The organism is Propionivibrio soli (genome assembly GCF_025770765.1).
In the GTDB taxonomy this organism is placed as follows: Bacteria; Pseudomonadota; Gammaproteobacteria; order Burkholderiales; family Rhodocyclaceae; genus Propionivibrio; species Propionivibrio soli.
In genome coordinates, this window is sequence record NZ_JANZKY010000007.1 from 1 (window position 1) to 112180 (window position 112180).

112 protein-coding genes and 1 pseudogene (1 of these 113 cut by a window edge) are annotated in these 112180 nt (G+C 61.8%); 63 read left to right on the plus strand and 50 right to left on the minus strand.

Annotated elements, in window-relative coordinates; translation table 11 throughout:
* Nucleotides 1-420: 420 nt before the first annotated feature.
* From NZ453_RS09270 to NZ453_RS09305, 8 genes are all read right to left on the minus strand, one after another.
* Nucleotides 421-579 (minus strand): DUF3309 domain-containing protein, encoded by a 159-nt coding sequence (locus NZ453_RS09270; RefSeq protein WP_263770265.1) that lies wholly within the window; start codon nt 577-579, stop codon nt 421-423.
* A 335-nt stretch (nt 580-914) separates the two neighbouring features.
* Nucleotides 915-1964, minus strand: coding sequence for a Bug family tripartite tricarboxylate transporter substrate binding protein (locus tag NZ453_RS09275; protein ID WP_263770266.1), 1050 nt, complete (start codon nt 1962-1964; stop codon nt 915-917).
* Nucleotides 1965-2518: 554 nt separating this feature from the next.
* Nucleotides 2519-3805 carry a TRAP transporter large permease gene (locus tag NZ453_RS09280; protein ID WP_263770267.1) on the minus strand — a complete coding sequence of 429 codons (1287 nt, stop codon included), beginning with the start codon at nt 3803-3805 and terminating at the stop codon, nt 2519-2521.
* Between the two features lies 1 nt (nt 3806).
* Complete coding sequence (locus tag NZ453_RS09285; RefSeq protein WP_263770268.1) at nt 3807-4310, minus strand: TRAP transporter small permease; 504 nt, start codon at nt 4308-4310, stop codon at nt 3807-3809.
* 98 nt (nt 4311-4408) lie between these two features.
* Nucleotides 4409-5389: a TRAP transporter substrate-binding protein gene (locus tag NZ453_RS09290; protein ID WP_263770269.1), complete on the minus strand. Its 981-nt coding sequence runs from the start codon at nt 5387-5389 to the stop codon at nt 4409-4411.
* A gap of 132 nt (nt 5390-5521) precedes the next feature.
* Nucleotides 5522-6808 (minus strand): TRAP transporter large permease, encoded by a 1287-nt coding sequence (locus NZ453_RS09295; RefSeq protein ID WP_263770270.1) that lies wholly within the window; start codon nt 6806-6808, stop codon nt 5522-5524.
* A 1-nt stretch (nt 6809) separates the two neighbouring features.
* Nucleotides 6810-7304 (minus strand): TRAP transporter small permease, encoded by a 495-nt coding sequence (locus NZ453_RS09300; protein WP_263770271.1) that lies wholly within the window; start codon nt 7302-7304, stop codon nt 6810-6812.
* A gap of 13 nt (nt 7305-7317) precedes the next feature.
* Nucleotides 7318-8292: a C4-dicarboxylate TRAP transporter substrate-binding protein gene (locus tag NZ453_RS09305; protein WP_263770272.1), complete on the minus strand. Its 975-nt coding sequence runs from the start codon at nt 8290-8292 to the stop codon at nt 7318-7320.
* A gap of 284 nt (nt 8293-8576) precedes the next feature.
* Between NZ453_RS09305 and manD the strand changes: the two genes are divergently transcribed.
* Entirely contained in the window at nt 8577-9782 is a 1206-nt protein-coding gene (manD, locus tag NZ453_RS09310) for a D-mannonate dehydratase ManD (RefSeq protein WP_263770273.1), read from the plus strand.
* A 652-nt stretch (nt 9783-10434) separates the two neighbouring features.
* On the opposite strand, the gene NZ453_RS09315 is transcribed toward manD, so the two are convergent.
* Nucleotides 10435-11136, minus strand: a complete 702-nt coding sequence (locus NZ453_RS09315; protein ID WP_263770274.1) for a FadR/GntR family transcriptional regulator — start codon at nt 11134-11136, stop codon at nt 10435-10437.
* A 334-nt stretch (nt 11137-11470) separates the two neighbouring features.
* Here NZ453_RS09315 and NZ453_RS09320 point away from each other — a divergent pair, with 334 nt between their 5' ends.
* Nucleotides 11471-12511 (plus strand): L-idonate 5-dehydrogenase, encoded by a 1041-nt coding sequence (locus tag NZ453_RS09320; RefSeq protein ID WP_263770275.1) that lies wholly within the window; start codon nt 11471-11473, stop codon nt 12509-12511.
* A 98-nt stretch (nt 12512-12609) separates the two neighbouring features.
* Here the strand turns inward: NZ453_RS09320 and NZ453_RS09325 are convergent, their stop codons facing one another.
* Nucleotides 12610-13323 carry a GntR family transcriptional regulator gene (locus NZ453_RS09325; protein WP_263770276.1) on the minus strand — a complete coding sequence of 238 codons (714 nt, stop codon included), beginning with the start codon at nt 13321-13323 and terminating at the stop codon, nt 12610-12612.
* A 348-nt stretch (nt 13324-13671) separates the two neighbouring features.
* Between NZ453_RS09325 and NZ453_RS09330 the strand changes: the two genes are divergently transcribed.
* From NZ453_RS09330 to nifM, 5 genes are all read left to right on the plus strand, one after another.
* Complete coding sequence (locus tag NZ453_RS09330) at nt 13672-15117, plus strand: mannitol dehydrogenase family protein (protein WP_263770277.1); 1446 nt, start codon at nt 13672-13674, stop codon at nt 15115-15117.
* 217 nt (nt 15118-15334) lie between these two features.
* A complete protein-coding gene (gene nifV / locus NZ453_RS09335; RefSeq protein ID WP_263770278.1) occupies nt 15335-16510 on the plus strand; it encodes a homocitrate synthase in 1176 nt (391 codons plus the stop codon).
* A gap of 27 nt (nt 16511-16537) precedes the next feature.
* Complete coding sequence (nifW, locus tag NZ453_RS09340; protein WP_263770279.1) at nt 16538-16852, plus strand: nitrogenase-stabilizing/protective protein NifW; 315 nt, start codon at nt 16538-16540, stop codon at nt 16850-16852.
* Nucleotides 16852-17310, plus strand: a complete 459-nt coding sequence (locus tag NZ453_RS09345) for a nitrogen fixation protein NifZ (protein WP_263770280.1) — start codon at nt 16852-16854, stop codon at nt 17308-17310. The genes nifW and NZ453_RS09345 overlap by 1 nt, the downstream gene beginning before the upstream one ends.
* Complete coding sequence (gene nifM / locus NZ453_RS09350; RefSeq protein WP_263770281.1) at nt 17303-18163, plus strand: nitrogen fixation protein NifM; 861 nt, start codon at nt 17303-17305, stop codon at nt 18161-18163. The genes NZ453_RS09345 and nifM overlap by 8 nt, the downstream gene beginning before the upstream one ends.
* A 156-nt stretch (nt 18164-18319) precedes the next feature.
* Here nifM and NZ453_RS09355 read toward each other — a convergent pair whose 3' ends face one another.
* From NZ453_RS09355 to rsxA, 7 genes are read right to left on the minus strand one after another with little or no spacing between them, the layout of a single operon-like run.
* The gene (locus tag NZ453_RS09355) at nt 18320-18601 is read right to left on the minus strand and encodes an RnfH family protein (RefSeq protein WP_263770282.1); all 282 of its coding nucleotides are present in this window, start codon (nt 18599-18601) and stop codon (nt 18320-18322) included.
* Nucleotides 18602-18621: 20 nt separating this feature from the next.
* A complete protein-coding gene (locus NZ453_RS09360) occupies nt 18622-19311 on the minus strand; it encodes an electron transport complex subunit E (RefSeq protein ID WP_263770283.1) in 690 nt (229 codons plus the stop codon).
* Complete coding sequence (rsxG, locus tag NZ453_RS09365) at nt 19308-19949, minus strand: electron transport complex subunit RsxG (protein WP_263770284.1); 642 nt, start codon at nt 19947-19949, stop codon at nt 19308-19310. The genes NZ453_RS09360 and rsxG overlap by 4 nt, the downstream gene beginning before the upstream one ends.
* Nucleotides 19946-21043 (minus strand): RnfABCDGE type electron transport complex subunit D, encoded by a 1098-nt coding sequence (locus tag NZ453_RS09370; RefSeq protein ID WP_263770285.1) that lies wholly within the window; start codon nt 21041-21043, stop codon nt 19946-19948. Before NZ453_RS09370 ends, rsxG begins: the two co-directional genes overlap by 4 nt.
* A complete protein-coding gene (gene rsxC / locus NZ453_RS09375; protein WP_263770286.1) occupies nt 21040-22590 on the minus strand; it encodes an electron transport complex subunit RsxC in 1551 nt (516 codons plus the stop codon). The genes NZ453_RS09370 and rsxC overlap by 4 nt, the downstream gene beginning before the upstream one ends.
* A 28-nt stretch (nt 22591-22618) precedes the next feature.
* Nucleotides 22619-23173, minus strand: coding sequence for an RnfABCDGE type electron transport complex subunit B (locus NZ453_RS09380; protein ID WP_263770287.1), 555 nt, complete (start codon nt 23171-23173; stop codon nt 22619-22621).
* 45 nt (nt 23174-23218) lie between these two features.
* Complete coding sequence (gene rsxA, locus NZ453_RS09385; protein ID WP_263770288.1) at nt 23219-23800, minus strand: electron transport complex subunit RsxA; 582 nt, start codon at nt 23798-23800, stop codon at nt 23219-23221.
* A 279-nt stretch (nt 23801-24079) separates the two neighbouring features.
* Between rsxA and nifL the strand changes: the two genes are divergently transcribed.
* From nifL to NZ453_RS09400, 3 genes are read left to right on the plus strand one after another with little or no spacing between them, the layout of a single operon-like run.
* Nucleotides 24080-25612 (plus strand): nitrogen fixation negative regulator NifL, encoded by a 1533-nt coding sequence (nifL, locus tag NZ453_RS09390; protein WP_263770289.1) that lies wholly within the window; start codon nt 24080-24082, stop codon nt 25610-25612.
* Nucleotides 25609-27183 (plus strand): nif-specific transcriptional activator NifA, encoded by a 1575-nt coding sequence (gene nifA, locus NZ453_RS09395; RefSeq protein WP_263770290.1) that lies wholly within the window; start codon nt 25609-25611, stop codon nt 27181-27183. Before nifL ends, nifA begins: the two co-directional genes overlap by 4 nt.
* Nucleotides 27184-27230: 47 nt before the next feature.
* Nucleotides 27231-27440 carry a DUF1289 domain-containing protein gene (locus NZ453_RS09400; protein WP_263770291.1) on the plus strand — a complete coding sequence of 70 codons (210 nt, stop codon included), beginning with the start codon at nt 27231-27233 and terminating at the stop codon, nt 27438-27440.
* 194 nt (nt 27441-27634) lie between these two features.
* On the opposite strand, the gene NZ453_RS09405 is transcribed toward NZ453_RS09400, so the two are convergent.
* Nucleotides 27635-28237 (minus strand): LysE family translocator, encoded by a 603-nt coding sequence (locus NZ453_RS09405; protein ID WP_263770292.1) that lies wholly within the window; start codon nt 28235-28237, stop codon nt 27635-27637.
* Between the two features lie 144 nt (nt 28238-28381).
* On the opposite strand from NZ453_RS09405, the gene NZ453_RS09410 reads away from it, so the two are divergent.
* Complete coding sequence (locus NZ453_RS09410; RefSeq protein WP_263770293.1) at nt 28382-29821, plus strand: aminotransferase-like domain-containing protein; 1440 nt, start codon at nt 28382-28384, stop codon at nt 29819-29821.
* 106 nt (nt 29822-29927) lie between these two features.
* Here NZ453_RS09410 and NZ453_RS09415 read toward each other — a convergent pair whose 3' ends face one another.
* From NZ453_RS09415 to NZ453_RS09425, 3 genes are read right to left on the minus strand one after another with little or no spacing between them, the layout of a single operon-like run.
* Complete coding sequence (locus NZ453_RS09415) at nt 29928-31469, minus strand: DHA2 family efflux MFS transporter permease subunit (protein WP_263770294.1); 1542 nt, start codon at nt 31467-31469, stop codon at nt 29928-29930.
* A gap of 16 nt (nt 31470-31485) precedes the next feature.
* Entirely contained in the window at nt 31486-32619 is a 1134-nt protein-coding gene (locus NZ453_RS09420) for an HlyD family efflux transporter periplasmic adaptor subunit (RefSeq protein WP_275983137.1), read from the minus strand.
* Nucleotides 32620-32640: 21 nt separating this feature from the next.
* A complete protein-coding gene (locus tag NZ453_RS09425; RefSeq protein ID WP_263770295.1) occupies nt 32641-34119 on the minus strand; it encodes an efflux transporter outer membrane subunit in 1479 nt (492 codons plus the stop codon).
* 99 nt (nt 34120-34218) lie between these two features.
* Between NZ453_RS09425 and NZ453_RS09430 the strand changes: the two genes are divergently transcribed.
* From NZ453_RS09430 to draG, 5 genes are all read left to right on the plus strand, one after another.
* Nucleotides 34219-34899, plus strand: a complete 681-nt coding sequence (locus NZ453_RS09430; RefSeq protein WP_263770296.1) for a TetR/AcrR family transcriptional regulator — start codon at nt 34219-34221, stop codon at nt 34897-34899.
* A gap of 289 nt (nt 34900-35188) precedes the next feature.
* Nucleotides 35189-36709 carry a nitrogenase cofactor biosynthesis protein NifB gene (nifB, locus tag NZ453_RS09435; RefSeq protein WP_263770297.1) on the plus strand — a complete coding sequence of 507 codons (1521 nt, stop codon included), beginning with the start codon at nt 35189-35191 and terminating at the stop codon, nt 36707-36709.
* Nucleotides 36710-36881: 172 nt separating this feature from the next.
* The gene (locus NZ453_RS09440) at nt 36882-37169 is read left to right on the plus strand and encodes a 4Fe-4S binding protein (protein WP_263770298.1); all 288 of its coding nucleotides are present in this window, start codon (nt 36882-36884) and stop codon (nt 37167-37169) included.
* 79 nt (nt 37170-37248) lie between these two features.
* Nucleotides 37249-37536: a 2Fe-2S iron-sulfur cluster-binding protein gene (locus tag NZ453_RS09445; protein ID WP_263770299.1), complete on the plus strand. Its 288-nt coding sequence runs from the start codon at nt 37249-37251 to the stop codon at nt 37534-37536.
* A gap of 6 nt (nt 37537-37542) precedes the next feature.
* Nucleotides 37543-38496 (plus strand): ADP-ribosyl-[dinitrogen reductase] hydrolase, encoded by a 954-nt coding sequence (draG, locus tag NZ453_RS09450; RefSeq protein ID WP_263770300.1) that lies wholly within the window; start codon nt 37543-37545, stop codon nt 38494-38496.
* Here draG and msrA read toward each other — a convergent pair.
* The 4 genes from msrA to NZ453_RS09470 form a co-directional block, all read right to left on the minus strand.
* A complete protein-coding gene (gene msrA, locus NZ453_RS09455) occupies nt 38470-39129 on the minus strand; it encodes a peptide-methionine (S)-S-oxide reductase MsrA (protein ID WP_263770301.1) in 660 nt (219 codons plus the stop codon). The genes draG and msrA overlap by 27 nt on opposite strands.
* A 56-nt stretch (nt 39130-39185) precedes the next feature.
* A complete protein-coding gene (locus tag NZ453_RS09460; protein WP_263770302.1) occupies nt 39186-39455 on the minus strand; it encodes a pentapeptide MXKDX repeat protein in 270 nt (89 codons plus the stop codon).
* A 71-nt stretch (nt 39456-39526) separates the two neighbouring features.
* Nucleotides 39527-40312, minus strand: a complete 786-nt coding sequence (locus NZ453_RS09465) for a molybdopterin-dependent oxidoreductase (protein ID WP_263770303.1) — start codon at nt 40310-40312, stop codon at nt 39527-39529.
* Nucleotides 40313-40320: 8 nt separating this feature from the next.
* Nucleotides 40321-40938 (minus strand): cytochrome b/b6 domain-containing protein, encoded by a 618-nt coding sequence (locus tag NZ453_RS09470; protein WP_263770304.1) that lies wholly within the window; start codon nt 40936-40938, stop codon nt 40321-40323.
* 168 nt (nt 40939-41106) lie between these two features.
* On the opposite strand from NZ453_RS09470, the gene NZ453_RS09475 reads away from it, so the two are divergent.
* Both NZ453_RS09475 and NZ453_RS09480 read left to right on the plus strand, forming a co-directional pair.
* Complete coding sequence (locus NZ453_RS09475; protein ID WP_263770305.1) at nt 41107-41679, plus strand: sigma-70 family RNA polymerase sigma factor; 573 nt, start codon at nt 41107-41109, stop codon at nt 41677-41679.
* On the plus strand, nt 41676-42317 hold the full coding sequence (locus NZ453_RS09480; RefSeq protein ID WP_263770306.1) for a DUF1109 domain-containing protein: 642 nt from the start codon (nt 41676-41678) through the stop codon (nt 42315-42317). Before NZ453_RS09475 ends, NZ453_RS09480 begins: the two co-directional genes overlap by 4 nt.
* A gap of 42 nt (nt 42318-42359) precedes the next feature.
* Here the strand turns inward: NZ453_RS09480 and NZ453_RS09485 are convergent, their stop codons facing one another.
* Nucleotides 42360-43268 carry an NAD(+)--dinitrogen-reductase ADP-D-ribosyltransferase gene (locus NZ453_RS09485; protein WP_263770307.1) on the minus strand — a complete coding sequence of 303 codons (909 nt, stop codon included), beginning with the start codon at nt 43266-43268 and terminating at the stop codon, nt 42360-42362.
* 110 nt (nt 43269-43378) lie between these two features.
* Here NZ453_RS09485 and nifH point away from each other — a divergent pair, with 110 nt between their 5' ends.
* The 8 genes from nifH to NZ453_RS09525 all read left to right on the plus strand — a co-directional run bounded on the left by nifH (nt 43379) and on the right by NZ453_RS09525 (nt 50114).
* Nucleotides 43379-44269 carry a nitrogenase iron protein gene (gene nifH / locus NZ453_RS09490; RefSeq protein ID WP_263770308.1) on the plus strand — a complete coding sequence of 297 codons (891 nt, stop codon included), beginning with the start codon at nt 43379-43381 and terminating at the stop codon, nt 44267-44269.
* A gap of 85 nt (nt 44270-44354) precedes the next feature.
* Nucleotides 44355-45839 (plus strand): nitrogenase molybdenum-iron protein alpha chain, encoded by a 1485-nt coding sequence (gene nifD / locus NZ453_RS09495; RefSeq protein ID WP_263770309.1) that lies wholly within the window; start codon nt 44355-44357, stop codon nt 45837-45839.
* A 68-nt stretch (nt 45840-45907) separates the two neighbouring features.
* A complete protein-coding gene (nifK, locus tag NZ453_RS09500) occupies nt 45908-47473 on the plus strand; it encodes a nitrogenase molybdenum-iron protein subunit beta (RefSeq protein ID WP_263770310.1) in 1566 nt (521 codons plus the stop codon).
* A gap of 107 nt (nt 47474-47580) precedes the next feature.
* The gene (gene nifT / locus NZ453_RS09505; RefSeq protein WP_263770311.1) at nt 47581-47802 is read left to right on the plus strand and encodes a putative nitrogen fixation protein NifT; all 222 of its coding nucleotides are present in this window, start codon (nt 47581-47583) and stop codon (nt 47800-47802) included.
* 27 nt (nt 47803-47829) lie between these two features.
* Nucleotides 47830-48027: a 4Fe-4S binding protein gene (locus NZ453_RS09510; RefSeq protein WP_263770312.1), complete on the plus strand. Its 198-nt coding sequence runs from the start codon at nt 47830-47832 to the stop codon at nt 48025-48027.
* Between the two features lie 97 nt (nt 48028-48124).
* On the plus strand, nt 48125-48841 hold the full coding sequence (locus NZ453_RS09515) for a dinitrogenase iron-molybdenum cofactor biosynthesis protein (RefSeq protein ID WP_263770313.1): 717 nt from the start codon (nt 48125-48127) through the stop codon (nt 48839-48841).
* Entirely contained in the window at nt 48838-49128 is a 291-nt protein-coding gene (locus NZ453_RS09520) for a DUF6129 family protein (RefSeq protein ID WP_263770314.1), read from the plus strand. The genes NZ453_RS09515 and NZ453_RS09520 overlap by 4 nt, the downstream gene beginning before the upstream one ends.
* On the plus strand, nt 49125-50114 hold the full coding sequence (locus NZ453_RS09525; protein WP_263770315.1) for a hypothetical protein: 990 nt from the start codon (nt 49125-49127) through the stop codon (nt 50112-50114). The genes NZ453_RS09520 and NZ453_RS09525 overlap by 4 nt, the downstream gene beginning before the upstream one ends.
* Nucleotides 50115-50195: 81 nt before the next feature.
* On the opposite strand, the gene NZ453_RS09530 is transcribed toward NZ453_RS09525, so the two are convergent.
* On the minus strand, nt 50196-51020 hold the full coding sequence (locus tag NZ453_RS09530) for a DUF3014 domain-containing protein (RefSeq protein WP_263770316.1): 825 nt from the start codon (nt 51018-51020) through the stop codon (nt 50196-50198).
* Nucleotides 51021-51321: 301 nt separating this feature from the next.
* Here NZ453_RS09530 and NZ453_RS09535 point away from each other — a divergent pair, with 301 nt between their 5' ends.
* The 4 genes from NZ453_RS09535 to NZ453_RS09550 all read left to right on the plus strand — a co-directional run bounded on the left by NZ453_RS09535 (nt 51322) and on the right by NZ453_RS09550 (nt 53852).
* A complete protein-coding gene (locus NZ453_RS09535; protein ID WP_263770317.1) occupies nt 51322-51822 on the plus strand; it encodes a DUF1993 domain-containing protein in 501 nt (166 codons plus the stop codon).
* Between the two features lie 186 nt (nt 51823-52008).
* Nucleotides 52009-52386 (plus strand): hypothetical protein, encoded by a 378-nt coding sequence (locus tag NZ453_RS09540; RefSeq protein WP_263770318.1) that lies wholly within the window; start codon nt 52009-52011, stop codon nt 52384-52386.
* Nucleotides 52387-52457: 71 nt separating this feature from the next.
* On the plus strand, nt 52458-53201 hold the full coding sequence (locus NZ453_RS09545; RefSeq protein ID WP_263770319.1) for an SDR family oxidoreductase: 744 nt from the start codon (nt 52458-52460) through the stop codon (nt 53199-53201).
* A 144-nt stretch (nt 53202-53345) separates the two neighbouring features.
* Nucleotides 53346-53852 (plus strand): GNAT family N-acetyltransferase, encoded by a 507-nt coding sequence (locus NZ453_RS09550; protein WP_263770320.1) that lies wholly within the window; start codon nt 53346-53348, stop codon nt 53850-53852.
* A gap of 121 nt (nt 53853-53973) precedes the next feature.
* On the opposite strand, the gene NZ453_RS09555 is transcribed toward NZ453_RS09550, so the two are convergent.
* Entirely contained in the window at nt 53974-54516 is a 543-nt protein-coding gene (locus tag NZ453_RS09555) for a hemerythrin domain-containing protein (RefSeq protein ID WP_263770321.1), read from the minus strand.
* 31 nt (nt 54517-54547) lie between these two features.
* A complete protein-coding gene (locus tag NZ453_RS09560) occupies nt 54548-55255 on the minus strand; it encodes a glutathione S-transferase N-terminal domain-containing protein (RefSeq protein ID WP_263770322.1) in 708 nt (235 codons plus the stop codon).
* Between the two features lie 112 nt (nt 55256-55367).
* On the opposite strand from NZ453_RS09560, the gene ribA reads away from it, so the two are divergent.
* Nucleotides 55368-56135 (plus strand): GTP cyclohydrolase II, encoded by a 768-nt coding sequence (gene ribA, locus NZ453_RS09565; protein WP_263770323.1) that lies wholly within the window; start codon nt 55368-55370, stop codon nt 56133-56135.
* A 190-nt stretch (nt 56136-56325) separates the two neighbouring features.
* The gene (locus tag NZ453_RS09570; protein WP_263770324.1) at nt 56326-57516 is read left to right on the plus strand and encodes a GGDEF domain-containing protein; all 1191 of its coding nucleotides are present in this window, start codon (nt 56326-56328) and stop codon (nt 57514-57516) included.
* 55 nt (nt 57517-57571) lie between these two features.
* Here NZ453_RS09570 and NZ453_RS09575 read toward each other — a convergent pair whose 3' ends face one another.
* Nucleotides 57572-57985 (minus strand): four-helix bundle copper-binding protein, encoded by a 414-nt coding sequence (locus NZ453_RS09575; protein WP_263770325.1) that lies wholly within the window; start codon nt 57983-57985, stop codon nt 57572-57574.
* Between the two features lie 327 nt (nt 57986-58312).
* On the opposite strand from NZ453_RS09575, the gene NZ453_RS09580 reads away from it, so the two are divergent.
* Nucleotides 58313-60016, plus strand: a complete 1704-nt coding sequence (locus NZ453_RS09580; protein WP_263770326.1) for a cation:proton antiporter domain-containing protein — start codon at nt 58313-58315, stop codon at nt 60014-60016.
* A gap of 167 nt (nt 60017-60183) precedes the next feature.
* Here NZ453_RS09580 and NZ453_RS09585 read toward each other — a convergent pair whose 3' ends face one another.
* The 9 genes from NZ453_RS09585 to NZ453_RS09625 all read right to left on the minus strand — a co-directional run bounded on the left by NZ453_RS09585 (nt 60184) and on the right by NZ453_RS09625 (nt 66689).
* The gene (locus tag NZ453_RS09585) at nt 60184-60876 is read right to left on the minus strand and encodes a DUF799 domain-containing protein (RefSeq protein WP_263770327.1); all 693 of its coding nucleotides are present in this window, start codon (nt 60874-60876) and stop codon (nt 60184-60186) included.
* Between the two features lie 9 nt (nt 60877-60885).
* Nucleotides 60886-61251 (minus strand): DUF4810 domain-containing protein, encoded by a 366-nt coding sequence (locus NZ453_RS09590; protein ID WP_263770328.1) that lies wholly within the window; start codon nt 61249-61251, stop codon nt 60886-60888.
* 19 nt (nt 61252-61270) lie between these two features.
* Nucleotides 61271-61960, minus strand: coding sequence for a CsgG/HfaB family protein (locus NZ453_RS09595; protein WP_263770329.1), 690 nt, complete (start codon nt 61958-61960; stop codon nt 61271-61273).
* Nucleotides 61961-62161: 201 nt separating this feature from the next.
* Nucleotides 62162-62614 (minus strand): GNAT family N-acetyltransferase, encoded by a 453-nt coding sequence (locus tag NZ453_RS09600; protein WP_263770330.1) that lies wholly within the window; start codon nt 62612-62614, stop codon nt 62162-62164.
* A 25-nt stretch (nt 62615-62639) separates the two neighbouring features.
* Nucleotides 62640-63719, minus strand: a complete 1080-nt coding sequence (gene modC, locus NZ453_RS09605; RefSeq protein WP_263770331.1) for a molybdenum ABC transporter ATP-binding protein — start codon at nt 63717-63719, stop codon at nt 62640-62642.
* Between the two features lies 1 nt (nt 63720).
* Nucleotides 63721-64398, minus strand: a complete 678-nt coding sequence (modB, locus tag NZ453_RS09610) for a molybdate ABC transporter permease subunit (protein WP_263770332.1) — start codon at nt 64396-64398, stop codon at nt 63721-63723.
* A 30-nt stretch (nt 64399-64428) separates the two neighbouring features.
* Nucleotides 64429-65208 (minus strand): molybdate ABC transporter substrate-binding protein, encoded by a 780-nt coding sequence (gene modA, locus NZ453_RS09615; RefSeq protein ID WP_263770333.1) that lies wholly within the window; start codon nt 65206-65208, stop codon nt 64429-64431.
* Nucleotides 65209-65223: 15 nt separating this feature from the next.
* Nucleotides 65224-66030 (minus strand): TOBE domain-containing protein, encoded by an 807-nt coding sequence (locus tag NZ453_RS09620; protein WP_263770334.1) that lies wholly within the window; start codon nt 66028-66030, stop codon nt 65224-65226.
* A gap of 92 nt (nt 66031-66122) precedes the next feature.
* Nucleotides 66123-66689, minus strand: a complete 567-nt coding sequence (locus NZ453_RS09625) for a nitrogen fixation protein NifQ (protein WP_263770335.1) — start codon at nt 66687-66689, stop codon at nt 66123-66125.
* Between the two features lie 295 nt (nt 66690-66984).
* Between NZ453_RS09625 and nifE the strand changes: the two genes are divergently transcribed.
* The 8 genes from nifE to nifS all read left to right on the plus strand — a co-directional run bounded on the left by nifE (nt 66985) and on the right by nifS (nt 73917).
* The gene (gene nifE, locus NZ453_RS09630) at nt 66985-68391 is read left to right on the plus strand and encodes a nitrogenase iron-molybdenum cofactor biosynthesis protein NifE (protein WP_263770336.1); all 1407 of its coding nucleotides are present in this window, start codon (nt 66985-66987) and stop codon (nt 68389-68391) included.
* Between the two features lie 33 nt (nt 68392-68424).
* Nucleotides 68425-69807 carry a nitrogenase iron-molybdenum cofactor biosynthesis protein NifN gene (nifN, locus tag NZ453_RS09635; protein ID WP_263770337.1) on the plus strand — a complete coding sequence of 461 codons (1383 nt, stop codon included), beginning with the start codon at nt 68425-68427 and terminating at the stop codon, nt 69805-69807.
* Complete coding sequence (locus tag NZ453_RS09640) at nt 69779-70348, plus strand: NifB/NifX family molybdenum-iron cluster-binding protein (protein WP_263770338.1); 570 nt, start codon at nt 69779-69781, stop codon at nt 70346-70348. The genes nifN and NZ453_RS09640 overlap by 29 nt, the downstream gene beginning before the upstream one ends.
* Complete coding sequence (locus tag NZ453_RS09645; RefSeq protein WP_263770339.1) at nt 70345-70800, plus strand: SoxR reducing system RseC family protein; 456 nt, start codon at nt 70345-70347, stop codon at nt 70798-70800. Before NZ453_RS09640 ends, NZ453_RS09645 begins: the two co-directional genes overlap by 4 nt.
* The gene (locus NZ453_RS09650) at nt 70797-71264 is read left to right on the plus strand and encodes a NifX-associated nitrogen fixation protein (protein ID WP_263770340.1); all 468 of its coding nucleotides are present in this window, start codon (nt 70797-70799) and stop codon (nt 71262-71264) included. The genes NZ453_RS09645 and NZ453_RS09650 overlap by 4 nt, the downstream gene beginning before the upstream one ends.
* A gap of 92 nt (nt 71265-71356) precedes the next feature.
* On the plus strand, nt 71357-71659 hold the full coding sequence (gene fdxB / locus NZ453_RS09655) for a ferredoxin III, nif-specific (RefSeq protein WP_263770341.1): 303 nt from the start codon (nt 71357-71359) through the stop codon (nt 71657-71659).
* A 105-nt stretch (nt 71660-71764) separates the two neighbouring features.
* Nucleotides 71765-72682, plus strand: coding sequence for a Fe-S cluster assembly protein NifU (nifU, locus tag NZ453_RS09660; protein ID WP_263770342.1), 918 nt, complete (start codon nt 71765-71767; stop codon nt 72680-72682).
* Nucleotides 72679-73917: a cysteine desulfurase NifS gene (gene nifS, locus NZ453_RS09665; RefSeq protein WP_263770343.1), complete on the plus strand. Its 1239-nt coding sequence runs from the start codon at nt 72679-72681 to the stop codon at nt 73915-73917. The genes nifU and nifS overlap by 4 nt, the downstream gene beginning before the upstream one ends.
* Before the next feature lie 66 nt (nt 73918-73983).
* Here the strand turns inward: nifS and NZ453_RS09670 are convergent, their stop codons facing one another.
* The 3 genes from NZ453_RS09670 to NZ453_RS09680 form a co-directional block, all read right to left on the minus strand.
* Nucleotides 73984-74400 carry a flagellar hook assembly protein FlgD gene (locus NZ453_RS09670; RefSeq protein ID WP_263770344.1) on the minus strand — a complete coding sequence of 139 codons (417 nt, stop codon included), beginning with the start codon at nt 74398-74400 and terminating at the stop codon, nt 73984-73986.
* Nucleotides 74401-74749: 349 nt separating this feature from the next.
* The gene (locus tag NZ453_RS09675; protein ID WP_263770345.1) at nt 74750-75235 is read right to left on the minus strand and encodes a methylglyoxal synthase; all 486 of its coding nucleotides are present in this window, start codon (nt 75233-75235) and stop codon (nt 74750-74752) included.
* 57 nt (nt 75236-75292) lie between these two features.
* Nucleotides 75293-75964 carry a tetratricopeptide repeat protein gene (locus NZ453_RS09680; protein WP_263770346.1) on the minus strand — a complete coding sequence of 224 codons (672 nt, stop codon included), beginning with the start codon at nt 75962-75964 and terminating at the stop codon, nt 75293-75295.
* 354 nt (nt 75965-76318) lie between these two features.
* On the opposite strand from NZ453_RS09680, the gene NZ453_RS09685 reads away from it, so the two are divergent.
* Together NZ453_RS09685 and NZ453_RS21935 are read left to right on the plus strand one after the other, a co-directional pair.
* Nucleotides 76319-77446 (plus strand): sensor histidine kinase, encoded by a 1128-nt coding sequence (locus tag NZ453_RS09685; RefSeq protein WP_263770347.1) that lies wholly within the window; start codon nt 76319-76321, stop codon nt 77444-77446.
* A 23-nt stretch (nt 77447-77469) separates the two neighbouring features.
* Complete coding sequence (locus NZ453_RS21935; RefSeq protein WP_275983145.1) at nt 77470-79893, plus strand: two-component system response regulator; 2424 nt, start codon at nt 77470-77472, stop codon at nt 79891-79893.
* A gap of 106 nt (nt 79894-79999) precedes the next feature.
* Here NZ453_RS21935 and NZ453_RS09705 read toward each other — a convergent pair whose 3' ends face one another.
* Both NZ453_RS09705 and NZ453_RS09710 read right to left on the minus strand, forming a co-directional pair.
* A complete protein-coding gene (locus NZ453_RS09705; protein ID WP_263770348.1) occupies nt 80000-82090 on the minus strand; it encodes a sensor histidine kinase in 2091 nt (696 codons plus the stop codon).
* On the minus strand, nt 82090-82815 hold the full coding sequence (locus NZ453_RS09710) for a response regulator (protein ID WP_263770349.1): 726 nt from the start codon (nt 82813-82815) through the stop codon (nt 82090-82092). The genes NZ453_RS09705 and NZ453_RS09710 overlap by 1 nt, the downstream gene beginning before the upstream one ends.
* A gap of 260 nt (nt 82816-83075) precedes the next feature.
* On the opposite strand from NZ453_RS09710, the gene NZ453_RS09715 reads away from it, so the two are divergent.
* On the plus strand, nt 83076-84329 hold the full coding sequence (locus tag NZ453_RS09715; RefSeq protein ID WP_263770350.1) for an SPFH domain-containing protein: 1254 nt from the start codon (nt 83076-83078) through the stop codon (nt 84327-84329).
* Nucleotides 84326-85765, plus strand: coding sequence for an SH3 domain-containing protein (locus NZ453_RS09720; protein ID WP_263770351.1), 1440 nt, complete (start codon nt 84326-84328; stop codon nt 85763-85765). Before NZ453_RS09715 ends, NZ453_RS09720 begins: the two co-directional genes overlap by 4 nt.
* Before the next feature lie 136 nt (nt 85766-85901).
* Here the strand turns inward: NZ453_RS09720 and NZ453_RS09725 are convergent, their stop codons facing one another.
* Nucleotides 85902-86252: a 4a-hydroxytetrahydrobiopterin dehydratase gene (locus tag NZ453_RS09725; protein WP_263770352.1), complete on the minus strand. Its 351-nt coding sequence runs from the start codon at nt 86250-86252 to the stop codon at nt 85902-85904.
* Nucleotides 86253-86561: 309 nt separating this feature from the next.
* Between NZ453_RS09725 and NZ453_RS09730 the strand changes: the two genes are divergently transcribed.
* Nucleotides 86562-87011, plus strand: coding sequence for a hypothetical protein (locus NZ453_RS09730; protein WP_263770353.1), 450 nt, complete (start codon nt 86562-86564; stop codon nt 87009-87011).
* Between the two features lie 106 nt (nt 87012-87117).
* On the opposite strand, the gene NZ453_RS09735 is transcribed toward NZ453_RS09730, so the two are convergent.
* Entirely contained in the window at nt 87118-87495 is a 378-nt protein-coding gene (locus NZ453_RS09735) for an EF-hand domain-containing protein (RefSeq protein WP_263770354.1), read from the minus strand.
* A 134-nt stretch (nt 87496-87629) separates the two neighbouring features.
* On the opposite strand from NZ453_RS09735, the gene NZ453_RS09740 reads away from it, so the two are divergent.
* A complete protein-coding gene (locus NZ453_RS09740) occupies nt 87630-87866 on the plus strand; it encodes a hypothetical protein (protein WP_263770355.1) in 237 nt (78 codons plus the stop codon).
* A gap of 196 nt (nt 87867-88062) precedes the next feature.
* Here NZ453_RS09740 and NZ453_RS09745 read toward each other — a convergent pair whose 3' ends face one another.
* The gene (locus NZ453_RS09745) at nt 88063-88689 is read right to left on the minus strand and encodes an MlaC/ttg2D family ABC transporter substrate-binding protein (protein WP_263770356.1); all 627 of its coding nucleotides are present in this window, start codon (nt 88687-88689) and stop codon (nt 88063-88065) included.
* Nucleotides 88690-89066: 377 nt separating this feature from the next.
* Between NZ453_RS09745 and NZ453_RS09750 the strand changes: the two genes are divergently transcribed.
* On the plus strand, nt 89067-89399 hold the full coding sequence (locus tag NZ453_RS09750) for a BON domain-containing protein (protein ID WP_263770357.1): 333 nt from the start codon (nt 89067-89069) through the stop codon (nt 89397-89399).
* A gap of 258 nt (nt 89400-89657) precedes the next feature.
* Here NZ453_RS09750 and NZ453_RS09755 read toward each other — a convergent pair whose 3' ends face one another.
* Nucleotides 89658-91079 carry a mercuric reductase gene (locus NZ453_RS09755; RefSeq protein ID WP_263770358.1) on the minus strand — a complete coding sequence of 474 codons (1422 nt, stop codon included), beginning with the start codon at nt 91077-91079 and terminating at the stop codon, nt 89658-89660.
* Between the two features lie 157 nt (nt 91080-91236).
* Here NZ453_RS09755 and NZ453_RS09760 point away from each other — a divergent pair, with 157 nt between their 5' ends.
* From NZ453_RS09760 to NZ453_RS09785, 6 genes are all read left to right on the plus strand, one after another.
* A complete protein-coding gene (locus tag NZ453_RS09760; RefSeq protein WP_263770359.1) occupies nt 91237-91620 on the plus strand; it encodes a ChaB family protein in 384 nt (127 codons plus the stop codon).
* 247 nt (nt 91621-91867) lie between these two features.
* A complete protein-coding gene (locus tag NZ453_RS09765; protein WP_263770360.1) occupies nt 91868-92305 on the plus strand; it encodes a CBS domain-containing protein in 438 nt (145 codons plus the stop codon).
* Nucleotides 92306-93017: 712 nt separating this feature from the next.
* On the plus strand, nt 93018-93335 hold the full coding sequence (locus tag NZ453_RS09770; protein ID WP_263770361.1) for a hypothetical protein: 318 nt from the start codon (nt 93018-93020) through the stop codon (nt 93333-93335).
* Between the two features lie 456 nt (nt 93336-93791).
* The gene (locus tag NZ453_RS09775; protein WP_263770362.1) at nt 93792-94217 is read left to right on the plus strand and encodes an OsmC family peroxiredoxin; all 426 of its coding nucleotides are present in this window, start codon (nt 93792-93794) and stop codon (nt 94215-94217) included.
* Nucleotides 94218-94640: 423 nt separating this feature from the next.
* Nucleotides 94641-94901 (plus strand): hypothetical protein, encoded by a 261-nt coding sequence (locus tag NZ453_RS09780; protein ID WP_263770363.1) that lies wholly within the window; start codon nt 94641-94643, stop codon nt 94899-94901.
* Nucleotides 94902-94966: 65 nt separating this feature from the next.
* On the plus strand, nt 94967-95305 hold the full coding sequence (locus tag NZ453_RS09785) for a YgdI/YgdR family lipoprotein (protein ID WP_263770364.1): 339 nt from the start codon (nt 94967-94969) through the stop codon (nt 95303-95305).
* 62 nt (nt 95306-95367) lie between these two features.
* Here NZ453_RS09785 and NZ453_RS09790 read toward each other — a convergent pair whose 3' ends face one another.
* On the minus strand, nt 95368-95865 hold the full coding sequence (locus NZ453_RS09790) for a hypothetical protein (RefSeq protein WP_263770365.1): 498 nt from the start codon (nt 95863-95865) through the stop codon (nt 95368-95370).
* Nucleotides 95866-96151: 286 nt separating this feature from the next.
* On the opposite strand from NZ453_RS09790, the gene NZ453_RS09795 reads away from it, so the two are divergent.
* The 5 genes and pseudogenes from NZ453_RS09795 to NZ453_RS09810 all read left to right on the plus strand — a co-directional run bounded on the left by NZ453_RS09795 (nt 96152) and on the right by NZ453_RS09810 (nt 102600).
* On the plus strand, nt 96152-96466 hold the full coding sequence (locus NZ453_RS09795; RefSeq protein ID WP_263770366.1) for a BON domain-containing protein: 315 nt from the start codon (nt 96152-96154) through the stop codon (nt 96464-96466).
* A 406-nt stretch (nt 96467-96872) separates the two neighbouring features.
* Nucleotides 96873-98540: pseudogene (gene treS, locus NZ453_RS22185) on the plus strand (maltose alpha-D-glucosyltransferase); the annotation flags it as partial.
* Between the two features lie 120 nt (nt 98541-98660).
* Complete coding sequence (locus NZ453_RS22190; protein ID WP_420851624.1) at nt 98661-100265, plus strand: putative maltokinase; 1605 nt, start codon at nt 98661-98663, stop codon at nt 100263-100265.
* Nucleotides 100266-100292: 27 nt separating this feature from the next.
* A complete protein-coding gene (locus tag NZ453_RS09805; protein ID WP_263770368.1) occupies nt 100293-100985 on the plus strand; it encodes a mechanosensitive ion channel family protein in 693 nt (230 codons plus the stop codon).
* A 361-nt stretch (nt 100986-101346) separates the two neighbouring features.
* Nucleotides 101347-102600 carry a glycoside hydrolase 100 family protein gene (locus NZ453_RS09810; RefSeq protein WP_263770369.1) on the plus strand — a complete coding sequence of 418 codons (1254 nt, stop codon included), beginning with the start codon at nt 101347-101349 and terminating at the stop codon, nt 102598-102600.
* A 25-nt stretch (nt 102601-102625) separates the two neighbouring features.
* Here NZ453_RS09810 and NZ453_RS09815 read toward each other — a convergent pair whose 3' ends face one another.
* Nucleotides 102626-103645, minus strand: coding sequence for a YeiH family protein (locus tag NZ453_RS09815; protein ID WP_263770370.1), 1020 nt, complete (start codon nt 103643-103645; stop codon nt 102626-102628).
* A gap of 99 nt (nt 103646-103744) precedes the next feature.
* Here NZ453_RS09815 and NZ453_RS09820 point away from each other — a divergent pair, with 99 nt between their 5' ends.
* The 4 genes from NZ453_RS09820 to NZ453_RS09835 form a co-directional block, all read left to right on the plus strand.
* Complete coding sequence (locus tag NZ453_RS09820) at nt 103745-104626, plus strand: LysR substrate-binding domain-containing protein (protein WP_263770371.1); 882 nt, start codon at nt 103745-103747, stop codon at nt 104624-104626.
* Between the two features lie 333 nt (nt 104627-104959).
* Nucleotides 104960-107890 carry an ATP-binding protein gene (locus tag NZ453_RS09825; RefSeq protein WP_263770372.1) on the plus strand — a complete coding sequence of 977 codons (2931 nt, stop codon included), beginning with the start codon at nt 104960-104962 and terminating at the stop codon, nt 107888-107890.
* A gap of 224 nt (nt 107891-108114) precedes the next feature.
* Nucleotides 108115-111537 carry a PAS domain S-box protein gene (locus tag NZ453_RS09830; protein ID WP_263770373.1) on the plus strand — a complete coding sequence of 1141 codons (3423 nt, stop codon included), beginning with the start codon at nt 108115-108117 and terminating at the stop codon, nt 111535-111537.
* A gap of 11 nt (nt 111538-111548) precedes the next feature.
* Nucleotides 111549-112180 carry the 5' portion of an HD domain-containing phosphohydrolase gene (locus tag NZ453_RS09835; RefSeq protein ID WP_263770374.1) on the plus strand. 391 nt of this gene lie beyond the right edge of the window, so 632 of the gene's 1023 nt are visible here — the first part of the coding sequence; the start codon lies at nt 111549-111551; its stop codon lies beyond the right edge, outside the window.

Sequence of the window (112180 nt, forward strand, 5' to 3'; positions counted from 1 at the left end):
CCGCGCCCCAGCATTCGAATCACCGTCCGCCGCAGCTGCTCGCGCGCTGCTGGCTCAAGCTTTCTGACATCGATCTTTCCCATGTCAGGAGTATACGACTGTTTTCTATTTTAGGACCGGGTTAATAACGCGAAAAGACTAGTTAGCTGACGAGCCCTCTGTGACATCCAGGGAATGGCGAGAATAGGTTGCGGCGCTCTGTTCGCTCGGCTCGCAGGTGGCCGGCGGCAGGGAAGGGAACAGTCCCGTTGCAGGTGCCATTGAATCTGTATCGCGGATGGCTGAAACGGTGACGCCTTATGCGAAAAGGAAACCGGGGCGGGTGGCTGATTGATGACCTCCCGGCCAAACTTAAGCACGCAGCATGGAGTTGGTCCGGGCTGGGCAGCCGGACCAACTCAAGCGACCTCTAGAGTAGGGCTATATTCGGCCCATCAACAACAGAACAATGACGATGACGAGAACGAGGCCAACGCCCCCGGTCGGGCCGTAGCCCCACGCACGGCTGTGGGGCCAACTCGGGATGACACCAATCAAAACCAGGATCAGAACGATCAGCAGGATGGTTCCTAGAGACATTCCACACCTCCTCAAGTTGGGCCGTTAATCGGTACCGCCGCGTCGGCCACATGCACGAGGTTTGCTCACCTCGCAGGTGCGAGGCAGGCACTAGAGGTTGGCAGGCACGGCGATTTGAACCGAGGCGACGGACACGGGCATCTTTCATACCTGCGCTCGGAGAAGGCGGAGGCAGCCCTGTCTTGCATGGCGAGGATTGACGCGATTCGTCCTTGCTTACAGAGACGGTGGCGCGAGGCTACTAAAGAGAGGAGAAGCGGTGAGGGCCGGGGTGGGGCGGGGAAACCCGCCCCGACATAACCGTTCGGGGCGGGGGCCCGCCGCTCCGCAATGCTTCAGCCAGCAGCGGGCTTAGGCGCGCTTGCCGGGGCCGGTTTTGAACCGGCCGGACGCGGGATGCCAAATTTATCCGGCGATTGTTTTGCTCCGCCCGCATCATGGATGAGCCAAGTCATCTGTGATTGCCACGACTTGATGTAGTCCTTCGCTTCCTTGCCTGTCAGACCCATCAGAGTGAAGCCGTTCATTTCGGCGAAATCCTTGAACGTGGGATCGTCGAACGCCGTCTTGAAAGCGGCAGCCAACTTATCGATGATTGGCTGCGGCGTTCCCTTCTTGACCCAGACGCCATAGAAGAAACCCGGCGTTTTCATGATGTCGGAATAGGCCGGATTCAACTTCGTGATTGCCGGGACGCCCGGCAACGCCGGATTTTCCGAGTCCTTCATGATGGCCAAGGCTCGGAATGCGCCGCTACCAACGTTCTGTGCCGCGGCACCGATCGCCAACCCGCTCACTTCGACCTGACGGTTCAACAACGCGGTAATCAATGGCCCGTCACCCTCGAAGGCCACCGGCTTGAACGTGACACCTTCGATCTTGTTCAGAATCAACGACGTTACATGCGGTTGCCCGCCGATACCGCTGATGCCGATGGTCACTTTTCCCGGGTCTGCCTTCGCGGCGGCGATGAGGTCGGCATAGGTCTTGAACGGCGACGCTTTGGGAACGACGATGACGGTCGCACCCTGGACGAAGAGCATGATCGGCTCGAAGTCGTCATAGCTCAGCGGCGAGATATCGAGCACTTGATACAACGCGGGGTTTTCGGCGTGGTAGAGCAACGTGTAGCCGTCGGCTTTTGCTTCGTTGACGGCCTGCATGGCGACAGACCCGGTGGCCCCTGTTTTGTTGGATAACCTGATGTTTCGCCCGAGCGCCTTCTGCACCGCAGGGGTCAAGCGTCGGGAAACGGCGTCGGTTCCCCCTCCGGCACCCCAAGCAATGATGCCTTCAATGTTCTTTTCCGGATATTTGTCGGTACTGTCGCAACCGCCAAGAGCCAAACCGGCGACGGCCAGGATGGCGGCTATACACGCCTTCATCTTCATTCTCGAACACCCTCCCAATTGATAACGCGGATAAGCGGTTTGCACCATAGCGGAAGAAGGTGCATCCCACCGTCGTTTAATGCAACGCCCCGGCGACAAACGGTTATTTGCGTTCACCGGCGACGCCCAAAAAAGAGTTTTCCGGATGCTGTCTACCCGAAGGTTCTAATTTGTCTTACTAGCCGAAATCCGCTCCGTCTACAGCTTTCCTTTGCTGCAGGACGAGTGCCAAGTCCACGACGCATAGGCATGGCTTCGGTCGTCGCTTTCCCACCAGTTCTAGTTACTTAAACGAATGCCAGTTCAACCTTCAATTGTGGGAGCGTAACAAGAATGGACGGTCTGTCGCAACGCTAACGTCAAATAGCGGGCGCTATCAACATGAAGGCAGCGCTGAAAAACCACGTTTTAGCAGATGGTGGCCAGGCTGTCCTCTCAGACCCGGCGGAGATACAAAGTGTGTTCCGCGTAAGGCGAAGCGGATCAGCGGATTGGTGCGATGGTGGCAAGCGAGTGCCGTAAGGTTCTCCTTCACGGCACTCGCTTGCTTACTTGGCGCCGAACAGCAAGTTAGGCAACCACAAGGATAACTGCGGGATATACGACACGAGGAAGAGCACGATGATGTTCCCGACCAGAAATGGAAAGATCGCCCGAATTACAGGCCATAGAGGCTGCTTCGCGATGTTGGCGCACACGAAAAGGCAGACTCCGACAGGGGGCGTCGTCAAGCCGATCATCAGATTCAGCACGGCGAACGTGGCGAAATGCACCGGGTCTATACCGACTCCAGTCGCCACCGCGAGCAAGGTGGGGAAGAGGATGATCAGCGCCGCAATCGTCTCCATGAACATCCCGACGATCAACAACAAGATATTGATCAGCAGAATGATCAGCGCCTTGTTGCGGGTGATCGAGAGCATCGTTTTCGCAATCGATTGAGGAATCTCTTCCGACGCCATGATCCACCCGAACACGTTTGCGATCCCTACCAGAGCCAGCAGGGCCGCCGACGTAATTGCGCTGTCGACCACGATTTTCGGCACGTCGCGCAATGTGATGCCCCGGTAGATGTAAACGCCGACGACGAAAGCGTATACACAAGCCAAAATGGCCGTTTCTGTTGGCGTGACCAGTCCGCTCAGCATGCCCCCCACAATGAGTGCGGTCAGCATAAGAGCCCAGAACGCACCGAGGAACGCGTTCCAGAGTTCCCGCCATCCTTTCCATGGTTGTCGCGGATATCCATTCTTGACGGCCAGGATGTAGCACACCGCCATCATCCCGAGTCCCAGCAAAATGCCCGGAATGGCACCGGCCATGAACATTCTTCCCACGGAAACCCCGGTAAGCGCACCGACGATGATCATTGGCACGCTGGGAGGGATGATCGGCCCAACGGTAGATGCAGCGGCGGTAATTGCGGCAGCAAAGGCAACGGGATAGCCTTCCTTCCTCATCCCCGGGATCATCACGGCGCCAATCGATGCGGCTTCGGCGACGGCTGTCCCAGATATGCCGGCAAACAGCATCGATCCCGCCACGTTGGTGAGACCCAGACCACCGCGAACCCAACCGACGCCTGCGCTCGCGAAACGGATGATGCGGTCGGTAATGCCGCCTCCATTCATGAGGCTGCCTGCCAAGATGAACCCCGGGATGCAGAGCAGGACGAAAGAATCCACTCCTGCGAAGATCTTCTGCGGGAAAACCACCAGCGGGATGTCGGCGTAAAAATACAGGTAGGCGACCGAGGAAACACCCAGGCAGATAGCAACGGGTACGCCGATGATTAGGCAGATGATGAACGTGCCGAAAAGGATTGAAATTCCCATGTCATGCCTCGCCAACTGAGTGTTGTTTTGGCGCGTCTTCGCTGCCGTCGGTAAGAATTCGGAGGAATTTGATGAATCCGAATATGCCGAGCAGGGCGGCAAAGAACAGCATCGAGGCGTGGATGTACTGCATTTCGATCTGCAGGATGGGTGAGGTCTGCATCGCACCCGAGAGTGTGAATTCCCAAGCCCCGGGAACGAGCACAAAACCTATTAGTGAAACGAGTGCCGCGGAAACCAGCTCGCAGAAGCGGCGGCCGGCTTTGGGCATGACCATTAATGCGAGATCGACGTTGACGAGATCCCCGGTCACGACCGACGCACCGACACCTAAGCCCATGATGTAAAGCAGCGAGACCCGGGAAGCTTCTTCCGTCCAAACTGGAGGTTGCGCCATGAAGGTGCGCGCGAATACTTGCACGACCACGGCAACAATCATGAGCGCAAAGAAAACGAAAACGCCCCCCCGGATGAGTTTTTCGAGTTGCTTAAGAATTCCGACCATTATTTGCCTCTCCATGAACGCACAGACCCCATCCTGCCCCGGTTTACATTGCACGGGAGCGGGAGGGGGCCACTAAAACTGCAGAACTCAGTCGCAGACTAATCGGCGTAGAGTTTCTGGATGGTCGGCTTGACTTCTTCTTTTGCTGCCGCGAGCACGGCTTCCTTGGCTTTCTTCGCGAAACCTGACTGGTCGGTATCGACGAACGTCATTCCCTTCGCTTTCAGTTCGGCCTCGAGATTCTGCTCGTCAGCCAGCATGAGTTGGCGTTCATAAGCTTGCGTACGTTTCGCCGCTTCGGTCACTGCTTTCTGCTGGTCAGCATTGAGTTTGTTGAACGATTTCTGGCTGATAGCCAGATAGATCCATGAGCGAACGTGCGCAGTTCGATTAACGTACTTCTGAACTTCGAAAAAGCTTGCTGACTTGATCAGCGCCAGCGGGTTTTCCTGCGCTTCGATGACGCCGGTCTGCAAGGACGTGAATACTTCACTGAATGCCATCGGAGTCGGTTGGGCACCAACACCACGCCAGAACTGCATGAAGACAGGAACGTTCGGGACGCGCATGCGCAGCCCCTTCACATCGTCAACGGTCTTTATGGGCTTGTTGCTCGTCAAGTAGCGCGGTCCCCTGGCGAAGTAAGCAAGCGGAATGATCTTCGCCTTTTCAATGATCTCTTTCTTGATTTCTTCCCCGAGCGGGCCTGAAACGGCCTTGTCCATTTCGGCGAGGTCTTTGAACGCATAGGGAATGGCCAGAAGCGCTGCCTTCGGCGCCCAGTTTTGCAAAGATTCACCCGTAATCGTCATGTCGGCCGTGCCGAGCTGCATGCCATTGATCAAGTCCATTTCCTTCCCGAGCGAATCATTCGGGAAAACCTTGACCTCGACTTTGCCGTTCGTGAGCGATTTGACTTCCTCCGCGAACTTCAGCGAAGCCTTGTGCCAGACGTTGTCTTCGTTCGCCAGATGGCCGAGCTTCAGCGTTATGTCCGCGGCGTAAAGACCGCTAGAGAATGCGAACGACAGGGTCCCGAGAATGGCCAACCGAGCAATTTTCTTATTGATTCGAAGCATTTCCCTCTCCTCTCATACGGGTTGATAAAACGAAAAGTGATCATGTGCGCATCCCTCGCACATGATCACCGTTTTCTTGATGCCTTGCTGACCTTCAGCAAGCGGCTTCCTCAATACAGTGATGTGCCAACGTTATCCTTTTCCGAACACCATATCGGGCAGGAAGAGTACGCTCGTGGGCCACACGATCATCAACACGACCAAACCGATTACGGCCAGAATCAATGGCAAGGCCTCCTTCGTATACTCATCCATCGGACACTTCAGCATACCGCAGACCGTGAACATCGCGACGCCGACGGGGGGCGTCATGCCGCCGAGGGTCACGCAGGTCATCATGACCAAACCGAAGTGGACAGGATCGATGCCGACGCGGGTAATGATGGGCACCAGTATGGGCGTGAGCAAGAGGACGATGACGGTGCTCTCGAGGAACATGCCAAGCGCGATGATGAAAGCGATTATCAGCAACATCAAAGCGATCCTGTTTTCGGTGATTCCGGCCAGGAAGGCGGCAGCCGATTGAGGAACCCCTTCAAGTGTGATCATGTAGCCGATCATCGACGAGAACATGATGATGAGCATGATCATGCCGGTGTCGGTGACGCTATGCCGCAAGGAGTTCACCAGTTTTTCGATGCTCAATTCCCGGTAGATCGCCATGCCGACGAAGATCGCGTAAGCGACGGCAAATGCGCCTGCCTCAGAGGGGGTGAATATCCCGTAGCGGATACCGACGATAAGCAGGATGGGGAACATCAATGCCCATTTGCATTCCCATACGTTGCGAAGGATCGTTGCGACGGGGGGAAATTCCTTGAGAGTCGGCTCGTACCCGCGCTTGCATGCGACGCGATACGCCATGCCCATCAGGACAACCGTCATCAGTACGCCGGGAACGACGCCGCCGACGAATAGCCGTCCGATCGAGATGTTCCCCATGAAACCGTAGAGGATCAGCCCGATGCTCGGCGGAATCGTGGCCGTGATCAGCGAGCCGACAGAGATGACGGCGCATGCGTATCCTTTCGTGTAACCATCCTTCAGCATGGCCGGGCCCAGGATGCGCGCCTCCATCGCCGCGTCCGCCACCGCAGAACCCGAGACACCACCCATCAATGCGCTGAGCATGATGGCTACTTGGGCAAGGCCTCCTCGCATCCAGCCAGTGAGCACGGTCGACAACTGGATCAACCGAGCCGTGATGCCCGATTCGTTCATCAGGTGACCGGCAAACACGAACAACGGTACGGCAAGTAGTGGAAAGGATTGGGTGACTGTCGTGATTTTTTGAATCGCGATCCCTGTCGGGACCGGACCAAAAATGTAGAACATCACAGCCGATATGCCGATGGCAAAAGCTACCGGCATGCCCATGAACATCAGGAATAAGAAAAGTAAGGTAAGCGTGCCGCTCATGTCAGATCACCGTTCCGTCGTGGCCTTCAAGGGAGAGCGTCTCTTGGCCGGTCAAACCCCGGTAAAGGCGCCGAAGCGTCGTTGCAAGCATCAAGGCGCAGCCTGCCGGAATGGCGGAAGTCACCCAGCTGTAGCTGATGCCAACGTCGCCAAGTTCGCGCTCTTTGTTCATCAGAGTGAGATCGACGCCATACCAAATCAACATGGCGAGAAAGCCGGCGATTGCGAACAACCAGATAATCGCGATGACCCGCCTCGTTTGGGGCGAGAAATGACGTACGAGGATGTCGATCTCGATATGCGCGTTCTTCTTCATCGCCAGATCGGCGCCGAGGACACAAGCCCACACAAAAGAAAGCTGAGCCAAATCGACAGCCCAGATGACGGGTGAGCCGAGTGTTCTCGTTACCGCGCCGACGAGGACGAATGCCGAGGTACAGGCAAAAAACGCCATGGCAAGGCGTTCCTCCTGTTTAATCAAGATGTTCCTTACCATGGCGCATTTTCTCCTAGCGACCCAGAATCGCGTTGACCTGCTTGCGCAAATCCGTGTACCCGAGCTTCTCGTAGACGACGTTAGTCGAGGCTACGAACGGCTTGATGTCGATCTCTTCGATCTTCACGCCTTTTTCAGTCATCAATTTTTCGTAGTTCTTGAGCGAATCGATCGTCGCATTCGAAGCGGTGTCGCCGGCCTTCAGGGCTTCCTCGCGCACGATTTTCTGCAGGTCGGCCGGAAGCTTGTCGAACCATGCCTTCGAACCGACCAGGCCGGTGATCAGCTGGATATGCCCAGTCTTAGTGATGTACTTGATGACCTCGAATAGCCGCTGGCCATAGGTCGCGGGATGCTGAGCTTCAGCTGCGTCGATAGCCTTCATCTGCAGCCCTGAGTAAACCTCTGCCCAAGGCATGGGTGTCGGCGTTGCGCCAAGTCCGCGGACAGTTTCCAGCCACACCGGCGCGCCCGGCGTACGCATGCGTACCCCAGCGAGGTCGGCGGGCTTCGTGACCGGCTTTGTGGTGAGGAGATGACGGTCGCCTTGATACCAGTTGAACGAGAACACCTGGTGACCGGACGCATTGCGCAGTTTTTCCACCCAGCTTTCAAACAGCGGGGAGGTAACTACCTTGCGCATTTCCGCGAAATTGTTGGCGATATAGGGGGCGCCGAGAACGCCGAATTCCTTGACGAATGGAGCGAGACGGCCGCCGTCAACCAGCACCGCTACACCGGCACCGGCTCGGGCTTGTTCGAGCACGTCTTCATCTGCACCAAGTTGCGAGCTTGGGTAGAGCTTGACCTCGATTCGACCACCGGAGCGCTTCTCGACTTCTGCCTTGAACTGGTTCAGTCCCTTGAACATCGGGTCCTCCAGCGTTAGCGCAGAACTGACATTCAGCTTGTATTCGCCGGCGGCATTTGCCCCGCCACAAACCGTGAATCCAACGGCCATTGACATCAGCAACAGCATTTTCTTCATGACTCTCACTCCTGGATATGAATCGGTTTACGTTTTATTGCCGCGCATGCGGCGACCCTGCTCTTGTATGGTAGAACGTTTCTTTTTCATTCGCAAGCGGTAAAGAACGGTTCTATATACGTTCTTCATTGGGGTCGCGATTGTCAGACAGAATGGGACGCGCAAGGTTACAATCTGCATTGCACTGAGCACGTTTGTCTTGCCTTTTATCATGTCGCCTAGTATGGTACGAATGTGGCGGCTACGTTGCGAATCATGCCGGCCGAAACGATAGGAGATATGAGATGAAAATAGTGGGAGCCGACGTCATCGTATGCTGTCCTGGCCGGAACTTCGTGACGTTGAAAATCACGACGGATGACGGTGTGACGGGATTGGGAGACGCGACGCTCAACGGTAGGGAGCTAGCCGTCGCCTCGTACCTGAAGGACCACGTTTGCCCATTGCTGATCGGCCGCGATCCCCGAAAGATCGAAGATACTTGGCAATATCTTTACAAAGGCGCCTATTGGCGGCGCGGGCCAGTCACGATGTCGGCGATTGCGGCCGTCGACATGGCTCTCTGGGATATCAAGGGAAAGCTCGCCAACATGCCTGTTTACGAGTTGCTCGGTGGAGCGTCGCGCGAAGGCGTAATGGTTTATTGCCACGCCACGGGCCGCGACATTCCAGAAGCGCTGGACGCCTTTGCCCGTTATCAGGAGAAAGGTTTCAAGGCGATCCGTGCCCAATGTGGTGTTCCGGGAATGAAGTCCGTTTACGGGGTATCAAAAGGCGGTGCTTACGAGCCGGCGACGAAAGGTTGGCCCGAAGAGCAGGCGTGGTCGACGGAAAAATACCTCGACTTCGTGCCGAAGCTTTTCGCCGCGGTGCGAGAGCGTTTCGGATTTGAGCCGCACCTTCTGCATGACGTCCACCATCGCTTGACGCCGATCGAAGCGGCTCGTCTTGGCAAGTCCGTCGAGGATTATCGCCTCTTCTGGATGGAGGACCCCACACCGGCCGAGAATCAGGAAGCGTTTCGCTTGATCCGGCAGCATACGGTGACGCCGATCGCGGTTGGCGAAGTTTTTAATAGCCTTTGGGACTGCAAGGATCTCATCGAGGAGCAGTTGATCGACTACATCCGCATGACGATTACTCATTCGGGGGGCATCACCCACTTGCGGCGCATCGCGGACTTGGCCGCGATCTACCAAGTGCGTACGGGAAGCCATGGTCCGTCCGATCTGTCGCCCGTGTGCATGGGAGCCGCGCTGCATTTCGACCTGTGGGTTCCCAATTTTGGGGTGCAGGAATACATGGGTTATCACGAGCAGACGATGGAAGTGTTCCAGTGTGCATGGAGCTTTAATGACGGATTCATGCATCCAGGCGACAAGCCCGGTCTGGGCGTGGAAATCGACGAGAAGCTTGCTGCGAGGTACCCATACGAGCCTGCGTACCTTCCGGTCGCTCGGCTGGAGGATGGTACGCTCTGGAATTGGTAGAAGCTTCCGTATTTTGGGCACGGATTGAAGCCGTCTTTTCTAGGCGGCTTCAACCGCGCGGCGCCTCTTCTTGGTGCCGCCCTACAAGCGCCCGTCCCGCGCAATGCTTCGATAGGCTGTGTGCGTGGTCTTCGATTTTCTAGCCCCTTTGCTGCCTCCCGGCGTTATTCGCGTTGCGTGGGGTCGGCATGTATGCGCACATATGTTGCATATTGAATGCGGCAGAGCCGACGAATATGTTATCCCCAGACAACAGCGTTTCTTGAGCAGAGGGCTGCTGTTTTCGGTTCCCCTAGATGAGTAGCAGGTAAGAAAAAGCCGGCGATTTCGCCGGCCAGTGTTGAACTACTGTCGTAAGCACAACGTGCTCAACCGAGGAGAAGGCGCTGCTCGAGGCGAGGGAGGAGAGGATGCTCGCATCGTCAGCTTCTTGTTGAAGTTTGATGTATTACGCGATCTGATTCAGTCTCGGACGGCGATACGCTAATTTCTTCACGCTATTGCGTTCGACTTCTTGTATGGTAGTCGACTTTGGGTTCGTGCGCAAGCGAAAAGCGAGACGCCGGAGCAGGAAGATTCCATAGGGGGCGTCGCGCGAAGGCATCCGCGGCTCCCGCCCGAGCGCGGCTACAATTAATTTCCAGCGAACTCCTCAGGCCTCGAAAGCGGCAACGATGCGCTTTTCCACTCGCTTGATCATCGCCTCGCTGAGACGGCGAGCGGATTTGGCCTGCTTGAGACGGATGGCATCGTAAAGTTCCCGGTGCTGCGCGATGGTTTCCTCGCGTGTAGAAGCATCGGAAACGTACGTGGCATCGAAGACGGCGCGTTGCAGGATGCCGATTGCTTCGCCCAACTGTTCGATGACATAGTTATGAGCGGCGGCGACGAGTGCCTGGTGGAAGCGAACATCTGCAGAGTTGAAGGCCGGCTTGTCGTCGCGATATTTCGCCATGTCGTTGACGGCGGATTCCATCTCCATGAGATCGCACGCGGTGGCGCGTTCCGCTGCCCATTCAGTAATGGCCGGCTCCACGACACTACGTGTTTCGAGAAGCAGGCGAACAAGTTCCGGGTTGTCTGGCCCGGACAACGCCCAGCGCAACACGTCGACGTCCAGATAGTTCCACTTTTCCTTCGGCATGGCTTGCAAACCTGAGTGCTGCTGAACCTTAATCAGCCGCTTGGCGGCCAGCACCTTGACGACTTCGCGCAGAGTCGCACGCGACAATTCGAACGTCTTGCATAGCTCGGTTTCGCTCGGGAGCGGCGAGCCTGGGGCGTAGGTTCCCTCAACAATCTGTTGTCCGAATTCTTCTACTACCCGGCTGAGCTTGGTTATTGAGTTCTTCATATCGCTGTTTAGGAATTAAGGCCGAGAGGCTTCGATGCGGGGCCGCCCTTCGGCGTGGTGATACGCCTCAATTGTCTGACAATATACCAATTAATGTTTGACAAGAAAAATCGCGAGGCGCTAGTATGGTATCGCCTCGCGAGTCGTCGTTGCCATGTCCAGGAAGCGAGATGGTGACCCGCATCGTGGGGTTGTCAGTCCCTGGCTTTGCCTTTACGCGATTGCCGGGCGGCAGAAGGAAACTTTTTCTCTTTCGCACCGATCGCCAGGGGCTGCGCGACACTGGATACGAGGCCAAGGCGGGGTGCCTCCAAAGGTTGATAGGAGTTAGGACATGGAAGCGTTGGCCTGCGTGTTACACGCGGAAAAGGACTTGCGGCTGGAACCGGTTCCGGTTGCCGAAATGCAAGATGACCAAGTGCTCGTACGGGTTGGTGCGGGAGGTATTTGCGGGTCCGACCTGCACTACTACCTGCATGGAGGCTTTGGCGTTGTTCGCGTCAAGCAGCCGATCGTGCTTGGGCACGAAGTGGCGGGGACAGTGGAGTCGGTGGGTGCCAACGTGAAGCGCGTTAAACCGGGAGACCGAATCGCGCTTAACCCGAGTCGGCCTTGCGGCAAGTGCAAATTTTGCCAGGCGGGCGAGCATCAGCATTGCCTGGACATGTGGTTTTACGGCAGCGCCATGCGCATCCCGCACAGCCAAGGCGCCTTCCGCGAACTCATTGTGGTCGAGGAGCACCAATGCGAGCCGGTGGGCGATCAAGTGTCTCTCGGAGAGGCGGCGTGCTGTGAGCCTTTGTCGGTGGCTCTCCATGCCGTTCAGCAGGCCGGGGCGTTGACGGGCAAACGGGTGCTTGTGACGGGTTCCGGTCCAATTGGTGCGCTTGTCGTTGCTGCTGCCCGGTTTGCTGGCGCGCTGGAAGTCGTAGCTACGGACCTGCATGATGCGGCGTTGAAGAAGGCTACCGAAATGGGTGCTACCCGGACGGTTAATGTCTCGGTCGAACCGGGGTTGAAGTCGGAAGAGTTTACGGCCGACAAAGGCTACTTCGATGTCGTCATCGAGTGTACCGGTGCCGCCGTTGTGCTCAAGGACGTTATCCCGGCTCTTCGCCCGCGCGGCACCATCGTGCAGGTAGGCGTGACCGGCGAAGTCCCGATTCCGATCAATGCCATCGTAGGGAAGGAGATACGGCTCGTCGGTGCGTTCCGCTTCCATACCGAGTACGCGCTCGCCGCGCGTCTCATCAAGGAAGGGCGTATCAACGTCAAGCCGATCATTACCGCGACGCTGCCGGTGAATCGGGCGGTGGAGGCATTCGAACTCGCGGCCGATCGGCGCTCGCAAATGAAAGTCCAGCTGACTTTCTGATGACGGCCGCTTGCCGCATCCACTAACAGACGCGCAGAGCCATGAAAAAAGCCCGCAATGGCAAACGTTGCGGGCTTTTTTGCTTTGGCGCGGCGAGACTATTGAGATTCAAATAGATCCGGGAATCGTGCGGCGATATTGGGCAGCGAAACCGTGATTTCGCGCAGATGGCTGCGCATTGCGGCCGCAGCGGCCGTCGGGTCACCGGCTTCGATACCGTCCACGATGCGGCTGTGCTGATCGACGATGAGCATGATCGGCGTCGCGTCGTCGATGCTCAGGTAACGGATCCGATCCATCTGCGCCTTCACGTTTTCAATGACCCGCCATGCGTGTGCGCGCCCAACCGCGAGGGCGATGGTACGGTGGAATTCCTCATCCAACGCCATGAACTCTTCATTCTGGCCATGAGCCGTCGCTTTTTGCTGCTCGATCAGTTCGCGCAACTGCTTGATGGCGGCTGGCGAAACCGATGTTGCCGCCTCTTGTACTACAGCGACTTCGATCGCTTCACGCACGAATCGAGCATCGAGAACGTCGGCCACGGAAATCTTGATGACAAACGTCCCGCGTTGAGGTTGGATGACCACCAGCCGTTCTTCCGCCAGTTTGATGAAGGCTTCGCGCACCGGTTGTCGGCTTGTCGAGTACTGCCGCGCGATTTCGGATTCCGAAAGCGCCTGCCCGGGGTGCAACTCGCCACGGATGACGGCGCTACGCAAATGGCGGTAAAGTTGCGTGCTGATGGAGACCGGCTCGACGTGACGAAACGGTCTGACGGAGGCTTTTTTTGTAGCGGCGGCTTCAGCCATAGGTCCCTCTACTTGCTCTACTTGCTCTACTTGCTCTACTTGCTCTACTTGCTGGTCGTTGGCATTCTACCATACAATTCCGATTAGCTAGAGAGTAAGGCTTTAGTCGAGTGACGAGAGCGTTTTCAAGTAACACCCTTGCCGCCTAGCTCTCATTGCCGCGCCATAAATGGCGCACCATTTCTGCATCGTGATTAGCCTGAAAGCCGCCCTTTGGGTGACTCAAAACGTTCGACGCTTTGATTGTTTCAACGCGAACATCGAAGATAAGGGCCGGGCTGCGTATGTGGGAACAACCGAAAAACATACTCGGAGCCGGTGGGGCTCGGGACAAACGGAGAAAGAAAGATGCGCCTCAGTGAAGAAAACTTGGCAAGACTGAAACCGGGTATTACGCGCTTTGCTTACGACCGGAGCAAGATCGTTCCCGGTATTGTTCATTTGGGCATTGGTGCTTTCCACCGCGCTCACGAGGCCTTATACACGGACGCGGCACTTGCCGCCGGCGATAAGGAGTGGGGAATCATCGGTGCCGGCTTGGTTTCAGCAACGATGAGCGAAGCGTTGACGCCGCAAAATGGCTTGTATGCCATGGCCATCAGCGATCCGGCAGGAGAACGGTATCAGGTTGTTGGTTCTGTCCTCAAGGTACTCAGCGGCGTTGGGAGCAAGGAACCGCTCGTAGCAGCGATGGCCGCAGCGAGCACGCGCATTGTCAGCGTCACGGTGACCGAAAAGGGCTATCACCTGCACTCAGCCACGCGGGAGCTGAACTTCGATTCACCCGCCATCGCGACCGATCTCGCCGATCCCGCGCATCCGCAAACGGTACCGGGGCTGATCGTCGAAGCGCTCAGGCGCCGTCGGGCGGCGGGGTTGGCGCCGTTTACGGTCCTGAGCTGCGACAACCTGCCTGGGAACGGCGAAGTGGTGCGCCGGGCGGTGACCGCTTTCGCATGCAAGGTGGATGCCGATCTCGGCGCCTGGATCGGCGCCAATGTCGCCTTCCCGTCGACGATGGTGGATCGAATCACCCCGGCGACGACCGACCAGGACAAAGCACGTGTTGCAGCAGCGATCGGCCTCGATGATGCGGCTCCCGTGGTGACTGAGCCGTTCAGCCAGTGGGTGATCGAGGATAACTTCCCGCTCGGCCGGCCGCGCTGGGAGCTCGGTGGCGCGATCTTCTCGAACGAAATCGAGGCATGGGAACAGATGAAGTTGCGCTGCCTGAACGGCGCGCATTCGACCCTATCGTACATGGGACAATTGTTGGGCTTGGAAACAGTGGCCGAAGCGATGGGCTCTTCTCGCGTGGCCGAACTCGTGCAGAATCTCTGGAAGGAAATCATCCCGACGCTGAAAGCCCCGTCCGGCTCGGACCCCTATGAATATGTCAAGGCGCTCGATGCGCGTTTCCGCAACCCGGCCATCCGTCACCGCACGGCCCAGATTGCTATGGATGGCTCACAGAAACTCCCTCAGCGACTGTTGGCGCCATTGCGCAAGCGCATCGAGGCCGGGCAAGCGTCTCCGCATATCGAAACAGCCGTTGCGGCGTGGATGCTCTACGTGAGCAAGACGATCCTCCAGGGTGGCGCGTCCGCACTGAAGGATCCGTTGGCCGACGCAATTGCCACCAAAGTTGCTGAAGCGGGGACGGACCCGAAAGCGCTTGTGTCCTCGCTGCTTTCGTTGAGTGCGATCTTCGACACCGACTTGCCGGCCAACGCGACGCTTCGTTCTCACCTTGAGGCCCGAGTGGCCGAATTTGCAGCCGAATTCGGCCTTTGATGGACTGTTTCTGAAGGGGGGTTTTTAAACCGCTTCTTTAGGTAGTTTCAGTTTCGAAGAACTCGATCAGGCCCCGGCGGATGCCTTCTGCCGGGGCCTTTTTGTCGCATTTATGACGACCATGCACCAAATTGTTGCATGGTCGGAGATGGTGTCCTTGAAAAAACAATAGCTTGTGTCTGGCCCCGGAATTGCATTAGGCAATTTAGGAGGCCCCATGACGACACACGCCCCATCCTCGATCGTCATCAACGACACGACCCTGCGCGACGGTGAGCAGTCGGCCGGCGTCGCGTTCAGTCTCGCCGAAAAAATAGATATCGCGCGTCGCCTCGATCAGGCTGGCGTGCCCGAGCTTGAAGTCGGGATTCCCGCAATGGGCGACTTCGAGCGCGAGGGTATTCGCGCCGTTGCGGCACTTGGCTTAACGGCGCGGCTAATGGTGTGGTGCCGCATGAATGAGTTCGATCTCGATGCGTGCCGGGGGCTCGGCGTCGATCTCGTTGACATCTCGGTACCGGCATCCGACCAGCATCTCACCCACAAACTGCACCGCGATCGCAAGTGGCTGCTCGACAACCTGGGCATTCATATCGCGCGGACTCTGGACGATGGCTTTGAAGTCGCGGTTGGTGCCGAGGATGCCTCGCGCGCCGACCCGGATTTCCTTGCGAGGATCGCCGAGACGGCGCAGCGGGCTGGAGCGCGACGCCTTCGCTATGCCGATACGCTCGGCGTTCTTGATCCGTTCTCAGTTGCCGAGCGTATAGGCGATCTGCGCCGGCGTACCGACCTTGAAATCGAAATGCATGCGCATGACGATCTCGGGTTGGCGACAGCGAATACGTTGGCTGCAGTGCGTGCCGGCGCCACGCACGTGAATACGACGGTGAACGGCTTGGGCGAGCGAGCCGGCAACGCGCCGCTCGAAGAAGTGGCTCTCGGGCTGCGCCGCTGCCATGGCGTCGACTGCGGCATCGACCTGCGGAGCCTGCCCCTTCTGTCGGAGAAGGTCGCCGCGGCGTCCGGACGGCCCGTTCCCTGGCAAAAAAGCGTGGTCGGCGAGGGCGCGTTTACACATGAGGCGGGCGTGCATATCGACGGCCTGCTCAAGCACCCTGACAACTATCAGGGCTTCGATCCGCAGCTCGTCGGACGGGAGCACCGTTTCGTGCTCGGCAAGCATTCGGGCCGGGTTGGCGTGCGGGCCGTATATGCGCGCCTCGGCGCGTCAGTGAGCGACGACGAGGCCGAGGCCTTGATGGGGCGCGTGCGCGATTTCGTGCACGAGACGAAGCGCCCGCCGTCGTCCCGTGAACTCCTTTCGTTCATCGCATGCCTCCGTGGCAGGCATGCCCGCGCTTCCCGCAGCGAATCCGTACTTTGCGGGTAACGAGGAAGAGAAGATGAGGAAGAGAAGATGAGTCCCCAACTTGAATCGGAAGTCGCCGAACTCGAATCCGCCGAGGATTTCCTCGAGCATTTTTCGGTGGCCTACGACCCGCACGTCGTCCAGGTCTATCGCCTGCACATCCTGCAGCGCTTTCACGATTACCTGTCGCGATCCGATACGGCGGGCGGCCCGACGCGCGACGACATGCGCGCCAGTCTTGCGCTGGCCTACGACGACTTCGTGCGTTCCGACGCGCGCACCGAGAAGGTGTTTCGTGTCTTCAAGCGAGCGGCTGGAATCACCACGATTCCCGTGGCGAACATCGGCCGCATGAAGCATTGATGGAAACGCGATGGGATTGCGGCGAGACGGTGCGCGTGGTGCGTAATGTGCGCAACGACGGGACGTTCCCCGGGCAGGAGACGGGCGCCTTGCTCGTACGACGGGGAAGCCTGGGAACGATCGTCGACGTGGGGACGTTCTTGCTCGACCAGATCATCTATGCCGTGCATTTCCTCGGCATCGACCGCATCGTCGGTTGCCGCGAGGAAGAGTTGATCGGCGCCGGCGATCCTTGGTTGCCGGCGGTTTTTGAAGCGCGCCAGAAAGTGATGGTCAACCGGATTCTCAGCATCGGCGGTGACGTCTGCGTTCCGGCGGGCGGGCGCGGCGAGATTCTGCGCGTGGTATGCGACGGCGAAGCGCCCGTTTACCACGTGCATTTCGATTGCCTTCCAGGCCGCATGTTTGCGGTACCCGAGAAGGCGCTAGATCCTGTGATGGAGATGTCTTATGCATGAAGTGGCGGCGCAGGGTTCGCGCCCGTACCTGACGTTGAAGCTTTCACAACGGCTTTATAGCAAACCGCCCGACGCGCTCGACGCTGTCGAAAGGCGGCGTGTCGAACGCGTGGCGGCTCGGCAATTCACGATCGAGCAGCGGATTCTGGAGACGAAGGAAGCGGCGCAGGTCATGCTGCCGGCCTCGTCGGTCGAGCAGGCGATGTCCGAGATTCGCCAGCGTTACGCGAACGAGGACGAGTTCCTGGCCGACCTCGAGAAAACCGGTCTCGATCTCGATGGGCTGCAGGCCGCCGTGGAAAGCGACCTTCGCTTCGAGGCTGTGCTCGACCGCATCGGCAATGCCGCGGAAACCGTCAGCACGACGGACATCGAGATCTTCTACCTGATCCACCGCGATCGTTTTCGGCGTCCCGAGAATCGCACCTTGCGCCATATCCTGGTGACGATCAACGACGACGTGCAGGGTAGTGGCCGCCGTGCCGCGCGCTCCAAGATCGACGCCATCCGTAAGCGCCTGCTCAAGGTTCCGGAGCGATTCGCGGAGCAGGCCTTGAAGCACTCCGAATGTCCGACGGCGACGAATGGCGGTCTTCTGGGCACGGTTGTTCGCGGTCAGCTCTACCCGGAACTAGAGCGCGCAGGGTTCGCGTTGCCGCTCGGCGAACTCTCGCGTGTCGTCGAATCCCCGCTCGGTTTCCACCTGATCCATTGTGTGGCCATCGAAGAGGAGTCCGAACTGCCGCTTTCCGCCGTACGCGAGAAGATCGCGGAGCATCTCGGCGAGTCCCGCCGCCGCGCCGCGCAGAAGCGCTGGATCGCCAGTCTACTGGCTGAGCCGGAGGAAGCGTAAGGCACCAGCATAAGCCGCGTGTTCGCAGGCTGATTGGCGACGCGGGGTGGCTCGGTTCGGGTTGGCGGGCGTGGCATGCCGTAGGCATTGAATGCTTCTTGTGGTTCGTGGGGCGAGGTCGACGACGCGCACGGCCTCATCGCAACGCGCGCCGAGTCAATCGTCGTCTGCGGTACCGAAGCCGTCTCGCCGCGGGACGGTCTGTGGGTCGCAGATGATCGGCCGGTAGATTTCGACGCGGTCGCCGGCGCGCAGAGGCGTTTCCGGCTTCACCACCTTGCCGAAGACGCCGATCCTCTGCGCCGAGAGATCGATGCCCGGGAACATCTGGAGAATTCCCGACTGGCCGATCGCTTCCGCTGCCGTCGTTTCGTCGGGAACCTCGATCGTCAGCCAGACCTGCTGGCCGTGTTCGGCATAGGCGATGCCCACTTGCATACGTGCTCCTTATGACCTTCTCAGTGGCAGCCCGCGGCGGCTTGTTCGCCGTCGGGATTCGTGGCGATCCCGGCTGCGGCCGCGTATCGCCTCTCAAGCACCTGTTTGGCGGCCAGCAGAAAACCGAGCACCAGGAATCCCGCAGGCGGCAGCACCATCATCAGTACGCCGCCGTACTCGCCCGGTACCCGCGTTTCAAGAAATGCGAAACGCGGACCAAGCAGCAGGCTTGCCTGCGAGAACAGCGTGCCCATGCCGATGAATTCGCGGATCAGACCGATCAGCGTCAGCGAGCCGGTGAAGCCCATCCCCATGCACAAGCCGTCGAATGCTGAGGCAAGTACCGTGGAACGCGAAGCGAATGCCTCCGCGCGTCCGAGCACGGCGCAATTGACGACGATCAACGCGATGAACAGTCCGAGGACGCGATAGAGGTCGTGCATCCAGGCATTGAGGCTCATGTCGACGATGGTGACCAGCGTGGCGATCAGCACGATGTACACCGGGATGCGCACGTGCGGAGATACGAGTTCGCGCACTGCCGCCACAATCGCGTTCGAGCCGACCAGGACCACCGTCGTCGCCAGGCCCATGCCGAGACCGTTGGTGCCGCTCGTCGTCACCGCCATGGTCGGGCACATGCCGAGCATTTGTGAGAAGACGACGTTCTGGTCCCAGAGTCCGTTACGCATCGTCGTTCGATAGCTCATACGCCGCTCCCTTGTCGTTTGCCGTCGGAGACGATTTCGTCGCGGTGGCTGGCGTAGAACGCGAGCCCTTCCTTCACCGCCTTGACGACGGCGCGTGGAGTGATCGTTGCTCCGGCGAACTGGTCGAACACACCGCCGTCCTTCTTCACGGCCCACTTCTCTGCGGGCGGGGAGGACAACGATTTGCCTTCAAATCCGCGAATCCAGCCGGTTTTCGTCGCCTCGATCTTGTCCCCGAGTCCCGGCGTTTCCTGGTGTTTGATGACACGCGCGCCGAGTATCGTTCCCTGCGTGTCGACGCCGATCAGAACGACGATGTGGCCCGCGTAGCCGCGGGCCGACGTCCGGAATACGGCACCGTTCACGCTGCCTGCCTTGCGCGTGCGATAGACAATGACATCCTGTCCGGCTGCATCGGGGATCGTTACCGCGTCCTTCAGCAGGCTGTTGTCGGCGTAGCCCGCCGGCAGCACTTCTTCCAGGCTCGTTTGCAGATCGCGCTCCTCGGCCGCCTGGATGCCGGGCTTCGTCAACTGGTTGGCGAATGTCAGCGCGGCGCTGGTGACCAGGGCCGCGAAACCCAGCGACAGGGGCTGGTAGGCGAATCGAGTGCGCCATTCGGCCAGCGGCAGCGTCATGACTTCACCCTCTGCGTTGCCGGGTCGAGCGGGGCGCCGCGCCGATCCCGGCCGAGGATGCGCGGACGTACGTAACGGTCGATCACGGGCGTCGCCGCGTTCATCAACAGTACCGCGAAAGCGACACCTTCGGGATAACCGCCCCAGGTACGAATGACGTAGGTGAGCAATCCGCACCCGAGGCCGTAGATCAACTGACCGAGGTCGGTATTCGGCGAGGTGACGTAGTCGGTAGCGATGTAAAACGCACCGAGTACCGCGCCGCCCGAAAGCAGGTGGGAGGCGGGGTCGAGGTAGCGGCCGGGATCGGCGGCATGGGCAACGGCGGCGGGTACCGCGAGCCCGATCAGCATGGCAAGCGAAATGTGCCACGTGATGAGGCGTCGTGCGAGCAGGATGAATCCGCCGGCGGCGATCAGCAGCGTCGCCGTTTCGCCGAGGCTGCCCGCACGCGCACCGGCCAGCGAACTCGTCGGGGCGCCGGTGCCGGCCAGCGCGTGCATGAGATCGACACCGCGCGACAGTTCGGTCTTGGCGAAGCCGAGCAGCGATGCGCTGGATACGGCATCGAGCTTCGGGATACCGTTCAGAACGACGAGGAGGCCGTCGTGAAATCCGGGGGCGGTGGGGGCCGTGATGGGGAGCGGCGTAACCCATACCGTCATCTGAACAGGAAAGGAAACGAGCAGAAAAACGCGGGCCACCATGGCAGGATTGAAGAGGTTGCAACCGAGGCCGCCGAACACCTGCTTGCCGACGATCGTAGAGAAGAGCCCTCCGACGGCGCCGATCCACCAAGGCGCCCAAGGCGGCAATGAGAGGGCGAGCAGCCAGCCGGTGAGGAGCGCCGAACCGTCGCCGACGGTTCTGGCCACCGGCCGTCCCGCGAGACGGACGCAGACGGCTTCGCCGAGTACGGCGGACCCCACGGTGATCAGCCAGACGAAGATTGCCGGCCAGCCGTAGAGCCAGAAGGCGAACAGCGTTGCCGGCACCAGCGTCGCAGCAACGGTAAGCATGATCCGCGGCACGGCGTCCGCCGTCTTGGCATGCGGCGAGGACGCTGGAGTCGAGGCGAGGGGGAGGTCGTTCATGAGGAAGTCTCGACAAGGGCCGCGGTGTTTTTTTCGGCGTGCTGAGTGGTCGGGACGGCCGGCGAAGCCCGGGCGGCCTCCGCCGCCTTGGCCGCATTGCGCTCGGCTTTTCGCCGCGCTGCGGCCGCCGACTTTTCAAGGGCTTCGCGTTCCAGACGCCCGGCTCGTTCGGCAGCCAGTCGCTTGGCCGCGTCGTTGCGCAGGCGAGTCCGTTCCTGGGTGGACAACTCGCCCTTGGCGTGATTGAAGTACTGAACGAGCGGGAGATGCGCCGGGCAGATGTAAGCGCAGCAGCCGCAGCCGATGCAATCGGAGAGACCGAAAGCCTCGGCACCCGGCAGATCCCCGGCTCGGATGCGGGCGGCCATCTCGAGCGGCAGGAGTCCCGCCGGGCAGGCGCGGGTGCAGTTGCCGCAGCGGATGCAGGCACCGGGTTCACTCTCGGCAATTTCTTCGGCATTGAGCGCGAGTATTCCGGCAGTGCCTTTGACGATCGGGACGCTGGCGTGCGGCAATACCGTTCCCATCATCGGGCCGCCCATCACCAACCGTTCCGGCTCGCTCTTCACGCCGGCGAAGGCGAGCAGATCGGACACCAGCGTGCCGACCGGGACCATCACGTTGCCCGGCTGCCAGATGGCGCCACCGTTGATCGTCACAATGCGGCGTATCAAAGGTTCGCCGAGCCGGACGGCGCGGTGCACGGCGTTGGCTGTGCTCACGTTATTGACGATCACGCCGACGTCGGCGGCTCGACAATCCGACGGTACTTCCTTACCGGTGAGCGTCTGGATCAACTGCCGGTCCGAGCCCATCGGGTAGCGAGCCGGTACGGGACAGATTCGGATCGCGGCGAACGGCGCCGCTGCCTTGCGCATCGCCACAATCGCCTCCGGCTTGTTGGCTTCGATGCCGACCAGCGCTTCACGCGCGCCGATGGCGTGCATCATGAGGCGTACGCCGTCGACCACGGCCGGTGCCGCGTCACGCATCACGCGATCGTCGCAAGACAGATAGGGCTCGCATTCGCCGCCATTCACGATCAGGGTCGCGACGCCGGAACGCTGTCCGAGTGCCAGTTTGACGGCCGACGGGAAGGTCGCCCCGCCCAGTCCGACGATGCCGGCCGCAGCGATCAACCGTGTGATTTCCGCCGGCGGCAAAGCGAAGGGATCCGCGGGAACCGCCGATTCGGCGCTCGCGTCGATTCCGTCCGGCTCGAGGCCGATGGCGGCGAAAGCAAGTCCCGAAGGATGCGGCGCGGTTATGTCGCCGATCATGAACACCGTGCCCGATGTCGACGCGTGAACGGGCGCCGAAATACGACCCTGCGGTTCGGCGATCAATTGCCCCTTCAGCACCCGCTGTCCGACGAGAACGACCGATCGTGCCGGTTGGCCGACGTGTTGCTGCAGCGGGATGTACAAGCGCTTCGGCATGGGAAGGAGGCGCAGCGGCGCATCGGCGGCCGGCCGCTTGCGGTCGTCCGGATGCACACCCCAGCGGGGTTCGGACAGCGTGTGCAGGAATCTCTCGATGAATCCCATGTTGAGTCCCGTAGTTCGTCCCGCGTACCTAATTGGCCAGTGCCGGTGCCGGATACGCCGGCACGTCAGGCTTCGGCCATACCCAATGGGAGACGGTGGCCGGAAGTGGTTGCAATGTAGCCGCCTCCGTCGGACAGCGTTCGATACAGGCCCCGCAACCCGTGCATGCCTCCCGGATGACGGCGTGGATCTGTTTGGCGGCGCCGATCACGGCGTCGGTCGGACACACTTTGATGCAGCGGCAACAGCCGATGCAGATGTCCTCGGCGATGGAGGCAATCCGCGGTTCCTGATCCGCGACGGTGGAGAGATCGAGCGGGATGCCGAGCTTCGCCGCGAGCGCGGAGGCGAGTGCCTTGCCCCCGGGCGGACAGCTGGTCACCGGCGCCGTGCCCTCGGCGATGAGGCGTGCCGCCTCGGCACAGCCTGCCTGTCCGCATTGCCCGCAATTCGATCCAGGCATCATGGCGACGAGGGCGTCGACGAGCGAATCGGATTCCACCGCAAAGCGGCGGGCGGCGATGCCGAGACCGAAGCCGAGCGCGGCCCCGAGCAGCGCCAAGCTAGCGACGGCCGCGAACATGACGACCTCGAAGCGGGAGTGCGGTGGTAGGCGGCGCAGCGCGGTTCATTTGAAGTTCAGCCCGGAGAATCCCATGAATGCCAGAGACATTTGGCTGGCGAGGATGAAGGCGATCGGCGCGCCGGAAAAAGCGTGCGGAACCCGCACAAGCGCCAGGCGTTCGCGTAGGCCGGCGAAGACCAGCATGGCGAGCGTAAAACCGAGCGCCGAGCCGAAGTCGTAGACGATCGCTGTTACAAACCCGTGCCCTTCCTGCATGTTGATCAACGGCAGTCCGAGGACGGAGCAGTTGGTGGCGATCAGCGGCAGATAGATGCCGAGCATCTGGTAGAGATCGGGGGCGATCTTGCGCATCGCGGCCTCGGTGAATTGCACGACGGCGGCAATGACGAGGATGAAGGTGAGAAGGCGCAGGTAGCTCAGACCGAGCGGAACAAGCAGCCAGTGTTCGAGAATCCAGCTCAGCGACGCGGCGAGAACGATGACGAAGCTCGTCGCGAGGCCCATGCCGATGGCACCGTCGATGCGTTTCGATACGCCCATGAACGGGCACAGGCCAAGGAATCTGACCATCACGACGTTGTTGACCAGCGCGGTCGAAACAAGAAGTACGAGATATTCGCTCATAGCGCGTTTCCGCCTTTCGTCTGTCCCCTAACACGATCCATGCCAAACGCCAGAGTTCGGGCCCCGAAAACGGGCGGGTCCTTTCTGGCGCGCACTGTTCCGGGGTGTCGCCGAGGTGAGGGGCGACGGACCGTACGTGTCGGCATACCGTAATCCGATGTCGCAACTCCTACACTTTGAGGGGAAAACGACATCGGCGACGAAACGCCGACGTCATGATCGGCCGGATTCCATCGGCTGGCATGGAACCTGCGTCGAGTTCCGTAAACGGAGGAGATCGTGACGACCAGCAACCACGAACGGATTCTCGAACAGGCCGCGGCGATCGCGCCGGCCGTATTCCGTCAGGCCGTGGAACAGGTCGATCTCGCGATTTCGATCACCGACGCCGATGCCAACATCCTGTACGTGAATTCGGCGTTCACCCGTACGACGGGCTACTCGTCGGAGGAGGTGATCGGTCAGAACCAGTCCTTGCTCTCCAACAAATCCACGCCGAACGAGGTCTATGCGGCCATGTGGGCGCAGATCGCGAGCGGCCAGCCGTGGAGCGGACGCCTCGTAAACCGGCGCAAGGACGGTAGCAAGTACCTCGCGGACCTGATGATCACGCCGGTGGTCGATCGGCTCGGAGCCATCACGAGCTACCTCGGTATCCATCGCGACGTCACGCTGCTGCACCAGTTGGAGTGCGAGGTCAGCGGCCAGAAAGCCTTGATCGAATCCGTCGTCGACGCTGCGCCGGTTGTTCTCGCGTTGCTCGATACGAGCGAGCGCGTCGTGCTCGACAACCACGAATACAAAAAACTCATGGGCGATCTGCGCATGGTCGAACCGGCGACGCTGATACTCGATGCCGTGCGCGCCGACCTTGGCCACGATCTGGCGCCGGCGCGGGAGGGGGCATCGGCGTTCAGCGAGCGCGAAATCCGTATTGATTCGCGCGGCATGCCGCGCTGGTTTTCGTGCTCCGGTATCTGGGTGCAGCGCGAGGACGGCAATGCGGACAACTTCTTCAGCCCGCGTCGGGAGCTTTGCCTGTTGCTCGTCGCCAAGGAAACGACGCGCCAGCGGGCGGAACAGGAAAAGACGCGCATGGCGTTGCTGCAGGCGATGACCGCCGAGGACGCCCGGGTCGACGGTCTGCGCGAAACGCTTTCGGCGGCCGTGTTCAAGATCGAGGGGCCGATCAACATTATGGCTTCGGTTCTGGCGACGATCGAGCGGCGTGGCGGGCGCGATCCCGCCGGTCTTGCGCTTACGGAAGTTCTCGCCGCGGGCCGCGACGCGATCAACAGCCTGCGCAGCGTCATTCCCGAGCACCGGCCGGAATCGCGCACGGCGGTCAATATCAACGAGATCATGCGCGACGTGCTCGACCTCACAACGACCCGCATGCTCGCCGCCGGGATCACCGTGCACTGGCGACCGCAGGCCGTCGTTCGTTCGCTGAACGCCTACCCCAGCCGCCTGCGGGCCATGTTCCGCGCGCTCGTCGAGAATGCGATCGATGCGATGAATGTCAAGGGTTGGAACGAGCGCGAGTTACGCATCACGACACGCGGTGCGACGGGCAGCGTGGACGTCCTGGTCGAGGACAGCGGGCCCGGTATCCCGGCCGAACTGAGGTTGAAAGTCTTCGAGCCGTTCTTTTCGACGCGCAAAGCGGGTGGCCGCCATCTCGGAACGGGCCTGTCGCTCGCGCAGCAGGTGGCTGCCGATCATGACGGTGTGATCGAGATCGGGACATCGGAGCTCGGGGGATGCGGTGTGCGCGTCGCTCTGCCGACGTCCGGCAAGGCATCGGTATGAACGGTGAAGTCAACCGCGCCGGATTGAGTTCGCTGCGGCGCACCGAACTCGAAGCCCTGTACAGCGTGGGAGAAATCCTGTCGCGCTCGCTCGAGTTCCGGCAAACGGTACGCGAGGTGTTGCGCGTTCTCGATGAGCAGGCGGGCATGAGCCGGAGCATGGTGACCGTGCTCGATCCGGCAACCGGCGATCTCGTCGTCAATGCGACGAGCATGGGCGACGATGTCGCCCACGGTGGCGTGCGCTACCAATCCGGAGAAGGCCTGCTCGGCCTCATCCTGGAAGAGAGGAGAACGGTCGCGTTAACGACGGCGGGCGACGATGCGCGTTTCCTCAACCGGCTCGATCTCTACGAACGGCGGTTGCCGTTCATCGCGGCACCGATCAACGTCGGCGGCGAGCTTCAGGGCGTCCTCGCGGTCCAGCCCAACACGCCCGACGACGGCTTGCTCGATGAGCGCACGCGCTTTGTCGAGATGGTGGCAAACCTGATCGGGCAGAACGTGCGGCTCTCGCTCGACATCGAGGCGGAGAAGAAGGATCTTGCCGAGGAGCGCGACAATCTGCGCCGGACCGTTCGCCATCAATATGGTTTTGACAACATCATCGGGCACTCGGCGGCGATGCGGCGGGTATTCGATCAGGTGCGCATGGTATCGAAGTGGAATACGACGGTCCTGTTGCGCGGCGAAACCGGTACCGGCAAGGAACTCATCGCCAACGCCATCCATTACCATTCGCCTCGTTCGCGGGGCGCCTGCGTGCGCCTCAACTGCGCGTCGTTGCCCGAGAACCTGCTCGAATCGGAACTGTTCGGGCACGAGAAGGGCGCGTTCACCGGCGCCGTGACGGCGCGTTGCGGGCGATTCGAAGCGGCCGATGGCGGCACGATCTTTCTCGACGAGATCGGCGAAATCTCGCCGGCTTTTCAGGCCAAGCTGCTGCGCGTACTGCAGGAGGGCGAACTGGAACGCGTCGGTGGTACGCGCACGGTGAAGGTCGACGTGCGCGTGATCGCCGCCACGCATCGCGACCTCGAAGCGGCGGTCGATGCGGGCGGCTTCCGTGAGGACCTCTATTATCGCCTGAACGTGATGCCCATCGTCCTACCGCCCTTGCGCGAACGGCTCGAAGACGTGCCGGATCTCGCGCGCTTCCTGATCGAGCGCGTCGGCGAGGCTCAGGGGCGGCGGCTCTCGCTCAGCGAGTCGGCGATCCGCCGCCTGACGCAATATGCCTGGCCCGGCAACGTACGCGAACTTGAGAACTGCCTGGAGCGCGCGTCGGTCATGTCCGAATCCGGCGTCATCGATGCCGAATTGATCATCCTCGATCGCCAGCGCGAGGGCGGTATCGCGGCTTCGCCGGCGGCTTTCGTTCTGCCGCGGCCTGTGCCCGTGTCTCTGACGGCCGGCGACGGCGATTCGCCGCTGGATGAACGCGCGCGCGTCATCGCGGCGCTTGAACAGGCCGGGTGGGTACAGGCCCGCGCCGCGCGTCTGCTCGGCATGACGCCGCGACAGATTGCCTACCGCATCCAGACGCTTAATATCGAGGTCAAGCAGATTTGAGCGGATCGCCTCCGCCGACCCGAGATGCGATTCGGAGAAAGGACACCATGGCGCCCGAAGACGACGGCCGATTCATCGCCTGCCTCAACTATTGCATGCACGACCCAGAGACCGGCTATTGCCTGACCTGCGGACGACCGCCGATCGAGGTGATCGGTTTCGGCAACTCGCGGCTGGCGGCGATGTTCGTTCAGGAGGTGCCGACCGACGCCGGGGAGACGAGTGGCAAGGAACCCAAGGCGATCGATGACGCCTAGAAGCATGCCGCCAAGATTACGCCGCCGGAAACACGCTCACGCCGCATGGACGGGCGCTTCTCGCCGACCGAATTTCTGGGGGACCTTCGAGCTCAGCCTATCGAGCAGCGCGGCAAGGACGAACGAAATGTGCGTGGTCGCCATGGCGCGATGAACCGCGTCGCGCCAGACTGTTGCAATGCTCCCTACGGTCTTCACGCTCCCCGCAGAAGTTCGTCAGACACAATCCACAGTGCGGTCGCGGCGAGGAGTAAGGCCATCACATAGTTGAACAGGCGTAGCGCGTGCGGTTCGCTCAGGCGATGGCGCAACTGGTCGCCGGCCACCGCCCATACCGCGACGCACGGCAGGTTCACGACGGTGCACAGCATGGCCATCGACAATGCCGCGTCCCAGCCGGCTCCGTGCGGCAGAAACAGAATCGAGGCGTTGATCCCCATCATCCACGCCTTGGGGTTAACCCACTGGAACAAAGCCGCGCCCACAAATCCGAGCGGTTGTCCGCTCTTGCCGGTGCCGGGCTGCCCGGCATGCGCTTGCCGCCAAGCCAACCACAGGAGATACGCACAGCCGGCCAGAACCAGTCCGATCCGCAGACCGTCGAGCCACGTCATGACCCAGGCGAGCAGGCCGGCCACGATGGCGACCTGTGCCCCGTGCCCAATGGAGATGCCAAGCATGTGCGGGACGGTACGGCGAAAACCGAAATTCACGCCGCTCGCGGCCAGCATCAGGTTGTTCGGTCCGGGCGTTACGGACATCGTCGCCATGTAGGTCATCAATGGAAGGTCGATCATTGCAGGCTCCGGACAGTCGTTGAGCCTGTACACTAGGGAAAAACCGCTTGAGGTTACAGATTCAGTTTTTATAATCTATACTGGTTACAGTTTGAACAATAGAAAACTGTGCCCGTTGGGCAATCCGCCTTCTGTATCCACTCAATGAACGATATTGCCGGCTCTCTCTACCAATCCCTCGCCGAAGAGTTGCGAACCGCCATAAGCGACGGGCGGCTTCCCGCCGGATCGCGCCTGCCGTCGGTACGCGAAACGGCGCGTAACCGCAGTCTGAGCATCAACACCGTGCTGGCCGCCTACCGCCAGCTTGAGGCACGCGGCCAAGTCGAAGCCCGGCCCCAATCGGGCTATTTTGTGCGTTCGCGCCTGGCGGAACCCGCCGGGCCGTCCGAGTCCGCCCGTCCCGCACGGGCGTTGCCCGCCGAAACCGCGGTGCTGGACCGGATCGAGGCCGTCCTGGCGGCGCAGTCGGACCCGGCCACTATCGACCTGTCATTGGCTTGCCCGACGAGCCGGGATTTCTATCCCGGAAAGCAGTTGACCCGGTTGATGACCGAAACCGCGCGGCGCAAGCCCGAGCTGCTGACTGACTACTCGCTGCCGCCGGGGCCGTTGCTTCTGCGCCGCGAAATCTGCCGGCACGCGCGTGACCTTGGCATGACGCTCGCTTCCGAAAACATCATCCTGACCAATGGTTGCATGGAGGCGTTGCAACTCGCATTGCGTGCGGTTACACGGCCGGGCGACACCGTCGCCATCGAGTCGCCAACTTACTTCAATCTGATCTCGCTGGCCGACCACCTCGGCTTGCGCGCGATCGAAGTGCCCACGCACCCGGGTCAAGGCATGTCGCTCGACGCGCTGGAATTGCTGCTTTCGGAAAAGCGGGTGCAGGCTGTCGTATCCATGCCGAGCGTGCACAATCCGCTCGGCACCAGCATGCCCGTCGCAGCCAAGAAACGTTTGGCGGCGCTGGCGAAGGACTGGAGCGTCCCGGTCATCGAAGATGCGCTCTACGCCGAGCTTCAATACGCGACACCGTTGCAACCGACAGTGAAATCGTTCGACGACGACGGCTGGGTGATCCTTTGCACCTCCTACACCAAGGCGCTGGCTCCCGGTTTTCGCGTAGGGTGGATGGAAGCCGGGCGTTTCCGGCGGCGGATCGCTGCGCTCAAGTTCAGCGCGTCGTTGGCACAACCTGCCTTTCTCGGCGAAGTCATCGGTGCCTACCTCGCCACCGGCGGCTACGCTCAGCACTTGCGCCGTTTGCGTCGGCTCTACGCCGCCCAGGTCGACCGACTGCGCGGGTTGATCGAAAGCGGCTTCCCGGTTGGCACCCGCGCCACAGAGCCGACGGGCGGGTTCCTGGTATGGGTGGAATTGCCTGAGGGTTGCGACGGCAACCGCCTCTGCGACGACGCGCTGCGGCGCGACATCACCATCACCCCGGGCAGCTTGTTCTCACCCTCTGGCCGTCACCGCCGCCACATTCGCTTATCGGCTTGCCACCACTTCTCAGACCGTCACGTGCACGCCTTGCTGACGCTCGGGGAACTGGCGCGCGAACAACTCGGCGGGTGAGGCCTGCGGGCCGGCCGGTGTCCGGTTAGCGGCCGGCCTCGTATCGGAGCCGAGAGAACGCTGGCCAGACCGCGGGGCCGCAGCGCCGAGCGGCCTCATCGCCCGGCTAATGTCCGCCCACCGAAGCGTCGACCTTGCGTCGCGGCTTGGGCGCCAGCCAGATTGCCAATGCCGCGAAGATGAAGGCGATGCCGACCGCCGCCATCACCTGATTCGTCGCCAGCATGACGGCTTGTCCGTTCACCAACCGGTCGACCGACTGCAATACCGCGTCGGCGCTCATCCCGGTGCTCTCGAGCAGGCCGCGAACGTGTTGATCGGCATCCGCGAGACCGACCAACTCGGCGTGATTGCGCGTGATCTGGTCATCCCAGACCGTCGTGATCAGCGAGGTGGCGAAGGCCCCCGAGAGGGTACGCAGAAAGTTCATCAGGCCGGCGGCGGACGCCGTTTCATCCGGTTCGACGCTGGCGAGCGCTAAGCCGGTCAGTGGAACGAAGAAGAACGGCAGACCCAATCCCATCAACATCAATGGCTGCGATACGCTCCAGTAATCCATGTCGGTGGTGGCAATCGTGCGCAGGAGCGTCACGATGCCGAGCCAGATGACGCCGCCGAAAACGAGCTTGCGCGGGTCGACGCGGTGCGACAACGTGGCGGCGACTGGTGCCATGAACACGGCAAAAACCCCGGTCCATGCTGTCGCCATGCCGGCCGATGTCGCCGTATAGCCCATGTAGGTCTGCAACCACTGCGGCGTGAGTACGTTGGCACCGAAGAAGGCGGCAAACGCCAGGCTGATGGTCAGCACGCTGACCGAAAAGCCGCGGTGGCGAAAGACGCGCAGATCGACAACGGGATGCTTGTCGTGCAATTCCCAGATGAGAAAGGCGGCGAACCCAATGACAGCGATCACGGCCAGCGCAACGATCTCATGCGAGGAGAACCAGTCGAGGTTCTTGCCCTCGTCGAGCATGATCTGCAGGGAACCGACCCAAACGACGAGCAGGATCAGGCCGATTCGGTCGATGGGACTCTTGTTCGGGGAAAGCTCATAGCGCTTGAGCATATTCCACGCGATGAAGGCGCAGGCGAGGGCGATCGGAAGATTGATCCAGAAGATCCATGGCCAGCTGTATTCGTCGCATAGATACCCGCCGAGAATCGGTCCGAGCACTGGCGCTACCAGCGTGGTCATCGACCACAGACCGATCGCCGCAGCGGCCTTCTCGGCCGGGAAAATCCGCAGTAGCAGCGTCTGCGACAGCGGCATCAGCGGCCCACCGGCGAGACCCTGGCAGACCCGCGCGAAAACGAGCATGCCGAGGGAGTTGGAAACGCCGCATAGTGCGGAGAAAGCGCCGAATGCCGCCATGGCCGTGACGAACACGCGCACCGCGCCGAAGCGAGCGGCGAGCCATCCGGTCAGCGGTACGGTGATGGCTTCGGCCACGGCGTACGACGTGATGACCCATGTCCCCTGGCTGGTCGTCGCGCCCAAACCGCCTGCGATGTTGGGCACGGACACGTTGGCGATGGTTGTGTCGAGCACGGCGATGAAGTTGGCAGCGGCGAGAATGATGGCCGCCGCCCACAGCATGCCGCCCGTCAGTGGCGCCTGACCGTTGGTGGTCTGCGTATGGCTCATGTCGGGTCGTCCGTTATCAGCTACGTTCGCTGGTGTCGATCTTCACGGTCATCGACAGGCCGACCTTGAGCGGGTTGGCCTGCAATTCGACCGGGTCGAGCTTGATACGCACCGGCAGGCGTTGTACGACTTTGATCCAGTTGCCGGTGGCATTTTGTGCCGGGATGGCGGCGAAAGCGGCGCCCGAGCCGCCGGAGAAGCCTTCCACGACGCCGTGGTACGTCACCGAGCTGCCGTAGATATCGGCATTCAACGTGACGGGCTGGCCGACCCGCACGTTTTCCAACTGCACTTCCTTGAAGTTGGCATCGACATGCATTTCATGGGACGGAACGACGGCAAGCAACGGTGTTCCGGCCTGCACGCGCTGGCCGAGTTGCGCTTGGCGCTTGGCGACGACGCCGCTGACGGGAGCGCGAATGATCGTGCGTTCGAGGTCGATCGCTGCCTGGTCGCGGCGTGCCCGCGCCAGCGCGACCTCGGGATTGGTGTCCACCGAGGTGTCGACAATCAGGGCCGCGTTCGCCTCCTTCGAACCGATGGCCGCCGTCCGGTTCGCCCGCGCCTGTTCGGCGCCAGCCCGCGCTGAGGTCAGGTTGGCCTGCGCTGAGGCGAAGGCGTTCTGTGCCCGGGTCAGTTCGTCGCCCGAGACCGAGCCGGACGCCGACAACACCTCGCGTCGTTGCAGGTCGATACGGGCGCGTTCGAAGTCGGCTTCCGCCGAAGCGAGTTGAGCGGAGGCGCGCTTCTCGTCAGCCTCGCGGGCGGCGATCTGCGCCGTCAAACCCCCATCGGTGGCTACGTAGCCCTTCACGCGGCGGATGGCGCGGCCCAGTTCGGCTTCCGCTTGCGCGAGCGCGAGTTTGGCGTCGGTCGGATCGATGACAATCAGGACATCACCTTGCTTCACTGTCTGGGTATCAGTGACGCGTACTTCGCGGATCGTTCCGCCGATCTCCGGCGTCACCTGAGCCATTTCAACCGCGGCGTAAGCGTTGTCGGTACTCACGTAGTGCGAGGCGTAGAAGAACCAGTAAGCGCCAAAGACCGCCCCTACGGCGGCGACGATGCCGGCCAGACGGAGAAGCAGTTTCTTGCGGCGCGGCTCGTCGCCTTGGCGACCGGCGGAAGCGAGTGAGTTTTCAGACATGTTCGAGTCTCCTGTATTGGGTTAACCGTTCGATTGGCTCGTGGCGGGTGACGCTTCGTGATAGCCGCCGCCCAGCGCGCGGGCCAGGGCGACGTCGAGCGAGAAGGCTCGCGATTGCAGATCGGAAAGACTGCGCAGGCTATTGAGCAGGACGTCTTCGGCGGAGAGGACTTCCAGATAGTTGGCGAGGCCGCCGTCGTATCGGTTGCGCGCTACGCGATGCGCCTCGGCGGCCGCCGCGACCGCTTCTTCGGCTCTTGCCAGGCGAGCGGCCAATGCCTTTTGGCTCAAAGCGGCATCGGCGACCTCTTGCAGTGCCTGGGTGACCGTGCGGTTGTAGTTCGCCACCGATTCGTCGTAGGCGGCGACCGAACCGCGCAACTCGGCACGCAGGCGACCGCCGGTGAAGATCGGCAGATAGAACGCTGGACCAATGCTGCCGACCGTCGAACCGCTGCGGGTCAGCTTGTCGAGCCCCAGCGACTGCACGCCGATGAATGCACTGAGATTGACGTTGGGATAGAACTCGGCCTTCTTCTGATCGATCCGGCGAAGCTGGGCCTCGGTTTGCAGGCGCGCGGCGACGATGTCGGGGCGTCGTCCCAGGAGATTGGCCGGCAGGTCGGCGGGCAAGCCGGGGGCCAGGGCGAGGTCAATTGCGGGGCGGGTGATCGTCAGCCCACGATCGGGACCGGCGCCGAGCAATGCCGCCAGACGGTTGCGTTGCAGACCGATCGACTCGTCGACTTGCAGCAATTCGCCTTCTGCAGTGGCGCGGCGGGCTTCGGCATCGCGTACGCTGCCGCGGGTTTCCAGCCCGTTGGCAAAGCGCTCGGCGAAGAGCGCCGCAGTTCTGCTGCGAACTTCGACGGAACGCGCTGCCGTGTCGCGCGCGGCGAAAAGGCGTGCGAGTTCGGCATAGTTTGAGGCGATGCTGCTGGCGAGGATGAGCCGCGCCTGCGAGAGTTCCGCCCTGCTGGCTTCGAGTTGCGAGGTGGCGGCGGCGAGAGCGGCGCGATTCTTACCCCAGAAGTCGAGTTCCCAACTGAAATCGAGCGTCGCGCGCCCATAGTCCTGCCATCCGTCCGGCGTCATGGCTTTAGGCGTCAAGTAGTTGTAGCTCTGCCGCTGCTCACTGGCGGATGCGTTGATGCCAACCTGGGGCATAAGTGCTGCGCCGGCCACTTGCCCTGCGGCTTCGGCGCGACGCAGTCTGGCCGCCGCGGCCGCCATATCCGGGGAGTCGCGCAGTGCTTCGTCGATCAGCGCATCGAGTTGCTTGTCACCATAGCTTTGCCACCAGCGCTCTTCAGGCCAGGAGGTCGCCGTGGCAGCGAAGGGCGATGCAGTCTCGTAGCCCGATGTGGGCTTGAGAACGGCAAAAGCGTCGAGTGACGGAAACTGCGCGCAGCCGCCGAGACCAACGAGCAGTGAGATGCCGCCGACTGCCAACAACGAGGGCGTTGCGCGGGAGCGTGGGGAAGAGACAAGAAATGGCATGTCGACCTCTTTCTGATAAACTGTACTGTACAGTTTAGTTTTGATTTTGGTCGTCGTCAAGCTAAACTGAACTCAAGGGTCTACTTAAGGATTGTTCAAATGAGAACAAAAAGCGACGTAAAACGGCAGGCGATTCTCGACATCGCCGCACAAGTCTTTCAGGAGCATGGCTTCGAGCGGACCTCGATGTCCGAAATCAGCGCCCGCGTCGGCGGCTCGAAGGCGACGCTCTACAGCTATTTCCCGTCGAAGGAAGAACTGTTCTTCGAAGCGCTGCATCGCTCGACCGAGGTGGAATTCGAGGCGACGCACCGAGCCCTGGCCGAGTCTGCCGTAGCCGCAGGCACGGCCGGCACGGACAAGTTCGATGCGACCCACAAGGCGCTAAGCCTGTCCGACGACCTGGGAGCTGTTTTGCGCGAATTCGGCGAGCGCTTCATTGCCTTGCTCTACTCGGAAAAACTCCTCGCGGCGCGTCGCCTGATCATCTGCGAGTCAGAGCGTTCGCAACTCGGCCGCATTTGCTATATGCGCGGCCCTCAGCGGAGCCAAGCCCAGGTCGCCGAGTTTCTCTCGTCGGCGATGCAACAGGGAAAACTGCGTCAGGCCGACCCGAAGATTGCGGCATTGCACCTACGCGGTCTGCTCGAGTCCGAATTGCTTGACCGCTTTCTATTTCAGATCGACATTACGGTGAGCAAGGCCGAGATCAAGCGCGTCGTCGCAAACGCGGTCGACGCGTTCATGGCCGCCTACGGCCCGTTGCCGGGTCATTCCTGAGGTTCGGGGCTGAGCAGGTCACCTCACGGGATGTTGCAATCAATGAAAGCGAATCGCCTCGCGGCGGGATAGCGTTCCTCGCTTCCTGTGATGCCCTGAGCATTAACGGTCCGTCTGCTCCGGATGTGTCTCCTTCATCACATTGCACCGCCGCTTCCGTGTCGCGTTTGCGACATCTGCGATTTCATTCCGCCCGCAAGTTACTGAGCGACAAGGGTAGTCCGACGTGTCGAGCGGTTTGGCATGAGCATTGCTCGGGGAGGGGCGCACTCTTTTCCCGGAGACCGTCGTGGCCCTTCACGTTAGCGAGCTGCCCGAGCACCCCCCCGCCGGCGGGTGTAGCGCCGGTCGCTGCGGAACCGACCCGGCTCGGCTCGCCGCGTTGCCCGAGGACATGCGCCGGCGGGTGGAAAACCACCCCTGTTACTCGGAAGACGCACACCGGCACTTTGCTCGTATGCATGCGGCGGTCGCGCCAGCCTGCAACATCCAGTGCAACTACTGCAATCGCAAATACGATTGCGCCAACGAGTCGCGCCCGGGCGTGGTGTCCGAGGTGCTGACGCCGGAGCAGGCCGTGCGCAAGACCCTGGCCGTTGCCGCGGCGATTCCGCAACTCTCCGTCCTCGGCATTGCGGGCCCTGGCGATCCGCTGGCGAATCCCGAGCGAACCTTCGCGACGTTCCGCCTGCTGGCCGAAAAAGCGCCCGACATCAAGCTCTGCGTCTCGACGAATGGACTCACGCTGCCCGAACATGTCGATGAACTCGCGCGCCACAATATCGAGCACGTCACGATCACGATCAACTGTATCGACCCCGAGATCGGTGCCGAGATCTATCCCTGGATTTTCTGGAGGAACCGCCGCGTAAGAGGCCGCGCCGCGGCGGCCATCCTCATCGAGCAGCAGCAGAAGGGACTGGAGAAACTGGTCGAGCGCGGCATCCTCGTCAAGATCAACTCGGTCATGATTCCTGGAGTCAATGACGAGCATCTGAAGGCCGTGTCGCGTACCGTCAAGGCGAAAGGTGCCTTCCTGCACAACGTGATGCCGCTCATCTCAGACGCCGCGCACGGTACCCTATACGGAGTCATGGGCCAGCGTGCGCCGACCGCCGACGAACTCGCGCGGCTCCAGGACGCCTGTGCCGGTGACATGCAGATGATGCGCCATTGCCGGCAATGCCGGGCGGATGCCGTGGGCTTGCTCGGCGAAGATCGCGGTGACGAATTCACGATGGAGAAGATCGCGGCGATCGAGGTCGACCACGCGGCCGCACTAGCCCGTCGGACGGCTTTCCGCGCGCAGGTGGCGGCCGAGCGCGAGGCGCCGCGGAGCATCGTTGAAACTGTAGCCACGGCCGTGCAGCCGCTCGTATTCCATCGCCCGGCGAAAGCGGCCGCAGGACGAGCGGTGTTGATCGCCGTCGCAAGCAAGGGCGGGGGTATGGTGAATGAGCATTTCGGCCATGCGCGGGAATTTTTGATCTACGAAGTGAGCGCTGGCGGCGCGCGCCTCGTCGAACGACGTGCTGTCGACATCTATTGCCGGGGCAGCGAGCAATGCGACGAGGAGACAAATGCCTTGTCGCGGACGATCCGCGTCCTGCAGGGATGCGAGGCCGTCCTCTGCGCCAAGATCGGCATCGAACCGTGGGGCCGGCTGGAAGCGGCGGGTATCGTGCCGAACGGTGAACACGGAATGGAAAAAATCGAAGACGCTGTCATGGCGGTCTGGCGCGGCTTACTTACTACCGGCCAACTCGGACGCGCAACCGACGGCCGGCTGGAACGCAGGATAAGCGCATGAGGCCAATGAGAACCCGGCGACTCACGACGGCCGTCCGCGCCCCGCTCTGTGCGATACGCGCGTTTCCAACCAGCGAGGCTTCGCCTGCGGACGCTCGTGGCGGAGAGCCGGCAAGCGTTGCAGGAGAAAGGGTGGAGTCGGGCTCGTCGCGTCGTTATCGAAAGGATGCTCCATGGCGCTGAAGATCGTCGATGCATGCGTCAACTGCTGGGCTTGCGAACCGCTGTGTCCCAACGGCGCGATACACGCCGCGCGGCCCCATTTCCTGATCGATGCCGGAATGTGCACCGAATGCGCAGGCGACCATGCCGATCCTCAGTGCGCCGAGATTTGCCCAGTGGAAGGAGCGATCCTCGACGCGAACAACGAACCGACGAACCCGCCGGGGTCGTTGACCGGCATTCCTCCCGCGGTCTGGGCGGCCGCGCTGGCCGCGACCGCCGTCGGGAGTTCACGATGATCGCGATGGCCGGGGCGGTTCTGCTGCATTTCGGGAGTACCCCGTTTCCCTTCTTCATTCTGCAATCGAGGAGCTATCCATGCCCCGGGCGAAAGTGACCTTCGAAGACATTGGCGTGACTGTCGACGTGCCGGCCGGGACGCGGCTCATCGAAGTGTCCGAACGCGTGGGCGCCGGCATCGTCTATGGCTGCCGTGAAGGCGAGTGCTGCACCTGCCTGACCCGCATCATCGACGGCTACGGCAACCTGGCGGCACCATCGGTGCTCGAGGATCAGGTTCTGAAGGACAATCTTGCGCCGCGTCATCACCGCCTCGCGTGCCAGGCACAGGTACTCGGCGGGGAGGTCGTCGTCGAGCCCGGATGATCCTGAATGGGTCTGAGTGATTCGCCGGGAGGCGTTGGGCTGAATCCCCGCATCGTATCCCGTGCCCAGGCCGCCTATCTCGGCGTCGCGCTTGGCGACGCCCTCGGAGCAACGGTCGAGTTCATGACGCCGGGCGAGATTCGACGTCAGCATGGCGTGCATCGGGAGATGCGGGGCGGTGGTTGGCTCGGTCTCAAGGTGGGGCAGGTAACCGACGACACGGCGATGTCGCTGGCGCTGGGCAAAGCGATTCTTGCCAATGGCGGTCGGGTCGAGCCACTCGCATGCGCCCAAGCCTTCGATGCCTGGATGCGGAGCAAGCCGATCGACATCGGTAACACGGTGCGCCGCAACCTCGTGGCCTTCCGCCGCAGCGGCAACCCGGTCGCGGCACCGTCCGAACATGACGCCGGCAACGGCGCCGCGATGCGAGTTCTACCGGCTGCGCTGGCGACCTTGGAGCGGCCGGAGTTTGAGGTGATGTCCGCCGTTTGCGCGCAGGCGCATGTCACGCACAACAATCCATCCTCCGACGCCGCGTGCGCATTCCTCGCCTTCACCGTGCAGGACTTCGTTCACGGCGAGTCTCTGCGTGCAGTGTATCGGCACCGAGTGGCGCCGTTCGTCGCCGCGCATCCCGAGTTCGCCTTTCGCCGCCGGCGCCGGGTAAACCCGAGCGGATGGATCGTCGAGACGATGCAGGTCGTCATGCAGTCGCTGCTCGATACCGACAGCTTCGAGGATTGCGTTGTGGATGCCGCCAACCGCGGTGGCGATGCAGACACCACGGCGGCAATCGCCGGCATGCTCGCCGGTGCGCTCTATGGCCTGGATTCGCTTCCGGTGAGGTGGCTCGTCGCGCTCGATCCACACGTGCGCCGTGAGTGCGGCGAGCAAGCGTCGGCGCTGCTCGCCTGCGCCGACACGAGCGCGTCATCGTGCGCCCGTCGGCCGGTATAAATCAGGGAAGCGTTGGCGCAAGAGGTCCAGTTTGGGCAAATCGTTGATCACGATGTACGGCTGGTTCGGGTGTTGCGCCAGATAATCCTGGTGATACGCCTCCGCCGGGAAGAATTCCTTCAGCGGCGTGATCTCCGTGACAATCCGGCTCTTGAAGGTCTTCGCACCCGCCAAATCACGGACATAGTCCTCCGTGAGCTGCCGTTGTTCGGGTCCGGTGTAGAAAACGGCGGAACGGTACTGACTGCCGTAGTCCGGACCCTGCCGGTTCAACTGCGTCGGATCGTGCGCCACATTGAAGAAAACGCCGAGGAGCTGTCCGTACGTAACCTGCGCCGGGTCGAAGCGGACTCTCACGGCTTCGGCATGGCCGGTGTTTCCGCCGCTGACGCGATCGTAGGTCGCAGTATCGGCGGAACCTCCCGCATATCCGGATTCCACCCCGGATACGCCTTTCACGTGGCGAAAGACAGCGTCGACGCCCCAGAAACAGCCGCCGGCGAAAACGGCGGTCTGGAACGGTTCGACGCCGTTGCTTGCACTTGCGCCGGCGGCCGGAGCGGAGATGGCGAGCGTCACGGCGATCGCGACGGCCGTCGTTATTGCCGCCCGCGCGGAGATTCGGTGATTCATGTTGGTGTCCTCCAAGCAATGGCCGCTTCGAGCGATGTGTCGAAGCGGCCGGCCGGCTATTTCTTCATCATCTCGTCCTTGCCCATGGCATCCTTTTTCATTCCATCTTTCGCCATACCATCTTGCTTCATGTTGTCCTTCTTCATGTTGTCGTGCCCCATGGCGTCTTTCTTCATTTCACCTTTTGCCATGGTGTCTTTCTTCATTGCATCTTTCGACATCTCATCCTTCTTCATCGCGTCGTCGGCAAAGGCGCTTCCGCCGGCGAGCAATGCCGTGCACATCAGAACCGAGCTGGCAGTCTTGGTGATCGTTTTCAATTTCATGATGAACTCCTCAAGTGGATCGAAGATGAATGGCACGGTGGCCGCATATCCGGGGCATCGGAACGTAGCGTTCAGATGCCGCCGAACCAGTTGTACCCCTGGTCTTCCCAGTAACCGCCGGGGTAGGTGTTGGTGACGAAGATGGCTTGAATGTGCTTCGGGTTCTTGTAGCCGAGCTTGGTCGGCATGCGCAGCTTCATGGGAAAGCCATAGCGCCGAGGCAAGGTCTGCCCGTCGTAAGTCAAGGCCAAGAGCGTTTGCGGATGCAGCGCGGTGGGCATGTCGATGCTTGTGTAGTAGTCATCGGCGCATTTGAAGCCCACGTATCGGGCGGAGAGGTCGGCGCCGACGCGGCGCAGAAAATCGGCGAACGGCACGCCTCCCCACTTGCCGATGGCGCTCCATCCTTCGACGCATATGTGCCGGGTGACCTGATCGGTTTGCGGCATGGCGCGCAACTCGGCGAGGGTCCAACGCCGGTTGTCCGCAACGAGCCCGCTGATCTCAAGGCGGAACGACGATTCCTCGACCTCCGGCGCCTGGTCCTCAGCGTAGAAGGCGTTGAAAGGGAACGGGCGGGTGATCTCGGATTCTGCGTACGTTGGTGCCAGCCGAGTCGGGTCGAACAGCCATCCTTGGACTTTGTCATTGAATCGGGAGATTCGACGCAATGCGGTTTCGACGTCGTTCTCGCCGACGATGGTGCAGCCACTCAGCAGCGAGAGACCACCGAGGCTGAGCGAACTCCGCAAGAAACGCCGGCGAAGGGGCGAATCAAGGCGGCGCGAGACTTCTTGGCGCAGACCGGCAAGCACGTCGTCGCTATGACCAATGAGCGGTTTTGAGAGACGGGACATAGCTTCCTCTAGCGGTCGAAGATCATCGTGCGCAACGTGCGCGGAACGAGCGCGATCATCGCGAGATGGACGGCGACGAACGTAGTCAGTGCCGTCATGGCGCCGAAGTGAACGCGACGTGCCGACTCATAACCGCCAAGCAGTTCGCGCAGGATGGGAAACTGCACGGACTTCCAGAGCACGAGGCCCGAGAGAACGAGAATCGCGATGTCGACAATGACGAAGAGGTAAGCCGCGCGCTGCACGGCGTTGTAATGTCGCGGGTCGGTATGGGATAGCCGTCCCTTCAGGGCGGCAACAGCGTCGGCGGCCAACTCGTGCAATGGCAGCGGGAAAAAGCGGCGGGCGAATCGGCCGCTGGCGATATTGCAGGCGAGGTACAACGCGCCGTTGCCAACGACCAGCCACATGGCCGCAAAATGCCATTGCAGAGCACCGGCCAACCAGCCGCCGAGCGTCATCGGATTTGGAATGGCGAAGCCGAGAAACGGATCGGCGTTATAAATTCGCCACCCGCTCATCACCATGAGGACGATCGCAACGGCGTTGATCCAATGCATTGCGCGCAGCCAGCGCGGATGGACCCGAGCCATCGAACCGCTTGTTTCGTCGATTTCGTTCGTCATCGCTTCCGTCCTCCAAAGCCGTCGTTTTTCAGGAACCAAACCGTTTGCGGGTTGCCCATTCGTCGCGTATGCAGGTTAGTTCGGCGAGAGTTGGCGATCGGTTACATGCCTGAGTCTTTTTTTCGATCGCGTGCCGTTTGTTTCGCTTGCATGTAACCAGAGGGGCCCATGCAACGAATTGACAAAGAAGAGGTGTTACGGGCGAAAGAGGCGCGTCTGCGGCAACTCATGCTTGACGGGATGGCCGGCGATTCGGCGGCGTACCGCAGCTTTCTCAAGGAGCTCAGTACGCACCTGCGCGCCTTCCTGCGCAAACGGCTTTCCCGCCTGCCTGACGAAGTGGAGGATTTGGTGCAGGAATCGCTGCTCGCCATACACAACCAGCGCCATACGTACGATGCCGCCCAGCCCTTGTCGGCCTGGGTGCAGGCGATTGCTCGCTACAAGCTGGTCGATTATCTGCGCCGGCATGCAACAAAGGATGCGTTGACGGAGACCTTGGACGAGGGAATGGACGTCTTCCTGGCGACCGATGTGGCGGCAGCCGATGCGCGGCGGGATGTCTTGCAGTTGCTCGATGCCTTGCCGGACGGACAGCGGCTTCCCATAATCCAGACCAAGATTGAAGGGCTCTCGGTCAAGGAAGCGGCCCAGCGGAGCGGCATGTCGGAATCGGCGGTGAAAGTCGCCGTTCACCGTGGGCTGAAAGCACTGGCGGCACGGATGCGAGGTGAGCGATGAAAACCGACGACTTGATCGACTTTCTCGCGGCAGGGGATTGTAGGGTGGAATCGCATGCGCTAGCGCGCCGTTTCGTGCCGGCGATCGGGTTGGGCATGCTCGCCGCCGCCCTGATGATGGTAGCGCTGTTGGGCGTCCGCCGGGATCTCGCCGAGGCGATGACAGTTCCCGAATTCTGGGTCAAGGCGGGATTCGTCGTCGCCCTGGCGGCGGCGTGCCTTGCGGCGATGCCCCGCGTCTCACGCCCTGGAGTGCCGCTGGCGTGGGCTCTGTGTTTGGTTGCGGCACCCCCGCTCGTGCTCTGGGTTGCGGCTGCCGCCATGTTGGTCGACCTCGATCCTGCTCAGCGGGCCGCGGTAGTTCTTGGGCAGACATGGAAGTCCTGTCCATTCCTTATCGCGCTCCTGTCGTTGCCCCCCTTTCTCGGCATTCTGTGGGCGATGCGGGGATTGGCCCCGACGCGTCTTCGATTGGCGGGGGCGCTCGGCGGGTTTTTGTCAGGGGCGCTGGCCGCCTGCGTCTATTCGCTTCATTGCCCGGAATTGGCCGCCCCATTCGTCGCCACCTGGTATCTCCTAGGCATATCCATTCCTGCTCTTGCCGGTGCGTTGTTCGGACCGGTGCTATTGCGCTGGTAAGGCAAGCGGTCTTCGCTGGTGCGCCGCACGTCGCGGACATGCCTACAGCGTATCGATCGCGACTTCGTAGACGCCGCCGACGACCAGATACTCTTGTTCGCTCTTGAGTACGCCCGGTAGCAGGTCGCAGCCGAAAAACACCTTCTCCGTCGGCACGCGGGCTGTCAGGATGTAGTCGCCGAATTCGCCGGCGCGCTCACGCGAGGCGGTAAAGGAGACGAGGTTGTTGAGGAGAACGACCTGGCGTCGTCGGCTCCCCGTCATCACTTCGTGTTCGTCGATGCGGTTGATGCCCCGGTAAAGCTCGACGCTCGATCTCGGAACGCCGGCATCCGCGGAGCGCCGGCTGTATTCGTATTGGCCGTAGGCGTAGACGAGATCGAGCTGGCTCTCCAGCGCGTTTGTTCCGTACAGGCCGGCCGATCGCATCTCCTGATAGCGCAGGTAGGGCGCGCTGGAGAAATCGCGCAGCGGTTCGGCATGGAAGCGCGGGACGAGGCCGAAGCGCGATTCCACCCAACCCTTGAGCACGGCGCCTTCGCGGCCGTCCGAATCGAAACTCCACCCGCGCAGTACCCGCAGCCAATTGGCGTTGGCCCGGTGGCGACTACGTTCGTTGAGACCAGCCTTGTCGAGCTGTTCAAGGCAGAAATGGACCGTCAGGTAATCGCGGAACGCCTCGGCGCGGCGGGTTTTGTCATCGATCGTATCGAGGCGGCGAAAAAGGTCGGCGTGTAACTCGCCGACGCCGTCGAGATGGAGCGGCTTGGGAAAGCGTTGGAAGGTCAGGCTTCCGAGTATGACGGGCGGGACGTTGCAACGATTGATCGGCAGGCGCGCGTAACGCGGAAGGGTGGCGTCGTCATTGTCGGTACCGCGACAAAACCGCTTGTCATTGTCGGGTTCGTGCGTTTTGCCAAGTGCCGCGCCAGGCGTTCTTTCCTCATTCATTTCAAAGCCTTATCTGAATTCCATTGTGGTGGCATGGTCTTTGCGGCCCATTGATCGGGAACGGGAACCGTCCTGGCCCCGAGCGAATTTCAGACAGAGGAGATTGCATCATGGCAAAGCTGCGTCAGGCCGCTATTTATGGCAAAGGTGGCATCGGCAAGTCAACCACCACCCAGAATCTCGTTGCCGCGTTGGCCGAGGCCGGCCAGAAGGTAATGATCGTCGGATGCGATCCGAAAGCAGACTCGACGCGTCTGATTCTGCACAGCAAGGCGCAGACGACGGTCATGCACCTGGCGGCGGAAGCGGGCTCGGTCGAGGACCTCGAACTCGAAGACGTGCTCGCCGTCGGGTATGGCGGCGTCAAGTGCGTCGAATCGGGCGGACCGGAACCCGGCGTCGGCTGCGCCGGCCGGGGCGTCATTACCGCGATCAACTTCCTGGAGGAAGAGGGCGCCTACGACGAGGACCTGAACTTCGTCTTCTACGACGTGCTCGGCGACGTGGTGTGCGGCGGCTTCGCCATGCCGATCCGCGAGAACAAGGCGCAGGAAATCTACATCGTCGTCTCCGGCGAGATGATGGCCATGTACGCGGCCAACAACATCGCCAAGGGCATCGTGAAGTACGCGAACTCGGGCAGCGTGCGCCTCGCCGGCTTGATCTGCAACAGCCGCAAGACCGACCGCGAGGACGAACTGATCGAGGCGCTGGCCGCCAAACTCGGCACTCAGATGATCCATTTCGTCCCGCGCGACAACGTTGTCCAGCACGCTGAAATCCGCCGCATGACCGTCATCGAATACGATCCCAAGGCGAAGCAGGCCGACGAATACCGGGCGCTCGCGCGCAAGATCATCGACAACAAGAAGTTCGTGATACCGACGCCGCTCGAAATGGAAGAGCTCGAAGACCTCCTGATGGAGTTCGGGATCATGGACGCCGAAGACGAAACCATCATCGGCAAGACGGCCGCGGAGTTGGCGGCTGAGGCGGCCTGATCGGCGGCTGCGTTCAAACAGGAATCTGTTTTTCATAACGGCGCCGTGTCGGACTGAAGACCGCCGCCCGGACAGGAGAAGCAAAATGGGTTTGCTCAATCGCGAAGAAGCCGAAGCCCTCATCCAGGAGGTGCTCGAGGTTTATCCCGAGAAGGCCAAGAAGGACCGTGCCAAGCATCTGATGGTCAACGACAAGACGCTCGAGTCGGCCAAGAAGTGCATCACCTCGAACCGCAAGTCGGTGCCCGGTGTGATGACGCAGCGCGGTTGCGCCTACGCCGGTGCCAAGGGCGTCGTCTGGGGTCCGTTCAAGGACATCATCGACATCTCGCACGGCCCGATCGGCTGCGGTCAGTATTCGCGCGGTGGGCGCCGCAACTACTACTCCGGCATCGCCGGCGTCGATTCCTTCTGCGACATGATGTTTTCGTCCGACTTTCAGGAGAAGGACGTCGTGTTCGGTGGCGACAAGAAGCTCGCCAAGCTGATCGACGAGGTCGAATCGCTGTTCCCGCTTTCCAAGGCGCTTTCCGTGCAGTCCGAGTGCCCGATCGGCCTCATCGGCGACGACATTGAGGCCGTCTCCAAGAAGAAGGCCGTGGAGATCGGCAAGACGATCGTGCCGGTGCGCTGCGAGGGTTTCCGCGGTGTATCGCAATCGCTCGGCCACCACATTTCCAACGACGCGTTGCGCGACTGGATGCTCTCCAACCGCGACGGCAAACTCGAACCGGGTGGCCCGTACGACGTGGCGATTCTCGGCGACTACAACATCGGCGGCGACGCCTGGGCATCGCGCATCCTGCTCGAGGAAATGGGGCTTAACGTCGTTGCTCAGTGGTCCGGCGACGGCACGGTCGCCGAGATCGAGAACACACCGAAGGTCAAGCTCAACCTCCTGCATTGCTACCGGTCGATGAACTACATCGCGCGGCACATGGAGGAGAAATACGGAATTCCGTGGCTCGAATACAACTTCTTCGGACCGACCAAGATCGCGGAGAGCCTGCGCGAGATTGCCTCGCATTTCGACGATACGATCAAGGAAGGCGCCGAGCGCGTCATCGCCAAGTACCAGCCGGCGATGGACGCGATCATCGCCAAATTCAAACCGCGTCTGCAGGGCAAGAAGGTGATGCTCTACGTCGGTGGCCTGCGTCCGCGCCACACCGTGGGTGCGTACGAAGACCTCGGCATGGAGGTGGTCGGCGCCGGCTATGAGTTTGCGCACAACGACGACTACGACCGCACGATCAAGGAAATGAAGGACGCCACCCTGATCTACGACGACGCGACCGGCTATGAGCTGGAGGAGTTCGTGCGCCAGATCAAGCCCGATCTCGTCGGCTCCGGCATCAAGGAGAAGTACGCCTTTCACAAGATGGGCGTTCCGTTCCGCCAGATGCACTCGTGGGACTACTCCGGCCCGTATCACGGCTACGACGGCTTCGCGGTGTTCGCCCGCGACATGGACATGGCGGTCAACAACCCGTGCTGGACGCTGTTCAAGGCGCCGTGGGAGAAACCGGCCGAGGCCACGAACGAAGATACCGAAGCCCTGGTGGCCTGAGCTCCCTCTCGAATTTCACTCAACTTGTGTCCAGTCCGCGGATGAGCGGCCGGGCAGAGGAGACCCTGATGCAAGTCGCAGACGATATCAAACCGTGTTTCCCGCTCTTCAACTCGGACGAATACCAGAATGTGCTCGCGCGGAAACGAACCTACGAAGAGCGCGTGCCGGACGACAAGGTGGCCGAGACGTTCGAATGGACGACGACCCAGGAGTACCAGGACCTCAACTTCGCGCGCCAGTCGCTGACGATCAATGCGGCCAAGGCCTGTCAGCCGCTCGGTGGCGCACTGTGCGGTCTCGGCTTCGAGAAGACGATGGTGTACATCCACGGCTCGCAAGGTTGCGTGGCTTACTTCCGCACTTACTTCAACCGTCACTTCAAGGAGCCGATCGCCTTCATCGCCGACTCGATGACCGAGGACGCCGCGGTATTCGGTGGCCAGAAGAACGTGCATGAAGGCCTGCAGAACGCCACGAAACTCTATGACGCGAAGATGATCGCCGTGTGCACCACCTGTATCGCCGAAGTCATCGGCGACGACCTCGGCGCCTTCATCGGCAACGCGCGCAAGGAGGGCTACGTCGACAAGGACTTCCCGATTCCCTACGCCAACACGCCGTCCTTTGTCGGCTCGCACGTGACGGGCTGGGACAACATGTTCGAAGGGATCATGCGCTACTTCACCCTCAATACCATGGAGGGCAAGGCGCCAGGACAGAACGGCAAGATCAACATCGTGCCGGGCTTCGAAACCTACCTTGGCAACTACCGCGTGATCAAGCGCTACCTGAATGAGATGGGCGTCGACTACACCTACCTCTGCGACCCGGAGGACGTGCTCGATACGCCGGCCACCGGCGAATACCACATGTACGCCGGCGGCACGACGATCGACGAGGTGAAGGATGCGCCGAACGCCATCACCACCTTCATGCTGCAATCGACGACGCTGGAGAAGACCAAGAAATTCATCGAGAACACATGGAACCACGAGATCCCCAAACTCAGCATCCCGATGGGCGTCGAGTGGACCGACCAGTTCCTGATGAAGGTTTCGGAAGTCACGGGCAAGCCGGTGGCACCGTCGGTCACCAAGGAGCGCGGCCGCCTCATCGACATGATGACGGACTCGCACCAGTGGCTGCACGGCAAGAAGATGGCCGTTTTCGGCGACCCGGATTTCGTCATGGGCCTGACGAAGTTCATGCTCGAACTGGGCATCGAGCCGACGCACATCGTCGTCCATAACAGCAACAAGCGCTGGGAAAAGGCAATGAAGAAGGTGCTCGAAACCTCGCCCTATGGTGTGCACGCCAAGCTGTATCCGGGATGCGACCTGTGGCACCTGCGCAGCCTGTGCTTCACCGACAAGCCGGATTTCGTCGTCGGCAGCAGTTACGGCAAGTTCATCCAGCGCGACACGCTGTACAAGGGGCCGGAATTCGAGGTGCCGCTGATCCGCCTCGGTTTCCCGATCTTCGATCGGCATCACCTGCACCGCATGACGACGCTCGGCTACGAAGGCGGGATGTACATCCTCACCACCTTGGTCAACGCCGTGCTCGAAAACCTCGATCAGAAAACGAAACTGCTCGGCAAAACCGACTACAACTTCGATCTGGTGCGTTAGGAACCTCAGGCGATGGGGGAACGACCCGGAGCACCTCGCCGCGGCGTTGGCCGGCCAACAACCCGATGCCAGCCGAAGAAGTTGCACCGGGGAGAAAGGAAAGCCGCATGGCGAACATCATGATCCGCAAGGGCGACCGAGGCTATGTCTTCTACATGCCCAAGCGGGACATCGAAGACTCGATCGTGGCGATGGAATTCGATACGCCCGAGAAGTGGGGCGGTGAGATTCGCCTCGGCAACGGCGGCATCTACTACATCGAGCCGCAAGAAGCGCCGACGCGGCTGCCGTATTCGGTGCGCGCCAAACGCATCGACGGCGTCGAATGACAAAACTGATTCGAAAGGAGAACCATCATGGCGATGAAGATCACACAGTCGGAGTGCACGTCCTGCGGCGACTGCGTTCCCGTCTGCCCTACCAAGTCGATCACGGAAAAGGGCGGCATCTTCAAGATCAACAAGGAGACCTGCTCGGAGTGCGAGAACGAGTTCGATTCTCCCAAGTGCGTCGATACCTGCCCGGGCGGTGAAACCTGCATCGTCTATCTGTAATCGCGCCGCGTTCTCCGGTGCGCCGAGCGCGATCCGGTGAAACCGCCGGATAGTGTTCTCGCCACAAACGGAGACGGTGTTCCTTCGGAGATTTGTCATGACGGCATCGATGACGCGGGAGGCGGCGTTGCGCCTCGGCATGGCGGCCAGAGAGCTGGGGGACGTAGACGTTCGTGCCTTTGTGCAAGCAGTGGGCGGGAAGCTTGGCCTGCCGCTCACCGAGACCCGGCTGGCCGGGCTGACGGTAGACGATCTGCGTGAAATTCTCGCCGGCAACCATGCCGATGAAGATTGCAAGGTCGGCGTCGAGCCAGAAAAGCTCAAGCGGATCGTGCGCTTGCTGTGGGGAGAGGGGATGGAATACAGCGAGCTGCCGGTTGTCGAGCCGTCGGCTGGCCGGCGCCCGGGGTCGATTCTCGCGGCGTGCGCATCGAATACCGGGGAAGTCCTCGACGGGCATTTCGGATCGTGCGAGCGCTTCCTGGTCTACGAGTTGACGCCGCAAGCGTCACATCTTTTCGCGATCCGGCCGACGCTCGAGGCGGACCATGAGGAAGACCGTAACGCGGCGCGCGCGGCGTTGATTGCCGATTGCGACGTGCTTTTCGTGCAGTCGATCGGCGGTCCGGCGGCGGCGAAAGTGGTCCGTGCCGGCGTGCATCCCGTTAAGGTGCCGCGCCCGGAATCCGCGCGAGCCGTCATTGCCCGCCTGCAATCCGTATTGCCTGCGCCGCCCCCCTGGCTCGCCCGCGTGATGGGCGTGCCGGCCGTCTCGCTGCAGAAATACCAGTCGTCGCTCGAGGAAGCCGCGTGATCGAGCCGACGTTGCTCGACGCCGTGCTCGCCAGCGTCGAGGCCGAGGCCCGAATTAGTGCCGGCGAAGCGGACGACGTGCTCGTCAACGAATTGCGAGCGGCATACCCTACCGTGCATTTCTCAGTCTGCTCCGACGATGACGTCCCGGGGCGAATGCCGTGTGCGGCCGAGAACACTGTGTGCCGCATCTACTACCTGACATCGGCCGGCCACTGCATCTCCTTCGCCGCGGATGCCGAGAACGCAAGCGGTTTGCTGGTTGCACGCATCGACCGGGAAGAATGATGGACAGCCTGGATTCAGTACGGAGAATCGATCTCGATCTTTTTGGCCGCGCGGTCGCTGAACTGTGCGTCCGGCTGCCGGTGGCGGTCGGTCCGGCGGGGCTGGCGCGCGAACTCTCGATGCTCGCGCCAGACCTCGTTTTTCGCGATCTGCTGACGCGTGGCGGGTGGTTCCGGCTCGGTGGCGTCGTCGATACCGCTGGACACCGCGTTGCCGACGACCTTGCCGCCTGGGGCGAGAAGGAACTCTCGCGGCACGGCGACGATCTGCAAGCGCTGTGCGACGCCTATGCCGCCAGCGGGTTGAGGGCGACCCGCCTGATCGGCCGTGCGCATTACCTTGTGGCGCCAACGGGCACGGGGGCCGCCGACTTTGTTCAGGTCGAGATCGAGGAACTACAGGAAGTCGTCAGCCACGAATTATTCACCGAGCGTGAGGTCGCGAGCCTTGAGGAACTCTTCGAGCCGCCACATGGTGCGGAGGTTTCGGCGAGCGACCCGCCTCCCGTGACGCTGCCTTTTTTTACCTTGCGGCGCGTGACCGACATCGGGGCGTTTGCCAAACGCATGGCAACCCGCAAGCCGGAGCCGCAACCGCTGCATCAGTTCCTTCATGCATGGCAGACGAGCAGTGCCGGCAACGCCACGCATTTCTGCAATCACTGGATCGTCGCCGTCCGCGAATACCTGGACTGCTACCGCCAGCCCATTCTGAGCGCCACGCCGGTTGCCGCCATGAACGGATTGCCGCCCCGGTTCGCCGGCGCCTACGGCGCCAGGGGTTTGGCGCTCAGCGACGCATTGCAGCGTTTTGACCGCCAAGCCGGCTATCCGATGGCCTGGTTCTTCCACATGCTGACCACGAAGAGCGTCCCGCACGCAGTCGCCCACGCCGTCGTCGACGACATACAAAGCGGTTTCAGCTATCTCCCCGAGCGCGACGTGAAGGTACTCAAGGACTGGATGCACCGGCCGTACGTGTTCTGACCGGTTTCCGGTACCGGTCGCTAACTCTGGTGCGCGCTGAAAAGGCAGCCTTTCGATAACGGAGATCGGATGGCTCGTTCCCTAATTCTTCAGCGTTTCCTTCGTTCCTTGTGCGACCAACTGACGGATCTCGCGTAACTTTTTCTTGAGCCGCTCGGCGTTGTCGCGGCCGACGCGAATCATTATCTTCTGGCCAGCTGAAAGCGCTTCAAGCTTTTCGTCGGCATAGCGGTAGAGCACTTTGGGCTGCACCAGCCTGAGCGGTTCTACGGGCGTCGGTGCGGCAAGCAGGTCGTCGATGGCCTCGATCAAACGGTCGTTGAAATAGGCGTTCGGATAACCGAGTTCGGCATAGGCACGCTGGAAGAGCGGATAGAACGCGCGATAGACAGCAACCAGCTTGGTGCTATCGACCGCCTCAATGAGCGCCACATGCCTGACGTAGCGCGTACCATTGGCCACGTCGATAGAAAGCTCGTTGCCTTGCCCTTCGGTAATGAGAGACCCGCCGACCCGTTTGATCGGCACGACGCGCGCCGGCAAATATTGGCGCGGCAGGGCGTCAATGGTGGCGACGACATTCCGGATCAGAGCGTCGGGCAAGAGCATTTCTTGCCATGTTCCGCCTAGCACGGTGCGTAGGGCTGCCAGGATCGGCGCATCGCTGTGCTCGAGTTCGGGTAGGGGCGTCTCGCTCCGAGCGTCGGCGAGCGGATGCAAGATCGCCGGCTCGGCCGGTTTTGGGGCCGGCGTGGGCGCGGATATAGGCGGCGATATGGCAGGCGCGGGTGGGACGAAGTCATGTACCAGCGGTGGGGGTTCCTCTTGCTGATTAAACAGCCAGTAAGCAGCAAAGCCGGCACCGAGGGCAATCAAAGACACCGTCAACCAGACTGCTCTGCGCATGATGGAATCTTCCGTGGTGGTTACTGCCGCAGCATAACCTACTTGACGCGAGGAATGCCGGGCTGTGGTGGCTGTCGTTCCCCGCTTTCCGGCAGTGCCGTTGTCGCCTCCAATACGGCTGACCTGTCGGTCTGGGCCCATGCGGCCAAATGACTGAAGGCAATCACGAACTGTTGGATCCTGGCGTGCGTTCAAGAGTGTTTTGTTCTCATATGATGTCCCAATTTGAGGGGCTGGTCGAATCGACGATCCCGTCCTATAGTGCGGCGCTGTTCCACCATTTTTGAGGAGGAGGAAAACAATGTCGATTTCGATGTATCAAGCGAGCGTTCCCGTTTTCGTTCGCATGTTGAAGAACCTTGACGCCATCCTGAGCAAGGCGCAAGTGCATGCCGAAGCCAAGAAGATTGCTTCCGGCGTGTTGCCTGCCACGCGTCTGATCGCCGACATGCTGCCGCTCAGCAAGCAGATCCAGATTGCGACCGACCACGCCAAAGGGGCGCCCGCGCGCTTGGCGCGCACGGAATTGCCGAAGTACGAGGACAACGAGCAGACGATCGACGAACTGAAAGCACGGATTGCGAAGACGATTGCCTTCCTCGAAACCTTCAAACCGGAGCAGATCGACGGTAGTGAGGACGCCGAAATCGCCTTCAAACTCGGTAGCCACGACTTGCAGTTCAAGGGCATCGATTACCTGCTGGGGTTCGCCATGCCGAATTTCTATTTCCATGTGGTCACGGCATACGACATCCTGCGCGCAAACGGAGTGGATATCGGCAAGCGCGACTTCATTGGATAGCGGCGGCTGATTTCTGTTCATTTGCCGGAACTTGGCGGCCAGTATTCCGGTGGCCGCCGTGTTCCGATCACCGGGGTAGAATCAAAAGCCTCTACCCGGGGTGGAATGAAACCCAGAGCCGACCGGAGGCGCAAAGGGGCGAGTAGTCAGCGCTCATTTGCCGGGTGCCGGCTGGTTCTCTCAGTCATGCTACTGCTAGCCATGGAGGGAATGATGTTCAACACCGATGACTTCGATATTCCAACGCTCAAGGAAAAGATGCTGGCTCACTTGGGCGAGGAAGCCGGCGCTTACCCAGCGCAACTCGAAAAACGCTATCCCCGCATTTTGGCCAAGCTCGTTGAGCTTTGGGGGACGCCGCAACTCGACACGTACCTCGATGGACTGTTGGTCGCCGACCGCGACGATCGCCAGGGCTTTCCCGACGACGTCGCGGGCGAACTGTTCAAGCTTTCGATGATCCATACTCAGCGTCGCCCGGCGCCCAGCAAGCCGGTAACGGGTTGGGCGGGTGCGGATGCGGCCGCCGATTTCGATGCTTTCGATCGGCGCTCCAGCCGCTGATACGGCGGCGAATCGCTTCAGCGATACCACAAACCTGCCGCGCTTGGCCCAAATCAAATAGGATCGTTTTCATGACGGATAACATTCAAGGAAAAGTCGTTGTCATTACAGGAGCGAGTAGCGGACTCGGCAAGGCGACGGCCGAACGTCTCTCGGCGGAGGGCGCGACGGTGGTACTCGGAGCACGTCGCCTCGACCGCATCCAGGCCTTGGCCAGCGAGTTGAAAGCGCGGGGCGGCAAGGCGCTCGCCGTGGCGACCGACGTTGTCCAACGTGCCCAGGTCAAGGCGCTCGTCGATACGGCAGTGCGCACTTATGGGTGCATTGATGTGCTGATCAACAACGCCGGCTTGATGCCCAACGCGCCGTTGGAGCGCCTTAAAGTCGACGACTGGGACCAGATGGTCGACGTCAATATCAAGGGCGTCCTGTACGGCATTGCGGCCGCGTTGCCCTACATGAAGGAGCAGAAGTCCGGCCATATCATCAACGTTTCTTCGGTCGCCGGACACAAGATTCGCTCGGGCGCCGCCGTCTATGCGGCGACCAAGCATGCGGTACGTGCTCTCTCGGAAGGCCTGCGGCAAGAAGTGAAGCCGTACAACATCCGCACGACGATCATCTCGCCAGGCGCGGTGGATACCGAGCTGCCCCACAGCATTACGGAGCCCGACGTTGCCGACGCTGTACGCAAGATCTACGAGCACGCGATCCCGGCCGATTCGTTTGCGCGGGCCGTCGTTTTCGCAATGAGTCAGCCGGAAGACGTGGACATCAACGAGATTCTGTTCCGTCCTACCCGTCAGGAATTCTGAGCGTGGCGGATGACGGGCGGATGGCGGCCGGCGAGGTTGTTTGCCGGTCAGGACAGTCGATTGGAAGGCGTGTGCTGAGCAACGAAGAAGGAATTCGTCACCCATTCGTGACTGATTTCGTCACCGATTGCCGGTAGGTCCTGCATGTTCTTGATCCGGCCCTTTCGGCCTAGCGATGCCGAACCGCTGGCCGTCATTTATCGGGACGCTGTACATCAACTCGCGGTCGGCGCGTACGATGCCGAGCAGCGTGCGGCATGGGCGCCCGAGCATGCCGATAAGGCGGCGTGGGCCGGGCGCTTAGCCAACGCCATGGTTCGGGTAGCCGAGGACAAGGGGCAAGCGGTCGGTTTCATCGCCTTCGCGCCCGACGGCCATATCGATTTGCTGTTCACGGCTCCTTCTCACGCGCGCCAAGGTGTTGCCTCGGCGCTATACGGTACGGCGGAAGAGGAGCTGACTGCGATCGGCGCGGATCGGTTGCATACCGAAGCAAGCCTTGTTTCGGAGCCATTCTTTTCCCGCCGCGGATTCCGCATCGTCGAGGAAGAGCAAGTGCTACGGAATGGCGTTCGGTTGCGTCGCTTCCGCATGGAAAAGCAGCTCGCCGTGGTTTCTTCCGATAGCGATTGCGTCGATCAGCGAGGCTGAATGAGGGACGAGGCTCGGGGAACCCTCACGGTTTGTTCCACCTATGAGGTGAAACGTTCTCGTATCGAAGAACGTTCGGCGATCGGTTCAGGGACCGACCCGGACGCCGTCGGATGAACGATTACCCACGGTATGCGGTACTGCGGCGCTCCGTCATGGCCCGGCTCAATGTGGCGATATCTTCCGGTCTTAGCAGCCGCCGCGAGAGTGGTATGAGCCTCTCGTTTTCCTTCGCGATGTGTCGACGGTAGACGTCGGCAAGTGCGTGAACGGCGTCCGCTTCCAGCGCGGCGCTTCTACCCTCGGCGATCAGGCCCAACTGGCCGCGGACTACGTCGAGCGCTGCAGCCATCTGTCTATGATCTTCCAATAGTTCCCGCACGAAGGATTGCACCGTAGCGGTTTCGCTTGCGCCTGCGCGGGCGATCAGCGTCGGGAAAAGATTGCGCTCCTCGTCGGCGTGATGGTTAGGGCCCGCGAGTTCGAAATAGCGCAGCACGTTGCGCGCAGCTTGCCTTGCCTGATCGTCTGCGCCGTGCGGCGGCAGGTAGACAAGGAGCCGTTCGAGCGTTTTCAGTTGCGCCTCGATGCGCTCGTGGCAGGCGGTCAGCATTTCGAGCGGCTCGTCGAGCGAGGGCGCGTGCGGCAAGAGGGAGTCGGTCATGGTCGAATACCGAAGAAAAGTCGGCAGATGCTCATCCGTTAGCTTTCGGAATCTCGAGGCCAGCGGCGACCGCTGGTCGGGCGAGGAAGGCGTCGAGGACGCGCTGGACGTTGCGGAATTCGGCGAAGCCTACCAGATCGCCCGCGCCGTAGAAGCCGACCAAGTTGCCGACCCACGGAAAGACGGCCATGTCGGCGATGGTGTACTCATCGCCCATGATCCAGTCGCGGCCTGCCAGGCGACCGTCGAGTACGCCAAGCAAGCGTCTTGATTCGGCCACGTAGCGGTCGCGCGGACGCTTGTCCTCGTATTCGCGGCCGCCGAACTTATGGAAGAAACCGAGCTGCCCGAACATGGGCCCGATGCCGCCCATCTGGAACATCAGCCATTGGATTGTCTCGTAGCGGGCGGCCGGGTCCGTGGGGAGAAACTGGCCGGTCTTTTCCGCGAGATAGATCAGGATGGCGCCCGACTCGAAGAGCGGCAGTGGCTTGGCTCCGGGTCCGTTGGGGTCGAGGATGGCCGGGATCTTATTGTTCGGGTTGAGCGACAGGAACTCCGGCGACATCTGGTCATTGCTTTGGAAGCTGACGAGATGGGCTTCGTAAGGCAGCCCCGTTTCCTCAAGCATGACCGAAACCTTGACGCCATTAGGCGTCGGCAATGAATACAGTTGCAGGCGGTCGGGGTACTGAGGAGGCCATTTCGTGATGATGCGATAGGCGGAAAGGTCGTTCATTGAGCGGTCCCTGAGGGTCGTAAAGGTCGTGAGACAGGTTTCAGCGGGCGTTGTTCGATCAAGCGAGGCGTACAATTGGACCGCTGATCCCGTTTCTTTCTGGAGTTCCCCCATGAGTGAAGGTCCCTGCCGCAAAACCCTGACGGACGTTTCGACGCTTGACGATCTCGTCGAGCGCGATCGCCATCATGACTGCGAGGGATTCGGCAAGCACCATGTCTGCGTCAGGGTGGAGGCGGTTGCCGATCTGCCGACGCGGTTCGGGCACTTCCGCATCGTCGCTTTCTGGAACAACCGCGATGCGAAGGAGCACATTGCGATCGTGCATGGCGATGTGCTGGGCAAGGAAAACGTCGTTACGCGCCTGCACTCCGAATGCCTCACCGGCGACGCCCTCGGCTCACTGCGCTGCGACTGTCGGGATCAGCTCGGTGCGGCGCTCACGCGCATCGCCCAAGAACCTTGCGGCGTGCTCCTCTATTTGCGCCAGGAAGGACGCGGTATCGGTCTTCTGAACAAGATTCGCGCCTACTCGCTGCAGGATCGCGGCCTCGATACCGTGGATGCGAACCTGGCGCTCGGGTTCCGCGACGACGAGCGCGATTACGCGGTGGCCGCGCACATGCTGGCGAGCCTGACCGTGCGTTCGGTGCGGCTCCTCACCAACAATCCGCACAAAGTGGCTGAACTGGAACGTCACGGCATCCGCGTCGTCGACCGCATTTCGCACGTCATTCCGGCGAACGAGCACAATCGTTTCTACCTCGAAACCAAGGCCAATCGCTCGGGGCATTTCATCGATTTTGAAGGCCATTCGCACGACACGGAGCAGGATGATCCGGCGGTGCGGGTTCCCGAAGGAAAGGACCCGGAAATCTAACTGGATTCCGGCACGGCTTCGCCGCTGCTGCGGCGTGATGGCGTCATGTCCGCAATGGTGGCACGTAGGTAGGCGAACTCAAGAAGAAGACCTCGGGATAGCGCCTGAGGTGACCTCTCAACGCTGGTGAGTTGGGGGAACGAGGATTGGAGCGGCTCAGTTGCCAATTCTTGGGGATAAGGGGAACTCCATGACGATACACATGCCGACGCTGCTGATCACGTTTCTCGTCGTCTGTGTGACGTTGATGTTCGCTGTCGCTTGCGTTGCCCGGCGGGACACCGATGACGGCTTGAGCGACTGGGCGTGGGGTTTGGCGCTGAATACGGTGGCGATCGTCCTCTGGGCGATGCGCGGACGAGCCCCCGATTTCCTTACGGTGGTCGTGGCCAATACGGCGCAGGCCGGGGCCTACACGCTATTTCTGACCGCATTGGCCCGGCTTCAGCGGTGGAGCGTTCCGCCGGGGGCTGTCTGGTTGCCTCTGTTGGCTGCCGCCGGTACGTCGCTGCTGCTCGAGTCGAACCTGCAGGCGCGTATCGTCGCCTGCGGGCTCGTGCTTGTCGCCCAGCAGGCGTTGATCCTCTATGCTTGTCTCCATCCAACGCACTCGGCCATCGGCCGGGGCCGGCACTTGCTGGCGCTCGCGTTCGGCATCCTGATTCTGGTCAGCCTGATGCGAGTTGCCGGGCTCATATCGGGCCTGGCCATCATTCGTGATATCACGCAAAACTCGGCCGTGCAGATCACGCTCCTCTATGCCATGCTCGTCGCGCTCATTCTCGGTTCCAGCGGTTTTGTGCTGATGGTGAAAGAGTATGCCGACGAGCAGGCCCGCTTGGCGGCAAAGAAGGATGCGCTGACCGGTGTATGGAATCGAACGCACCTCGAAGAGGTGGCGCAGCATGAAATCAACCGCCGGCAACGCTATGGTCATCCGGTGGCGCTGATCATGGCGGACATCGATCACTTCAAGCGCCTCAATGACACCTTCGGCCATGCCACCGGCGACCGAGTGTTGAAGCAGTTCTGCCTGGTCCTCGGCAACTGCGTCCGTTCGTCGGACGTCCTCGCGCGCTGGGGCGGAGAAGAATTCCTCCTGCTATTACCGAACAGTGATTTGGCCAGTGCGGCGCAACTCGCGGAGCGCGTACGCAGTGCACTTGCGGCCTGGTGCTTTCCCGAGGGATGCGCGGTATCCGCCAGTTTCGGCGTTACGGCCTGCCAGCAGAACGAGACTTGGGAACACTGGCTGCATCGATCCGACATGGCGCTATACCGGGCCAAGGCGGCGGGTCGCGATCGGGTCGAAACGGAAGCCCTAGAGAAAGGCCCGGGCGCTATGGGGGCGACTGCTGCCGGAGAAGGCGCGGCCGTCTAGCGCGGTCGTGTTGGCAGCGCCATTTTGAGCCTTCCCCAAGCGTCAAGGCGGAGGGTTACTGCCGAGTCGGGGTGATCGTCTGCGCCGCCTCGTGGCAAAGCCGTTCGCAATCCCTGCAAGCTTCCGCACATACGGCGCAGTGTTCGTGCTGCTGTGCATGGCTTTCGCATTCGTCGCCACAGGTCCGACAGGCGAGGGCGCACGCTTCGAGCATCGTGCGCAGCGTGAGTTCGTTGCTTCCGGTGCGGCGCGAAGCCAACGATCCGGCCGCCCGGCACGCGTCAGCGCAATCGAGGTTGAGGCGAATGCATTGGGTCAACTGCTGCACCATGTTTTCGCCGAGGCACGCGTCTGAACAGGCGATGCAGGCCTGTTCGCAATCGAAGCAAGCCTCGACGCAGTGGATGAGAACGTCGTTCGTGTTGCCGCGGACATGGGGATGGGTCTTGATCATTTGCTGTGCATGCATGGGTTTCTCCTTCGGAAATAGGGTGACAGGGGAGGCGTTTTAACCGCCGTACGGATCGCGGCAAGTCGGGGTCCCGGTACTTTTGTCTGCCACATCCGTTTTCTCCATGACCGAAGGCAGAACCGTGATGCGGTACTATCGGGGTGGGCGCCCAGGCCAGCACTGGCGACCGGCGCCATCACGCGCCATTTTGAGGCCCCGCAATCCGGTACCCGGTGGCCGGCAAGTTCTTCTCGCCGCCTCGGACTGGAACGTTTTTTTGAAAATCGTTTCTGTCAATTTGACTTCCCGACACTTGCCTTTACCACTCTGCCTGGAAAAACAAGAATGACTCACGATTTGCCGCTCGTTACGACAATCGCCGCCGCCTTCGGTCTCGCACTCGTGCTGGGTTTCGTGGCGGAACGGCTTCGCCTGCCGGCTCTCGTCGGCTATCTTTTCGCCGGCATCGTCATTGGACCGGCGACCCCTGGATTCGTCGCCGATATGAGCGTTGCTTCGCAACTCTCGGAGATCGGCGTCATGCTGCTGATGTTCGGCGTTGGGTTGCATTTCTCACTCGACGATCTGCTGGCCGTGAAACGCATTGCCGTGCCGGGGGCCGTCGTGCAGATGGCCCTGGCCACAGCGCTGGGGATCGCACTCGCTGTTTCGTGGGGCTGGCCTTTTGGCGCCGCGCTGATCTTCGGCCTTTCGCTCTCGTGCGCGAGCACGGTGGTGCTGATCAAGGCGCTCGAGTCGCGCGGCCGCTTGGAGTCGCCGAACGGGCAGATCGCTGTCGGCTGGCTTGTCGTAGAAGATCTGGCGACGGTACTCGTGCTGGTTTTGTTGCCGCCTTTGGCGGGGTTGCTCGGCGGCGCTCAACCTGCGAATCCCGATGCGCACTCGCTGTGGTGGGTGATCGGACAGACCTTGCTGCAGGTGGCTGCCTTCGTTGCCATCATGTTGATCGCCGGTCGGCGCGTGTTGCCATGGCTGTTATGGCGCGCGTCTCGGGCCGGATCGCGTGAGCTGTTCACGTTGTCCGTCGTCACGGCCGCGATTGGTGTCGCCTACGGCGCCGCGCACCTGTTCAATGTCTCGTTTGCCCTTGGCGCCTTTTTTGCGGGCATGATGCTGCGCGAATCGGAGTTCAGCCATCGCGCGGCGCAGGAATCGTTGCCGCTGCGTGATGCATTCTCCGTGCTGTTCTTCGTTGGGGTCGGCATGCTGTTTGACCCCGCCGTGGTCGTCGATCAGCCGTTGCGCGTGGCCGGGGTCGTTGCCATCGTCATTCTCGGCAAATCGCTTGCCGCGATGGCGCTGGTGCTCGCGTTTCGCTATCCCTTGAACAGTGCGCTTACGGTAGCGGCGAGCCTGGCGCAGATCGGCGAGTTCTCCTTCATTCTCGCGGGCCTCGGCGCTTCGCTCGGCCTTTTGCCGGACGAAGGAATGAGTCTGGTACTGGCGGCGGCGCTGATGTCGATTGCCCTCAATCCGCTAGTGTTCGCGCTGGTCGAGCCGTTCGGCCGCTGGGCGCTGAAGAATTCCGAGCTGGCGCGCCGCTTGGAGCGCCGCGGCGATCCCTACGCCGAACTCCCGATGAGCACCGAGCGCAAATACCTAACAGGGCAGATCGTCCTCGTCGGCTACGGACGGGTCGGTCGGCGTATCGCCGAGGGGTTGAGTGACCGCGGCCTGCCTTACATTGTCGCGGACCGCGATCGATCGAAGATCGAAGCTCTGCGCGCCCGCGGCATCCATTCGGTTTCCGGTGACGCCATCGAACCGTCGGTGCTCATCCAGGCGCATGTCGCCGAGGCGGCGCTGCTTATCATCGCCGTCCCGGATACATTTTCGGCGAGGCAGATGCTCCACATCGCCCGCACACTCAACCCGCGCATCGAAGTGGTCCTGCGTTGCGAGAACGACGAAGAATGTCGCTTGCTCAAGGAGGAGGGCTGTAACGCGGCCTTCTTCAGCGAACAGGAACTAGCGAAGGGAATGATGGGCTACGTCGCAGAGCGGTTTTCGTTGCCTGTGGAGCCATAGGCGATAACGAAAAGCGAATAAGCGGGGCGATCGGCCGGAATCGCCTGTGTACTCAGATGCACAAGAAACCAGAAGCCAGAAGTCGGCAGAACCGAGTGGCTATGCCGGCGCTAACGATATAACGGTGTGGCGCCGGCAAGACGGAGGCAGTTGCCCGGGAGGGCGCGTCAGGGGAGAGCGTTTCCGTCGGTTTGATACTTCGGCGAGCGCGGTCCGTACAGCAGGCCGTTCGGTCTTCCGGCAGCGAGCAATCGCTGCGCGGTCACACCGGCGATCGGGTGCGACTGGTTGACTGTCGTTTCAACGATCTGACTGACGACCGCCTGAATCAACATGCCAGCCAGTCCGCCGCTGGAATTGCGGCCTTCGGCGCTCGATGCCGTCGCAGAACCGGACCACAGTACCTGTTCGTTCCGCAAGTCGACGAGCTTCGCCGATGCCGTTACACGACTTTCGCTGGCAATGATGGTGTAGCTCGTTCCGTATTGTTTGATATCGATATACAACGCGGCATCGGCGCCGAAAATCTCGCGCAATTTTTGCGGCTTGACCTCATGCATTTCAGCAGGATGAGTCAAGCCGTTCTGGTGAAATGTCTCATCGACCAGGCTCACCGGAAAGACGTAGTACCCGGACTCCGCCAACGGTCGTGTCACCTGCGACAGCATGCTGTAGGTGGCTTCCACTTCCGGAGAGCTATTCACCGGCGGCAGAACCAGGATCGACGCCGGGCGGCTCTCCTTGAATGCCGTGTAGTCGTAGGGCTTCACTGTTGCACAGCCGGCGGTGATGGCGGCGGCAAGGAGAAGGGTGCAGGCAGGCCGGGCCAAGCGCCGCTCAAAAAACGTACGGAATGACATCCTGTCCTCTTATTGTGGTTGTTTGAACTTGCGCGTCAGGAAGTCCACGTAGGCGGTTGCTTCCGGATAGAGGGTCTTCTCGGCTTCGAAGTACTTGAGCATCTGATCCGCGTGCTCGCCCTGCGCATAAAGAATGCCGAGATGAGCGTTATAGCCTGGGGGAAGCATTTGGCCCTTGGCGCGCGCTTTTTCGATGCCGGCTTCGAGGGCCGAAATCTGTTCCTCTGGCGACTTGCCTTTCGTGAAGTGGCCGTATAGCTGCGGCTCGTAGTCTCCCCAGTAATAGAGCGGTTGGGAGGTGTTGGCGCAGCCGGTCAGGAGCAGCGCGGCGGCAAGCGAAAGAGCGGCCGGCCAGGGTGTCGAGAAATGCCTCATCTTCTGTCCCCGCCCCACGCTATCGTCCCGGTTGCCAGGCGCCGGATTCGATGGCTTCGACCAGCTTGTTCACTGCCTCGCGCATCGCGAGATCAAGAACCTTGCCGTTGAGCGTCGAATCGTAGCTGGCGGTTCCTCCAAAGCCGATGACTTCGCGGTTATCCAGGCTGTATTCGCCGGCTCCCTGGCTGGAGAAGACCACTTCCGACGTCTGTACGTTAACGATGTTCAGGCTGACCTTCGCGTAAGCGATCTGCGACTTGCCGCGCCCCAGGATGCCGAACAGTTGCCGATCCCCGACATCCTTACGTCCGAACTCGGTCACGTCGCCCGTCACGACGTGCGTGGCGCCCTTGATGTCCTGTGTCGCCTTGGCGAAAGTCGCCTCCTGCTTGATCTCCGGCAAATTGTCACGGTCCATGACGTTAAAGCGGCCGGTCTGCTGCAAATGCGTGATCAGAATTGTCTTCGCCTGGCTGCCGAGGCGGTCCACGCCGTCGGTAAAGATTCCGCGCATGAAGCTCGAACGGTTGTCGAACTTGCCAACCACGATCGGGGTTCGCGCTCCCGTGTAGGACGTGCCTGCCGAGGTGACTTTGGCCACGTCGAGCGTGCGCGACTGCTCCGTGGCGCAACCGCCCAGCAGGACCAGAGTGCACAAAGCCACAGGACCGAGCCAGTTTTTTGCAAGAGAACCACTTCTTTTCATGCTTATTCTCCGTTTCGCCGCAAATGAAGGCGGGCATTGTAACCGAGCGGAAAATATCCCGCCGTGATCCAGTTCGCTGAGGAGATAGACGGACAGACAAGGTGATCGGTTGACAAGCGCATGTGCGCCTTAGGCACGGTATCCCGCGAACCTTTCGTGGTTTCCTGTAGAGGGACCCCTTCGCGGCGTATTTCCCCGCTCTCAGGGGAGGTTCTTGCGCAAGACGCGCATCGCCGACTCGCCGAAACCCAACCGGCGATAGAACCCGAGTGCCGGGGCATTGTCCTTGTCGGCGAGCAGCGTTACTCGCGGACAACCATTGGCGGCGGCCCAGGCAAGAATGTGTTCGACGAGCCGACGTCCGAGGCCAAGGCCGCGATAGGCCGCGCTGACGATCACGTCTTCGAGCAGAACCACGCGTTTGCCTTCGGCGGTACTGACCGTATGGAGCGCGTTCGCCATGCCGGCGACCTTGCCGTCGGCGCGTAGTACGAACAACTGGCCGACGGCCGGGTTGTCGAGGATCAGACGTAAGCCGTCGAGCTGTTTGGCGCGCTCGGGTTTGAAGTCGCTCTCGAGCGTAAACAACTCGGCGAGCAGGTCCGCCATCGACTCGAGATCTTCGCGAGTTGCAAACTCCACTTGGGTTTTCATTGTTTTTGCCTATCCGCTGTCCGTGCTATCCGATGAGGGCCACGGCCTTGATCTGCGCCCATATCGGCAGGCCTGGCCGCAGACCGAGGTGCGCCGCCGAGCGCCGCGTGACGCGGGCAATCAACGGAGTTCCGGCGACGTCGAGCCGGACCAGTGCGAGGGCCGGATGTGCCTCGTCGGCTACGGCGACCACATGCGCCAACAACGCGTTGAGGATGCTGGAATCGTCCCCATGGGTGTGGGCCAGACTGACGTCGCGGGCGAGGATGCGCACGCGTGCGCGGTGACCGACCGCCATGCCCGTGTCGCGAACCCAAACGCTGCCGCCGGCGAACGAGGCGCGTACGAGATGCCACTGCTCGTCGCGTTCAGCGACGACGGCGTCGATGACCACGCCGGTGTCTTCTCCCAACCGGATCGGCAGGTCCAGCCGCGCCAGCGTTTCACCGAGCGGGCCGGAAGCGAGGGCGCGGCCGTCTTCCAGTACCACGAGGTGATCGGCGATACGGGCGACCTCGTCGGGAGCATGGCTGACGTAGAGCACCGGCACTTCGAGCTCGTCATGCAACCGTTCGAGGTACGGGAGGATTTCCTGCTTGCGATCGTGATCGAGCGCCGCCAGCGGTTCGTCCAAAAGCAGTAGACGGGGGCTGACGGCGAGGGCGCGCGCGATCGCGACGCGGCTCCTTTCGCCCCCGGATAGACGGTCGGGTTTGCGTTCGAGCAGATGGCCGATGCCGAGCAGGTCGATCGCGTGTTCGAGGCTCACGCCTTGACCGTTGGCGATGGTCTTCGCACGCCGCAAGCCATAACGTAGGTTGCCGAGTACCGAGAGATGCGGGAACAGGCTGGCTTCCTGGAACACGTAGCCGAGCGGGCGGCGATGCGGCGGTAACCAGGTGCGTTCGTCCTGCCACGTATCGCCGTTGATGCTCAACTTGCCGACGGGTGGCCGTTCCAGCCCCGCGATGCAGCGCAGCAGCGTCGTTTTGCCCGAACCGGAATGGCCGAACAGCACGGTCACGCCGCGTCCGGGCAGAGCAATATCGACATCCAGGCCAAAGCCGGGCCAGGCGAGCTGGAAGCGCGCTTGGATTCGGTTCATCTCAGGCCCCCTTCCTTGCGCCCGGCCGCCAGGCGTAGAGCGCGAGCAGCACGAGGAAGGCGAATACCAGCATGACCGCCGACAGCCGATGCGCCGACGCGTATTCGAACGCTTCGACGTGATCGTAGATTTGTACCGACGCGACGCGCGTGACGCCGGGGAGGTTGCCGCCGATCATCAGCACGACGCCGAACTCGCCGACAGTGTGCGCGAAGGTGAGCACCGACGCGGTCAAAAACCCCGGCAACGCCAGCGGCACGGCGACGGTGAAGAAGGCGTCGAGCGGCGAGGCACGCAGCGTCGCCGCTACCTCAAGCGGGCGTTCGCCGATGCTTTCGAACGCCGTCTGCAACGGTTGCACCATGAACGGCAGCGAGTAGAAGACGGAAGCGACGACGAGTCCCCAGAAGGTGAAGGGCAGCCGTCCGAGGCCAAGCGCTTCGGTCAACTGCCCGATCGGGCCGTGCGGTCCCATGACGAGTAGCAGGTAGAAGCCGAGCACCGATGGCGGCAGCACCAGCGGCAGGGCGACGATGGCGGCGATCGGTCCTTTCCAGCGGCAACGCGTACGTGCCAGCCACCAGGCGATCGGCGTACCGATCAGCAGCAGGATCGTCGTGACGACCGCGGCCAAGCGGACGGTGAGCCAGAGAGCCTGAAGTTCGTCGGAGGTGAGCATGCGTTGTAGTGGTGAGCCGCGCAGCGGCGGTCAGAAATCATAGCCGAACGATTTGATCACGGCGCGGGCCTTGTCTCCCGCCAGGTACTTCAGCAGAGCCGCCGGCGCGGCCTTGCCTTTGCCGGTTGCAAGGAGGATAGCGTCCTGTCGAATCGGGTCATGCAGGTTGGATGGAACAATCCAGGCTGAGCCTTCCGTGATGCGACCGTCCTTCATCACCTGCGAAAGCGCGACGAAACCAAGTTCCGCGTTGCCGGTGGCGATGAACTGGTGCGTCTGGGCGATGTTTTCACCCTGCACGAATTTCGGCTGGGCGGTGGCGAGCAGCCCGAGCGCCGTCAGCGTCTCGACCGCGGCCTGACCGTACGGCGCGAGTTTTGGATTGGCGATTGCCAGATGCTTGAAGTCCCCGCGCTTCAAAACCTCGCCTTTGTCGTCGACGTACCCGGCTTTCGTCGACCAAAGAACCAGTTTTCCGATGGCGTAGGTGAAGCGGCTGTTGGCGACACCGAGCCCTTCTTTCTCCAATTTCTCGGGCGTCGTATCGTCGGCGGCGAGCAGGACCTCGAACGGCGCCCCGTTCTGGATCTGCGCGTAGAACTTCCCGGTGGCGCCGAAGGCTAGCTGTACCTTGTGGCCGGTTTCCTTCTCGAAGTCGGCGGCGATTTTTTGCATCGGCGCCGCGAAATTGGCGGCCACGGCCACCTGAATCTCGTCGGCAAAGGCCGGGGAGCCGGAGAGCAGGGAGAATATGGCCAGTACAAAACCGAATATTGTGGTTTTGCAACGGCGGAGTTCTAGGCAAGTCATGACGGTTCCTTTGTTTTATGCGCCAACGGCGAGAATGACGTGCGAGGCCTTGATCAGCGCGCACGCACGCTTGCCTTCCTTGAGACCCAATTCGCGGATGCTCTCGTTGGTGATCGTCGCGACCACCAGCTTGCCGCCCGGTAGTTCAATGACGACTTCGCCGTTGATCGCGCCTTCGTGGCAGCGGACGACGGTGCCGCACAGGCGATTGCGGGCGCTCGTCTTCAACGAATCGTCCGTAGTCACGATCACCCACGGCGCCTTTACCAGGGCGTAGGCTTCCATCCCTTCGACGAGGCCGAGATGCTCGGTGCTTTCGTTGGTGATTACCGCCGCAATCTCGTCGCCGCCGCCGATGTCGAGGATGATCTCGGCGCTGATCGGTCCGTGCTTCACCGACTTGATCTTGCCGAGGAACTGGTTGCGGGCACTTGTTTTCATGTCGAATCTCCTGATGAGTTGGTAGTACTGTTCAAAGTCGTCCATGATCTGGCCGAGTGCCGCGAGCACTCTTTCACGTTCCTTCTCCAGGCGTCGGTAGGCGTTGACCACGCGACGTCCGTAGGTCGTGAGGTGCGTACCGCCGCCGTGGCGGCCGCCGGTCTGACGTTCCACGACCGGCTGCTCCGATAGGTTGTTCATGGTTTCAACGGCTTGCCAGGCCGCCTTGTAGCTCATTCCCATCGCCGCCGCCGCGCTGGTAATCGATCCGGTGGCGTCGATGCGCTCAAGTAGTTCCAGGTGATCCCAACGCCGCCCGCGAGGAAGCGGCAAGGATGGCGCTTTCGCCGTGGTTTTCATCGCGGTTGGCGCTGTGTTCATCGTGCAATCGTCCTTTCCTGACACTTATTTCGTTATTACCATAGACGACATAACGCTAGCAACAAGAATGCCGGAATTCGAACCCGGCTGTCCTAAAGTGCAACATCCTCCGGACCGAAACAGAGCCGAAAGTCGCAGCAGTCGGCGCAATGGGGCGACTTGCAGATGAGCACGCCGGCACGCTCGCAGAGTTGGCGGTAGAAGAATTTCTTCCACTTCATGTCGTTTACGTTCAAGGCAGCGAGCGTCGGGAAGTGCGCCCGCATCAGCGCCGAAAGAACGGCGCGGTTTGGCAATCCCATGTCCTGCCAGAGATGGTTCTCGCCCATCGCCGCGGTGGCGATCGCGCAGGCGAGCCATCTTTCGCCGTCGTCGTCGGTCGCTCGGTGATCGAGCAGCAACGCGACCAGATCGTCGAATTCGTCGAATGCCTCGAATCCGTCGACCGCGTGGATCTCTTGGACGCCTTCGTGGGTAAAGGTGGGCCCGGAATCATTGTCAGGGACCCCGCTCGCGCCGTCGGCCGAGAAATACTCGTCAAGCATGGATCGGAAGTCCGCCTCGCCGAGGCCACGGATCAGCGGCCGGCGATTGCAATGAAGGGATTGCCGGATGACGCCGGCAAACGCGAGCGCTGCCGGGTCGTCGAGGTATCGCACGCGAAGCCTCAATCCGGTCGAGCCGGTGTTTGCGGAAGGCATAGGGTCCGGCGCGGTGGCGCGCAGCGATGTTTGCCAAGTCTCCATGTCCGGGCACGAGCAAGAAACCTTCCAGGCGGAAATACCCACCCCAAGCCGCTGCATCGTCGTTCGAATGTCGGGTTTCGCACAATGCGGCGTTCCGCGGGCGCGGTGTCTGTCGCGATCGGAACAAAATCCGCAGCACTCTTGGCTTCCCGCTCAGGATTCCGGCCGTGGCACGGGCATTGCATTGAGCCGTGCGAAAGGATTCCGCATGAAGACGAGCGAAATAGCGGTCCTGCTCAACGAGCCGGCCTGCGCCCACAATGCGAAGGAGAAATCGGGCTGCTCCCGTCCGAAGCCGGGAGCCACGGCGGGTGGTTGCTCGTTCGACGGCGCGCAGATCGCGCTGCTGCCGATCGCCGACGTTGCCCACATCGTGCATGGGCCGATCGCGTGTGCCGGCAACTCGTGGGACAACCGTGGAGCGCGCACGACGGGCCGTGCGCTATATCGCGTCGGCATGACGACGGACCTCACGGAACAGGATATTGTCATGGGCCGAGGGGAGAAGCGGCTTTTCCATGCCATCCGGCAGGCCGTCGACACCTACGCCCCGGAAGCCGTCTTCGTCTATGCGACCTGCGTGACGGCGATGATCGGCGACGACCTGGAGGCCGTCTGCAAAGCGGCATCGGGGCATTGGGGCGTTCCCGTCGTGCCGGTGGATTGCGCCGGGTTCTATGGCACGAAGAATCTGGGCAACCGCATCGCCGGCGAGGCGATCGTGCGGCACGTGATCGGCACACGCGAGCCGGACCCCGTACCGGAATCCGCGCAGCGGCCGGGAATCCAAGTGCACGACGTGAGCCTGATCGGCGAATACAACATCGCCGGCGAGTTCTGGCAGGTCGCGCCGCTCTTCGACGAGCTGGGCCTGCGCATCATCGGCTCGCTTTCGGGCGACGCGCGTTATCGCGATATCCAGACGATGCACCGGGCCGAAGCGAGCATGGTGGTGTGCGCCAAGGCGCTGCTCAATGTCGCGCGCAAGGTCCAGGGACGCTGGCGCGTGCCTTTTTTTGAAGGCAGCTTCTATGGGGTCGCCGATACGTCGCAGGCGTTTCGCGATTTCGCCCGTCTCATCGGCGATGACGATCTCTCGAAGCGCACCGAGGCGCTGATCGCGCGCGAGGAAGCGGCGATCGACGCACAGCTCGAACCGTGGCGCGAGCGATTGCGCGGTAAACGCGCCTTGCTGTACACCGGCGGCGTCAAGTCCTGGTCGGTCGTGTCGGCGCTTCAGGACCTCGGCATGGAGGTCGTGGCCACGGGCACCCGCAAGTCGACGGCGGAGGACAAGGCGCGCATCCGCGAGTTGATGGGCGACGATGCACGGATGCTCGACGAGGGAGGCCCCGCGACGTTGCTCGGCACCTACGAGGAGTACGGCGCGGACATCCTGATCGCCGGCGGCCGCAATCTGTACACGGCGCTCAAAGCGCGCATTCCCTTTCTCGATATCAACCAGGAACGGGAATTCGGTTACGCAGGCTATGCCGGCATGCTCGAACTTGCGCGTCAGCTCGCGCTGACCATCGAGAGCCCCGTATGGCGGGCGGTACGCCGGCCGGCGCCGTGGGCGGCGGAACGCGTGGCGGGAATTCCGTTGAACGCCTAAAGACATCGAAACGACCGGGAGGCGAGGAGCGTCATGGCCGAAGTGATCAAGCGCAGCAAAGCGCTGGCGGTAAACCCGCTCAAGGCGAGCCAGCCCGTCGGCGCCGCACTCGCCTTCCTCGGGTTGCGCCACGCGATCCCGATGCTGCATGGCTCGCAGGGATGCACGGCATTCGGCAAGGTCTTCTTCGTGCGCCATTTCCGCGAGCCGATTCCACTGCAAACGACGGCAATGGATCAGGTATCGACCGTCATGAGCGCGGATGAAAATGTCATCGAAGGGCTGCGGACGCTGTGTGAAAAGAACCGGCCCGACGTCATCGGACTGCCCACCACCTGCCTCTCGGAGGCGCAGGGTACGGATATCCGACGCCTGGTCCGCGAGTTCCGCGCGCGCCATCCCGAGTTTGACCGCGTGTCGGTCGTTCCGGTCAACACGCCGGACTACGTGGGATGCCTGGAATCGGGGTTCGCCTTGGCGCTCGAAGCCATCATCGATGATCTTGTCCCCCAGACGCGCCATGGGGGGCGTCGTCGGCGGCAGGTGAACATCCTTGCGTCGTCGATGCTCACGCCGGGCGACGTCGAGGCGATCAAGGAGTGGGTCGAGACATTTGGCCTGCGACCGGTGGTTCTGCCGGATATCGGCGACGCGCTCGACGGACATTTGATCGACAAGGCGTTCAGCGCGCTGACCATCGGCGGCACGCCGCGTTCGGAGATCGAGGCGATGGGCGATTCCGTTGCCACCCTGGTCGTCGGCCGCTCGCTGGCGCGGGCCGCCGACCTGCTCAAGGAGAAAACCGGGGTGCCGGACTACCGTTTCGACCATCTGATGGGCCTGGATGCCGGCGACGCCTTCACGCAAATACTCGCCGACCTCTCCGGGCAGCCGGTTCCCGAACGGATCGAGCGGCAACGTGCGCAATTGCAGGACGCGATGGTCGACACGCATTTCATGCTCGGCTTCACGCGCATCGCGCTCGCGCTTGACCCGGACCTGCTGCTCGGTTTTGCGTCCTTTTTCTCGGGGCTGGGCGCCGAAATCGTCGCCGCCGTCGCTCCCGCGCGTGCCGAGGCGCTCGCCGACATCCTCTGCGATGCCGTCCAGATCGGCGACCTCGAGGACCTGGAAAACCTGGCACGGCGTACGGGCGCCCAACTCGTCGTATCCAATTCGCACGCCGTGCAGGTCGCCGAGCGCCTCAGCATCCCTCTGCTGCGTGCCGGCTTCCCGCAGTACGACTGCGTCGGCGGCTATGCACGCGGCTGGGTGGGATACCGTCATGCGCGGCAGACGCTGTTCGACATCGCCAACCTCATCCTGGGGCAGCACCATGGCATCCCGGCCTATCGATCGATCTACCGCAACGAACCGGAACCGGCGCGTGCTGGCGCTGGCCTGGCCCGGCACTGAGGCGACGCCAGCCATGTTCAAGGTCGCCTTTGCCACCGACGACCGGGTCTCGGTCAATCAGCATTTCGGGGCCGCCGCCGGATTTGCCATCTATGCGCTCGATGCCGAACGCGGCCGGCTCGTCCAAGCGGTCGAGTTCGCCGATGCTACCGAAGCGGCGCCGGGAGCCGAGTCCGCCTACGCCTGTCCCGATCCGCGCGCCGACTCCGGATCCACTGCCGTCGACCACGCGGTAGATCGGGGAGAAATACCGGAAGCAGCCAACCGGCGCAACGAGGGCCGGCTCGACGAGAAGATCCGCGCTCTGGCGGGTTGTGCAGCGGTCTATTGCCTGGCCGTTGGAGCATCGGCGGTACGGCAGTTGTTGGCGGAAGGCATCCAGCCGATCCGGCTTGCCGACGAAACGGCCATCGAGTTGATCGTGCGCCAGTTGTGCGCCGCGATCCGTTCCGGCGGCGTCGCGTGGATCGACCGGCTGACGCAGCGTCCGGCCGATGCGGCACGTTTCGAACGCATGGCGGCGGAGGGCTGGCAGGAATGAACCCGCGTACGCTCTGCGCCGAACGCCGAGGCGAAGTGATCGCCATCGACCACGGCCTTGCCCGCATCCGGCTCGAACCAGCCGGGGCATGCAACGGTTGCGCGAGCCGCGGCGGGTGCGCTTCGACCGTCTCGGCCCCTCCGGTCGTCAGCCTGCCGGTGCCGCCGGGGACAGCGGTCGGCCGACGGGTGACGTTGTCTCTGCCGGAGACGTCGCTCGTGGCAGCCGCGCTCCTCGGCTACCTGCTGCCGGGGGTGTGTCTCCTGCTCGGCGCGTTGGGGGCGAATCTCTACTCGCCCGGCGATGCCAGTGCGGTCGCCGGCGCGGGCGCCGGTTTCGCGGCCGGCATTCTGATCGCGAGACTTATCCACCGTGGCTTTCCGGGCAGCGCGCTGGTGCTCGAAAGGCCGGTCCCTTATCCATTGCCTTCAACCCCTGGAGATCACTCATGAGCGCAAGCCTCGCGCCCTTCGCCGATCCGGTGCTTGACACCGATTTCATCCTCGAAATGGTTCGCCAGATGCGTGCCCTCGACACCTACGGCCGGCTCGACGGCCAACCCGTTGATCAATTGCTCGCCGGTTTTGTGCTCACCAAGGCGCGCAAGGCCGAAATACCGCTCATCGGCGATCCCGACGAGACAACGCTGGCCCGGGTCCGCGCTTTCTATAACGCCATCGCGGTTCTGATCGAGAAGGAGTGCGGGCTGATGGCCAAGGCGCTCGTCCATTTGAGCCACGAAGGTTTCGGTCGCGGGTTGATCATCGTCGGCAAGCTGGTCGTTCTCGACCGGACCCTGCGCGACGTGCATCGCTTCGGCTTCGAGAGCCTTTCGAAAATGAAGAACGAGGCGGACAAATACCTGGCCGTCGCCCTTGAGATCGTCGGCAAGTACCCGGACGTCGCCGGGCTTTAAACATCGCGGCGGGGGCGGGGCCGCCGGGCCGAGCCACCGACGGCGCGCCACGCAAAAAGCAAGAGGATTTCTCGCAACTGAAAGGAAATGAAATGGAAAACATCACCGGCTTGACCCTGGGCGGTGGCGTCTGGACGCCCGAGTTCGCCACCGTCCTCGACCCCAAGAAGTGCATAGGCTGCGGGCGCTGCTTCAAGGTCTGCCCGCGCGACGTGCTCGATCTCATCGATCGCGGTGAGGACATGGAACTCGACGACGATGAGGACTACGACGAGGACGACACCGCCTCCGTGATGACGCTCGCCAATCCGCGCGACTGCATCGGCTGCGGTGCCTGCGGGCGCGTTTGCCCGAAAGGGTGCTACAGCTACGCGGCGATGCCGGTCCAGCCTTAGGCGGGATAGGCGGGCCCCTCCCTGAGCGGAGGGAGCGGTTGTAGTCGGAAGCCCGGTGCGTTGTGCCGGCACGGTTGAACAGCGTTTGCGCAAAGGAGCCACGCCATGTGGGACTACTCGGAAAAGGTTCAGGAGCATTTCTTCAACCCCCGCAATGCCGGGCCGTTGCAGGATGCGAATGCCGTCGGCGACGTCGGCTCGATCCAGTGCGGCGATGCCTTGCGCTTGATGCTCAAGGTTGACCCGGAAAGCGAGCGCATTCTCGACGCGCATTTTCAGACCTTCGGCTGCGGCTCGGCGATCGCCTCGTCGTCGGCGCTGACCGAGATCGTGAAAGGGCTCACGCTCGACGAAGCCCTGCAGGTTTCCAACCAGCAGATTGCCGATTATCTCGACGGATTGCCGCCCGAGAAAATGCACTGTTCGGTGATGGGCCGCGAAGCGTTGCAGGCGGCCGTCGCCAACTATCGCGGCGAGGCGTGGGCGGACGACCATACCGAAGGCGCGATGGTATGCAAGTGCTTCGCGGTCGATTCGTCGCTGATTGAGGAGGTCGTGCGCGCCAATGGACTCACCACGGTCGAGCAGGTGACGCATTACACCAAGGCCGGTGGCGGCTGTTGCAGTTGCCACGAAGGCATCGAAGACATCCTGGCCGACATCTCGGCCGAGCGATGCACCGCACCGATGCCGCCCGCGCTTGCCGAAACCCCGAAGGAGACGGCGCCTGCCGAGTGCGCACCGACGCCGAAACCGCGGCTGACGAACTTCCAGCGCATGCGACGGATCGAGGAGACGATCGAAGCGATCCGACCCATGCTGCAACGTGACCACGGTGACGTGGAAATCGTCGAGATCGACAGCAGGAACGTCTACGTCAACCTGCAGGGCGCTTGCCAGGGCTGCATGATGGAGCAGGCGACGCTGTCGGGCATACAGGCGCAACTCGTCGAGGCGCTTGGCGAATTCGTGCAGTTGCTACCCGCCAGCCTGATGACGAAACGGCAGGGTGGGGCAGCATGAATCCGATCTATCTCGACAACAATGCGACGACGGCGTGCGATCCAGCCGTCGTCGAGGCCATGCTGCCTTTTTTCACGGAACAATTCGGCAACGCGTCGTCGATGCACAGCTTCGGCAACAAGGTCGCGCAAGCGATCAAGGACGCGCGCGCCGGCGTGTGCGAACTGCTCGGCGCCGAGTACGAGTCGGAAATCGTGTTCACCTCATGCGGCACCGAGTCCGATTCGACGGCCATCCTCTCGGCCCTCAAAGCTCAGCCTGAGCGCAACCAGGTGATCACGACCGCCGTCGAGCATCCGGCCGTTCTAGCGCTGTGCGAGTATCTGGAAAAGGAAGGCGTCGTCGTGCATCGTCTCGGCGTCGACCGTAAGGGCCGGCTCGATCTCGACGAGTACCGAGCCCTCCTGTCGCCGCGCACGGCGATTGTCTCGGCCATGTGGGCGAACAACGAAACCGGAACGATTTTCCCGATCGAAGAAATGGCCGAAATGGCCCACGACGTCGGTGCGATGTTCCATACCGATGCCGTGCAGGCGGTCGGCAAGGTGGATATTGACGTGCGCCGCACGTGCATCGACATGCTCTCGCTCTCGGGCCACAAACTGCATGCGCCGAAGGGCATCGGAGTTCTTTACCTGCGCCGCAACACCCGTTTTCGGCCGCTGTTGCGGGGAGGGCATCAGGAACGCGGGCGACGCGCGGGTACCGAAAACGCGGCGTCGATCGTCGGCCTGGGCGTCGCGGCGCGTCTCGCGCTCGAGCACATGGCCTATGAAAACGGCGAGGTGAAGCGCCTGCGCGACCGCCTGGAAAGCGGCATCCTGGCCCAGGTGCCGTGTGCGTTTGCAACCGGCGACACGACAAACCGCTTGCCCAATACGAGCAACATCGCGTTTGAGTTCGTCGAGGGCGAAGCAATCCTGTTGCTGCTCAACAAACAGGGCATCGCCGCGTCCAGCGGATCGGCGTGCACGTCGGGCTCGCTCGAACCCTCGCATGTGATGCGCGCGATGGGTATCCCCTACACTGCGGCGCACGGAACGATCCGCTTCTCGCTTTCGCGTTATACGACCGAGGCGGAGGTCGACCGCGTGATCGAAGCCGTTCCGCCGATCATCGCCGCCTTGCGCGATCTGTCGCCGTACTGGGCGGATCAGGCGGCGGAGAGAACGGCCGAGAAAAGGGCCAGCACCGCGGGGCCCAGCACAGCGGCCTTCAAACCGTCGTTCGCCTGAAGCGGGGTGCTCCGGACACGAGGATACGCGCTAAGCGAGCCGGAGTAATTGCGGCGACTTGCCGGCTTACCAGTAGAAATGCACGTCCTTGTTGCCTCGGGCCTGCACCTGTGCGGTCTGCGTCACGGGTTTGCCGTTGTACGTGGCAGTTACCTTGTACTTGCCCGGCGGCACTTTGGCGAAGAACATCGGGCCGGGCGATTCGGCTTCGACCACCGGGTTACCCTTCGCGTCCTGGATCGCCACCTTGACGTCAGCGAGGTACTCACCTTCACCCTTGCCGGCGAAAACGAGATAGAGGTTGTAGTCCCGTTTGGTCGCCAGTACGGGGTCGTCTTCACCGACCCCACCGCTGACATAGGGTACTGATCCTGCCCCCATCGATGTTGAGGCGTCGGCAGCATTTGCTGCCCCGGCGCTAAGGACGCCGGCAAGCAGTGCGAAGAGCACGGTGTTGAGTATGGGTCTTTTCGATTGCTTCATTTTTTCTCCTTCCTTTCAAGCAATTGAACGGAACTGCGAAGCCTTTACCCCGGCCGATCGGCCTTCGCTATGAGGAAGGCGAAGGCTTGTGCCGATTTGACCTGATCGGTCAGGAAAGCCCGGCGGGAAATCCGTGACTCCTTACCGCGTAGATGGAGACGACAGGCTCGAAGGTCAACCGATTGAATGAGCAGGTGAGCAAAACAAGAATGGGTGCTGGACCGCTCGGGCTGTCACGAGGCCGACGGTGGGCGAAGGCTGCAACTCAATTGCAGCATACGGCGTGCCGAGCCCGGGGGAGCCACTTGCCAGGCGGCCTCCACCGCGGTGCCCGGCGGCCGGGTTCCTTCTACGGAGCTGTTTCCTCGAGGACCGGATCCATCCGGCTACGGTAGAGCTCGAAATCGGGCATCTGCCGCTCATACGCCGACGACATCAGCGGCGACGAGATCATGAAGTCTGCGGAAGCCCGGTTGCAGGCAACCGGGATGTTCCAAACCACCGCAATGCGCAACAACGCCTTCACGTCGGGATCGTGCGGCTGAGGTTCCAGCGGATCCCAGAAGAAGATCACGAGGTCGATCAGTCCTTCCGCGATGCGTGCGCCGATCTGCTGGTCGCCTCCGAGGGGACCGCTCTGCAGCTTGAGGATTTCCGTGCCGAGCGATTTTTCGAGCAAGGCGCCGGTCGTTCCGGTCGCGCACAACTCGTGCTTGATGAGCAGGCCGCGGTTGTACTGCGCCCATTCGAGCAGGTCGAGTTTGCGGTTGTCGTGGGCAACCAGAGCAATCCGCTTGCGTTGTGGTACGGGTAACGAGCCGTCGTTTTCCAGCATCACGTTCTCCTTATTGTTGGTGCCGGCCTCAGGAGCGACCGGCTGCCCCCACACCCGTCAGGCCGCTTTTCGTCGGCTGGCGAGGTGATCAAGACCCGCGTGATCGCCGCGCAAGAGTCGAGCTCTGACAAAACAGGCGCGCGCCGTCGCGAAATCCCGGCGTTTCCGGTAAACCTGTCCAAGTCCGATATAGGCGTCGGCGTTGTTCGGTTCGATGGCCTGCAAACGTGAGAACCCATCCTGTGCGCGGCACAGGTCGCCGACACGCAACGCCGTGCGGGCCAGGGCGAGCATGGCACGCGTCGAATCCGGCTGGGCCACGAGCGAATTGTGGAATGCCGGAACAGCGAGTTCGTACTTCTTCAGGTCGACGAGTGTCGTTCCGAGGTCGTACCAAACCTGTGCGAGTTCCGGATCCGTGCGGGTGACTTCGCGATAGAAAGCCGCAGCGGCAGAACCGCCACGCACGTTCGGAGTGGCCGGCCTGTTCGCCTTGGCTTGGCCGAGCGCCGCTTTCCGCTTTGGGAAGACCTGCTTCGGCAGGATCTTGTCGAAAATGCGCACAGCATCGAGGATGCGGCCGCTGCGGTAATACGCAAGGCCCAGGAACTGCAGCGAGATGGGGTCGCCGGGAACCGTCGAGTGGATGCTGCGCGCGATCGCCTCGGCGTTGGGTAGATCATTGTTCGCATAGAAACTGCGGAACAGGTCGACCAGTGTACTGATCATCTTGAATCTCCTGTTGTTGGCGCCTGGGCCCAAATGGGGCACAGTCTGTGGAAGAGGAATGACGGTTTGGAGCCAGAGCATCTCTGGCAGTCAAGCCGGCCGCGACAGAATGGTTTGATCATCGTCTAAAGCGACCTCCATTTGGGTTCGCTTATGTGCCGGAATGTAACCTTGCGTGACGGCTTCGCGGCCATCCGACATTGCGGCAGTATCCGCCGCAAAGATTACCGGCTGATGTCCGAAAAACCCTGCTACGGGAAGGGATTGGGCAGATATCAGCCGTAAGCGACTTTCAGTGATCCTTTTCCCGCCTACGTTGTCCAATCCGTCAGATCGAAGCGCAGGACGATTGGCATGGATGATTCGCCACGCAACGACTCCCGGGGCACAGCACACGGTTTCCCGTCGACGGTTTCTCCTTGTCGGCCAGACTCGCCGGCCGGTACGGCGGTGCCGCTGAGCGAAGACACCTACCGGCGCGTCATCGAGTGTGCGCCGAGCGCGCTGGTGATGATCGACGAGCAGGGGACGATCATCCTCGTTAACGCGCAAACCGAACTGCTCTTCGGATATACGCGAGAGCAGATGCTCGGGCACCCCGTCGAAATGCTGATGCCCATTCGCTTCCGCGAGCACCATTGCACATACCGTGCCGGCTATTATCGCGACCCAAGTCCCCGGCCGATGGGCGTCGGCCGCGACTTGCTCGGTACGCGTGCCGACGGCAGCGAATTCCCGATCGAGATCGGGCTCAACCCGATTGCCACGGAAACCGGAATGATGGTCCTTGCATCGATCGTCGACATCACGGAGCGGTTGCGGGCGCAGCGGCGCCTCGAAGACGCGTTGCGCGAGAAGATCGTGCTGTTGAACGAGGTGCATCACCGCGTCAAGAACAATCTTCAGGTGGTCACCAGCTTGCTCAACCTGCAAGCCGATCATGCCGCCGACCCCCAATTGCAGGCAATCTTGCGCGAGAGCTGCGGTCGGGTGAAGGCGATGTCGCTGACCCACCAGTTGCTATACGAACACAAGGATTTTTCGCATCTCGATCTGGCCGATTATCTGACGCGCCTGGTGCAGTCGATACGCGCCACCTACCGCTCGGGCGGTGGTCGCATCGCGTTGCGCCTGGAATTGCCGCCTGACGGCATCCATCTTGAGCTCGAAAGCTCGATTTCGTGCGGGTTGCTGGTCAATGAGCTGGTGACGAATGCCTTCAAGCATGCCTTCCCGGGCGAACGCTCCGGCGAAATCGTGATCAAACTCGCCGAAGAGGACGGCGACCAGATTCGCTTCGAGGTCGCCGACGATGGCGTTGGGTTACCTCCGGAGAGTGAATTCAGCGGGTCTTCGCTTGGCTTGCAGCTGGTCCCGCTGTTCGTCGAACAGCTACATGGCGTCCTCGACATCGAGCGCGACCGTGGCACGCGCTTCTGCGTGCGCTTTCCCAAACGGCCTGAAATGAAGGATCCTTCTTGAATGCGCGATTGCCTGTGAACCTGATGCTTGTGGAGGACGAACGCATCGTCGCTTTCGACCTCAAACGCCAACTGAGCAGCTTCGGCTATCACGTCGGGGCGGTGGTCGCCAGCGGCGAGCAGGCGATCGACCGCGTCGGCGAGGAAAAGCCCGACCTCGTGCTCATGGATATCCATTTGGAAGGCCACCTCGACGGTATCGAGGCAGCCAAGGTCATCCGCGACAAACACCATATCCCGGTGGTTTTCCTCACCGCATACGCGGAGGAAAACACGCTCAACCGTGCGCTCGACAGCCGCCCGTTCGGTTATCTCGTGAAGCCCTGCGAGGCGCGCGAACTGCATGCCACGATCCAGATGGCGCTTGCGCGCCACGAAGATGAGGTGGCGATTCAACAAAGCGAGGAACGGCTGCAACTCGCGCTCGACGCCGGTTCGTTCGGCGTTCTCGAGTGGAGCCCGATCACAGACCGCCTGCAGGGCGACATTCACCTCGGCATGCTTTTCGGCGGCCAGCAGCTGCCGCTCGACGAACCGCGGAATGTCTTTCTGGCGCGCGTGCATCCGGAAGACCGCGAGCGGGTCGAGGCGGCGCTTGACCCCGGGGCGGTAGGCGCGAAAGCGATGCGCGTTGAGTTCCGCACGGTCGGCGACGGCTCGCCGCCGCGCTACATGGAGGCGCAGGTGAAGGCCTACGGCAGTCCGGGGGCGGAAGGTCGCATTGTCGGCATTCTGCAAGACGTGACCCAACGGCGGCGCAATGAGGAACGGCTACGTCAGTCCAGCGTTGTTTTTCACACGAGCGCCGAGGCAATCGTGATCACCGACGCCGCGCGGCGCACGGTGGCGACGAATCCCGCTTTTTCGCGCATTACCGGATTCAGCGAGGAAGAAGCGCTCGGTCTCGACCCCGACACGATGTTGCGAGCCAATCCAGGTGCCGAAGACTACCTGCCGTTTCTCGTCGAGGGAACGACCGGATTCTGGCACGGCGAGGTACGCTGCTATCGCAAGAACGGGGAGGGTTTCCCGGCGTGGCAGAGCGTGAGCGTCGTACGCGACGCCGAAGGCCAAGTCACGCATGTGGTCACCGCATTTTCCGACGTCAGTGCGATTTACGAAGCGCAGCGGCAATTGCAGCATTTGGCGCATCACGATCCGCTGACCGGGCTTCCCAATCGGTTGCTGTTCGACGACCGACTCAAATACGCCATCGAGCAGGGCTTGCGTCACAGCGAGCGTTGTCTGCTGCTCTTTCTCGACCTGGATGGGTTCAAGGTCATCAACGACACGCTTGGCCACGCCGTTGGCGACGAACTGCTGCGCGTCGTCGGGTTGCGCCTGCGCAGCGTGCTGCGTGCCAGCGATACGGTGGCACGCCTGGGCGGAGACGAGTTCGTCGTGCTGGCGGGCAGCACGAGCCCGGAGTACGCGGCCCAACTGGCGCAGAAGATCCTTGAGCAATTGCGTGTGCCTATCCTGCTTTCCGGCCACGCGCTTTCGGTGACCGGTAGTCTTGGTATCGCCGTTTTCCCGGACAATGGGTCGGACAGTCAGCAGTTGATGCGCGCGGCCGACATGGCGATGTACTCGGCCAAGGCCGAGGGACGTAACCGCTACCATTTCTATTCGGAAGACATGTCCGCCCGCGCCGACGAACGCATGTACGTCGAGCAGGGTTTGCGGCGCGCGATGGCCAACCGCGAGTTGATCGTGTGGTATCAGCCGCGCATCCGGCTGGAAGACGGACACATCGTGGGCGTTGAAGCCCTCGTGCGCTGGCCGCATGCCGAACGCGGCATCATTTCTCCAGGGGCTTTCATCGGTGTCGCCGAGGAAAGCGGCATGATCGAGGAACTCGGACGCTGGGTGCTGACCCACGCCTGTCGCGAAATGCTCGGGCTGGCACGGCAAATGAAAGCGGAGGGGCGTCACTTCCATCTGGCGGTGAACGTATCGCCACGGCAGTTCATCGGCAACGACTTTGCCGGCGTCGTGCGTTCGGCTCTGCAGCAGACGGAGTTCCCGGCCGACGCCCTGGAACTCGAGATTACCGAGAGCACCTTGCAGGGAACCGAGCGTAGCCTGGCAATTCTGAATGCGTTGCAGGAAATGGGCGTCTCAGTGAGCATTGACGATTTCGGCACCGGCTATTCGTCGCTGAGCGTACTGCGCGACCTGCCGATCGACCGCGTGAAGATTGACCGCTCGTTTATCGTCGACCTGCCGCAGAGCGAGAGCCAACGTGCCATCGTGACGGCCATCGTCGCCTTGAGCCGGGTCATGCGCATGGCGATCACCGTCGAGGGGATCGAACGACGCGAACAGGCCGAATTACTGCAGCAGCTCGGCTGCCACGAGGGGCAGGGCTACTATTTCGGTCACCCGATGCCCTTTACGGCACTGAGCCGGATGCTCGATGCGGAGTGGCCCGGACTTCCCACCTGAACCCGAACCCTAGCTTCGCGCTCCATGTGCCGCAGGCGGAACTGACTGCAATCGGCCGAGCCCCCGTCAATTACGGTGTTGCCCGCCCGAAGAGCATATGGCCGGTTCAGACGGCGACACGCTGCAAGGTCAGCAGGAAGGAAACGCCGTTGTCTGTGTTGCGGGCACCGATCGTTCCGCCCATTTTCGCCATGTAGGTCCGAGCGACGAACAAACCCTGGCCGCGGTTACCTGATGCGCCATGACCCGATTCGGCATCATGACCGGAGACACCGTACTCGAACACCTTTTCGAGCAACCCGTCGGGGATCGGCGACCCTTGGTTGTGGATTTCAATGGTCGCCGTCGTCGGCGCAGTTTCCAGGCGCAGCGTGATCGGCGTTCCCGGCGTGCGATGCCGGTCGGCATTTTTCAGGACATGCGAGAAGACGTCTTCGAGCGGGTATTCGTCGGCACGTACGAGGACCGGCGCATCGGCAGCGACGCAAGCCACGTCGGCGATTCCCGCATTCTCGGCGACATTGCGTAGGAACTCGGCGATGTCGAGCGGTTGGACGGTCAGGTACGAGGATTGGAACGCCTCGCTTGGACTGGCGCCGCCGTAAAGAACGCGCACTGCCTGCTGCATGCGGCTGATGTAACGGTGGCTCGGATCGTCGGCATTGCCGTGCAAGGCGAGCAACGATTGCAGCGGCGACATGATTTCGTGGCCGACGGCGTGCCACATGTCTTTTTCCTGTTCGGCGCGGATACGCTCGCGTTCCGCGTCTTCCTTGACGCGGCGGAGGAGGTCATCAAGGCCGGTGGCCAGGATGCCGAGTTCGTCGTGCCCGCGCAGGTCGGCCCAGTCGTAGCGGTCGTAGCGTTCGCTACCGCCTTCTGTCTGCACGGTGCGCGAGAGGCCGCGCGTACGCCGGGTCAATTTCGCAATGCGGCGGATAATCCCCACTTCGATCACCAGCCAGGCGAGAACGATGGCGCCGAGCATGGCGCCGACGAACGAGGACACTCGGGTGGCGACAGCGGAGAGTGTCTTGTTCACGCTACGTGCGTCACCACGCAGATGCAGCTCGTAGCGACCGAGAGGCGTATTGATCTCGTCTTCGAACTCGACGACTGGCGTGTCGATGTGCTCGACGGGCAGGACGCGGATCAGTCGAGTGAGCAGGGGTGACGTGATCTCCTGCGCTTCGTCGCGGCCGCCCAGTTGCACGATGCTGGCATTACGGGACCCTGCTTTGCGCAAGGTCAGCGTCTCTCCCGGCAAGAGCAGGGAACTGAGTTCGTGCAGCGAGAACGGCGAGACGGCGCTGGCCGTCTGGTTGTCAAAGAGCGGGGCACCTTCGCCGGGGGCTAGTACCTCGATGCGGACCTTGAATTGGTCGAGGTCGAGTGGCGGCCATTGCGGTTTTGGCTCTCGGAACAACGCGTCGCGCAATGCGTCGATCGGCAAGCGCAACGAGAAGAACGACTGATGCGGGCAGGTAGCGGAGTCGCCATCGTTGCCTTCTCCATCGGCGCAGCGCTCGGCCTGCCAGACCCACCCGCGAAACTCGCGCACCGGGCGGGCGCCCTTGTAGTTGCGTTGCTCTTGCTCGACGTATCCGGTGAAGCGGCCACGCATGCCACCGGCGCCCGCGGAAGCTCCAGACAACAGTTCGAAGGGCGCGATCCAGCGCCATGTCTGTTCGCGCAATGCGACCGTGACGCGTACGCGATGCGCGCCGTCAAGGTATTCGTCGCCGATGCGATGCGCCTCGAGCGGGCCGCTGGCGAAGGTACCGGCCGCGTAAATGAAACCGCCAGCCCAAGGGTTGTTGCCGATGGCCACGCACAGGCTGGCGTGGTTTCGGTAGGGCACGAGACAACCGGCCATCTCGATGGCGTTGCGCGCTTTGGTCTGATCGTCGAAATCGATGGCCGCAAACGGCAGGACGACGGGGCGACCCTGCGCGGCCGCTTCGGCATCCCAGCGCGGATTGAGCAGCGCGAGCAGGCCCGACGGCTGGTACAGCCGGTTGATGATTTGCGCCTTGGTCTTCGCGAAGCTCGCTCGGTAGTTGTCGTAGCTGCGCTGCTTTTCTTCCTGCAGCACGGCGACGGCCATGGCGATCACGGCCACGATGAGCAGCAGGAAGGCGGTGCGCAGCAGCGTGCGCAAGCGGAAACTGGCGAGCCAGATGAAGAACGCGCGCATCAGCGCTTTTCCGCGCCGGGGCCGGTGGACCAACGGAAGCCCTTCATCGGTACGTTCTCAATGCGGTCGAAATGCTCGTCGAGCTCGCGGAACGCTTCGCGGATGGCGCTGATGTGTTTGCGAATGTTGTCGCGGTTGCGGCCGCTTTTCACGACGTCGAACAATTCGTCGTAGGAAACGACATCGCCGCGCCGCTGGTAGAGCGCGGCAAGAATCCGCTGCGCGGTCAGCGGCAGGTTGACGCGCTGGCCGCGCCAGAGCGGTGTGCTCTGGTGGATCGGATCGAGCGATAGCTCGTCGTCTCTGGTTCCCTGCGCGGCCTTGACATCGTGGTTGGGCACGCGGTCACGCGCGGCGCGCAGGATTTCGAGAAAGGTCTCGATGAAGTCCGCTTCGTCGAAAGCCGTTTTCTGCAGGTAATCCCAGGCGTCGAGCGCCTTCATGATGCTGCGGTAAATGGCCGCCGGCATGGCGGACACCACCAACACAGGCGTGCCCCGGCCCGTCTTGTTGATGGCGTTGATGATCGCGACACCGGCGTGGCGCTCGCGTCCGAGTTCGATATCGAGGGTGACGACGTCGTAGTCTTCGCGCACGATCGCCGCTTCCGCTTCGTCGCGGTTGAACCATTGATCCACTCGGATATCCGGACTCGCGGCCAGTATCCATTCCTTCAGCTGGTTGCTGGTGGGCTTGTCGTCTTCGATGACCGCGACCTTGAACATACGATGCCTGCGTCTTGAACGTTCGATGGCGGCAAGTATCGCCGTTTTCACGAGGCAAATCACGTCTTGGCCGTGAGCGTTTGTTCACACCCCGGAAGAGACTCGTACGCCGGATAACCAAACTTGGTACCCGGCGGCATGGAGTCCTCCTGGCCGTGTCCGGCACGATGCCCTCCATGCCAACCGGATGCGGACCGATCTTCCCGCAGGCGGTGCAGGAGGTGGCCGAACGAAGATCGACAGACAACAAGGAGAACATCATGTCGGAACGTGTCAGGATCATTGTCGAAAACGTACGCAAGGCTTTTGGCGCAGCGGGTGGCTGCGCACAACGGTCGCGCGGCAGCTTGATTGCTCTGGGAATTCTGGCAGTCGGTGGCTATGCGCTCTACGCCAACCCGCCGATGCAGGGCGTAAGCCGCGGCGAAGTCGCGGTGCGCCTGAACCAGATCACCGGTGGCACGAAAGAATTCCAGGAAGGCGCGGTTGTCGTTGTGCCCGGGCTGCACAGCCTGCGCCGCTTCTCGTTGCGGGACCAGATCTATCGTCCCGAGGGGAGCGATCGTGCGGATGGACCGGCGCCTTTTCAGACGGTCGAGGGGCTTTCGATCGGGCTCGACGTCTCGATCCGGTATGCGCTCGACCCGGCGCAAATCGCCACGGTGGCCCGTGCGCTGCCGGACGATATCGGCGGCCAGGTCGTGCAGCCGGCGGTGCAGGGCGTGCTGTACAAGACGCTATCACGGTACACCGTACGCGAGGTGTTCTCGACCAAGCGTCAGGAAATAAAAGAGAGCGTCGAGAGCGAACTCAAGCCCCTCCTGGCACGTGACGGCATCCGGCTGCAAGCCGTCCTGATCGGCAAGATCGACCTGCCGCGCGACTACAAGGCCGGCATGGAGAAGTTACTGGCCGAGGAACTCGCAAGCGAAAAGATGCGCTACACGCTCGAACTCAAAGAGAAGCAGGTGAAGCAGACCGACCTCGAAGCGCAGGCCGATAAAGTGCGCCGCGAGAAGGCCGCCGAGGCGGCTGCCGAGGAGCAGATCATTGCCGCCAAGGCGCAGGCCGAGGCAATGAAGCACGTGCTGCCGTTCAAGCAGAAACAGATCGAGCAGCGCGGCCTGGAGGCCGAGGCGGAGAAGATCGCGCGCATCAAGAATGCCGAGGCATCAGCGCAGGCGCGCCAGATCGAGGCCGCCGGTGAAGCCGAGTCGCGGCGCAAGCTCGCCGACGCCGAAGCGTACCGGCAAGACCGCATCGGCAAGATCGCCAGCGAACAGCTGGCGCGCGACGGCGCCCTGATCCAGAAGAATCCGCTGCTGATCCAGAAGACGATGGCCGACAAGCTCTCGGACAAGATCTCGGTGATCATCGCTCCCACTCCGGCAGACGGCGGCTTCATCGGCTCCGCGCTGCTCGGTGCCGCCAAGACCGGCGGGCGCACCGCACCGGTTCCCGCTGCGCAGAATGTGGAAGAAAACGTAGAGAACGCCGAGGAGAATGGGCAATGATGCTCGCTACGGCACTCACGATTATCGCCATCGTCACTCAGGATCAAAGCGCATTGCGTGCGGCGCCGCGCGAGACCGCTGCACAGCAGGCGGTACTCTGGCAAGGCGACCGCCTTGAGATACGAGCCGAAAAGGGCGACTACCTGCAGGTGTACGACCATCGCCGGGAACGCGCCGGTTACGTCCGGACCACGCAGGTCCGCGTGCAGTCGATCAAGCCCGAGGCGGCGCCCGAGCTGCTGTCCATTGTGCGCTTCCTGAAGGACGCGCCAGGCTCGGAAGCGCTGGGCATAGGCTATGCAAGCGCCTACCTGATGGCCGTGCCGCCGGGACAACTCGACCCAGCGGCCATCGATGCCTTGGGCACGATGGCCGAACGCCTGGCCCGCCGCGCCTCGATGCCGCGCTCGTCGAAGGCGACGGCGGAAGCCGTGGCAGCGCATCTCGAAGTCGCGGCCGAGTACGGTGTCGGCATGACGAACGTCGAGCGCGAGGACCAGATGCAGCTCTGCTACGACGGCGAAGCCTTCAAGCGCGTTCTCGCCCTGCCGGCGACCGATGTGCAGAAGGCCGACGCGGCGCTTGCGCTGACCCGGCACGATTGCGTGCCGCCATCCCTGACGCCGGTTGAGCGCTTTGCGTTCGACAATTGGCGTGCCGAGCTGCTCGATCGCGTATCGATGGGCAACCTGCCGGAAGTGAAGAAGAACCGCATGCATCTACGCAAAGCGGGTGTTTGGGCGAGCCTCGCCTTTCAACTTGCGCGGCGGCCGGAATCGGGCGCTGCCGCGATGCAGGCCGCCGCGGGCCGGTCACTCGAGGAGTTGGCGGCCGTCAACAAGAGTGAGCTCATGGAAAGCGACGCCTGGGCGTACAGCGAGGCGGCGATCCGCGTCGGCGCATCGCGTTGGGCGGCGGTTCCCGCAATTCCTACCGCCCCGGTCAAGAATCCGGGGCGCGTGTCCGTGGTAGCGACCCCGGGACAGGCGGGCGAAACATGCATCCACCTCATCGATGCGAAGCATGGTGCCGACAAGCCGTTGGTGAGTCGTTGCACCTACGCCATCGTGTGGACCGCGTCGGTGACCGCCAACCGCGACGGTACCGCCTTGGCACTCGCCGTGCAGCCGCTCGATACGTGGCGCGAGATGTGGGTATTCAAGCAAGGCCCGGACGGCTGGAGCGTGGACATTGTGCCGCCGGGCTTCGATGTTCCAAATCTGGGTTACGTCGAGTTCGCCGGTTGGGTGCCCGGAAACTCACATGTCCTGGCCGCCCGCGAAGTCAAGGCCGAGGGGCGTTTCCGCCTTAGTTTCGAAACCTTGCGGTTCGCCGATCTCGGCGTCGACAAACAGGCCGATAAGCCGGGAAACCTCAGCCTCTTCTACCGTTGGCAGGATCCTGTGTGGAAAGCGCAGACGGTCAGCTTGCGTTGAGCACATGGCGGCGTCCGATGGCAAGCGAGCCGGCGGAGAGAACGCCGTTTGCCTCAGGCAAGCGAGCCTGAGCGGAAACGGGCCGCCGCCGGCAGCACGCGGCGACGGCACTGAGTTGGCGGCCCGTGGGGCCGTGTCAGTCGTCGTCGTCAGGAAACAGCGCGTCGGCCTTCGCGGCGCATATGAAGTCGTTTTCCGACAAACCGCCGATCGCGTGCGTCGAATAGCGCACCCGGCAAGTCCGGTAACCGACTTCAAGGTCGGGATGGTGATCTTCCTGATGTGAGACCCAGGCGATTGCGTTCACGAAAGCGATGGTTTCGTAGTAGTTGCTGAAGGAGTAGGTTTTGTGTAGCACGTTGTCCGCAACCTCCCAGCCAACGAGGTCTTTCATCAAGCGCTCGATTTCCGGCAGGGCGAGCGGTGGAACACCGCCCTCGCACGGCAGGCAGCGTTTCTCACTCAGTGGAGCAGGTGCTGTGTCCATCGTTGTCTCCTTGCGAGTTCGGTTAGGGGAAAAAGGGGCGAGGTTTGGCGTGTTTGGGAGGGGCGCCAGAGGAAAGAGGGGCCGTATAGCCATAGGGCGTTCGACATGACGCGGACCGGGCCGTTCCGTGAGCGGTAAGGACATGACGAAGCGGGAGCAGAGTGGTCAGCGGCGGCGAACGAAAGTCCGCGACAAGTTTCAAATTCCGTACCGCCGCTTCCCGGTCGCCACCGCGATAGCCAAACGTAGCGCATCGTAAGGAAGAGGTAAGCCGCACCAAGCAATCTGCAAGCGCAACGAGGTCGATTCATGGATGAAAATCGAGCGCACGGCCATGAAGCCGCTGATTCGAGTGACGCCGAAGCCGCGGGAGGACGAGCTGGCTCGGCGAAGGACACCAGTCAGCGGCCGCACGACGCATCCGACGAGGCACCGAACTCCCAGGAATCGCTGTGGCACCTCTTGTACCGCTTCCTCTGGCCTTTTCAATATTTTCGCGATGCGGGCCGGGGGGATCGTTTGCAGCAGCAGGCGAACTATCGGCACAACCGGGGGATGCGTTTCTGCCTGCCGGGATTCATCCTCAAATGGTCGGCGCTTTCGGCGCACTGGTTCGCCTGGGGCGCTTTCTTCGATAGCACCCTGAGTTTCACGTTGCTCGTCGCGGGTTGTTTCGTCGCCGCCACGATGGCGCTGATCATGGCCTTGATCCTCGGTATCGACTGGCTGTGGCTCGGCCGCTTTTCCGATCGCTTCTGATCTCGCGCGCAAGACTACCTGCCAAGAAGGAATGGGACAGCGGCCCGCACAACGGCGCGAAAGTTCCGCGCCTCGCAAGACGGCGTCGGTTCGTTCGCTTTCCTTACTACTTCTTGGCCTTGTAGATCGACCATGCTTTGCGGAATTGGCTGCGCGTGAGCTTCCCCGTTCCACGTGTATCGACGGCGGCAAACGCCGTGTCGAACCCGAGTAGATCTTGCGTGTCGTCGATGGTCACGTAACCGCGTCCGCCTTTATCAAGTTCGGCGAAGACTTTGTCGGCGTCGTCAACGGCGCTGGGAGCGACCTCCGGTTTGACGATCTCCGGTGGCGTCGTCGGACCTCCGGGCGAGACGGCATTTGCGCCGGCGGGTGGGTTGGCGGATTGCGCCGCTGCTTCTTCGTTGAGGCCGATCATACCGCCCAGGAACCCGAGCGCCAGCAAGAGAGTGCCGGGGCGACAGCTGCGCCCCGCACTCGGCATGACGTTCTCTTCCGGATCGCGGTTGAGCGAAGCTAGGGCGGATGACAGGGGACGATTACCACCGTCCGCCCGCCTATCCGTCCACTGAACCGGTTGCACGGCAGGCCCGCAGGCCGGCAGCCTATGAGCCACTCTTGGCTGGCTCACTCGAGGTGGAGCCCGACGGCGGAGCGGCCGAGTCCGTCGCCGATGGTGCGCTCGTGCCTCCGGATGGCATCGAAGAGTCGCTTGCGGCCGGCGGCGTGCTGCCCGACGGCGTACTCGAATCGGAAGCGCTACCCGGAGCCGGGGTGGCGGGCGGAATGCCCGCGGCCGGCGGCGCGCTTTCCAACGTCCGATCCGGGCTGGCCGGCGCGGCCGCCTGGGTTTGATCGGAAGAGCGTGACGCTACCGGAGATTGTTCGTCGCGACTGCAGGCGACGACGAGCAGCGGAATAGCCAGGGTGGCCAGAAGAGCCGATTTGCTTTTCATTGCTGATACTCCTTTCGTCTGAGGGAAAACAAGACGGGGAGGTGAGAACTTGCCGTGGACGGCTTGCCGAACTTCCTCGTCCTTGAAACCCGCCGTTAGGCGGCGGGAGCCGATGAATCGAGCTTGCGGTTTTTTTCCTGCATGGCCTTGAGCAGGCCTTCGATACCGCCCTTCTCGATTTCGTTGGCGAAACTGCTGCGGTAATTCGTGACCAGGCTGACGTTGGCAATCGTGACGTCGAACACCTTCCACCCCGCATCGCCCTTGCTCAGGCTGTAGTCAAGCGGGATGGGTCGCGCGCCCGGCTTGTTGATCTGGCTGCGTACGGTCACTTCGTTGCCATCCGCCGGTTTGGCGGGCGGTTTGAAAGCCACGGTCTGGTCCCGGTAGGCGGTAAGCGAATTGGCATAAGTGCGCACGAGAAGCTGGCGAAACTCGTCCGTCAGTGCCTTGCGTTGTTCAGCACTTGCCTCCTGCCATTTGCGGCCTACGGCGAGGCCCGTCATCCGTTCGAAGTCGAAATGCGGCGCGACCTTCGTTTCGATCAGCGACATTGCCTTCTGGACGTTGCCGGACTGTATTCCCTTGTCTTCCCGCAGAATCGTCATTACTTCTTCGGTGACGCCTTTTACCAGTGCGTCGGGGTCCGAGGTCTGCGCGCGTACCGGGGCGGTTGCCAGGAAAAAAATGGGCAGCAACCAAGTTATGCATCTTCGCAGCATCGTTTTCTCCTATCGGTGATTGTTTCATTCTTGATTTATCCGCCGCCCCAACGCAGCGGATGTCGGGCAGATGTGGATTGGCTGTAGTTGCTTGCTGAACGGCGGTTGCCTGCTCGACACCTTTTATGGGCAAATGCCGTGCGCGCGCACCGATGGCAGCCTGTTGAGCAACTCCGCTTCCGACCGAGTTTTCCAACAAAAAGGGTTGTCGTTTCAATTACTTGAAGTCGCGCGCACGATGTTTGCCCGGCGCTGTGCGCCTACGGGCACAACCGGCTGTCATGCCCTTGCGCTAACGACAATGGGGTGAGAGCGGACAGCCAAATCCTGCCCAATTCAACATCAACGAAACGGGTATTTGCCGAAAGGAGTCATCAATGAAAATGACGAAAACTCTCATCGCTACGAGTTGCCTGGTCCTCGCCGCGACCCTGTCGCCGGTTACCGTGAATGCCGCTGACGCCGGCGATGCGGGACAGCGCGCCAAAACCTTCGTTAAGGATTCGGCGATCACCACCAAGGTGAAGGCAAAGCTAGCGGCGGAGAAGCCGAGCAGTCTGGCGACAGTGAATGTCGATACCGATGCCAGCGGCGTTGTGACACTGAGCGGGACGTTGAAGACAAAGGAAGAGGCGGACAAGGCGGTCTCCATTGCGCACGCGACCGAAGGCGTGAAGTCGGTTACCAACAACATCAAGGTCTCGCCCTGAGTCTTAATCTCCGAGTCGCTGGCTGACAACACTCGGCCGCATTCCACACGATGGCTCCCGAGGGGGCCATCGATGGTGAGGGATGCAATTCGGCGCTTGCGAATCCTGCGGTTTCCCACCTCGCACGGCGCGACGGTCGTTTGAGGCTTCTCCTTAGCGTTAGGCAAACTGGCGCATCAAACGCAACCGCCTACTATCATCGACCGGACGGCGCATGCCGCGTCTGGCATCCGCGCCCCTTTCTGCTGCATACCGCAATTACTTGGCCGCCGAGATAGCGCTCTGCAACGCCTCGGCAAGGGTCGGGTGGATGTGGATGGCGTCTGTCATGATCTTTGCAGGCACTTTCGCGTTCATGAGGACGACATAGGCGTGGACGAGTTCGGATGCCTCGAAGCAGAGCAACGCGGCGCCCCGCAGCTTGTCGCTGTCCGCATCGATTATCACCTTGATCAGTCCTTCCGTTTCTCCCAACTCGCGAGCCTTGCCGTTGTTGCGGAGTTCGAAGCAGCCGACCTTGACGTCGAGCCCACTGGCGCGCGCCTCGCTCTCCGTTATGCCGACGCGAGCGAGTTCGGGGTCAGTAAAAACAGCATAAGGGACGATGCGATCGAGCGTATGCAAACGATCGCCGAGCATCTGCGATTCGACGATGCGGTAATCGTCCCAGGACGTATGGGTGAACATCGGGCCGCCGCGGATATCGCCGACAGCCCAGACGCCAGGGACGGACGTCGCCAGCCGCTCGTCCACGCGTATGAAGCCCGCTTTGTCCTGCTCAACGCCGAGCGTTTCAAGCCCCAGGCTGTCGGTATTCGGTATCCGCCCGCTGGCGACGAATACGTGCGACACCTCGATTTCGTGTTGAGCAGAAGAGCCTTCGCCGTTTCGTTCGGTCTCCAGCGTCGCGGCGATGCCGCCATTGCGCTGCCGTAGCGCGGAGACTTTTGTCTTGAGGTGAAAGTGAATTCCCTCGGCGGCGAGCAGTTCCTGCAGCTTGCTGGCGATCTCCGGGTCTTCGCGTTCGGCAATCTGTCCGACGGCCTGCACCACGGTCACCGAACTGCCCATGCGTCGATAGAACTGAGCCATTTCGAGTCCGATGTATCCGCCACCAATGACGAGCAAATGGGCGGGCAAGTCTTCGCGATCAACCCAGTTTTCGCTGCACAACGGATTGACGTCGGCCAAGCCTTCGATCGACGGTATCGAACTGCGTGTTCCGGTATCGAGGATGACATCGCGCGTGCGGATCTCGACATCTTCGGCTGTTCCGGCGCGGCGTTCGATGAGAACGCGGAGATGGTCGCCGTCACGTCCGAGCAGGCGGGCGTGGCCGCGATAGAGTTCGATGTTCGCTTCTCCCGACAGCGTGTGTTCGAGGGATACGCGTGAAGAACCGGCGATTTCCCGCGCGCGCTGCAACACTCGCGGAAAATCAACGCGCACGTCGCCGACGCTCACGCCATAGCTCGCGGCGCGGCGCGCGACCTGTGTGACGCGGGCGGAGGCGATTGCCGCTTTGGTCGGCGTGCACCCAAAGTTGACGCACGATCCGCCCATGTCCTTCTGTTCGGCCAGTGCCACGCGGCGTCCCGCTCGCGCTAGTGCCAGTGCCAGGGGGATTCCCGCCTGCCCACCGCCGACAACAACGGCGTCATAAATCGGATTCGTCGTCATTTTCTTCCTCCTTGGTTGGTCAAAACGTTCGGCAGCGGAACGGAAACTGCCGGTGAAAAGCGTCGGCGGCTACGGCCTGTCAGAAAAACGATAGCTACACGAGCTTCGGCTCAAAGTCGCCCGATTCGTTCATGCAAGCATCCGAAAAGGAGACACCATGCCCAACAGAATGCCGGGAACGCTGAAACGTTCGCCCACCAAGGCGCAGAAGACATACGCCAAAACGCTTGAGAACGCGGAGCGCGAATACGGGAGCGGTGAACGCGCGTCACGAACCGCCTATGCGGCGCTCAAGCATACCTTCGAGAAAGTGGGGGACCACTGGGAACCGAAAGATAAGCCGGGTCCCTCTGATCCCCGTGCACGCCAATCCGCACACGGCGGTCGGCGCACGGACCAAGGGGAGAGCTTCGGTGGCGTCGACGTGGAGGGCCATACGCGGCAAGAACTCCTGGATCGAGCGAGAGCGCACGGCATCGACGTCAACACCCGAATGATGAAGGCCGAGATCGCCCGCCGGCTTGCGCGCAAGCAGGGTTGAGACGCGGGATGATGAAGTCATTTTCGGCATGCGACGGGGCTTTCCGCCGTGAAACTTCAGATCGTTCGGGGGACAGTAAATTTTTCAAGGCCTGGTAATTCGTACAAGCGCTTTTAAGGACGGCTAATCGCCGGGCTGAAGAAGGGAGCGCGGGCACCGTTTTCGTCGATTCGACGCGCCACGCTTCGGGAATGGGCCTTGCAGCGAGAAGCAGGCACGTTCCATGTTGCAAAGAAAGGAGAGATGTATGCAAGTCAGCAAAGCAATGAGCCGCGACGTTCGCATCGCGAGTCCCGACCAAAGCCTGTGCGACGTAGCGCGCATCATGGCGGATTGCGATGTCGGCTCCGTGCCGGTTGGAGAAGGAGACCGCCTCGTCGGCATGATTACCGACCGCGATATCGCCGTACGGGCCGTTGCCCTAGGAAAATCCCCGGAGACCAAAGTGCGCGAAGTGATGACTTCCGACATCAAGTATTGCTTCGAAGACGAGGAAATTTCCCACGTCGTGCAGAACATCGGCGATTTTCAGCTACATCGGCTGCCGGTTCTGAATCGCGAGAAGCGTCTGGTCGGAATCCTCGCACTCGCCGATATTGCCGCGACCGAGGGACCACGAGCGGCCGGTGAAGCGGTTTCCGGGATTCTCTCGGGAGCGCATCAAGGCAGTTCGGCTCGTCACTGATCGTCTTCAAGTACGAGCCCTCACGGCGCCCGTAATGTCGGGTCTGGATAGACCGGGCACGGCGGGCGCCTTCGTTCGTCTGGTTGTCGAGTTCGCGAAGCAGTGTTCAAGAGAAGAATGGATCGATGCGGGTAGAAATGTGGGTAGAAACGCGGGCAGGGGCGGGCAGGGGCGGGCAGGGGTTCTACTGAATGCGGAAAAGACTCCAAAGAAGTTCGAATTGCTCCGCGCAGCGGAGCGAGAAAGGCTGGAAGGAGTCATGAACGGTGATAGCGAGAGCGCCGTCCGGAGGCGATGAGGTTCCTCCGGACAGAGGCCCACGAACTACGCAGGCACAGGCGTCGGGAAAACGCAAGATCGGATTCGCCGAAGCGGGCAGTGCTTCACGAAGCGGGCAGTGCTTCACCCGTGGCTGGATCTCTTGCTCCCAAAGACGCCGTTGGCGCTCTCACCCCATACATGGCAAGCGGCGTACCGCATCATGCATTCAACGAGCGGCACGCATCCCCGCGCGTTCTTTTGCCGGCCGGCGCGATACCGGAACGCCTATTGCCGAGCAGAAATGTGAAACGGCGGAGTGAAAAACGCCTGAGCCATGCCGAAAGAATAACGTTGGAATGGCCGAGGTACGCGCCGAGTGTGTCAGCCGCTCTGAAGCAATGGGCTGGCGGTTGAGTCAGACGCCGTAGGGTACGGATTCAATGGAGATGTCATGCAACGCTATACGGAGCGCCGGACGCCGCCAGCATCGCCTCACACCGTCTATGAGGATATGCGCACGGGTGCCGCCGTGGGGGTCCTTGCCGGTTTTACTCTGGCCTGGGTGGCGGAAGGGTCGCTGTTGCTGTTTCAGTTCTTGGTTGTGGTCGGCGCAGGCATCGGCGCAATTGGCGGGCTCATGCTGTGGATAGGGTCGCTGGCTCAGCCCGAGGAGAAAATTATCCCGCCACGAAGCGGCCAAAGACGCGGGCGAATCCGCGATACCGACGAATATCAGCCAGTTGAACGGCGACGCCAGGAACGTGTGTGAGAGCAAAGGCGTTGAATCCCTCGCAGGAGTCAAAGAAGGAACAGTAGGGAGTTCCGAGGCTGAATGGGGAATCACTCTGTGAAAATGGCTTCTGAGAATTGAGTGGGGTTCTGAGACTTAATCCAGGTGATTTAGCTCTGGCGCGGTCTTCCGGCCTGAGAGACCGCCAAGCACGCGCCTCTGTTAGGCACCGCCTTTGCCAAGACAAGGCCGAGCTTGATGAACGTTGAAGCGTGAAGGACGTTTCCCGGCCCCGTGTTTCGTGCCTTCAATCCGCGTTTGCGGGCCCGTTCGATTCCCAAGGTTTGCCTCGCTGTATTGAATCGAGAGTTGCGATTCAAATCGACGCGCCATTCGGGATGTCGCGTTCGGAGGACACGAGAACGAGTGCGCGCACGGCGAGGAATTAAGGGAAGGGCGTCGTCGTTTCCATTCTTGAGCATTGGAGGTATCGGCATGAAACGTACAGCATGGGCGGCCTGGGCCGGCCGCCTCAAAGATGGCATCGGTAGTATCTCGACCGAAAGCGGTGTGTTGAGCAACACGCGTTACGGCTATGGCTCGCGCTTCGGCAACTCGGTCGGGACGAATCCGGAGGAGTTGGTCGGTGCGGCGTTGGCGGGGTGCTTTTCGATGGCGCTGGTGTCCCAGCTGGAAGAGAGCGGATTGAGACCGGAGAGCATGCGCACAGAGGCGACCGTGACGATGGAGCAGGGCCCGGGTGGTTACTCGATACCGGCGATTCACCTCAGTACGGTCGCCAAAGTCCCCGGAGCGACACGCCAAGGCTTCGAGGCGGCCGCCGCCCAAGCCCAGGCCGGGTGCCCGGTTTCGAAACTGGTCAAGGCCCGAGTTACGCTCGCAGCGAAGCTCGAAGACTGACTCGCTTAAGTTGTTGCGAGCGGATGCCGACGTCCGTTCGTGGCCAAGGGGTGCGGCCGTGGTGGGAGGGAAGCCGTGCCTTCGTTGTTTTTCCCGTCATTCCAGGGCGCCAAGATCGTGTGCCGAAGACGTTTCGTGTTCGGCTGGCCGACTTACGCTCTCCTGAAGATTCCCAGCGGAAATTGCTCGTTGCCCGAACCAGCCAAGGCGAATTCGTCTAGGGGACGGATGGCCACTCGTGTGGCGGTGACGCTGCACCCGACCTGCTTGTCCCGCTGCTATCCACCGGTCATGGCACGGCGTTTGCCCTCCGGCCGGTGAACCGGGTTGAAAGGGTTATCCAGAGAATCGCAACCGGCTGAGAGCCGACCGTCCTAACCCACCGGCAAGTTCATCAGCAGAACGGAGCGAAGGAGGTTCGGTATGCGAATCGACGATGCGGCGTTACAAGCAGTTCTGATCACGGCATTGCTTCTTCTGGTGCTCGGCGGGTGCCAACGGCATGACGCCCCGGCGCCAAAAAGCGCGGCGATCACGAGGCAGGGTGCGGTCGTCAGCGGCGAGACGCGGGAATCGCCTCGCACGCCGCAGCAGAACGCTCGGGCGAAGGCGGATGCCGCGCAACGCGAAGGAGCGCCCGATCGAGCACCGCTGCGGCGCAGCCCGCGGCTTGTATCGGCCTGATCCCCGGTCGCATGTCGGATATGACAAAAGGTGGGCCAACCGCCTTTAACCAAAGAGGTGACGGAATGGACAAACATTTATTAAGACCGGCGTGGCGGCGTCCCGCGCGCGTGATCGCGACAAGAGACATGGGAAACGACGGGCTGACCATTGAGCTTCGCTGGCGCGCGGCGTGTCTCGCCTCCGTACTGGTCTGCGCCGTGGTCCTTCTGGCCGGCTGTGGCGGCGATTACTACCAGGTCACCGATGCGGCGGGCGGGAAGACCTACTACACCCGCTCCATCGATCACGAGGATGGCAGTGTGCGCTTCAAGGACGAAGCAAGCGGCGATGAGGTGATTCTGAATAGCTCGGAAGTACGTGAAGTGACGTCTCAACAGTACCGCCACGCGGTGGGAGACTGAACGATGAACCGCGCCGAAGAAAAAAACCGTTTGTCCCTCGGTTGCCTCGAACAAGGACGCACTCACGGCAAAGGTCTGGCGCGGACCGCGGCGGTCTGTTGCCTCGTTGTCGGAACCGCTTGTCTGCCGGCGCTGGCGGCCGGGCCGATTGAATTAGCCCAATCATCAGGCTCCTCCGGCGCCACGACAGCCTCGCCACCGACATCCACCATGCCGCCGGCGACCACGGCTACTCCGCCAGGTACGACGAACATCCCGCCGGCGACGACGGCGACACCTCCGGGAACCACCAACATTCCGCCAGCAACCACAGCGACACCGCCCGGAACGGCGAACTCGCCCACGACCTCAGTGCCGCCCAATACGAGTGGAATTCCTCCGGCAAGTGCAACTCCCCCGGGGGCGCGTTCCATCCCGCCGGTCACGACGTCGCCGTCGACCCGCAGTAACCGGCGGAGTGAGGGAGGTACGAGAGGCACGAGAGATACGACAACGGTTCCCTCGCTGCCCGAGCCGCCCGTCTCGCCTTCGGTTCCCGCTACCCCACCGACGCTTCCCATGCCGCCGGATAGTTCGCAACCGGTGTCGCCGGCCGCTCCTTCGGGAACAGGGACTTCGCTGGGGCCGTCGTCGTTCGCGCCACGGTATGCCCCGGACCGCCATGCGACTTGACGGATTTGAATGCCTCTGGTGTGCCAGCGACGCTGGCGGCGGCCCTGGAGACACGCCAACCGAAAGACCAAGGCGCCGCGCGGTGACGGCGCCGGCAGAAGAACAGAAAAACTCGTCACCGATGAGTCAGGAGAAGCTTTTCCCACCTTTAACAACGTAGTGAAAGGAAACGCCATGTCGAAACTTAGAAGCACACTTGCCATCGCCGCACTGACCGCTGTTCTCGCCGCTTGCAGTGGCGGCCCAACCCGAGAAAGCACGGGTGAATACATCGACGACGCAACGATCACCACGCGCGTGAAGACCGCGTTCGTTCGCGACAAGGAGGTGAGCGCGATGGACGTGAAGGTCGAAACGTTCAAAGGCACCGTACAGCTCTCGGGCTACGCGGACAATTCAACCGAGATCGAGCGTGCCGTTCGCATCGCGCGCGAGACTCCGGGAGTCCAATCGGTAAAAAATGACATCCGCCTGAAGTCGCGGCAATAGGCCTAGGTTATAGGCGGCATGGACGGGGTAACCAATCTACCCCGTCCACCGATTCTCCACGGCGAAGCAAACAGACACTCACAGATCGTTCCGGGTTTATCGGGTCTCGTTTGCCTAGCGAGCCGCTAACCGATCGTGAGTTGGATCAGCTGGATCATGGAACTTCGCCGGGGAGATGAGACTCTTGACCCGAAGACGAAGCGTTGCGCGTCAGGGTAGCCGCCTGCGGCCGGCCGGCTAAAATGAAGTTCGCATTGGTGGAGCGGAACATCCTGAGTCCATGGATCCCAGCCCTTTCCGGTCGCGGGTAATGGGCAGTGGGTTGCGGGGAGATTAGTTCCGTGGACGAATCGATGCGTATCCACTGAACAACGAAACGGTTGAACGAAACGCCCAGGAGGCACCGATGCATGCCGAACCGAAAGCGCAAGAAGCCGCTCCGGAGACCGCTTCTGCGGCTTCCGCAGGAGACGATCTGTGGTACAAGGACGCCATCGTCTACGAACTGCACGTCAAGGCGTTCTCCGACAGCAACGACGACGGTATCGGCGATTTTCAGGGGCTCATCCAGAAGCTCGATTATCTTCAAGACCTCGGGGTCACGGCGATCTGGCTGCTGCCGTTCTACCCGTCCCCATTGCGCGACGACGGCTACGACATTGCCGACTACCACGGCGTAAATCCTCAATACGGCACGCGCGCCGATCTTCTGCATTTCGTGCGCCAGGCGCATCGGCGAGGCCTCAAGGTCATCACCGAGCTCGTTGTTAACCACACCTCGGACGCGCATCCCTGGTTCCAGGCGGCGCGTCGCGCGCCCGCCGGGTCGAGCAAACGCAATTTTTACGTCTGGAGCGACGATCCGACGCTGTATTCCGGTACGCGCATCATCTTCAGCGATACCGAAAAGTCGAACTGGACATACGATGAAGTCGCCAAGTCGTATTATTGGCACCGCTTCTTTTCGCACCAGCCCGATTTGAATTTCGACAATCCCTCGGTGCGCAAGGCGATCGTCAAAGTCATGCGCTTCTGGCTCGATACCGGGGTCGATGGCTTCCGTCTCGACGCGATTCCTTACCTCTGCGAGCGCGACGGGACGAACAATGAGAATCTTCCCGAGACGCACGCGGTGATCAAGGAAATCCGTGCCGTCATCGACGAGCATTATCGTGGCCGCCTGTTGCTCGCGGAGGCCAACCAGTGGCCCGAAGACGTGCGCGACTATTTCGGTGAAGGCGACGAATGCCAAATGGCATATCACTTTCCGCTGATGCCGCGCATGTACATGGCCATTGCCCAGGAAGACCGGCACCCGGTGGTGGAAATCATGCAGCAGACGCCGGCGATTCCGGATCTCTGCCAATGGGCGATCTTCCTGCGCAACCACGACGAGTTGACGCTCGAGATGGTGACGAGCAAGGAACGCGACTACATGTACCAGATGTACGCCGCCGACCGCCGCGCTCGCATCAATCTCGGCATCCGCCGCCGGCTCGCGCCGCTGATGGAGAACGACCCGGATCGCATCAAGCTGATGAATGCGCTCCTCATGTCGATGCCCGGGTCGCCGATCATCTACTACGGCGACGAGATTGGCATGGGCGACAACGTCTATCTGGGCGACCGCGATGGGGTGCGTACGCCGATGCAGTGGAGCCCGGACCGTAACGCCGGGTTTTCGAAAGCCGACCCGCAGCGCCTGTACCTGCCGCCGATCATGGACGCTGTGTATGGCTACAACGCGGTGAACGTGGAAGCGCAGTCGCGCGATCCGTCGTCGCTGCTCAATTGGACGCGGCGTCTCCTTGCCGTGCGCAAGGGCTACAGCGCCTTCGGGCGCGGCAACCTCGTGTTCCTGCATCCTGGCAACCGGAAAATCCTCGCTTACCTGCGCGAATACGGCGATCAGACGCTGCTCTGCGTCGCCAATCTGTCGCGCACGGCGCAGCCGGTGGAACTCGATCTCTCGGCTTACAAAGGCCGTGTGCCAATCGAGCTCTTCGGTCGCATTCCTTTTCCGCCGATTGGCGAATTGCCTTACCTCATTACCCTTCAAGGCTACAGTTTCTACTGGTTCCGGCTCGCATCGGGCGAGCAGGCGCCGAGTTGGCACGCCGACCGGCTGGCCGCCGAGGAAGCGCCGGTGCTCGTTTTCTTCGACGGCTGGCACAGCATCTTCCGTGACCGCGTCGTGCCCTGGCGTATCGCGCTGGCCGAGAAGTTACGCGCGCAACTCGAAACGGAAACCCTGCCGCGCTTCATCGTTCGCCAGCGCTGGTACGGGGCGCAGGAGGATGCTGTGCGTCGCGTCGCGCTTTCCGATCACTTCGAATGGAAGGATACGCGCGGCGCTGTCTGGTTCCTGGCGCTGTTCCGTGTCGATACCGGAACGGGGCCCGCGGCCCGCGTCGGCAACTATTTCCTGCCATTGACGCTGGTCTGGGAGACCGAAGAAGAACGAATGCGCGCGATGCAGGCCGTAACGGTCGCCAAGGTTCGCCAACAAGCGCAGATCGGAGTACTTGGTGACGCCTTCGCCGACGAAGCCTTCGTGCGTGCCTTGGTCGAGGCCATCGGCGCCGGTCACGAATTCCGTTGCGCGCACGGAGCCATCCGGTGCACGCCGACCGGCGCTTACGCCGGTATCGCGGGCAACGAGTCGTTGCAATCGCTCACCGTGCGGCCGCCGGCGGCGCAGAGCAGCAATAGCATCAGCCTGCTTGGCGACAAGCTTTTCCTGAAGATTTATCGCCGGCTACAGAGCGGAGTATCGTCCGAACTCGAAATCGGGCGCTTCCTGACCGACGTGGCGCATTTCCCGAACTGCGTGCCGGTGGCGGGCGCCATCGAATACATACCCGACGCAGAGGCGCCGGGTGGCGGTTCGCCGACGACGCTGGCCTTGCTGCAAGCCTACGTCAAGAATCAGGGCGACGGGTGGGGCTACACCCTCGGTTACCTGGAACGCTTCCTCGAGCAGATCAACGCCACGACCACGCCTGCGCCGCCTGAAGCGCCGGACAGTCACGGCGCCTACCTGACGTTGATCCATACCTTGGGGCGTCGGACGGCCGAACTGCATCTCGCGCTGGCGATGCGTACCGGCAATGCCGCGTTCGACCCGGAACCGGTGACGGCAACCGATATCTCTTCCTGGACGACGACCGCGAACAGCGAAGCCGCGGCGACGATTGAACAGCTCGAACGGGCGATGCCCACGTTGCCGCCGGCGGCCAGGGCCGGCGCGGAGGCGTTGCTTGCCAAGCGCTCTCAACTGCTGATGGAGATCGGCAGTGCCGCACCGGCGAGCTTCTCCGGCCTGAAAACGCGCGTACACGGCGATTATCATCTGGGGCAGGTGCTCGTCGCGCAAAACGACTTCTTCATCATCGACTTCGAGGGCGAGCCGCTACGTACCGTGGCCCAACGTCAGCAGAAGAACTCGCCGTTGCGCGACGTCGCCGGCATGCTGCGTTCGTTCGACTATGCGGCGCGCACGGTGCTGGCGCGAGCCGCAAGCGAACAGCTCAAGGAATCCGCCGAACTCGCCAAGCAGACCGGCGCGTGGCAGGAGCAGGTGGAGAAGGCTTTCGTCGAAAGTTACGCGGAGACCGTGGCGAATGGCGCGCCCCGGCTATATGGCGAGTGGTCGGAGGCGTTACGGCTGCTCAGACTCTTCCTGCTCGAGAAGGCACTGTACGAACTGCGCTATGAGCTATCCCACCGGCCGGACTGGGTGCAATACCCGGTGCTGGCCATCTTGGAGATCCTATCCAGCCCCGCCGGCAGCCGCTGACGCCGGTTCGGTCACAAGGAGAATCAAATGGTACCGATCGACATGACGCTGGAAACGCTGCGTACCTTTCTCGCCGCGGTTGCCGCTTTCCTGCCCAATGTCCTGCTGGCGATCGTCATCGCTATCGCCGGCTGGCTATTGGCCAAAGCGGTACGCTTCACGGTGGTCAAAGGCTTGCGCTCGATCAACTTCCATATTCTGACCGAACGGGCGCGTATCGACTCCTTCCTGCAGATGGGTGGAACGGGGGCCGATACAACGGCGGTGATCGGAATGCTCGTCTATTGGCTGGTGATCGTCGCCGCGCTCATCCTCGCCTGCAACACGCTCGGCCTGACCTACGTTACGGACCTTCTGTCGAAGATTGCGCTCTTCGTGCCGCGTGTGATCCTTGCCGTTGTGATTCTGGCTTTCGGTGCGTACTTCGCGCTCTTCATCGACGGAACGGTCACGCTGTACGGGCGCAACGTCGGTTTCGACGAGGCGCCGGTGCTCGGTCGCTTGGCGCGCTACGCGGTGCTGCTCTTCGTGGCACTGATTGCGCTCGACCAACTCGGGATCGGCGGCGACATCATCCGCCAGAGTTTCCTGATTATCCTCGCCGGTATCGTGCTCGCCCTGGCACTGGCTTTCGGGCTGGGCGGGCGCGATTGGGCGGCGGCGCTGCTCGACCGCTGGTGGCCGCAAAGGAAACGAAACGACCGGTACGGGGACGATTGAGCCGGGCGAGTGACTCGCCCTGCACTGGAGAAGCCACCCCGGGAACGAAACGGAACGGTCCAGGTCGGAGTCGGCACTCAGAACGCTCAGAAAATAAAAATCGGGGAAAGGCCTCTGCCCGCCTTTCCCCGATTCCGGAGCCCTCCCTGGCCCTCTGTCTTGCTAAGACGCCGGCCGATTCGGCCCGCGTTGCCCGGGGATCATCGCTGGAACGCGGCCCGGGAAGAAACTGGCGGCCATTATGGCCCCGCTTTTGCGGCTTGTGTGTGCATTTCGTCGCAAGTAAATTGGAACCCGGTCCGAGCCCCTGAACGACGTTGGGCGCGATCTTAAACCTTTTTTTGGCCGGTGGGGAACTCCAATGAACGACAAGCCGGCGTCCAACCGCGACGGTGTTGTACGCATGCCGACAGCAGGCGGAAACGATGCGCTGAAAACCATCGAAATCTGCGCTGAAAAAGCGACCGCGCTCATGCGCTGCAACCTTGGTGCGCAAGGGTTTCTGGCCGCGACACCGGGAACAGGCGCCCGCGCGCGCGGGTATGATCGCGTCTTCGGGCGCGACGCGGCGATCTGCGCGATTGCCGCGGCGCATTGCGGCGACGAGGAACTCCTTGCCGGCGCCGAACGCAGCCTGATTTCGCTTGCCGCGCAGCAGGCGCCGAATGGTCAGATTCCCAAGTACGTGGAGGCGGCGGGCGCCGATTTCTGGTACCTCGGCTGCATCGACGCGACGCTGTGGTGGTTGATCGCGCTAGCGCATGTGAAGATGCGCGTTCCCGATTTGCCGGTGCGCCTGCAGTCGAACGTCGAGCGGGCGCTGGCTTGGCTTTCCTGCCAAGAGCATCAGCAGATTTACCTGTTGCAGCAGAACGAAGCCAGCGACTGGGCCGACATCATGCCGCGCTCGGGCTTCGTGTTGTATACGAATGCGCTCTGGTACTACGTCAAAGGGCTGTATCGCCTGTCACATGCCCCAGAGACGAGGCAGCACTTCAATCACCTGTTTCACCCGACCGGGAACCATTACGCCGAGTACAAACGCCTGCGCCTGCTCATGCACTATGCGCGCGCCGGCATCGCGAATCGCGACATGTATCTGAGCTTCGTCAACCTCGGCTCCCGCGGCGACGAGGGCGACGTCTTCGGTAACCTGCTCGCCGTGCTCTTCGGCCTGGCCGACGACCACCGCAGTCGCCGCATTCTCGGGCATATCGCCAAGAACCAGGACGGTGCGGCTTTTCCGGTACGCGTCACCTGTACGCCGATCGGCCGTGAGGACCCGTTCTGGCGAACTTACATGGGGCGTCACCGGCAGAACCTCGAACATCGCTATCACAATGGCGGTATCTGGCCGTTCGTAGGCGGGTTCTGGGCGTTGGCGCTGTCCTCGAGCGGTCGTACGGGAGAAGCGGAGTCGGTTCTGCTCGGCTTGGCGAAAGCGGCGGCCGTGAACGGCTGGCAGTTCAATGAGTGGTTCCACGGTTTGACGGGAGAACCCGAGGGGATGCCCGGGCAGACCTGGAACGCGGCGATGTTTCTCCTGGCACGCCACGGGCTGACGAACCGTGTGTTCCGCCGCATCTACGAGCGCAGCGATACCGCTTCCCGCTGACCGCCGGCGATCGGGCGGAAGCGAACTAGGCCGCGAATTGGGCGGCGAGCCAGCTGAAGAGACCGCCGACGATGACGAGGTGGGCGAACAGCACGCCGCCGAGCAGCAGCGGCCGAATGCCGGCCTTGCCCAGGCGACCGACGTTGGTATCGATGCCGAGGGCGGCCATCGCGGCCGTCAGCAGGAGCATGCCGGTGGTGCGCAACGTGTCGACGATCGGGGTCGGCACAATCCCCAGCGAATTGACGCCGGCAATGGCGACGAACCCGACGGCGAACCAGGGGATCGGCAGAGCCTCGTGCCGTCCGGTCGTTCGCTTGGCTCGTATAGCCCCGACGATGAGCAGAAAGGGGACAAGCAGCATCACGCGGATCATTTTGGCGATGACCGCGCTGCTCGCCACGTCGTCCCCCAGTGCGCTGCCGATGGCGACGACCTGCGCGACCTCATGCACCGTCGAACCGACGTAGATGCCGAAATCGAAACGGTCCGGACCCAACCAACCGTAAATCAAGGGGTAAATGAGCATCGCCAAGGTGCCGAAACACACGACGGTCGCCACCGCGATGGCGCTCTTCTCGGCTACCGTTTTTTCGTCGAGGCGGAGCATGGGCACGGTGGCGACGACGGCGGCCGCGCCGCAAATGGCGCTGCCGGCGGAGGCCAGCAACACCGTCTCCGCATCAAGCTTCAGAATGCGGCGACCGATGATCCAGCCGAGGCCCAAGGTGGTCGTCACGACCAAAACGTCGATCAGGATACCGGTGCTGCCAACCTGAAGAATCTGTTGCACGCTGAGGTTGAAGCCGTACAAAGCGACGCCGGTGCGCAGGAAGCGCCGCTGAGCGAGCGCGAGTCCGCCGCGGAACCGGTCACCACTAAGCGTGGGCAGCGAGTTGCCAAGTAGAGCGCCGATCAGGATAGCCAACGTCAGGGGGCCGATACCGTAATGCTTCGCTGCGTCGAGCTGGCCGATGCCAAAGGCGAGGCCGCAAATGGCCATTACGGGGAGAAGGCCGGGGAGAAAGGTTTTGGTGGGCGTCACTTTTCTTTTTCAGTAAGCCATGCGAACGGTGCGCAGGTTAGTCCTCTCTACTACAATCCGTAAAACAGATAATTTAGATCGTATAAATAAGCAAAACTGATGAAAGTGACCCTTCGCCAATTGGAAATTTTTGCCGCCATAGCAACCTATGGGCAGGTGACGCGGGCAGCCGAAGGTGTCGCGATGACCCAGTCAGCGGCGAGCATGGCGCTCAGCGATCTCGAGCGGCAGCTCGGGTCTCCTCTGTTCGACCGGGTCGGCCGGCAGCTTGTATTGAATGAAGCGGGTCGGCAGCTCTTGCCAAAGGCCCTTCAGGTCCTCGATAGCGTGCGTGAAATCGAAACCGCCGCGAGTTCTTCCACGGCGGCATTCGATCTACGGCTTGGCGCGAGTTTGACGATCGGCAACCATTTGTTGCCGGGACTTCTTGCGCAGTTGCAGGAGCGTTACCCGAGTAGCCGTTTCGACGTTTCGCTGCGCAACACCGAACAGGTGGTGGCCGATCTGCTGGCCTACCGCATCGATATCGGCTTCGTCGAAGGGCCGGTCCAGGATGAACGCTTGCAGCGCTTCTTCTGGCGGCACGACCGGCTCTCCGTTTTCGTACCGCCCGAGCATCGCCTCGCGGGGAAAGTCGCGACGCAGGACGATCTCGTCGGCGTATCGTGGATACTGCGCGAACGGGGCTCCGGCACCCGGGAAGTTTTCGACCGTGCGCTTGCCAACGCGACACTACCGGTGCGCATCGCCTTTGAACTCGAACAGCCGGAAGCCATCCGCCAGTTCGTGCGCGCCGGCCTCGGGCTCGGCTGCCTGCCCTGGCTCGAATTGCGCGATGCCTGCGCAGCCGGCTGGCTGGCGCTGGTCGATACGCCTTTTCTCAATCTCCAACGCCAGTTCCAGGCCGTCGTCCATCGCGACAAACACCTGAGCCTGGGCATCCGCTCGGTGTTGTCCTTGTGCGGCGTCGACCTCGTCTGAGAGATCTCAGACCTCTGTCGCTCCTGTGAAAGCAGGTGGTTCGTGATAATGCCCGGAGAATAACCTATGGGCATATCTATTGTCGGTCGGCAATGTACTCTGCTCAGCTACATTGCTGTCCGTGTTGCCCCAATCTCAGCTCGCCAACCGCAGATGACTCATGATTCTCGGATCAGTCGTCTATGATAAATGGAGCAATGACACCAGAACGCTTGGCGGTCTGATTGCAGCGCTGATCGTAACGGCGAAATCCGTAGCGGGAATCGCGAGAGGGGGCGTATGACAAAAGAGAACAGCCACCACAAAACAGGCCGGCCCGTTTGGTTATGCCGAATGGGTTATGCTGGCTTTCGGGAACCCCCCATTTCGGGCATTTTCCCTTGGCTACTACTGATCTTCGTTGTTTTCTTACCGGTCATTTCCGTCACCGCGGAGGAGAAGCCGCTGCTCTTCCTCGGCAACAAGAACCTCGCTCCCGTCATTTATCTCGAGGACGGCAAACCGAGCGGACTCGTCGTGGATCTCGTGCGGGCGCTTGAGCCGACGATCGGACGGCCGATCGAAATCGTCTGCATGGACTGGTCAACCGCCCAAGAGCGAGTGGCCAGGGGAGAAGCCGATGCGCTCATGCAGATCAACTACACGAAAGAACGCGACAAGCTCTTCGATTTCTCGTCCCCTTTGCTGCAGTCCAGGTTCTCCATCTTTACGCGCAGCAGCCGCGGCGACATTACGGATGCGACCAGCCTGCGCGGATTGCGGGTCGGAGTGGAGAAGGGCGGTCTGCCGCAGCACGTGCTGCAGGATGACGCGGCGATTCTCCTCACGATCATTCCCGATTTCCTCGACGGCTTCCGCCGGCTGGCGACGGAAGAACTGGACGCCGTTGTCGTCGATTACCGGATCGGCGCTTATGTGCTGGCGCGCAACCACATCAGCGGCGTCAAGGTGTCGGGGGAACCGGTGGCTTTCTCCGACTCGGCGATCGCCGTCAAGGAAGGGAATGCGGAGTTGCTGGCGGCGATTAACCGCGGCCTCGATCAGATTCGACGCGACGGGACGTACGCGCGCATCGTCAGCCAATGGGAACCGAAGGAGGTCGTTTTTCTGACCAAGGAACAAATGGCTACGCGCACGCAAGCCATGGTAATCGGTGTGCTCGTCTTTATTTGCTTCATTGCGGCGGTCTGGATGACGACGCTTTATCGAGAGCTGCGCAGGCGGCGCCGTGCCGAGGAGCAATGGCGGGTCATGTTCGAGAGTTCGCCAGTCTCGCTGTGGGTGGTCGATTTTTCCGCGGTCGGCGAGTGGTTCGACGAGTTGCGTGAGCGCGGCGTTGTCGATCTCGATGCTTACTTTGAGCAACACCCCGAAGCGGTTCACCGGTGCACCGAACTGGCCCGGGTGGTGGACACCAACGAGGCTACCCTCGCTCTGCTCGGCGCGGAGAGCAAGGCAACGTTGTATGCCGGGTTGGCCGGCGCGTTCACGACGGAGTCGCTCGAGACGTTCCGCGAACAACTCCTCACGTTGTGGAGCGGAAAAACGCGCAGCGTGAAAGACGGTATCGTCAATACGCTGGCCGGGGAAAGACGCCATGTGACGGTCCACATGGCGGTTTGCCTTGGGCACGAAAGTGCGCTATCCCGCGTGCTGCTTGCACTTGCCGATATCACGGAGCGAGCCCAGGGTGAAGAAGCGATGCGGCGGTACAAGGACGAGCTCGAGGAAACCGTGCACAGGCGCACGGCCGAACTGCGCCTTGCCCGCGATGCTGCGGAGGCGGCGAACAAAGCAAAGAGCGTTTTTCTCGCCAACATGAGCCACGAACTGCGGACACCGCTGAACGCCATCCTCGGTTTCTCCAGTCTCATGCGCCGGGATGCGGAGCTTTCCGAGGGGCAACGCGAGAACCTTGAAATTATCAATCGCAGCGGCGAACACCTGCTTGCGCTGATCAACGACGTGCTCGAAATCGCCAAGATCGAAGCCGGTAAGCTGCAGCTCGAGGCTGTACCGCTCGACCTCGGTCATCTGGTGCGTGACGTGTACGACATGATGCAGTTGCGCGCCCGGCAAAAGGGCTTGCAGCTATTGCTCGACATGGCGTCGGATTTCCCGCGCTTCATCCGCGGCGATGAAGCGCGTCTGCGACAGATACTCGTCAATCTTGTTGGCAATGCGGTGAAGTTTACCGAACACGGCGCCGTCACCATGCGCCTGGGGACGCGCGAGAACGACCACTTGCACTTAGTGATCGAGATCGAAGACACGGGGCCCGGCATCCGGCCAGAAGACCAGCGGCGGCTGTTCAAACCGTTCGTCCAGATCGAAGGCGGGGAGCAGCCTGGCACGGGCCTTGGGCTGGCGATTACGCGGCAGTTCGTCGAACTGATGGGAGGCAGCATTTCGGTCGACAGCGCCGAAGGGCAGGGTGCCTTGTTTCGTGTCGAGCTTCCGGTGGAATTGGCGGGCGCGGCGAACGTTGCCCGACAGGACAAAGAGTCAGCGGCCGAAATCGTCGGGTTGGCGCCTGGGCAGCCCTGTTACCGCGTGTTGATCGTCGAGGACCAGCGCGAAAACCGCGTTCTGCTCAATCGCCTAATGACGGCGGTGGGGATGGACGTCCGTGAGGTGGAGAACGGCGAGGAGTGCCTCCGCGTTTTCGAAGAATGGCGGCCCGATCTCATCTGGATGGATCGCCGGATGCCGGTAATGGATGGCGAAGAAGCGGCGCGTCACCTCCGCAGGCTGCCGGGTGGCGACAAGGTGAAAATCGTTGCGGTGACCGCTTCGGCGTTCAAGGAGGAACAGCAGGCGATGTTCGACGCCGGAATGGACGACTTCGTGCGTAAACCGTATCGCTTCGGCGAGATCTACGACTGCATGGCAAGACAACTGGGTGTCCGCTATCGTTACGGTGATCATGCCCAACCCGTGCTTCAGGAGACGCAACTTGCGCCGACGGCGTTCGCGAGCGTGCCGGACAGACTCAGAACCGACTTGATGAACGCCTTGGAAAGCTTGGACAGCCGTCGTATCGAGCGGTCGATTGAAGGTGTTGCCCGTTACGATCCGCCTTTAGCGCTCATCCTCAAGGGGTTTGCGGAAGGGTTCGACTACCCGGCTATACTGAGGGCGCTGAAGGACGTGGGTGAACACCGGGCGATCGAGGACGTACCGGATGGAGCTGGTGGACCAAAGACGGGTGGTGGCGCTGGCGAACGCGCCGAACTTGGTCGTCCATGCCCCGAAGATGCCTGAAAACCGGCGTCGTCGATCGTCGGCAAGAGGGGTGAAATGGGGCGCTGGCGGACGTCAACTCGACGCGTACGAGAAGCCGGGAATTGCGACCTTGGACGCAAGGTAGAGCAACGGTGGAAGCGAGTCAGTCGACGGAACTCCGCCAACGGCGCGTTTGGAATGTTTACAACGTTTGGAATGGGCGAGAGCGAACAACCGGGGTATACCGGTGATTCGAATCGATCATGAATTTCTCCCCACATACGGCGATGCGCTCCTTGACGGCACGTCTGGTTGCCGGGATCGCTGTCACCGTCATTATCGTTTCGCTCATCGCGGTCGCCGCCATGTCAAGCGTGCTGGGGGACGCGGCACAACGCCACCTGGAAAACCGCGCAGACGAAACGCTTTCCTACCTGGTGGCCTCGCTCCAGTTGCCGCTCTGGAACGTCGACTACGAAGGCGTGAGGACGATCGGCGAGGCGATCTCCCACGAGGAATCCGTGGCGCAACTTGTAGTGCGGAACGAAACCGGCGACACGGTGTACGAAATGGTGCGGGCAAATGAGAGTGGCGTGGCGCAGCGCTCGGCAGCCGTCATGCACTCGCTGCCGGAAGGCGAACGTACCGTAGGCGAAGTGTCTCTGGCACTGAGCGCCAAACCTTACACGGCCGCCAACCAACGCGTGCTTTTATCCTCGGTGATCATCATTGGCGCCATCTTGGCTGCCGTTCTCCTGGTGACCTTCGTTTACGTGCGCGGTGCGCTAAGGAAACCGCTGCGTGCGCTCAACGAGATCGCGACGCGCTTCGCAAACGCGGATTACGGAGTGTCCCCGGAGGTGCTTCCGTATCGAGAATTCCAGCCTTTCGGACGCGCCTTGCGCCAACTGGCGGACACGGTAGAGGAGCAGATTGCCGCCGTGAAAGACGCGGAAGGCAAATACCGCAGCATTTTCGAGAATGTGTTGGAAGGGATGTTCCAGAGCACGCTGCAAGGGCGTTTCCTCAAGGCCAACCCGGCGTTGGCCAGGATTCTCGGCTACGCCTCGACCGATGAGTTGATCACCCGCGCCGGAGACATCGCCGGCAACGTGTACATGGCCGCCGATGAACGTCAGCGTTTCGTCGCGCTCCTGCAGGAAAGCGATGGGGTGAACGGTCACGAGGTCCGCCTGCGTTGCCGTGACGGAGCGGAAATCTGGGCGTCGGTAAGCGCGCGGCTGGTGCGTGATGATTCGGGGAGACCGGTCCTGATCGAGGGTTTCGTTACTGACATTACCCAGCGCAAGCACGACGAAATCAAGCTGCGTCGTCTGAATCGGGAGCTGCTCGCCGTCAGCAGTTGCCATCAGCTTCTCATGCGCGCCGGAGACGAGCGGAGCCTTCTCGAGGATGTCTGCCGTGTGGTTTGCGAGCAAGCCGGGTATCGCATGGCCTGGGTCGGTTATCTCGATTCCGGCGAGGACCGCCTCATCCGGCCAGTGGCGTGGGCTGGCGCGGAGTCCGGTTTTCTCGGGCAAGCGGCGATCGGATGGAACGATGATGCGGACGGGCAAAGCCCGAGCGGCCTCGCGGCACGGCGTGGCGAATGCGCATGTGTGCAGGATTTTGGGGCTGGCCCGGGGAATGAACGGTGGCGGCGTGCGGCGCTTGACCGTGGGTATGCGTCAGGGGTCGGGCTGCCGCTAAAGGACGAGAGCGGCGCCACGTTCGGGGTATTGACCATCTACGCGGAGGAGTCGGAAGCCTTTACGCCGGACGAGATACGGCTGTTGGGCGAGCTTGCCTCGGATCTGTCGTTCGGGATCATTGTCCTGCGCGCGCGTACCGAGCGAGCGCGTGCCGAGCAAACGGCGGCATTGACAAGCTTTGCCTTGCACAACGTACGCGAAGCGGCCTTCATTGTCGGCGCCGATGGGCGTTTTGTGTTTGTGAACGAGCAGTGTGGGCGGGTGCTCGGTTACTCCCCGTCCGAACTTGCCGGGTTGGGTGTGCAGGACGTCGATCCCGAGTTCCCAATGGAACGATGGAACAACCACTGGGATGAACTGCGCGAACGCCGGTTGATTACGTTCGAGCGCAAACTGCTGACCAAGGATGGCCGGCAGATTCCGATGGAAATCACCAGCACCTATTTCGAATACGAAGGACAGGGCTACAACCTGGCGCTGGCGCGCGACGTTACCGATCGCAAGCAGCTCGAAGAGGAGCGGGTACGTTACCGGGATGAGCTCGAGGGCATGGTGCTGCAGCGCACTACGGAGCTTCTGCTCGCGCGGGATGCCGCTGAGACGGCAAACAAGGCGAAGAGCGTGTTCCTTGCCAACATGAGCCATGAGTTGCGCACGCCATTGAACGCCATCCTGGGTTTTTCGGGGATGCTGCGACATGATGCCCAATTGCCGCAAAGCGCCGTTCAGTATGTCGACATCATTAATCGCAGCGGCGAGCACCTGCTGAGCCTGATCAATGACGTTCTCGAAATGGCCAAGATCGAGGCCGGCCGCGTGCAGTTGGAGAACGCGCCATTCGACCTCGGGGGAATGGTACGTGACGTGACCGACATGATGGAAATCCGGGCACGCGAAAAGGGGCTGCGGCTGCTCGTCGATCAAACATCGGAGTTTCCACGCTACATCGTCGGTGACGAGGCCCGGTTGCGTCAGGTACTGATCAACCTGGTGGGCAACGGCGTCAAGTTCACCGAACAGGGTGGGGTCACCGTCCGGCTCGGGACCAAACAGAACCATGCGGCGCACCTGGTCATCGAAGTCGAGGATTCCGGCCCGGGCATTGCCGAGGGGGACCAACAGTTCATCTTCGAGCCGTTTGCGCAGCTCGGCGAACAGCGCGACAACAAGGGAACCGGGCTTGGCCTGACGATTACGCGGCAGTTTGTGGAAATGATGGGCGGCCAGATCTCGCTCAAGAGCACGCCGGGCCAAGGCTCTCTGTTCCGCGTCGATCTGCCGTTGACCGAGGCGGCGGAGACGGAAGTCGTCCGCATCGATTCCGAACCTCAAGGACGCATCATCGGTTTGGTTCCGGGGCAGCCGCCGTACCGGGTACTGATTGTCGAGGACCAGATCGAAAACCAGTTGCTGTTGGCCAAACTGATGGATTCGATCGGCTTCGAGGTCAAGGTGGCGGCGAACGGCGAGGAAGGTGTCGATCTTTTCCAAAAGTGGAGCCCGCATCTGATCTGGATGGACCGCAAGATGCCGGCTATGGACGGTCTGGAAGCGGCCCGACGGATTCGCCGCCTCCCGGGCGGACAGGAGGTAAAGATTGTGGCCGTTACTGCCTCGGCCTTCCAGGAGCAGCGGGCGGAGATGCTCGAAGCGGGGATGGATGACTTCGTGCGCAAGCCTTTCCGTTTCGAAGAAATCTACGACTGCCTTGAACGCCACTTGCAGGCCCGCTTCATCCGCGAGAGGAATTTGCCCGACGAGCGGCCGGTTAGGTTGCAGCCGGATGCGCTGTCGCCGCTGCCGCAAGCGTTGCGGAGTGAGCTCGCTGGCGCTCTGGAAAGCCTGGATGCCGAACGGATTTCGGTTGCCATCGGCAAGGTGGGGACCTACGATCAGCAACTGGAGAAATTGCTCAAACGGCTTGCCGATCGCTTTGACTATCCGACCATACTGGACGCGCTGAACAAGACCTGATCGAGGGTGCCATGGAAGCCAAAGGAAGGATTCTCGCCGTTGACGATACCCCGGCAACGCTCAAGTTGCTGACCGACATTCTCAAGGAAGAGGGGTACGAAGTCCGCTCCGCGATCAACGGCGAGCTTGCGTTGCGCTCGGCGATCGCGAACCCGCCTGAACTCGCGTTGCTCGATATCCGCATGCCGGAAATGGACGGCTTCGAGGTCTGTCGGCAATTGAAGGCGCATCCCAACACGCGCGACGTCCCGGTGATCTTCGTCAGCGCGGTGATGGATACCGATGAGAAAGTGCAGGGCTTCGAGTTGGGGGCTGTCGATTTCGTCACCAAGCCGTATCAGCGTAACGAACTGCTTGCCCGGGTGCGCACTCACCTCGAAGTCGACCGCCTGCGCAATCACCTTGAGGAACTCGTTGAACAGCGGACCTTCGAATTGCGCGAGAGCGAGAAAAAGCAGCGCGCCAGCCTGCTTGATTTCATCGCCGCCATCGCCGCAACGATCGAAATGCGCGATCCATACACCGCCGGGCATCAGCGGCGCGTTGCGCGCCTGGCGACGCTGATCGCGGGTGAACTGGATCTGCCCGAGGATCAGACCGAAGGGCTCTACCTTGCCGGTGTCGTTCATGACATCGGGAAAAT

Bases quoted from the DNA above. Each gene is read 5' to 3' on its own strand.
- NZ453_RS09270 (WP_263770265.1), bottom strand. From the start codon at position 579: ATGTCTCTAGGAACCATCCTGCTGATCGTTCTGATCCTGGTTTTGATT.
- NZ453_RS09515 (WP_263770313.1), top strand. From the start codon at position 48,125: ATGACGGCATCGATGACGCGGGAGGCGGCGTTGCGCCTCGGCATGGCG.
- NZ453_RS09785 (WP_263770364.1), top strand. From the start codon at position 94,967: ATGGACAAACATTTATTAAGACCGGCGTGGCGGCGTCCCGCGCGCGTG.
- NZ453_RS09555 (WP_263770321.1), bottom strand. From the start codon at position 54,516: ATGACCGACTCCCTCTTGCCGCACGCGCCCTCGCTCGACGAGCCGCTC.
- NZ453_RS09315 (WP_263770274.1), bottom strand. From the start codon at position 11,136: ATGAAGAACTCAATAACCAAGCTCAGCCGGGTAGTAGAAGAATTCGGA.
- NZ453_RS09545 (WP_263770319.1), top strand. From the start codon at position 52,458: ATGACGGATAACATTCAAGGAAAAGTCGTTGTCATTACAGGAGCGAGT.
- NZ453_RS09415 (WP_263770294.1), bottom strand. From the start codon at position 31,469: ATGAGCCATACGCAGACCACCAACGGTCAGGCGCCACTGACGGGCGGC.
- NZ453_RS09825 (WP_263770372.1), top strand. From the start codon at position 104,960: ATGGGTTATGCTGGCTTTCGGGAACCCCCCATTTCGGGCATTTTCCCT.
- NZ453_RS09810 (WP_263770369.1), top strand. From the start codon at position 101,347: ATGAACGACAAGCCGGCGTCCAACCGCGACGGTGTTGTACGCATGCCG.
- NZ453_RS09715 (WP_263770350.1), top strand. From the start codon at position 83,076: ATGTCGGAACGTGTCAGGATCATTGTCGAAAACGTACGCAAGGCTTTT.
- NZ453_RS09680 (WP_263770346.1), bottom strand. From the start codon at position 75,964: ATGATCAGTACACTGGTCGACCTGTTCCGCAGTTTCTATGCGAACAAT.
- NZ453_RS09400 (WP_263770291.1), top strand. From the start codon at position 27,231: ATGGCGCCCGAAGACGACGGCCGATTCATCGCCTGCCTCAACTATTGC.
- NZ453_RS09295 (WP_263770270.1), bottom strand. From the start codon at position 6,808: ATGAGCGGCACGCTTACCTTACTTTTCTTATTCCTGATGTTCATGGGC.
- nifV (WP_263770278.1), top strand. From the start codon at position 15,335: ATGACGACACACGCCCCATCCTCGATCGTCATCAACGACACGACCCTG.
- NZ453_RS09300 (WP_263770271.1), bottom strand. From the start codon at position 7,304: ATGGTAAGGAACATCTTGATTAAACAGGAGGAACGCCTTGCCATGGCG.
- NZ453_RS09570 (WP_263770324.1), top strand. From the start codon at position 56,326: ATGACGATACACATGCCGACGCTGCTGATCACGTTTCTCGTCGTCTGT.
- NZ453_RS09645 (WP_263770339.1), top strand. From the start codon at position 70,345: ATGAACCCGCGTACGCTCTGCGCCGAACGCCGAGGCGAAGTGATCGCC.
- nifN (WP_263770337.1), top strand. From the start codon at position 68,425: ATGGCCGAAGTGATCAAGCGCAGCAAAGCGCTGGCGGTAAACCCGCTC.
- NZ453_RS09540 (WP_263770318.1), top strand. From the start codon at position 52,009: ATGCTACTGCTAGCCATGGAGGGAATGATGTTCAACACCGATGACTTC.
- NZ453_RS09345 (WP_263770280.1), top strand. From the start codon at position 16,852: ATGGAAACGCGATGGGATTGCGGCGAGACGGTGCGCGTGGTGCGTAAT.
- NZ453_RS09460 (WP_263770302.1), bottom strand. From the start codon at position 39,455: ATGAAATTGAAAACGATCACCAAGACTGCCAGCTCGGTTCTGATGTGC.
- nifH (WP_263770308.1), top strand. From the start codon at position 43,379: ATGGCAAAGCTGCGTCAGGCCGCTATTTATGGCAAAGGTGGCATCGGC.
- NZ453_RS09595 (WP_263770329.1), bottom strand. From the start codon at position 61,960: ATGAAAAGAAGTGGTTCTCTTGCAAAAAACTGGCTCGGTCCTGTGGCT.
- manD (WP_263770273.1), top strand. From the start codon at position 8,577: ATGAAAATAGTGGGAGCCGACGTCATCGTATGCTGTCCTGGCCGGAAC.
- nifT (WP_263770311.1), top strand. From the start codon at position 47,581: ATGGCGAACATCATGATCCGCAAGGGCGACCGAGGCTATGTCTTCTAC.
- NZ453_RS09440 (WP_263770298.1), top strand. From the start codon at position 36,882: ATGGCGCTGAAGATCGTCGATGCATGCGTCAACTGCTGGGCTTGCGAA.
- nifM (WP_263770281.1), top strand. From the start codon at position 17,303: ATGCATGAAGTGGCGGCGCAGGGTTCGCGCCCGTACCTGACGTTGAAG.
- NZ453_RS09285 (WP_263770268.1), bottom strand. From the start codon at position 4,310: ATGGTCGGAATTCTTAAGCAACTCGAAAAACTCATCCGGGGGGGCGTT.
- NZ453_RS09650 (WP_263770340.1), top strand. From the start codon at position 70,797: ATGAGCGCAAGCCTCGCGCCCTTCGCCGATCCGGTGCTTGACACCGAT.
- NZ453_RS09730 (WP_263770353.1), top strand. From the start codon at position 86,562: ATGGATGAAAATCGAGCGCACGGCCATGAAGCCGCTGATTCGAGTGAC.
- draG (WP_263770300.1), top strand. From the start codon at position 37,543: ATGGGTCTGAGTGATTCGCCGGGAGGCGTTGGGCTGAATCCCCGCATC.
- msrA (WP_263770301.1), bottom strand. From the start codon at position 39,129: ATGAATCACCGAATCTCCGCGCGGGCGGCAATAACGACGGCCGTCGCG.
- NZ453_RS09745 (WP_263770356.1), bottom strand. From the start codon at position 88,689: ATGCTGCGAAGATGCATAACTTGGTTGCTGCCCATTTTTTTCCTGGCA.
- NZ453_RS09475 (WP_263770305.1), top strand. From the start codon at position 41,107: ATGCAACGAATTGACAAAGAAGAGGTGTTACGGGCGAAAGAGGCGCGT.
- NZ453_RS09775 (WP_263770362.1), top strand. From the start codon at position 93,792: ATGAAACGTACAGCATGGGCGGCCTGGGCCGGCCGCCTCAAAGATGGC.
- NZ453_RS09760 (WP_263770359.1), top strand. From the start codon at position 91,237: ATGCCCAACAGAATGCCGGGAACGCTGAAACGTTCGCCCACCAAGGCG.
- NZ453_RS09480 (WP_263770306.1), top strand. From the start codon at position 41,676: ATGAAAACCGACGACTTGATCGACTTTCTCGCGGCAGGGGATTGTAGG.
- NZ453_RS09465 (WP_263770303.1), bottom strand. From the start codon at position 40,312: ATGTCCCGTCTCTCAAAACCGCTCATTGGTCATAGCGACGACGTGCTT.
- NZ453_RS09360 (WP_263770283.1), bottom strand. From the start codon at position 19,311: ATGAGCTATCGAACGACGATGCGTAACGGACTCTGGGACCAGAACGTC.
- nifS (WP_263770343.1), top strand. From the start codon at position 72,679: ATGAATCCGATCTATCTCGACAACAATGCGACGACGGCGTGCGATCCA.
- NZ453_RS09370 (WP_263770285.1), bottom strand. From the start codon at position 21,043: ATGAACGACCTCCCCCTCGCCTCGACTCCAGCGTCCTCGCCGCATGCC.
- NZ453_RS09750 (WP_263770357.1), top strand. From the start codon at position 89,067: ATGAAAATGACGAAAACTCTCATCGCTACGAGTTGCCTGGTCCTCGCC.
- NZ453_RS09290 (WP_263770269.1), bottom strand. From the start codon at position 5,389: ATGCTTCGAATCAATAAGAAAATTGCTCGGTTGGCCATTCTCGGGACC.
- NZ453_RS09445 (WP_263770299.1), top strand. From the start codon at position 37,249: ATGCCCCGGGCGAAAGTGACCTTCGAAGACATTGGCGTGACTGTCGAC.
- NZ453_RS09405 (WP_263770292.1), bottom strand. From the start codon at position 28,237: ATGATCGACCTTCCATTGATGACCTACATGGCGACGATGTCCGTAACG.
- NZ453_RS09590 (WP_263770328.1), bottom strand. From the start codon at position 61,251: ATGAGGCATTTCTCGACACCCTGGCCGGCCGCTCTTTCGCTTGCCGCC.
- NZ453_RS09420 (WP_275983137.1), bottom strand. From the start codon at position 32,619: ATGTCTGAAAACTCACTCGCTTCCGCCGGTCGCCAAGGCGACGAGCCG.
- NZ453_RS09510 (WP_263770312.1), top strand. From the start codon at position 47,830: ATGGCGATGAAGATCACACAGTCGGAGTGCACGTCCTGCGGCGACTGC.
- NZ453_RS09795 (WP_263770366.1), top strand. From the start codon at position 96,152: ATGTCGAAACTTAGAAGCACACTTGCCATCGCCGCACTGACCGCTGTT.
- nifE (WP_263770336.1), top strand. From the start codon at position 66,985: ATGAAGACGAGCGAAATAGCGGTCCTGCTCAACGAGCCGGCCTGCGCC.
- NZ453_RS09530 (WP_263770316.1), bottom strand. From the start codon at position 51,020: ATGCGCAGAGCAGTCTGGTTGACGGTGTCTTTGATTGCCCTCGGTGCC.
- modC (WP_263770331.1), bottom strand. From the start codon at position 63,719: ATGAACCGAATCCAAGCGCGCTTCCAGCTCGCCTGGCCCGGCTTTGGC.
- NZ453_RS09575 (WP_263770325.1), bottom strand. From the start codon at position 57,985: ATGCATGCACAGCAAATGATCAAGACCCATCCCCATGTCCGCGGCAAC.
- NZ453_RS09560 (WP_263770322.1), bottom strand. From the start codon at position 55,255: ATGAACGACCTTTCCGCCTATCGCATCATCACGAAATGGCCTCCTCAG.
- NZ453_RS09280 (WP_263770267.1), bottom strand. From the start codon at position 3,805: ATGGGAATTTCAATCCTTTTCGGCACGTTCATCATCTGCCTAATCATC.
- NZ453_RS09805 (WP_263770368.1), top strand. From the start codon at position 100,293: ATGGTACCGATCGACATGACGCTGGAAACGCTGCGTACCTTTCTCGCC.
- nifK (WP_263770310.1), top strand. From the start codon at position 45,908: ATGCAAGTCGCAGACGATATCAAACCGTGTTTCCCGCTCTTCAACTCG.
- nifW (WP_263770279.1), top strand. From the start codon at position 16,538: ATGAGTCCCCAACTTGAATCGGAAGTCGCCGAACTCGAATCCGCCGAG.
- NZ453_RS09720 (WP_263770351.1), top strand. From the start codon at position 84,326: ATGATGCTCGCTACGGCACTCACGATTATCGCCATCGTCACTCAGGAT.
- NZ453_RS09725 (WP_263770352.1), bottom strand. From the start codon at position 86,252: ATGGACACAGCACCTGCTCCACTGAGTGAGAAACGCTGCCTGCCGTGC.
- rsxC (WP_263770286.1), bottom strand. From the start codon at position 22,590: ATGGGATTCATCGAGAGATTCCTGCACACGCTGTCCGAACCCCGCTGG.
- nifD (WP_263770309.1), top strand. From the start codon at position 44,355: ATGGGTTTGCTCAATCGCGAAGAAGCCGAAGCCCTCATCCAGGAGGTG.
- NZ453_RS09470 (WP_263770304.1), bottom strand. From the start codon at position 40,938: ATGACGAACGAAATCGACGAAACAAGCGGTTCGATGGCTCGGGTCCAT.
- NZ453_RS09685 (WP_263770347.1), top strand. From the start codon at position 76,319: ATGGATGATTCGCCACGCAACGACTCCCGGGGCACAGCACACGGTTTC.
- rsxG (WP_263770284.1), bottom strand. From the start codon at position 19,949: ATGACGCTGCCGCTGGCCGAATGGCGCACTCGATTCGCCTACCAGCCC.
- NZ453_RS09780 (WP_263770363.1), top strand. From the start codon at position 94,641: ATGCGAATCGACGATGCGGCGTTACAAGCAGTTCTGATCACGGCATTG.
- NZ453_RS09305 (WP_263770272.1), bottom strand. From the start codon at position 8,292: ATGAAGAAAATGCTGTTGCTGATGTCAATGGCCGTTGGATTCACGGTT.
- rsxA (WP_263770288.1), bottom strand. From the start codon at position 23,800: ATGAGCGAATATCTCGTACTTCTTGTTTCGACCGCGCTGGTCAACAAC.
- modA (WP_263770333.1), bottom strand. From the start codon at position 65,208: ATGACTTGCCTAGAACTCCGCCGTTGCAAAACCACAATATTCGGTTTT.
- NZ453_RS09675 (WP_263770345.1), bottom strand. From the start codon at position 75,235: ATGCTGGAAAACGACGGCTCGTTACCCGTACCACAACGCAAGCGGATT.
- ribA (WP_263770323.1), top strand. From the start codon at position 55,368: ATGAGTGAAGGTCCCTGCCGCAAAACCCTGACGGACGTTTCGACGCTT.
- nifA (WP_263770290.1), top strand. From the start codon at position 25,609: ATGAACGGTGAAGTCAACCGCGCCGGATTGAGTTCGCTGCGGCGCACC.
- NZ453_RS09705 (WP_263770348.1), bottom strand. From the start codon at position 82,090: ATGCGCGCGTTCTTCATCTGGCTCGCCAGTTTCCGCTTGCGCACGCTG.
- nifU (WP_263770342.1), top strand. From the start codon at position 71,765: ATGTGGGACTACTCGGAAAAGGTTCAGGAGCATTTCTTCAACCCCCGC.
- NZ453_RS09410 (WP_263770293.1), top strand. From the start codon at position 28,382: ATGAACGATATTGCCGGCTCTCTCTACCAATCCCTCGCCGAAGAGTTG.
- modB (WP_263770332.1), bottom strand. From the start codon at position 64,398: ATGCTCACCTCCGACGAACTTCAGGCTCTCTGGCTCACCGTCCGCTTG.
- NZ453_RS09275 (WP_263770266.1), bottom strand. From the start codon at position 1,964: ATGAAGGCGTGTATAGCCGCCATCCTGGCCGTCGCCGGTTTGGCTCTT.
- NZ453_RS09330 (WP_263770277.1), top strand. From the start codon at position 13,672: ATGCGCCTCAGTGAAGAAAACTTGGCAAGACTGAAACCGGGTATTACG.
- NZ453_RS09710 (WP_263770349.1), bottom strand. From the start codon at position 82,815: ATGTTCAAGGTCGCGGTCATCGAAGACGACAAGCCCACCAGCAACCAG.
- NZ453_RS09830 (WP_263770373.1), top strand. From the start codon at position 108,115: ATGAATTTCTCCCCACATACGGCGATGCGCTCCTTGACGGCACGTCTG.
- NZ453_RS09755 (WP_263770358.1), bottom strand. From the start codon at position 91,079: ATGACGACGAATCCGATTTATGACGCCGTTGTTGTCGGCGGTGGGCAG.
- NZ453_RS09355 (WP_263770282.1), bottom strand. From the start codon at position 18,601: ATGCAAGTGGGCATCGCCTATGCCGAACACGGCCAGCAGGTCTGGCTG.
- NZ453_RS09600 (WP_263770330.1), bottom strand. From the start codon at position 62,614: ATGAAAACCCAAGTGGAGTTTGCAACTCGCGAAGATCTCGAGTCGATG.
- NZ453_RS09380 (WP_263770287.1), bottom strand. From the start codon at position 23,173: ATGTTCGCGGCCGTCGCTAGCTTGGCGCTGCTCGGGGCCGCGCTCGGC.
- NZ453_RS09735 (WP_263770354.1), bottom strand. From the start codon at position 87,495: ATGCCGAGTGCGGGGCGCAGCTGTCGCCCCGGCACTCTCTTGCTGGCG.
- NZ453_RS09325 (WP_263770276.1), bottom strand. From the start codon at position 13,323: ATGGCTGAAGCCGCCGCTACAAAAAAAGCCTCCGTCAGACCGTTTCGT.
- NZ453_RS09620 (WP_263770334.1), bottom strand. From the start codon at position 66,030: ATGAACACAGCGCCAACCGCGATGAAAACCACGGCGAAAGCGCCATCC.
- NZ453_RS09550 (WP_263770320.1), top strand. From the start codon at position 53,346: ATGTTCTTGATCCGGCCCTTTCGGCCTAGCGATGCCGAACCGCTGGCC.
- NZ453_RS09430 (WP_263770296.1), top strand. From the start codon at position 34,219: ATGAGAACAAAAAGCGACGTAAAACGGCAGGCGATTCTCGACATCGCC.
- fdxB (WP_263770341.1), top strand. From the start codon at position 71,357: ATGGAAAACATCACCGGCTTGACCCTGGGCGGTGGCGTCTGGACGCCC.
- NZ453_RS09770 (WP_263770361.1), top strand. From the start codon at position 93,018: ATGCAACGCTATACGGAGCGCCGGACGCCGCCAGCATCGCCTCACACC.
- NZ453_RS09585 (WP_263770327.1), bottom strand. From the start codon at position 60,876: ATGTCATTCCGTACGTTTTTTGAGCGGCGCTTGGCCCGGCCTGCCTGC.
- NZ453_RS09320 (WP_263770275.1), top strand. From the start codon at position 11,471: ATGGAAGCGTTGGCCTGCGTGTTACACGCGGAAAAGGACTTGCGGCTG.
- NZ453_RS09425 (WP_263770295.1), bottom strand. From the start codon at position 34,119: ATGCCATTTCTTGTCTCTTCCCCACGCTCCCGCGCAACGCCCTCGTTG.
- NZ453_RS09670 (WP_263770344.1), bottom strand. From the start codon at position 74,400: ATGAAGCAATCGAAAAGACCCATACTCAACACCGTGCTCTTCGCACTG.
- NZ453_RS21935 (WP_275983145.1), top strand. From the start codon at position 77,470: ATGCTTGTGGAGGACGAACGCATCGTCGCTTTCGACCTCAAACGCCAA.
- NZ453_RS09580 (WP_263770326.1), top strand. From the start codon at position 58,313: ATGACTCACGATTTGCCGCTCGTTACGACAATCGCCGCCGCCTTCGGT.
- NZ453_RS09765 (WP_263770360.1), top strand. From the start codon at position 91,868: ATGCAAGTCAGCAAAGCAATGAGCCGCGACGTTCGCATCGCGAGTCCC.
- NZ453_RS09485 (WP_263770307.1), bottom strand. From the start codon at position 43,268: ATGAATGAGGAAAGAACGCCTGGCGCGGCACTTGGCAAAACGCACGAA.
- NZ453_RS09790 (WP_263770365.1), bottom strand. From the start codon at position 95,865: ATGGGAAGCGTCGGTGGGGTAGCGGGAACCGAAGGCGAGACGGGCGGC.
- NZ453_RS09525 (WP_263770315.1), top strand. From the start codon at position 49,125: ATGATGGACAGCCTGGATTCAGTACGGAGAATCGATCTCGATCTTTTT.
- NZ453_RS09535 (WP_263770317.1), top strand. From the start codon at position 51,322: ATGTCGATTTCGATGTATCAAGCGAGCGTTCCCGTTTTCGTTCGCATG.
- NZ453_RS09820 (WP_263770371.1), top strand. From the start codon at position 103,745: ATGAAAGTGACCCTTCGCCAATTGGAAATTTTTGCCGCCATAGCAACC.